A 115343-nucleotide genomic window follows, 5' to 3' on the forward strand; every position below is an offset into this window, starting at 1 on the left:
GGGGAACTGAAAACTCTTGTTCCTCTTATCGGCAAAACTGCGCCAGACTATAGCCCGTTAAGGCGAAAAGCCAGTTCGGCCCGCTCCGGGTGTGTTGACCGCAAGTGATGATCGCGCCCCAATCATGGCTAATGAAACGACAGTCCCAACTGCTAAACCTACCTCTCTCGCCGCTTGGATCAAGCGCCTGGACGATGTGCTGCTGCCTGTTCCACAGGCCAGCCACGACCGTGTGTGCAAGGGCATCCGCGACAGCCGCAGTTCATTGCGGGATATTGCCGAGCTGATGCAAGACAGCCCGGCGCTGGTGCTCAGCGTGATGCGCGAGGCCAACAGCCACACCCACGGCAGCCTGGCTGAGCCGGCAGAAAATCTCGAAGTGGCGCTTAACCGCCTGGGCCTCAAGCGCGCCGAAGAACTGCTGGCGCGCTTGCCCGCAGTGCCCGAAAACGAGATTCCCGTGGCACTGCGCCAATTGTTGCTGGTGAGCCAGCACGCTTCGCAGCAAGCCAACGGTTTGTTCGGCAGCCGCCTGGCGCGCCTGTGGCAAGACATTCATTGGGGTAGCCTGCTGTTTCTGTCGCCGCTGTGGCCGATGGCAGTCGCGTACCCCAAACTCCTGGAAGAATGGGAACTGCGGGTGATCCATAAAGGCCAATCGGCCCGCGAGGTGGAACAGGCCTTATTCGGCGTGCGCCTGCTGGACCTGTGCGTCGGCCTGACCGAAGCCTGGCACCTGCCGATCTGGGTATCCCAGGGCTACAAGCTGCTGTTGACCGAACAGCGTTTGCTGGTCAAGGCGCTGCATATCGCCCGCGAAGAAGACCCCCTGCGCCATCAACAATTGCTCGACGCCGAACCCAACCTGCGCCGCTGGCTCAACCAGCCGGCCAATACGGTGTTGCTGGCCAACGGCCTGGCGATGTCGGCCCAGGAGTCTTGGACCTGCCCGCATACCGAGCGCTGGCAGCGCCTCACGGCGCTGTACCTGCAACAGCCGTTGGGCGAGGTGCAACAACAGGTTCACCAGCAAGCCGTCGCCAGCGCCCGCAACACGTTGATGCCTGACCTCTGGCACCCGGCGCTGTCGCTGATCTGGCCCTGGCATGTGCAGAAAATTCATCGCGGCCTGCTACCCGCGCCACCGCCCACCGCCGAGGCCCTGGCCGTGTGGCGCAAGCGCTGCACCGAGCTGCTGGTAGAGCCCAGCCGCTTTGCCAACGCCATGCACCTGACCACGTGCGCCAAGGAGGCCTTGGTGGCCAGCGGCATGCAGCGGGTCATGTTGCTGATGACCGATCGCGCGCAGAGCATGTTGCGCGTGCATCAGGTCGACGGCCTGCCGAAAGACGCAGCCAACCTGAGCCTGGACGTGGTCAACAGCACGCTGCTGCAGCGCCTGCTGGAAAAGTCCGCCCAGGTGCGCCTCACGCCGGACAACCACGCGCAGTTCTCGGCACTGCTACCGCCGATCCTGCGCCGCCTGTTTACTGGCGAACACCTGTTGCTACGCTCCCTGAGCTGCAATGGCAAGGTGGTGATGCTGATGGTGGCCGACCAGGGTGGCGGGCCGTTCTCGGAAACCACCGTGCAAGCCTTCGGCAAAACCGCCCAATGCATCGAGAAAGCCCTGCACTGCTTTACCAACCGCAGCGCCTGATGCTTGCGCTACAATCGCGGTCCTTTAATGCCAACATTTGTGCCCAGGAGACCTCACATGCCTGACTTCTCTGGCTTGCCGCTGGTGATCGAAGCCGGCGACCTGCTCGGCCGCCTGGAGGCCGAACACCTGATTCTGGTGGACCTCACCAGTGCCGCCCGCTACGCCGAAGGGCATATCCCCGGCGCGCATTTCGTTGACCCCAAGCGCACCCAGTTGGGCCAGGCGCCGGCGCCCGGTTTGCTGCCCAACAAAGCTGACCTGGAAGCACTGTTCGGCGAATTGGGCCATACCCCCGACGCCACCTACGTGGTCTATGACGACGAAGGCGGCGGCTGGGCCGGGCGTTTTATCTGGATGCTCGATGTGATCGGCCACCAGAAATACCACTACCTTGACGGCGGCCTGCTGGCGTGGCTGGACGAAAAACACCCGGTCTCCACCGACGTGCCCGCCCCAGTCGGCGGCCCGGTCAGCCTGACGCTGCACGACGGCCCCACCGCCACCCGTGAATACCTGCAAAGCCGCCTGGGCGCGGCCGACCTGGGCATCTGGGACGCACGCGGCCCGCTGGAGTATTCCGGCGAGAAGGTGCTGGCGGCCAAAGGCGGGCACATCCCCGGCGCGGTGAACTTCGAATGGACGGCCGGCATGGACAAGGCACGCAACCTGCGTATCCGCCGCGACATGCCGCAGATCCTCGAAGACCTCGGGCTGACCAAAGACAAAGAAATCATCACCCACTGCCAGACTCACCACCGCTCTGGCTTCACCTACCTGGTGGCCAAGGCACTCGGTTATCCGCGAGTCAAAGGTTATGCCGGTTCCTGGGGCGAATGGGGCAACCACCCCGACACCCCCGTCGAGATTTAAGGTTTAAGGACAGTAAATGAAAAAGCAGTTGTTTATCCTCAGCCAGTACTTGCTGCCGCACCACCTGCTGTCGCGCCTGGCAGGCTGCATTGCCGAGTGCCGCGTGCGCTGGTTCAAGAATACCTTCACCGCCTGGTTCGCCAAGCGCTATCAAGTGGACATGTCCCAGGCCTTGGTTGAGGACCTGACCGCTTATGAGCACTTCAACGCCTTCTTCACTCGCGCATTGAAAGACGGCGCACGCCCACTGGATCAAACCCCTGGTGCGGTGTTGAGCCCCGCCGATGGCGCAGTCAGCCAGCTTGGCCCGATCGAGCATGGTCGTGTGTTCCAGGCCAAAGGCCACAGCTTCAGCGTGCTGGAACTGCTGGGTGGCGATGCGGCCTTGTCGGCGCCGTTCATGGGCGGCGATTTCGCCACCGTTTACCTGTCGCCGAAAGACTACCACCGCGTGCACATGCCACTCGCCGGCACTCTGCGCGAGATGGTCTACATCCCTGGACGTATCTTCTCGGTGAACCAGACCACCGCGGAAAACGTACCCGAGCTGTTCGCACGTAACGAGCGCGTTGCGTGCATCTTCGACACCGAACGTGGCCCGATGGCCGTGGTATTGGTGGGCGCGATGATTGTGGCGTCGATTGAAACCGTGTGGGCCGGGCTGGTGACGCCGCCGAAGCGCGAGCTGAAAACCTTCCGCTATGACGAAGCGGCACGTGCGCCGATTCACCTGGAGAAAGGTGCGGAGCTGGGTCGCTTCAAACTGGGTTCGACCGCAATCGTGCTGTTCGGGCCGGATCAGGTGAAGTGGGCGGAAGAATTGGTGGCGGGCAGCCCAGTGCAAATGGGCCAAGGCATCGCACTGCCAAACGCCTGATTCGAACGCTATGAGGTCTAATGTGGGAGGGGGCTTGCTCCCGATGGCGGTGTGTCAGCCAACTTATCTGCTGACTGATACACCGCTATCGGGGGCAAGCCCCCTCCCACATTTTGAACTGCGTTTATTCAGTTAAAGCTGACCATCGCGGTCGCGGAAGCCCAACAGATACAACACCCCGTCCAGCCCCAACGTCGAAATCGCCTGCTTGGCCGACTGTTTCACCAGCGGCTTGGCACGGAACGCCACGCCCAATCCGGCAATCGCCAGCATTGGCAAGTCATTGGCCCCATCGCCGACCGCAATGGTCTGCTCCAGGCGCAGACCTTCCTTGTTGGCCAATTCCTTCAGCAAGTCCGCTTTGCGCTGGGCGTCGACAATCGGCTCCACCGCCACGCCGGTCACCTTGCCATCCACCACTTCCAGCTCGTTGGCGAACACATAGTCGATGCCCAGCTTGGCCTGCAATTGCTTGGCGAAGTAGGTGAAGCCGCCCGACAGAATGGCGGTCTTGTAACCCAGGCGCTTGAGTTCGGCGAACAGGGTTTCGGCGCCTTCGGTCAGGCGCAGGGAGGCGCCGATGGCGTCCAGCACGCTCACGTCCAGGCCCTTGAGCAGCGCGAGGCGCTCTTTGAAGCTGGCGCGAAAATCGAGTTCACCGGCCATGGCGCGCTCGGTGATTGCGGAAACCTGCTCGCCCACGCCGGCTGCCTTGGCCAGTTCGTCGATGACTTCAGCTTCGATCAGCGTCGAGTCCATGTCGAACACCGCCAGGCGACGGTTGCGACGGAACAGCGAATCCTCCTGAAAGGCGATATCGACGTTCAGTTCCTGGGCCACGCTGAGAAATTCGGCGCGCAGGGCTTGCGGGTCGGCCGGTTCACCGCGCACGGAGAACTCGATGCAGCCCTTGCCCTTGTCGGCCGGGGTGTCCAGCGGCATGCGACCCGACAGACGGTCGATATGGTCGATATTCAGGCCATAGTGCGCGGTGATGGAGCTGACGCGCTGCAGTTGCTCGGCGGTGACCTTGCGGGTCAGCAGCGTCACGATATGGCGTTTCTTGCCCTGGCCGGCGACCCACTGCTGGTAGTCCTCTTCGGACACCGGCGTGAAACGCACCTGCTGGTCCAGCTTGTAAGCCGTAAACAGGATGTCCTTGAGTACTGAAGACGCCTGTTCCGTGCTCGGGATCTCGACCAGGATCCCGAACGACAGGGTGTCGTGGATCACCGCCTGGCCGATGTCGAGAATGTTCACACCACCCTGGGCCAGCACTCCCGTAATAGCCGCAGTAAGACCCGGGCGGTCTTCACCAGTGATGTTAATCAGGACAATTTCGCGCAAGGCGCACCCCCAGGCTGGAAAAAAACCGCATTCTACCCACTTTCAGTGACCATCGGGCACAGCCAGCGCTTTGCCGGTCCTAGGGCTGTCGCTATACTGCGCGTCAACTTCACGGACCAAGAGCCGAGCGCAAGTGAACCGGCCCACGCCAGTAAAAACCGATAATTTCTTCCTGCTGATCTTCCGGGCACTGCGCCACCGCCGTGTACCGATCGCATTACGCATCGCCAGCCATAACGTGATCCTGGTCGCCCTGGCCCTGGTGATCTACGCCTGCGTGATGGGTTTGCAGTTCAAGCAGGCCATGCACGAGCAAGCCGATGCCCTGGGCGAGAGCTTGACCACCCAGACCGCCACCTCGGCGACTGAGCTGCTGGTGTCCAACGACATCCTCAGCCTCAACGTGCTGCTCAACAACCTGACCAAGAACCCGCTGGTGGCCCACGCCGCCATCTACAGCGTGGACAATCGGATCATGGCCGAGGCCGGGCAACGTCCGAAAAACGGCTTGCTGGGTGAAGCCGAAGGCCTCTACCAGAGCAACATTACCTTTCAGGATGTGAAGGCCGGCCAACTGCGCATCAGCCTGGACATGCAGCAATTCCAGCAGCCGATGACCATCAGCCTGCAGAGCATGGGGATCCTCAGCGCGATCCTGCTGGCATTGGCCCTGGCCTTGAGCTTACGCCTGGGTCGGCATATTTCCACGCCGTTGATGCAACTGCGTATCTGGCTGCGGGACATTGATGAGCACACCCCGGCCACCGACCGCCAGGATGAAATCGGCGACCTCGCCCGCCAGTTACACGCCAGCTTTGCCCCGGAACCCGTGGTGCCTGAAGTTGAGCCGGAGCCGGAGTTCGACGACACCGACTACGAGCAAGAGCCGGAGTTTGAAGTACGCAACCTGCGTGATCCGGGTTTCGACGAGCGCCCTCCGGTGGCGGGCCTCAAGCCTGCGCCGCGCCATGCATTCAAGGCCGAAGAAGACGAGCTGGACGAAGACGATCCCTTTGCCGACCTGCGTGATACGTCCGCCGACAGCAGCGCCATTGCGCCCAAGCCGGCCCCGGTACGCAGCACCGAGCCGCAATACAGTGCAGTGCTCGCCGTACAACTGGGCGCCCAGGACCAACTGCGCCGCCTGCCCCGCGCCCGCCTGACCGAATTGCTGGAGCGCTACCGTGACTGCCTCGACCAGGCTGCTTCGCTGTACCAGAGCGAACTGCACACCCTGAACGATGGCAGCACGTTGATGCTGTTCCACAGCGAAGACAGCGGCGAAGACTACCTGACCAACGCGATTTGCTGCGGCGAGCTGCTGCGCGCCCTGGGCCATGAATTGCAGATCGAAGTGGCCGACAGCGGCATCACCCTGCAATTGCAGCTCGGCCTGACGGTAGGCGACGACCTGTTCGGCATGAGCCAGATCGACCTGTTGCTGACCGAAATGGCCCAGGATGCATTGGCCCTCTCACAACACAGCCGCAACCTGCTGCTGGTGGAGCGCAAGATCAGCGAAGACACGCTGATCCGCCAACGCGCGCGTATCCGCCCGATTGCCAGCCCTGAAGGTGCCAGTTGCGTGGAGCGGTTGATGGAGCCGTACCCGTCGATGCTGGAACGGCAGTTGGCGCGGATGCATGAGACCCGCACCAAATAAAACGGTCGGACACAAGGGGGCTTGCTCCCGATAGCCGAGTATCAGTTAACACATCATTAACTGAACCACCGCTATCGGGGGCAAGCCCCCTCCCACATTGGGTCCGCGGCGTGGCTCAAACCGCGCACAAATAAAAAGGCCCGCTGAGTCAGCGGGCCTTTTTTATGCGCGATTCAGATCAGAACCTGAACACTTCCATGTCCGTACGGATCGGCGTAGCCATCGGCATCTTCGGCTTCTGCGGCTCTGCCGGCTTGGCCTGTACCGGGGCGCTCTGCTTGCGGGGCGCCTCGGCAATCGGCGGTTGGTTGGCCAATGGCTTGAGGGCCACCGACAACTGCTGCGCCAAATGCTGCAACAACACGCCCTGTGCCTGGACCTGAGACGCGGTGCTACCGGTGTGCTCTTCCTGCAGGTGCACGATGCGGTTATCGCGTACCTGGCCACGACGGTCGATCAAGCGCCATTGCGCATCGAGGATCGCCGGTTGCGACGTACCGGAGTCGAGCCGGGTAATAGTCAGCAAGACCTGTACATCCGGCGAAAAACCGGCTGGCGCCGGCGCCAGGACCACACGCTGACTGTCCAACTGACCCGCCACCTGGCGCAACATCAGTTGGTTGATGTCGGACGATAAACTGCCCGCCCAACGACCATCGGTGGAACCTTGCAGGCTGCCGTCGTTCTGACGTTGCAGAAGGGTTTCACGTTGCAGGTAGTCGGCGACGACCACCGGGCCCAGCAACACCGCCATGCCGGCAGTCTGCGCAGGTTGAGCTGGACTTCCGCTGTCCAACTGGTACAGCGACACCGGCTGGTGTGTGCTGCAACCCGCCAGCCCCAAAAGGCCAGCGAGCATGAAAATAAAAGGAAGGCGTGGAGCAGTCATCATCCCATCCAGGTGGCTGCCACAAGGCGAACCACAATGTAATACTAAAAATAACCTAAACACGCTCGGCCACGCCGGCGCTGGAAAGGCCATATCATCCGTGAATATGCGCCATGACTCCAGCGCCAAAGCGTCGATCTACGCGTTAAATCGTAGATCGAGGGCTCTAAAACGCGTTAAACCGGCGTTTCCACCAGCAACGCATCCACTCGCTGGAAGCCCCGAGGCAGTTTGTTACCACGCCGACCACGCTCGCCCTTGTAGTGCTCAAGGTCATCGGGACGCAGTGACAACGTGCGTTTCCCGGCCTGAAGCACCAAGGTCGAACCTTCCGGGATCACTGCGATGTCGGTCACGTACTCTTCGCGACTGGCCACCCGCTCGCCGGGAATACCAATGATCTTGTTACCCTTGCCTTTGCCCAACTGCGGCAAGTCGCTGATTTTGAACACCAACAAACGCCCTTCGGTGGTCACCGACGCCAGCCAGTTGCTCTCTCGGTCGTCCACTGGCCGCGGCAGGATCACCTTGGCGTTGTTCGGCAAGCTCAGCAAGGCCTTGCCCGCTTTGTTCTTGGCCTGCAGGTCTTCACCCTTGACCACAAAACCGTAACCCGCGTCGGAGGCGATCACGTAAAGCGCGTCGTCGTCCGGCAGCAGCACACATTCAAAATTCGCCCCCGGCGGCGGCGTAAGCCGCCCCGTCAACGGCTCGCCCTGGCCCCGTGCCGATGGCAAGGTGTGGGCCGGCACCGAATAACTGCGTCCGGTGGAGTCGATAAACACCGCAAACTGGTTGGAACGCCCGGCGGCAGCGGTCTTGAACCCGTCACCCGCCTTGTACGACAAACCAGTGGCGTCAATATCATGCCCCTTGGCGGAACGAACCCAACCCTTTTCCGACAGAACGACGGTAATTTTCTCGTTCGGCAGCAGCTCGGTTTCGGTCAGCGCTTTTGCCTCTGCACGCTGCACGATCGGCGAACGGCGGTCATCGCCATAGGTTTCGGCGTCTTTGATCAGCTCGCTGCGCACCAGCTTCTTGAGCTTGGCTTCGCTGCCCAACAGCGCTTGCAGCTTGGCTTGTTCCTTGAGCAACGCGTCCTGTTCGTCACGCAGCTTCATTTCTTCCAGTCGCGCCAATTGGCGCAAGCGGGTGTCGAGGATGTAGTCAGCCTGGATTTCGCTCAGCTCGAAACGCGCGATCAGCTCGGCTTTCGGGTGCTCGGCGGTACGAATGATGTGGATCACTTCGTCCAGGTTGAGGTAGGCGATCAGCAAGCCGTCCAACAGGTGCAAGCGGCGCTCAACCTTATCCAGACGGAATTGCAGGCGGCGGCGCACGGTATTGATCCGGAACTCCAGCCACTCCACCAGCAGGTTGCGCAGGTTTTTCAGCTGCGGCTTACCGTCCAGGCCGATGATATTGACGTTGACCCGGTAGCTGGACTCCAACTCAGTGCTGGCGAACAGATGTTGCATCAGCACTTCGTGGTCGACCCGGCTGTTGGTCGGGATGATCACGATGCGGCATGGGTTTTCGTGGTCCGACTCGTCACGCAGGTCGGCGACCTGCGGCAGTTTCGACGGTTTGGCCTGCATCAACGCGGCGATCTGCTCCAGCACCTTGGCGCCCGACACCTGGTGCGGCAGCGCGGTGACGATAATGTCGCCATCCTCGATGTGGTACACGGCACGCATGCGCACCGAGCCCTTGCCGGTTTCGTACATCTTCAGCAGGTCGGCGCGCGGCGTGATGATTTCCGCTTCGGTCGGGTAGTCCGGGCCCTGGATGTGCTCGCAGAGTTGCTCCACCGTGGCCTTTGGTTCATCAAGCAAACGCACGCAGGCCGTGGCGACTTCTCGCAGGTTGTGCGGTGGTACATCTGTGGCCATACCGACGGCGATACCGGTGGTGCCATTGAGCAGGATATTCGGCAAACGTGCCGGCAACACCAGCGGTTCGTCGAGAGTGCCGTCAAAGTTCGGCCCCCAGTCCGCAGTGCCCTGCCCCAGCTCGCTCAGCAGTACTTCCGAGTAACGCGACAGACGCGCTTCGGTGTAACGCATCGCGGCGAAGGACTTTGGATCATCCGGCGCACCCCAGTTGCCCTGGCCGTCCACCAGCGTGTAGCGGTAGCTGAACGGCTGGGCCATCAGCACCATGGCTTCGTAGCACGCCGAGTCGCCGTGGGGGTGGAACTTACCGAGCACGTCACCGACGGTACGCGCCGATTTCTTGTGCTTGGAATCGGCGTCCAGGCCCAACTCACTCATGGCGTAGATAATGCGCCGCTGTACAGGCTTCAGGCCGTCGCCGATATGCGGCAGGGCACGGTCCATGATCACGTACATGGAGTAGTTGAGGTAGGCATTTTCGGTGAAGTCAGCCAGCGACCGGCGTTCTACGCCGTCTAAGCTGTCTGCGAGGATGTCACTCATGCGGGCCTCATCATTGTTTGGTAAGGCGCAGCGGAACTGCCGCTGCACCGGGTCAATTCAAAAAAAGCGGGGCTCATGGCTGGGCGCTCCAGCCGCCGGCAGGGGCGGCGAAACGATAGACCACGGGGCGTTTTTCACCATCGGCGCGCGCGCCGAAATTATTGTCGATACCCAGCCAGGCACCCTCGGCATCCACCACCAGGGCTTCGGCCAGGCCATAGGCTTGGGGGTAACGCCGTTCGGGCGTCAACGTCTCATCGGCAAACGACCAGCACAGTTCGACCTTGGCCGTGACCGCATCGCGCCGGCAAATCTGGAACGCATTGCGCTCAAGGGTGAACAGCTTGCCGTTGAACAGCGCCAGGTCGGCGAAGTCCTTGGACACCGCCTTGGCATTGAGGAACTTGGCCGGCTGCACTTCCTGGCCGGCCTCGCTCAACAACACACACGGACCGTCACAGTCCCACAGGCTTTGCGGACGCTTGATCGAAATCAGCCCGCGTCGCTCACGTTCGGCCGCCAACCACATCTGATTGCCTTCGGGGTTGATCGCCAGGCCTTCAAACAACGCGTTGAAGTGCAGCAACATGCCGCTCGCCCGGGCCTCCCTGACCATGCTCGGGGCAATCTTCAACCACTGCGGCGCACCGGTCACCGGCACTTGCAGCACCGCCGCATGGGCTTCGCTGACGATGTAGCGGTTGCCGGCGGCGTCGCAGGTGATGCCTTCGAAATCCAGGTCGCCACCGCGAATCAACGAGGCGGCTTTGGTGCGCGAACGCAAGCCCCAAGGCAGCCCGGACTCCGGCACCGGCGGCACGTCGATCTTGACCGTTTCGGCTCGCCAGGTCGGCGCGCTGATATCCAGGCGGTAGATCTGGTCGTCATCACGGTCGGAGACTGTCCACAATGCCTGGCCACACATCGCCAGGCCCGACAGGTTTCCGCCGCGCATGCCGTCCACCGGGTGTTCGGACACCAGCTTGAGCTCAGCCACGGGCGCGGCAACCACGTGGGTGGTCACCAGCCCGCTCACTATCAGGATCGCCAGGGCGAAACCTGTGCGCATCAGCCCAGAACCTCAGCCAGGTTGCCTTTGGATTCCAGCCAGGACTTGCGGTCCGGCGCGCGTTTCTTCGCCAGCAGCATGTCCATCATTTCCGAGGTAGCGGCGAAGTCATCCAGGGTCAACTGCACCAGGCGCCGGGTGTTCGGGTCCATGGTGGTTTCGCGCAGTTGCGGCGGGTTCATTTCACCCAGGCCTTTGAATCGCGTGACCTGTGGCTTGCCGCGTTTTTTCTCGGCCACCAGGCGGTCGAGAATGCCGTCACGCTCGGCCTCGTCCAGGGCGTAGAAAATCTCTTTGCCCAGGTCGATGCGGTAAAGCGGCGGCATGGCGACGTAGACGTGACCGGCATCCACCAACGGGCGGAAATGCTGGACGAACAGCGCGCACAGCAAGGTGGCGATGTGCAGGCCGTCGGAGTCGGCGTCGGCGAGGATGCAGATTTTGCCGTAACGCAGCTGACTCATGTCCGCCGCGCCTGGATCAACGCCAATGGCCACGGCGATGTTGTGCACTTCCTGGCTGGCCAGGACTTCGCTGCCGTCGACTTCCCAGGTATTGAGGATCTTGCCGCGCAACGGCAGGATCGCCTGGAATTCTTTGTCCCGCGCTTGTTTGGCGGAACCGCCGGCGGAATCACCTTCCACCAGGAACAGCTCGGAGCGCATCGGATCCTGCCCGGCGCAATCAGCCAGCTTGCCGGGCAGCGCCGGGCCCTGGGTGATGCGCTTGCGCTCGACCTTCTTGCTGGCTTTCAAACGACGGCCGGCGTTGTTGATCGCCAGCTCGGCCAGGGCCAGGCCCAATTCCGGGTGCTCGTTGAGCCACAGGCTGAAGGCATCCTTGACCACACCGGAAACAAACGCCGCCGCCTCACGGGACGACAGGCGCTCTTTGGTCTGGCCAGAGAACTGCGGCTCCTGCATTTTCATCGACAGCACGAACGCAATGCGCTCCCACACGTCTTCCGGCGCCAGCTTCACGCCACGCGGCAACAGGCTGCGGTATTCGCAGAATTCGCGCATGGCATCCAGCAAACCTTGGCGCAAACCGTTGACGTGGGTGCCGCCCTGGGCGGTAGGGATCAGGTTAACGTAGCTTTCCTGCACGCTGTCGCCACCTTCCGGCAACCACAGCAGCGCCCAGTCGACCGCTTCTTTATTACCGGCCAGGCTGCCGCAGAACGGCTCGTTGGGCAGGCGTTCAAAATCGCTGACGGAGTCTTCCAGGTAGGAGCGCAGGCCGTCTTCGTAGTGCCACTCGACCTTCTCGTTAGTGCCTTTGTCTTCAAAAGTCACCAGCAGGCCCGGGCACAGCACCGCCTTGGCCTTGAGCACGTGCTTGAGGCGGCTGATGGAGAATTTCGGTGAATCGAAGTATTTCGGATCCGGGGCAAAGTACACGCTGGTGCCGGTATTGCGCTTGCCAACGGTGCCGATCACCTGCAGGTCGGTGGCTTTATAGCCATCGGCAAAGGTCATCTCGTACTCGTTGCCGTCGCGCTTGACCTTGACCCGCACGTGGTTGGACAGGGCGTTGACCACGGAAATACCCACACCGTGCAAGCCACCGGAGAACTGGTAGTTCTTATTGGAGAACTTGCCACCGGCGTGCAGCTTGGTGAGGATCAGCTCAACGCCCGACACCCCCTCTTCCGGGTGAATGTCCACCGGCATGCCGCGACCATCGTCGGACACTTCCAGGGAGTGGTCAGCGTGAAGGATGACATGCACCGATTTGGCGTGCCCGGCCAAAGCTTCGTCGACGCTGTTGTCGATGACTTCCTGGGCAAGGTGGTTCGGCCGACTGGTGTCGGTGTACATGCCGGGGCGTTTGCGCACCGGGTCGAGGCCCGAGAGGACTTCGATGGCGTCGGCGTTATAAGAGCTAGCGCTGGGAGTGGCCATGGGGTCTCGTCGTGAGTCGTTCGATTAAATAATGACCTGCGATTCTTACAATGAAGAAAAATCGAAGGATTGATACTGATCTGCGCCAATGCCGGCAAAGCTCAACATGGCCGGTAATTGCTGGGCGAACCCCTGGTACCCATGGTCGCCGCCGGCCTGGATGCGCAAGGCACAGGCCCGGTAATACTGCTGGGCGAGGCGATAATCCAGTGTTTCATCGCCGGTCTGCAACCACACCTGATAACGCGCGGCGTCCTGGGGAGCCGGTACTTCCAACTCAGCCAGCGCCGTGACGTGGTCGTGGGTCAGTTCCCAGGTTTCATCGGTGTAGAGGTTCTTCTGGGTGCCCAGGTAACCGTCGAACATCCGATGAGGGCTGACCGCCGGGTTCACCAGCAACGCCTTGAGGCCATGGCGTTCGGCAAGATGGGTTGCATAGTAGCCGCCGAGTGAGCTGCCGACTAGCAGTGGCCGCCCCAGTTCGGCGATAGCCGCTTCCAACTGAGGAATCGCCTGACGGGGATGGTGATGCAGGGCCGGTACGCGCAGTTGCTCGGCCAGGCCAAGGTTGTCCATCACGGTGATCAGCTGGCTGGCCTTGTTGGACGCCGGCGCGCTGTTGAAACCGTGGATATACAGGATCGAAGCGGACATGCCGGGCTCTCCATGACTCAGCCAAAGAGGCGCAGTTTACAGGGATCCAAGCCTTGTGTGATGACCTCAGCCTTCAATACACCGAAGATCCAATGTAGGAGGGGGCTTGCTCCCGATAGCGGTGGGTCAGCCAGCCTATGTATTGCCTGACACCCCGCTATCGGGAGCAAGCCCCCTCCCACATTTTTGATCGGTGTTTACAGCTTTTAGTAGCCGTTGCTGCCGTAGTCGACGGTAAATTCGAAGTCTTGGACGCGCTCCACCCCCGTCTCCAACCGTCCGTCGGCATGCAGGCGCAGCCAGCGATACCCCGGCGCTTGCTCACTGACCTTGAAATCCTCGCTGCCCGGCGCGAACTGGATGCAGGTGGACGGCGACGCCAGCAGGCGCACGCCGTCACGCTCGCGATCGATCTCCTGATGCACGTGACCCCAAAGTACCGCGCGCACGTGGGGGAAACGATCGAGCACGGCAAACAGGGCTTCAGGGTTGCGCAGGCCAATCGGTTCCATCCAGGCGCAACCGATGGACACCGGATGATGGTGGAAGCACACAAGGTGGTGAAGGTTCGGCGCTTCGCTCAGGGCCTGGGCGAGCAGTTGCAGTTGGCTGTCCTGAAGGTAACCGGGCACCGAACCGGGTACAGCGGAGTCCAGCAGGGTGATGCGCCAATGACCGATATCAACTACCGGCTCCAGAAAATCGCTGTGCACGGCAGCACGGGCCATGATCTGCGGCTCATCGTGGTTACCCGGAATCCAGCGCGTTGGGGCGCCGATGGGGGCAGTCATATCGCGAAACTGCTGATACGACTCCAGCGTGCCGTCCTGGGAAAGATCCCCCGTGGCCAGCACCAGGTCGATCCTCGGCTGCTGCGCGCGCGCCAGCTCGATCACCCTTTGCAGGCTGTCACGGGTGTTCATGCCCAGCAACGTGCCGTCGCCCTCGGCAAACAGATGGCTGTCGGACAGTTGTACCAGCAACGCTGAACCGTCGGGGTTCACAGTGGATACGCTCGGCAAGGCGTTCTCCCAAGGCAATCACAGTAAAGGGTCGTTTGGCGTGATTATGCTGGGGCAGGACACAAAGGGGAAACCCAGGAAGCGGACGCAGTTCACATCTACCGCACAGCTTCGAACTCATGGCCCAGGGCCAGGCAGTGGCTCAACCATTCACCGAGGAACACATTGAGCTGTGCTTTCTCATCGGGTTGGTGCATGAACACGTTAGGGTAAGGATAGATGCTGCGAAAGCGTCGCGCATGTTCGGCGCTGATCACTTCGGCCATCCGCGCATCGTGGTACACCTGTACTTCCAGCTGCGGTACCGGCAGCCACGGCAGGCTGTGTTCCTGGCGCACGCGCAGGGTGGTGGTGTAGGGGCAATTGACGATGACTTCCAGGGCCAGCACGCCGAGCATCTGGTCGCCATGGGTGACGCCGATGCGCCGCGCCTCGGGGGCGTGGCGCATGTCGGGGAGCAGGCGCATCAGCCGCGCATAGTTGGCCTCGCACGCCGCTTGCAGCCCGATCAGGTCGACTCGATAACGTTCCCGTGCCTTTACTGCCATAACCCCCTCACTTCCGCGCGATTAAGAGCAAGCCATTGCAGGGCGATAATGCTGGCTGCGTTGGAAATTTTGCCGTCACGCACCGCTTGCAGGGCGTCTTCGAAGGCCCATGCGGTGACGCGGATATCTTCAGCTTCTTCTTCCAATCCATGGACGCCACCCGCGCCCGAGCTGTCGCAACGGCCCAGGTACAAATGCACGAATTCAGTACTGCCACCGGGCGATGGAAAATATTTAGTGATCGGCCACAGCGCGGAGAATGTAAGCCCAGCTTCCTCCTCGGCTTCGCGGTGTGCAACCTCCTCGGGCTCTTCGTCCTTGTCGATCAGGCCAGCGACCATTTCCACCAGCCACGGGTTGTCGGTGCGGCCCATGGCGCCGACGCGAAACTGCTCGATCAACACCACTTCATCGCGCTGCGGGTCGTAGGGCAGCACGCACACAGCGTCGTGACGAACGAAGACTTCCCGATTGATCACCCGGCTCATGTCGCCATCGAATTTCTCGTGGCGCAGCTGCACACGGTCAAGCTTATAGAAGCCCTTGTAGGCATTTTCGCGCTGAACAATCTCGATCTTGCTCGGCGTCGATTTTGCAAAGTCCGTCATGTCCCATCCTCGTTTAGCCTGCGCAATGGGCGCCATCCTAACGCGCTCCTGCACCTTGGCGCAGCCCCTTTCCGGTTGCCGGGATAGACGGCGGGCGTCAAACACACTCTAATCAGCTTAGTGGCGAACTGACTGCCGTGCTGGCAGTCGAAGCTGCACAAATTTCGCTCTTATCGATAGACGAAGGACTTACATGTCGCTTTTAAAAATCGCCTCCGTGGCCTGCATCGCATTGACCCTCGGCGCTTGCCAGAGCCTGTTCCAACCGAGCTTCAAGACCCCGCTGGAAGCCACTCGCGACGCCACCGAGCAAAGCAAGCCAGGCTGCGCCAGCGCCGACTGCCCGCTGGTGAATATCGACACGGTGCACTTTGCCAAGGAGCCCAAGCTCGACGCGCTGATCGAACAGCGCCTGCTGGAAATGACCAGCACCAGCCCGAACGACCCGCTGCCGACCAGCCTTGACACCTACCGAGAGCAATTCCTGCGTACCGCCGCCCCGCGTAACAGCATGTACTTGCAGGCCAAGGTACGTGAGCAGCATGACGGCTTGGTGATCATCGAGCTGTCCAGTTACCTGGACCAGGGCGCCACCCACGGCGAGCCTGGCCGTGCCTTCATCAACTATTCGCGCCAGCAACAAAAAGCCCTGACCCTGACCGACATGCTGTTACCCGGCAAGGAAGACGCGTTCTGGAAAGCCGCCCAAGTGGCACACAACAGCTGGCTGATCAGCACCCGCCTGAGCCTGGAGCCGGAGTATGTGAAGACCTACCCCTTCCAGAAAACCCCAAACGTGGCGCTGACCTATGGTGGCGTGATCCTCAAGTACCCCACCAGCACCATCGCGCCGTATGCCCTGGGCCATGTCGAGTTGCAGATCCCCTACTCGCGCCTCGATGGCATCCTCAGGCCTGAGCTGGTGCCGGCGCGCCGCTGAAGGCCCGCCCCAGGATGAACTGCAACAGCCCTGCCAGCACCAGCGCCGGCAGGGTCGCGCCGATGTCCGGATACAGATTGGCCAGCAGGTGGTAAGTCGCGATGCCACCCAGCCAGGCCAATAACGCCGGCCAACGCAGAGCGGCGATCGCCCCTCGGCCACGGCGACGCAAGATGAAGTGATCCACCAACACCACGCTAAACAGCGGCGCAAACACCGAACCGATCAGCAGCAGGAAGTTCTGGTACTGGGCCAACGGCGCAAAACAGGCGATCAGGGTGCAGATCACACCGATAGCCAGCGCCAGGTGCTCAACCTTCAAGCGCAACAAAATCCCGCTGGACACCGCCGCCGAGTGGATATCGGCAAAGGCGTTTTCCGACTCGTCCAACAGGATCAGCAACAGCGGAATGCCCAGGCCCGCACCGGCCAAGGCGAGCAATAGCGCATTCACCTCACCGCTCGGCGCAAACGCCAGGGTATAGGCCACGCCCAGGCTCATCAGCCAGAAGTTACCGATAAAGAAGCCCAACGCCGTCCCTCCAAACACGCTTTTTGCGCGCTTGCCGAAGCGTGAGTAATCGGCAATCAGCGGCAGCCATGAGAGCGGCATGGCGATGGCGATATCAAAGCCCACCGCGAACGGCATCGAACCGTCACCGGCCTGGGCCCAGAGAGCGGCGAGGTCGGCCTTGGCGAACAGGTTCCAGGTCAGCCACAGGCAGGCGGCGAGCAGCAGCCAGATACCCCATTTGCGCAGGATCTGGCGCACGAAGGTCAGTGGACCGCTGACCGCCAACAGGGTCGCCAGGCCGCCAAAAAACAGGGTCCACAGCAATGGGCTGGCCAGCAGGCTACCGTCGCTGAACGCCCGCGCGCCCAACAGACTGGCCGCGTCGCGCATCACGATGATTTCGAAAGAGCCCCAGCCGATCAGCTGCAGCAGGTTGAGCAGTGCCGGCAGGCTCGCCCCCTTGGCGCCCAGGCTGAGCTTGAGCGCGGCCATGGCGGACAGGCCGGTATCACTGCCGATCACGCCGACGGCGGCCAGCAGCAGCACTCCAACCAGGGTGCCAAGCAAAATCGCCAGCAACGAACCGGACAGCCCCAGGCCCGGCGCGAGTAACGCGCCGGTCTGCAGGACCATCAGGCCGATGCCGAGGGAGAACCATAGGGAGAACAGGTCGCGGGCGCCGAAGACGCGTTTGTCAGCGGGAACCGCGATGTCCGGGGAATAGGTGCTGGGTTGAATGCTCAAGGGGGTTATCTCTGAGGAATATTGTTGTAAGCCCTTTTGGCGAGGGAGCTTGCTCCCGCTGAGTGGCGAAGCCGCCCCACAACCGGCAACCGAAGCGTGTCAGTAAAAACACCCTTGCAGGTAGGGGGAGTGCTGTGCACTCCAACGGGAGCAAGCTCCCTCGCCACAGGTCTAGGGTCAGACCTTTTTGTACAGCTGACTGCCTTCCTGCTTGAACCGCTCCGCCTGTGCGGCCAAGCCCTTGGCCACCTCCACGTCCACCGCTTCAATCCGTTGGTTGGCCGCGTATTCACGCACTTCCTGGGTGATTTTCATCGAGCAGAACTTCGGCCCGCACATCGAGCAGAAATGCGCGACCTTGGCCGAGTCCTTCGGCAGGGTTTCATCGTGATACGAACGCGCAGTGTCCGGGTCCAGGCCGAGGTTGAACTGGTCTTCCCAGCGGAACTCGAAGCGCGCCTTGCTCAAGGCGTTATCGCGGATCTGCGCGCCCGGATGGCCTTTCGCGAGGTCAGCCGCGTGGGCAGCGATCTTGTAGGTGATGATCCCGGTCTTCACGTCATCCTTGTTCGGCAGGCCCAAGTGTTCCTTGGGCGTGACGTAGCAAAGCATGGCGCAACCGAACCAGCCGATCATTGCCGCACCGATGCCGGAGGTGATGTGGTCGTAGCCCGGCGCGATGTCGGTGGTCAGCGGGCCGAGGGTGTAGAACGGCGCTTCGTCACAGCACTCGAGCTGCTTGTCCATGTTCTCCTTGATCAACTGCATCGGCACGTGGCCAGGGCCTTCGATCATGGTTTGCACGTCGTGCTTCCACGCGATCTTGGTCAGTTCGCCCAAGGTTTCCAGCTCGCCGAATTGCGCGGCGTCGTTGGCGTCGGCAATCGAGCCCGGGCGCAGGCCGTCACCGAGGGAGAAGCTGACGTCGTAAGCCTTCATGATTTCGCAGATTTCGTCGAAATGCGTGTAGGTGAAGTTCTCTTTGTGGTGCGCCAGGCACCACTTGGCCATGATCGAACCGCCACGGGACACGATGCCGGTGACGCGCTTGGCGGTCAGCGGCACGTAGCGCAACAGCACGCCGGCATGGATGGTGAAGTAGTCGACGCCCTGCTCGGCCTGCTCGATCAGGGTGTCGCGGAACAGCTCCCAGGTCAGGTCCTCGGCGGCGCCGCCGACTTTTTCCAGGGCCTGGTAGATCGGCACGGTGCCGATTGGCACGGGCGAGTTACGGATGATCCACTCGCGGGTTTCATGGATGTGCTTGCCGGTAGACAGGTCCATCACCGTGTCCGAGCCCCAGCGAATGCCCCAGGTGAGTTTCGCCACTTCTTCTTCGATGGACGAACCCAGGGCGCTGTTGCCGATGTTGCCGTTGATCTTCACCAGGAAGTTACGGCCGATGATCATCGGTTCCAGTTCGGTGTGGTTGATGTTGGCCGGGATGATCGCTCGGCCACGGGCGATTTCTTCGCGCACAAATTCAGGGGTGATGATTTTCGGCACGCTGGCGCCGAAGCTATGGCCGGCGTGTTGCTGGTCGAGCAGGCCGCTGGCGCGGGCTTCTTCCAGCTTCATGTTTTCGCGGATGGCGACGTATTCCATCTCGGCGGTGATGATGCCTTTGCGTGCGTAGTGCATCTGCGTGACGTTGGCACCGGCCTTGGCGCGGCGCGGGTTTTTCACGTGGGCGAAGCGCAGGGCGGTCAGTTCGGCGTCGCTGAGGCGCTGTTGGCCAAAATGCGAGCTGAGGCCGGACAGGCGCTCGGTGTCACCACGCACTTCGATCCACGGCGAGCGCACATCGCCCAGGCCTTTGCGCACATCGATGATCACATTCGGGTCGGTGTACGGGCCGGAGGTGTCATAGACCACCACGGGGGCGTTGATTTCACCGCCGAAGTCGGTGGGAGTGACGTCCAGGCTGATTTCGCGCATCGGCACGCGGATGTCCGGGCGAGTGCCCTGCACGTAGATTTTTTGCGAGCGGGTAAACGGCTGCACGGAGCCGGAGTCGACCTTGGCCGATTCACTCAAGTGCACGGTGTTTTTCAGTTTTGTACTTTTTATTTCTGTGCTCATCACGGGCTCTCCAACTATCCAGGCGGTGGATTTTTGTCGGAGCGAACCTGTGACGGATGGACGCACTGAAACCAGTGCTGTGCTAGGCACGAGGGCTGTTCGATGGTCGAACAGCCTCCCGGACGAAGCACAAGAGGACTCGCCGGGTGACGAGAAATCTTGTTCCCTACGCAGGCGCTAACCTGATCAGGTTCAACGGGATCCGGTATTTACCGATCTCAGCCTTCCAACAAGGCACCCCGACAAGAACGCGGCCAGTCTAGACCATGCCATGGGGAAATTGCCAATGGCGGTGCATTCAGCGTGATGAATGGCTCTTTTGCAGGATTGTTGTGTGGTGATCGCGCCACTACACTCGGTGACTGCTCAAGCCCTTGACGCTAGGCGTTCGCCGCCTTAGCCTTGAGCGCCAAATTACAATCGTAATATTCAAACTAGGGATCGCCTCATGCTGCGCAAACTTTCACTGGCTCTCGCCGTGTCTTGTGCGACCAACGGAATGGTCTGGGCAGCTGAAGCGCCCTTGTCCGCCAAAACTGACTTGGTCAGCGTCTACCAGGAAGCGGTGGACAACAACGCCGACCTGGCCGCTGCCCGCGCCCAGTACGGCGCGCAAAAAGAAGTGGTGCCCCAGGCCCGTGCCGGGCTGCTGCCCAACCTGTCGGGCGGTGCCGATATCAACAACGTGCGCACCCAGATCGACACCCCGGCCGCCACCGCCAACCGCGATGCGCATTCCTGGCGCGCGACCTTGAGCCAGCCGCTGTTCCGCGCCGACCGCTGGTTCCAGTTGCAGGCTGCCGAGGCCACCAACGAACAGGCCGCGCTGCAATTGTCGGCCACGGAACAAAACCTGATCCTGCAAAGCGCCGAAAGCTACTTTGCCGTGCTGCGCGCCCAAGACAACCTGGCCTCGACCAAGGCCGAAGAAAACGCCTTCAAGCGCCAGCTGGACCAGTCCAACGAGCGATTTGACGTGGGCCTGTCGGACAAGACCGACGTGCTGCAATCCCAAGCCAGCTACGACACTGCCCGTGCCAATCGGATCCTGGCCCAGCGCCAAGTGGAAGACGCCTTTGAAGCACTGATCACCCTGACCAACCGCCAGTACAACTCGATCCAGGGCATCGTCCACACGCTGCCGGTGCTGCCACCGCTGCCGAACGACGCCAAGGCCTGGGTTGAAACCGCCGGCCGCCAGAACCTTAACCTGCTCGCCAGCAACTACGCCGTTACCGCCGCCGAAGAAACCCTCAAGCAGCGCAAGGCCGGGCATGCCCCGACGCTCGACGCAGTGGCGCAATATGAAAAAGGCGATAACGACGCCCTTGGTTTCAGCAACCCGAATGCCTTCGGCACCCCCTATCGCGGCGATGTGGAACAACGCACCATCGGCCTGCGCCTGAACATCCCGCTCTACAGCGGTGGGCTGACCAGTTCACAAGTGCGTGAATCCTACTCGCGCCTGGGCCAGACCGAGCAACAGCGCGAAGGCCTGCGCCGCCAGGTGGTGGAAAACACCCGCAACCTGCACCGTGCGGTGAACACCGATGTGGAACAGGTGCAGGCACGCCGCCAGTCGATCATCTCCAACCAGAGCGCGGTGGAAGCCACGGAAATCGGTTACCAGGTGGGGACGCGCAACATCGTCGACGTCTTGGATTCCCAACGCCAGCTCTACGCATCGGTGCGCAACTACAACAACAGCCGCTATGACTACATCCTCGACAACCTGCGCTTGAAGCAGGCGGCGGGCACCTTGAACCCAGGTGACCTGCAGGACTTGGCGCGCTACCTCAAGGCTGACTACAACCCCGACCGCGACTTCCTGCCGCCGGACCTGGCCAAAGCGGCGGCCGAACAACTCAAGGCCCGCCCCGCCAACTGAATCCACTGCAAACCCATGTGGGAGGGGGCTTGCCCCCGATAGCAGAGTGTCAGGCACTGTATAGGTGACTGATCTACCGCCATCGGGGGCAAGCCCCCTCCCACATTTGGTTAGGTGGTGATTCAGTTAGCTAGCAGTCGACCTAAACCATCCAGTAAACGCCTCAACGCGCCCTGGTTGGCCTGCATCACCTTGAGCCCCGCCTGCGCCATCTTGCGGGCATCCTGCGGCAGTTCGAACAACTGCCGTACGGCCTCAGCCAATCCTTCAGCGTCCTCCACTTCTCGCAACGCACCCGCTTCACGCATCATCGCGGTGATTTCGAGGAAGTTGAACACGTGGGGGCCCATCATCACAGGCTTGGCCAGCGCGGCCGGCTCCAGCGGGTTATGCCCACCGGTCGCCACCAGGCTGCCGCCGACAAAGGCGCTGTCGGCCAAGGCATAGAGAAACAGCAGCTCGCCCATGGTGTCACCGAGCAACACCGAAGTGCCCGCCGTGACCGGCTCGTCGCTGGAACGAAGCACCGTGGTAAAACCTTGCTGTTCACACAGTTCGAACATCGCGCCGAAGCGTTCCTGGTGACGCGGCACCAGAATCAGCAGCGCGTTGGGATAGCTTTCGAGCAGTTGACGATGGGCGGCCAGCACCACCTCATCTTCACCTTCATGGGTGCTGGCGGCGATCCACACCGGACGCTCGCTGGCGCCCCATTGCTCGCGCAACGCAGCCGCACGCACCGGTAATTGGGGGTCGATGGTCAGGTCGAACTTGATCGAGCCAGTGACTTCAACGGTTTCCGGTCGGGCGCCGAGGCTCAGGAAGCGCTGGGCTTCGGTCTGCGTCTGCACGGCGAACACGCTCATCTCAGACAGCATCGGCGCCGTCAGCTTGGCAAAGCGCGCGTAGCCCTTGGCCGAGCGCGCCGACAACCGCGCATTCGCCAATGCCACCGGAATGCCGCGCTGGGCGCAGGCGTGGATATGGTTGGGCCACAGCTCGGTTTCCATGATCACCGCCAGTTTCGGCTGCACACGATCAAGGAAACGCTTGGCGGCGCACGGCAAGTCATAGGGCAAGTAGCAGTGCTGGATTCGAGGTTCATTGGCAAACAGTGCCTGGATGCGCTCGGAACCGGTCGGCGTCATGCAGGTGACGGTGATCGGCAACGTCGGATAGCGTTCCAGCAACCCGCGCACCATCGGCGCGGCAGCGATGCTTTCGCCCACCGATACCGCATGTACCCAGATCCCGCCCGGCCGCATCACCGGCAAGCCATAGGAGAAGCGCTCGCCAACGCGCTTGGCGTAGGCCGGCGCCTTGCGCGCGCGCAGCCACAGACGTAAAGCCACCAAGGGCAGCGCCAGGTAAAACAGACAGCTGTAGAGAGTTCTATTCATGGCGGCGGAGTTTATCGGCTTTTTCAGTCGATCGCCTGCAAGCACTCGGCAAATCGTTTGGCCAGGAAGCGCGCGGCGGGCCCCAGATGCTCGTCGCGCCGCCACACCAGCTCCACCACCAGGGCCGGTGGCGTCCATTCGCTGTCCAGTTCTACCATCTGTTGCTGATAGGTCGGGTACTGCACGATATGCCGGGGCAGCCAGGCCCAGCCCAGGCCACTCATCAACCATTCGGCCAGCACGTAGAAACTGTCGGCACGCCACACCAGCGGACTGGCCGCTTCGCTGCCGGGGTAGACACTGGTCTGGGTCGACATCAGCAACTGCCGGAACTGCGCCAGGCGCTGGCAGGTCACGTACGTTTCCTTGGCCAGCGGGTGATTCACGCCGCACACGGTGACCATCTCCACGCTGCCGACCACCCGCCGCTCGAGGGCTTCGGGGATCTGGTCGTGGTAGAACAGCAAGCCTAAATCAGCCTGGCGCTCCACCAGTTTGCGCGCCACATCGCCCTGGGCCGCGCTGGACAGTTGCACCTCCAGCAACGGGTATTGCACGGCCAGTGCCTCAAGGCTATCGAGCACCGGCTGGAACAACATCGCTTCATCCTGGGCCAGGCGCAGGCAAGCCTCCTCGCCGCGTGTCAATGACAGCGCCCGGCCATTGAGCCGCTCGCACTGGCGCAGCACTTCGCGCGCCTCCTCCAGCAACACGCTGCCGGCTTCGGTCAGCCGCGGCTGGCGGCCGCTGCTACGCTCGAACAGGCTCACGCCCAGGTCCGTCTCCAGCATCGCAATCGCGTTGCTGACCGCCGATTGGGCCTTACGCTGCTGGCGCGCTACCGCCGAAAACGAACGCTGCTCGGCGACGCTGACAAACAGGCGCATCTGCTCCAGATCCCATTGCACGCTCATGGCTCAACCCATCTCTAATTCGGATAGGTAATGACTTTACCCCATCTGATTGAAGGCTAGAATGCCAGCCTTATCTGATTGCATTACCCCGAGGATTGACCCATGAACGCCGCTTACTGCTACCTGGCCATTGCCATCTGCTCGGAAGTGATCGCCACCGTTTCCATGAAAGCCATCAAGGGCTGGAGCACGCCGATCCCACTGCTGCTGGTGATCGTAGGCTACGGCGTGGCGTTCTGGATGCTGACGCTGGTCGTGCGCACGGTGCCGGTGGGCGTGGCCTACGCGGTGTGGGCCGGGATGGGCATTGTGATGGTGAGCATCGCGGCGCTGTTTATCTACGGGCAGAAGCTGGATATTCCGGCGATGCTGGGGATGGGCCTGATTGTGCTGGGCGTGGTAGTGATTCAGCTGTTCTCGAAAACCGCCGGGCACTGACCACCTCTCAACAGCCTGTATACTGCGCCTCTTGTCTTGAACACTGAGGTCGCCCATGCCATCCGTTATTTCCACCGACGTTCTGATTGTCGGCGCCGGGGTTGCCGGCCTCTGGCTGAATGCGCGCCTGCGCCGCCAGGGGTTTTCCACGGTGGTGGTGGAAAGCGCCACCTTGGGGGGTGGGCAAAGCGTGAAGTCCCAGGGGATTATTCACGGCGGTGCCAAATACGCCCTGCACGGCGCGCTCACCGGCGCTTCCGAAGCCATTGCCGATATGCCGCGCCGCTGGCGTGAAGCGTTGGCGGGCAGTGGCGAGCTGGACCTGTCCGGCGTGCGCTTGTTGTCCGAAGCGCATTACCTGTGGTCCCCCGGCACCCTCGCCGGCAACCTCACCAGTTTTTTCGCCAGCAAGGCCGTGCGCGGCCGTGTCGACCAGGTCAAGGGCGACGACCTGCCCCCGGCCCTGCAAGACCGTCGCTTCAAGGGCAAGGTCTATCGCCTGGCGGAGCTGGTCATCGATGTGCCGAGCCTGATTGATCGCCTGGCGCAACTGGCCGGCGATGGTTTGCTTGCTGGGCAACACATCGAACCGTTGCGCGAAGGCGACGCACTGGTGGGCCTGAAGGTCGACGGTCGCGAGATCCGCGCCCAGCGCATCGTGCTGAGTGCCGGCGCCGGCACGGCTGGTCTGCTGTCCGCGCTGGGCCTGAGCCAGCCGGCCATGCAGACGCGCCCCTTGCACATGATCATCGCCAAAGGCCCCGGCCTGAAACCGCTGTACGCGCACTGCCTGGGCGGCGGCACCAAGCCGCGCATCACCGTCACCACGCACCCGGCGGCGGATGGCAACTGGGTCTGGTACATGGGCGGCGACATCGCCGAGGCCGATGGCGTGGCCCGCACACCGCAGGAGCAGATCGCCACGGCCCAGAAAGAGCTGGCGCAATTGCTGCCGTGGATCGACATGAGCCAGACCCAATGGGCCACGCTGCGCGTCGACCGTGCCGAGCCGCTGCAATCAGGCCTGAGCCGCCCCGACAACGCCTTCCTCGCCGAGCAAGACCGCCTGCTCGTGGGCTGGCCGACCAAACTGGCGTTGGCACCGGACTTCGCTGATCGCGTCATCGGCAGCCTCGAACGTGACGGCATCCGCCCAAGCGCCAGCGAGCCGTTGCCCGACCTGCCAAAACCCGCCATCGGCGTACCTGCCTGGGAGCAATTGTTGCCATGAGCCTACCCACCCTGCACGACCTGCATCGCTCCCTGGGCAGCACCGGCCTGTTGGTCTCGCCGCTGGGCCTGGGCACCGTGAAGCTGGGGCGCGACCAAGGGGTCAAATACCCCAGTGGCTTCCAGATTCCCGGTGACGACGAAGCCCGCATGCTGTTGCGCCAGGCTCGCGAACTGGGGATCAACCTGATCGATACCGCGCCGGCCTATGGCATGAGCGAGGAACGTCTGGGACCGCTGCTGCGTGACCAGCGCAAGGACTGGGTGATTGTCAGCAAGGTCGGTGAAGAGTTCGAGAATGGCGCGTCCAGCCACGACTTCAGCGCCGCTCACACGCGGATGTCCATCGAGCGCAGCTTGAAACGACTTGAAACTGATTTTATCGACCTGGTGCTGGTGCACTCCGACGGCAACGACCTGCACATCCTCAACGACTGCGAGGTGTACGACACGCTGGCGGCGCTGAAGCAGGAAGGCAAGATCCGTGGTTTCGGCTTCTCCGGGAAAACCGTCGAGGGCGGCGTGAAGGCTCTGGAACAGGGCGATTGCGCCATGGTCACCTACAATCTGAACGAACAGGCCGAGAAAGCCGTCATTGAGTATGCAGCGGCACACGGCAAGGGCATCCTGGTGAAAAAAGCCCTGGCAAGCGGCCACGTGTGCCTGGAGCCGGGAATGGATCCAATTCGTGCCAGTTTCATGTTGTTGTTTGCGCAAACGGGCGTCGCCAGTGCTATTGTCGGGACCATTAATCCGCTGCACCTGGCCCATAACGTGGCGACCGCTGCCCAAGTCATTCGTCAACTCTGATGCCGCCGACGCGGCCGACCCCGTCGCAAGAAGGAGCCGACATGCCGCGAACGCTCATAAGAAAAAACCCCAGCAACTTTAAAACACTGCCGCTGCACGTCGAAGCCACCCCCGAAGGCCTGAGCTACCAGAGCGTCGGCATGCCGCTCAACTTTGCCCAGACCCTGCAACGGCGCAAGCCGGTGGAGGTGGCCGACCCCGAGCGTTTCGCCCTGGAACTGGCCAACCTTGGCGTGTCGGTGCGCCTCACCCTGCATTGGCAAAACAAGGACTATTGGGTGCTGGTGCGCCAGCGCCGCCAGGACCGTGGCGACGTGGTGCTCAAGCTGATCTCCGGCTACGTGCCCGCCCATGAACTGAACCTGCCGCTGCACACCGCCATCCAGGAAATCGCCGAAGAGTGCCTGCTGGAGACCCCGGAAGGCTGGCTCAGCGGGCGCTTCAACGACACGTGGTTGCCGGCGCCCTACTCGGCCGCGCTGCATTACCGCGAAGCCCTGCCCTTTCGCCTCAGCCCGCTGTCCGGCGCAGCCCGCCCGGTTCGATGCGCCACCACGCAGTTGATCGAACGCCCGCGCGCCTATGTGCACCTGCCCACCGCATCGCTGCAATTGATTTACGACCTGCGTCTTGAAGTCCCCAAGGAAGCCAAATCCCTGAGCCTGTTCCATGTGGACGAGCGCCTGGAAGGCGACCAACTGGTTGCCCGCCTCGACCGTCAGCGCCCGGACCTGTACCTGATGCCGCTGAAAGACGGCCAACCCCAGGCTGAGCTCTACACGGTCAAGAAAGACCAGCTGTACCCAGCGAGCACGCGGGGTTTGTACCTGGCGGAAAGCTTCGCCCAGCAGGAAGGTTGGCTGGTGCGTGAGGAGCGGATTCGCTGGAAGGATTGGCTGCGCCAGCAAGGCCTGGCAGCGCCTGAGAAAGAATCGAAACTAAAGCGCCTGGCCCAGCGGGTACTGCGCAAGATCGTGCCGAAGAAAAAAGCCAAGGGCTGAATCAGACTGTAGTGAGCGGGCTCGCCCCACGCTGGGTGGCGAAGCCGCCCCAACAGGGCCGCCTCATTGTGTCAGGCACACTGCGTTGTCGGGTTTGGGGTGGCTTCGCCACCCAGCGCGAGGCAAGCTCGCTCACTACACATTGCGTCAGCCGTTGAGCAAGTGCTGGTTATTCGCCCGCGAGGGGATTGGCTACGCAAACCAAGGGCTAAGGACTGTAGTGAGCGGGCTTGCCCCGCGCCGGGTGGCGAAGCCGCCCCAACAGGGCCGCCTCATTGTGTCAGGTACACCGCGTTAAGCGCTGGTTATTCGCCCGCGAGAGGATTGGGGCTACGCAAACCAAGGGCCAAGGACTGTAGTGAGCGGGCTCGCCCCGCGCTGGGTGGCGCAGCCGCCCCAACAGGGCCGCCTCATTGTGTCAAGCACACCGCGTTGTCGGGTTTGGGGTGGCTTCGCCACCCAGCGCGGGGCAAGCCCGCTCACTACACATTGCGTCAGCCGTTGAGCAAGCGTTCCAGTCCGACCTTCAACGGGGTGGGCTCGGGCAGCGTGAAGCTCGCCAGCAAGCGCCGGTTATTCGCCCGCGAGTGGCGGATATCACCAGAGCGCGCCGGCCCGTAAGTGATAGCCGGCAACGTACCCACCACTTCTTCCAGGGCCTGCAACACTTGCTTGAGCGTAGTGGTGCGGTTCCAACCCACATTGATTGCGCCCAGCGGCGCGGCTGGCGCTTCGATGGCCTGCACCAGCACATCCACCAGGTCTTCCACGTACATGAAGTCACGGGTTTGCTCGCCATCGCCAAACACGGCAATCGGCACGCCCTGCTGCACGCGCTCGCTGAAGATACTGATCACGCCGGAGTACGGCGATGAAGGATCCTGGCGTGGCCCGAAGATATTAAAGAAGCGGAAGATCACCGGCTCCAGACCGTGCTGGCGGCGGTAGAAGTCGAAGTAGTGCTCGCTGGCCAACTTGTCGGACGCATAGGGCGTCAACGGCGCCTTGGTGGTCTCTTCGTCAATCGAAGCACCCTCGCCATTGTTGCCATACACCGCAGCGCTGGAGGCATACACCACGCGTTTGACGCCTGCTTTGCGCATGGCTTCGCAGACATTCAAGGTGCCGACGAAATTGCTCTGGTGCGTGCTGACCGGGTCATCCACCGACGCCTGCACCGAGGCCACGGCCGCCAGGTGCACCACCGCCGTTGCGCCGACGGCAGCACGGGCTACCAAATCGGCATCGGCCACATCACCTTCCAGCAGTTCGACGCGCGGATCGTGCAACGGCAAGTTACTGCGCTTGCCGGTGGACAGGTTGTCCAGCACCCGCACGCCGTAACCCTTGGCAAGCAGCGCATCGACCAGGTGCGAGCCAATAAAACCGGCGCCGCCGGTGATAAGAACCTGCTTACTCATTGTTACGGATCTTCTCGACAATGGCGGTGGTCGAGCTGTTCTCGACCAAGCCCAGTACTTTGACCTTGCCACCGTAGGCACTGACGATATCTGCCCCCACGACCTGGTCGACGGAATAATCGCCGCCTTTGACCAGCACATCCGGCTTGACCTGGGCCAGCAGGTTTTCCGGGGTCGCTTCCGGGAAGCTGATCACCCAGTCCACCGCGCCCAGGCCAGCCAGCACGGCCATGCGCCGGTCGACACTGTTGATCGGGCGGCCAGGGCCTTTCAGGCGGCTCACCGAAGCGTCGTCGTTGACCGCAACGATCAGGCGATCGCCTTGGGCACGCGCTTGTTCAAGGTAAGTCACGTGACCGGCGTGCAGGATGTCGAAGCAGCCGTTGGTGAACACAATGCTTTCGTTGTGGGCACGCGCATCGTCAATCGCCAGCAGCAGCTGCTCGATGGTCAGCACTCCACGTTCCGAACCTTCGGAACGCTGGATCGCACGGCGCAATTCAGGCGCGCTGATCGCGGCGGTACCCAACTTGCCCACCACGATACCCGCCGCCAGGTTGGCCAGGGCCACGGCGTGGGGCAGTTCTTCACCCGCCGCAATCGAGGCGGCCAGGGTGGAAATCACGGTGTCGCCAGCGCCGGTGACGTCGAACACTTCACGGGCCCGTGCTGGCAAGTGCATGGCCGGGTGGCCGGGGCGCAGCAAAGTCATGCCGTGCTCGCCACGGGTCACCAGCAAGGCGCCCAGATCGAGGTCGGCCATCAGCGCCGCGCCCTTGGTCACCAGGTCGTGCTCATCGGCGCAACCGCCGACGATGGCTTCGAACTCGCTGAGATTAGGCGTGATCAGGCTGGCTCCCCGATAAATCGAGAAGTCCTTGCCCTTGGGATCGGCCAATACCGGGATGCCCTTGGCCTTGGCGGCCTGGATCAGTTCCTGGTGGTTCTTCAAGGCGCCTTTGCCGTAGTCCGACAACACCAGCACCTTGACGCCTTCGAGCAACTCGTCGACCTGACCGTTCAGGGCCAGGGCGTCGGTGGCGAAAGGTTCTTCAAAATCGATACGCAGCAATTGCTGGTGACGGCTCATGACCCGCAGCTTGACGATGGTCGGCTGGTGGGCAATGCGCTGGAACAGTGCGCGCACGCCAGCACCGCGCAAGCTGTTGGCCAGGCTTTCGGCGGCTTCGTCGTCGCCGGTCACACCGACCAGGGAGGCCGGGGCGCCGAGGGCGGCAATATTAAGGGCAACGTTGGCAGCGCCACCTGGACGGTCTTCGATTTGCTCGACCTTGACTACCGGTACCGGCGCCTCAGGGGAAATCCGTGAGGTACCGCCATGCCAGTAACGGTCGAGCATGACATCGCCGACCACCAAGACAGGGGCTTGATCGAATCGCGGCATGGACAACTTCATGGAGCAACCCACATACAAAATGAACAGGGGCGCGATATTAGCACAGGGTTACAGGAGGCTTGTGGAGCAGTGAATCCACTGAGGGTCAAATGGGGGAGCGGGCTTGCTGTGGTGAGGGGCGGGGCAAGGATTCGACGTGCCGCTCCCGGCGGGTACATTGAAGATCCAATAGGGCTGCTTCGCAGCCCAGCGCGGGGCAAGCCCGCTCACCACAGGAAGCCCGCACACATGAGGCTTGTGCAGCCATTGGATCAGGTGATGTCAGCCGACACCGGCGCATCCAGGCCCATGGCGTGCAGGCGGGCGTAGTAGCCGTTCTGCGCCAGCAGCTCGCTGTGGGTGCCACGCTCGACGATCCGGCCGTCGTCCATCACCAGAATCAGGTCGGCCTTCTCGATGGTGGACAAACGGTGCGCGATCACCAGGGTGGTGCGGCCTTGCATGACCTTGTCCAGCGCCGCCTGAATGTGCCGCTCGGACTCAGTGTCGAGGGCCGAGGTGGCCTCGTCGAGAATCAGCAACGGCGCGTTCTTCAGCAAGGCACGGGCAATCGCCAGGCGCTGGCGTTGGCCACCGGACAGCAATACGCCGTTTTCGCCAACCTGGGTGTCAAAGCCCTTGGGCAGTTGGTCGATGAAGTCCTTGGCATTGGCATCCGCCGCTGCCGCTTCAACGTCCGCCCGTGGCGCGCCGGCCAGGTCGCCGTAGGCGATGTTGTTGGTCACCGTGTCGCTGAACAGCGTCACGTGCTGGGTCACCTGGGCGATGTGCTTGCGCAGGTTGAGCAGCTTGTAGTCTTCGATCTCGACGCCGTCCAGCAGGATTTCACCGCTGGCATGGTGGTAGAAACGCGGGATCAGGCTGGCCAGGGTCGACTTACCGCTGCCCGAGCGCCCGACCAGCGCGATCATCTGCCCAGGCTCGGCGGTAAAGCTGATGTCCTTGAGCACATGGCGTTCGGTGCCGGGGTAGGTGAAGTTAAGGTTGCGCACATCGAGACGACCGCTGACCTTGTCACGCTCGAGGGTGCCGTTGTCGATTTCGACGTCTTCGTCCAGCTGTTCGAAGATGCTTTCAGCACCCGCCACACCCTTTTGGATGGTCGAGCTGACTTCCGAGAGCTGGCGAATCGGCTTGGGCAGCAGGCCGGCCAGGGTGATGTAGGCCACCATGTCACCGGCCGAAGCATCGCCGCGCAGATAAAGGACCAGGAACATCAGCACCGCCATGGCGGTGTAGATCACCAGTTGCAGCGCCGGCGTGTAGATCGCCCCGGTGCGGGTCATGCGCAGTTGCTTGTCGGTGTTGCTCTGGCTGGCCTTGAGGAAGCGTTTTTCCTCGTAGACCTCACCCCCGAAGCTACGCACCACGCGGTAGCCCTGGATGGTTTCCGAGGCGACGTGCGTGACGTCGCCCATGGCCACCTGGATCTTCTTGCTCTGCTTGCGGAATTTCTTGCTGGCCGTGCTCACCATCACCGCGATCAACGGCAGGATGGCGATCATCACCAGCGTCAGGCGCCAGTTCATGTACAGCAGCGAGGCAAACAGGAAGATCACCGTCATGCCTTCACGGATCACCACCTTGATCGCATCGGTCGCCGCCCCCGTGACCATGGTCACGTTGAAGGTGATGCGTGAAATCAGGTGCCCGGAGTTGTGATTGTCAAAGTAGCGGTTGGGCAGCGTCAGCAAGTTGTTGAACAACTGCACGCGCAGGTCATGGACCAGGCCCAGGGAAACCTTGGCCAACAGGTAGTTGCCCAGGAACGAACCGAGGCCTTGCCAGGCGGCAATCAGGATGATCAGCAGCGGCACGGCTTGCAGCAATTGCAGGTCACGCAGGAATGGCACGCTGGGGAACAGCACGGCTTCAGGGTTGGAAAGGCCGTCGACGAAGTACTTGAGGATGTACCCCAGCATTGGCTGGGTCGACGCGAAAATCAGAAATCCGACGATACTCAACGCGAACAAGCCGGCATAAGGCTTAACGTAACTGAGCAGGCGGAAGTATATTTTCAAGCTCGAAGGGCTTGCGCTCGGACTGGAGTCGGTCATATCACGCGGCGTTTTGAAAAAGGAGGCTGACTTTAGCACAGCTTCTCTGTTGTACTTGCACCCTGCATGACCCGTAGCCCGGTTGGATCCAACCGGCGACATTATTTAGCCACTACTTTAAGATGGTCGGCTTTCTCAATCTGGAATGGCTTTTACTGTATGCACTCCAAGCGCCTGATCTATGGCTCAAATCGCGTTTTCGACTTCCTGGTCCTGTGGATTTTGCCCATTGGCTTGTTGTTGCTGCTGAGCTCGCTGTTCTTCGTTACCAATCGCAATGTGCTGCACAAGTTCTACTACGGCCTGTTCAGTGCTCCCACCCTGTTGCTGCTGTGCCTGCGCCCCAGGGAACTCAAGGAATTGCTGCGCGAGCCTCTGGCGATCGCGTTCCTGGTGTTTTCCGCCTGGGCGCTGACCAGCCTGCTGTGGAGCCCGGAGCATCACGCCGACACCGACCTGTTCAAGCGCCCACTGCACACCTTCATGCTGTTTGCCGGCTGCGGGCTATTGCTGCATTACCGCAATGAGCTGTTCAAGCCGGTCTTCTTCAGCGCCGCCGTGATTGCGCTGGTGGTGTGCGTGTGCAACCTCGTGGCGTTCTCCAAGGGTTTTGAACCCGGCACGGGCATGCGCATGATCGGTGGCCGTGGCGCCCTCGACAACCCGCTGCTGAGCTCCCACGTTTTCGGCTTTTTCTGCGTCTACTGGCTGTACATCTGCATGACCACCCAGCGCCTGCAGGTGCTGTGGTTCAGCATTCCAGCCCTGGCAATCATGACCTTGACGGTGCTGGCCACCGGTTCGCGCACGCCACTGGTCGCGCTGACCCTGACCATTCTCTGGATGACCTTCGTCAGCCGCAACCGCCGCTCGGCCCTGCTGATCGCCGGCATGGTCCTGGGTGCCGCGGGGCTCCTGCTGTTCTACCCGGAGCTGATCACCAACCGCGGCAGCTCGTTCCGCTTCGAACTCTGGGGCATGTCGCTGCAACGCATCGCCGAACACCCATGGATCGGCCACAGCTACGATTCCGAGCTGTACCTGACCCTGGCCGACGGCTACGAACTGCGCGAACCGCACAGCTTTGCCCTGGGCGTGCTGTATTACGTCGGCATCATCGGCTTTATCCCATGGATCTTCATGATCGGCTGGGGACTCTACAAAGGCCTGAAAGAACGCGCCCAACCACTGTTCATCCTGGCGTCCTCCCTGCTCACCTACGGTATCGGCGCCGGGCTGACCGAGGGCGGTGGCATCCTGTCGCGGCCCAAGGAGCATTGGTTCCTGCTGTGGATCCCGCTGGCCATCATCGCCGGCCTGAGCATCGCCCAGCGCCGCCGCAGCGTGCTGCGTATGCCGGTGCAAACGCTCAAGCCCGAGGCTTTCGACCGGCTGTGCAGCGATGCCCAGGTAATTGAAGCCGACGGCCTGGGGCCCAAGGTGCTGCGTCTGGCCGACGGCCGCTTCCTGAAGATCTTCCGTCCGCGCCGCTGGTACACCTCGGGCAGTTTCAACCCCTACTCGGAACGGTTTGCCAGCAACGCCGAGCAATTGCGCACCCTGGGCATCCCCACACCGCAGATCCTGGGCCTCTATGGTCTGCGTGATGCCAGCAGCGCCGTCAGCTACACGCCACTGCCCGGACTGACCCTGCGCCAGGCCCTGCAAAGCCTGGACAGCAGCCTGCGCGAGTCGCTGATCGAACGCTTCGGCCAGTTCATGGCCCAGCTGCATGAGCGCGGCGTGTACTTCCGCTCACTGCACTTGGGTAATGTGCTGCTGATGGATGACGGTGAGTTCGGCCTGATCGATATCGCCGACCTGCGCATCTTCCCGTCGCCGCTGCGCAATGCTTTGCGCCAGCGCAACCTGCGCCATATGCAACGCTACCCGCAGGACCGCGCCTGGTTGTTCGAGACACACTTCGAACAGCTCGCCAAAGGTTATGCGTCCGTTGCCAGCCAAGGCGCCACCGCCAAGATCCGCGAGCAAGTGCTGGCATTGGCCAGTCCCGCCGCCTGATAAAAAAGGCGACTATCACTGCTGATAGTCGCCTTTTTCATTCCCCTCGCCGCCTCACTTCCTGAGGGGCGCCAGATATAACCGCACCAACCCACGCAAGGTCTTGCGCCCCCAGAACTTCAGCGGGATCTGCTTGAGGATCTCCCGCGCGAGTGGCCGGTCACGATCGGCCGTCTTGAGGAACATCGAGTTCAGGAAGTTGTAGCGCACCGCGTCATAGGCCGGGTGGTCGCTGAACTTGGCGTAGGTCTTGAGAATGTTCTGGATCATGTAGCGGTGGTTCTTGTAGGTGTTGGCCGCGTGCTGCCGATAGCGCGCCATCACCACGCCGAGGGCGTCGATGGTGTAGCCCGCGGCGGTGATTTTCAATTGGATCAGCAGGTCTTCAAGGGGAATCTGCGGATCGAACCCACCGACTTCCTCCAGCACTTCCCGGCGAATCAACATGGTCGGCGCCGGCGGAAAAGGCTTGCGGTCCATGAACATGTCGTCGAAATCCAGGCTGCGGAACGGCACGTCGCGGCGCTGTTTTTTCTCCGGGTGCAGGTTGCCGTCGCCATCGATCAGCTCGATGTTACCCGCACACATCCCCACCGTTGGCTTGCCTTCCATGTAGGCCACCTGGGTGGCGATGCGGTCCGGCAACATGATGTCATCCGACCCGAACGGGGCGATCAGGCTGCCCTTGGCGCGGGCGATGGCACCATTGAGCGTGGCGGTGAGGCCCTGGTTCTGTTGCACCTGGAAATCAAAACCGTGCTCGGCCTGCAGCCGCTGGATGCGCTCGACGCTGTCATCCTTGGAGCCGTCGTCCACCACCAGCAGCTCGATATTCGGGTACGTCTGGCCAAGCACACTGAGGATGCTCTCTTCGATATACCGGCCGTGGTTGTAGGACGCGATAATCACCGAGACCAGGGGTTGCTGCGCTGTCATGCTCTACCTACTTCTTTCAAACCGGTTTCGATGAGGTTCAGGTACTTCTGCTGGAATTCGGCCAGGGCGTGGTTTTCTTCCAGGTAACGGAACACCTGTTCACCCTTGGCGCGCAATTGTTCGTCACTCATGGCCAGGTAAGTGTCCAGGGCCACTGTCAGTTGCTCGACATTGCCGGGCTCGTGGGACAAACCGCCCGCCCCTTCCACCAGCGGCAGCATGGCCGGCCCGTTGGAAGCAATCACCGGCAAGCGCCCGCTCATGCCTTCCAGCAGCGCCAGGCCCAGGCCTTCAAGCAAGGAAGGCATGGTCCAGATATCGAAGGCGCGCACATACTTGAGACCGTCTTCGCGAAAGCCCAGCAGGTGCGCGCGGCCGGTGAGGCCCAGGCGCTCGATGTCCGCACGCAAGTCTGCTTCGGCACGGCCGGAACCGATGATGCCGACCTGGGCATTAGGGTATTTGTCCTTGAGACGGGCAAACGCCTGCAGCAGGTGCGTATGGCCCTTGATCGGCACCAGGCGCCCCAGCGCGCCGATGATCCGTGCGTCGAGCGGCAGCCCGAGTGCCTGGCGCGCTTGCTCACGCGGCAGCTGCAAGGCTTCGGCCTGGGGAATATCGATGGCGTTGGTGACGAAGGTGGTGTTCTCGCGGGTGAAGCCGCAGTTGAGGCCGATCAGGTAATCCCTGACCGCCGCCGACACCCCGACAAAACGCCAGGCCGGGCTGACCAACCGGCGGGTCTGACGCCGGCGATAGGCGCGCTCGTACTCGCCAAAACCATGGGAGATCCCGATGCACAATGGGATCTTCAACCAGCGGTTGAGGGACAGCATCATGTTCACCGATTTGAAGCGGTTGCAGATGACCACGTCAAACTTCTGCTCGCGGCAATACTTGTAGATCTCCCACATGGCGCCCAGGCGAATGCCCTTGAGCGCCTTCTCGGGAAATTCGAAGTACTTGGAGTGGTCCGCCACGCTCAACGGCTGGCCCGGCTGCGGTCGCCCGCTGAGAAAGGCCGACGTCACCTCAAAGCGCTCCGTCGGCAGCGCCTTGACGATCTGCTCGCCGAGGTCGGCGAAATCATTGAGCTTGACGTTGTAGTCCGGCTGCAACTGCAAAACCTTGAAACGAGGCTTCATATCACTCCATGAGGCAATCGGGCTGCTACACGCGGGCAGCCCGACGAAAAAATTCAATTTCAGTCCTGCTTCAGCACCCAAAGCAGCTCGTGACGGCGCACGGCCTTGCGGAAAAATTCGTTCTCGCCGTAAGGCGATGGACCACGCCCCGCCAGTAATTGCTGCAACAGGCGACGTACCCGACGCTTGAACGGCGCACGGGGCTGCAGGTCATGCATCATGCCCAACGCCATGGCCTTGTCTTGCTGCTGGCTCAGGCTCAGCACCCGGCAATAAGGCTCCAGCACCTGGGCGGCATCGAACTGCGGCGGCAAAGCGATGCCGGCGCCTGAATCACCCATGGGCCAGCGGTCGTTATCATGCAGATGGTTGGCATAGCCGAGCAAGGTGCCCGGTTGCCACTCAAGCCCCTGCAACGCTTGCACCACCGCAGTGTGCGCACAAATATGGTCCGGGTGAGGGTCGAGCACCGGCGTCGGCAACACAATCACCTCGGGGCGCGCCTTGAGCAGCAGCGCGCGCAGGTCGGCAATCAGGTTGTCCCAGGTCGGCGCGCCGTCCACATCGCCCGGCAACGCCAAGGCATTGAACTGGCGGAACAGCCGCGTATCGTCCAGCTGCGCTTCGCGCGAGACCTGGGGCTGATCGGGGGCGTCGCGCATAGCCGGCAGCTGCAGGCAAAAGTACCCCAACTGCACGCAGTGCGCCTCGGGCACGCCGGCCCAACGCGGCACGGCAATGCTGTCCCAGGCACGCAGGCGCCCTTTGATTCGCGCCGCTTCAGCCGGGGGCATGCCCATCTGCTGATAGTGTTCGGCCTCGATTTCACCGGCGGTCAGGGTCACGATCCAGCTTTCATCGGCCTGGCCATACAGGCCGAAAGCGGCCAGTTCGGCATCGTCGGCATGGGGCGCGATCACCATCACCCGCTGGCGGGCAGCGTCCGGCTGACGAAAGACCCACAAGACAGGCTGGCCGATCACGCGGCAAAAACGACCGCGCAGGCGCAGTTCACCGCCGGCCAATGCCGCCGCCGAACCGGTGAGGTTGAGGTAACGCTTGCCGGCCACGCCGCGCTCGAACGCCTGGCGATCGTCCGGAAACTCAACCGCAGGATCAAAGAAACGGCCCCATAGGTTGCTTTTGAGCTGTACTTCGACGATCAGCGTTTCATCGCCAGCCAGCTCGAGCGGCGTATCGGCGAGCAACTTGCCGCCTTCCAGACGCAAGCCGACCTGCTGGCCACTCGACGCAAAACGGTAGTGGTAGTCATCCTTGGGCGAATAAAACAGATGGTCGGCAAACCAGGCTTCATGGGCCACCCACAGCACAATCGCGAGGATCAACGGCAGCCACCAGGCCACCAGCACGCCGGCCGCAATCAACACGAGCAGGCCGATCAGCAGCGCAATGCGTTTATTGCGGCGGTGGCGCTTGAGCAGTTGCTGTTTACGGCTCATACGCTGAACACCGGCACTGGGTTGCACCAGCGCTCCTTGTACTCGCGGTCGGCACGCCCGAAGGAAAAGCGCAGCGGTTTCTCCACCGCCCGCGCCTGTTCCCAGGCGCTTTGCGTATTGAGAAAACTCAGTACGCTGCCGGGGCTGAATGCTCGGGTTTCAGGGTCGACACCGCCGTTGACGTATTCAATGCTGACCCACTCAGGCGACTCGACGCGATACACCAGCTGCACGGCAATCGGCGCATCGTTGAGAAACAGCACCGAGCCCATCAGGAAATCCTTGAGCAACGCCAGCACCTCAGCCAGGCGCTCGGCGCCGGTGGCGGGGAAACCCCAGCGGCGCTGGAACAGATCGCAGTAGATGGCCGCCAGTTCCGTACTGGAGAACTCATTCACCGCCCGCACCACGCCACCCGCCTCTTCCAGCAGACGCAATTCGCGGCGCTGGTTGTAGCGAAATTTCTTCGACAGGTCTTCGGGAGTGCGCGCCATGGCCAACTGCTCGGCCTGCGGCTTGAGGGTGCTGATGCGGCCCTCGTTCAGCGCTGACAAGTAGCGCCCACGATGGCGCACCGGCAACTGCGCATCGGCGGCGATCGGCAGGATGATCTCGGCATTGCCGAGGTCAAACAGGCCTTTCTTGCCACTGCGCTTGAGCACGTCCTTGGACAGGGCCAGGTCGCGTCCCCAGGTGGCAATTGCCCCCTTGAGTTCGCCGTCCTGCTCCCAGCCCAGGTAACGCACCGGAATCTGCGCCAGGTTCGCCAACCGCTCGACAACCTGCGGATGGGTCGCCACGCTGCCGCCAAACCGCTGCCAGGCCTGGGCGTAAACCTCGGCCTCGACAGGCGCCCAGCCACGCTCACGCCAAGCCTGGAAGCGGTTCAGCATTTAGACCACAGCGTCATAAGGGTCCACGCCGTCCTTGACGACCAGGATGTCTTCCATGATCAGGTACTGCAGGTCAGAGCCGAAGAACATGTTCAGCGCGTCAGTCGGCGAGCAGATCATCGCTTCGCCACGACGGTTGAGCGAGGTGTTCAGCGACACGCCGTTACCGGTCAGTACTTCCAGCTCTTTCATCATGTCGTAGTAGCGCGGGTTGTACTCGCGCTTGAGCACCTGGGCGCGGGAGGTGCCATCTTCGTGGACCACTTCCGGCACGCGGGTTTTCCACTCTTCCGACACTTCAAAGGTGAAGGTCATGAACGGCGCCGGGTGATCGACCTTGATCATCTGCGGGGCCACGGTGTCGAGCATCGACGGGCAGAAAGGCCTCCAGCGCTCGCGGAACTTGATCTGGTGGTTGATGCGGTCAGCCACGCCGGTAGCGCTAGGGCAACCGATGATCGAACGACCGCCCAAGGCACGCGGGCCAAACTCCATGCGCCCCTGGAACCAGGCCACCGGGTTGCCGTCGACCATGATCTTGGCGATGCGCTTAGGCATGTTTTCGATCTTGCGCCAGTTCGGCTTGCTCTCGTGCTTGGCGCACGCGGCAATCACGTCTTCGTTGCTGTAGGACGGGCCGAGGTAGACGTGTTCCATCTTCTCGACCGGCACACCACGGGCGTGGGACACATAGGCCGCCGCACCTACCGCGGTGCCGGCATCGCCGGACGCCGGCTGCACGAACAGCTCTTTCACGTCGTCACGGGCGATGATCTTCTGGTTCAGCTTGACGTTCAGTGCACAACCGCCGGCGAAGGCCAGCTTGCCGGTGTCCTTGAGGATGTCGCCCAGGTAGTGGTCGATCATCTGCAGGGCCAGCTTCTCGAACAGCGCCTGCATGCTGGCCGCGTAGTGGATGTACGGCTCGTCGGCGATATCGCCTTCGCGCTTCGGACCCAGCCACTCGATCAGCTTGGGCGAGAAGTAGAAACCCTTGCCCTTCTCTTTATAACGGCGCAGGCCGATGACATTGGCGTAGTCGGTGTTGATCACCAGTTCGCCGTTTTCAAAGGAGGCCAGGCGCGAGAAGTCGTATTTGCTGGCGTCGCCGTACGGCGCCATGCCCATGACCTTGAACTCACCGTCGAGCATCTCGAAACCGAGGAACTCGGTGATCGCGCCGTACAGGCCGCCGAGGGAGTCCGGATCGTAGAATTCCTTGATCTTGTGGATCTTGCCGTTTTCGCCGTAGCCGAAGAACGTGGTGGCGTACTCACCTTTACCGTCGATACCGAGGATCGCGGTTTTTTCCTGGAAGCCGGAACAGTGGTAGGCGCTGGAAGCGTGGGCCAGGTGGTGTTCAACCGGCTCGATCTTGATTTTCTTCGGATCGAAGCCCAGTTGCTCCAGGCACCAGACGATCTTGTTGCGATAGCGCTTGTAGCGACGGTTGCCCATCAGGATCGCGTCGAGGGCGCGGTCCGGGGCGTACCAGTAACGTTTGGCGTAGTGCCAGCGCGCCTCGCCGAACAGGCTGATCGGGGCGAACGGGATCGCCACCACGTCAACGTCGGAAGGCTTGATGCCGGCCTGCTCCAGGCAGAACTTCGCCGACTCGTAGGGCATGCGGTTCTTTGCATGTTTGTCGCGCACAAAGCGCTCTTCTTCGGCGGCCGCGATCAGCTTGCCGTCGATATACAAGGCTGCGGAAGGATCATGGCTAAGGGCGCCGGACAGGCCAAGAATCGTCAATGCCACAGGGGTCTAGCCTCTTTTAGTCTGCATGCAGGCGGGTTGCGCCTGAAAAAAGTGTGCTTCCCGCCTGGGCAGGAAACAGCTAAAGGGCGGGATTATAGCGTAAAAGAGGTGGGAAACTGTTAGCGGCAAGCGTCAAGAGGGACTAGCGGAAGATCTCGATGCTGCCGTCCTTGTTTTGACGGTAGATCGTGTAGGGCAGCACCCGCGTGTCCAGCACGCCGGAGGCCACGAATTCGATGGCGATGATAGGGACGGCACCGGCACCGGCACCGAGGTCTATCAGGCTTACATCGTTGGTGTAAAAGCACCGATTCGCACCGTAGGCTGATTCCTAAATGATAAAAATCGCCTGACTCACTAAACTCGCGACCTTTTGCGCGTTTACACACTAAGCGCCACGGATTCCGGCTGACTCATGAACAACCTCACCCGTCTTACCCTGTTGCTGCCCAGCCTGCTCGCCTTGTGCGACACCGCCCAGGCAGACGACACAGCCCTGATCCTCGACCCCAGCGTCGTCACCGGCTCGCGCAGCGCCAGCCCGACCTTCGATCTGCCCTACTCGGTGGACGGCATCAGCCACGAGCAGATCAGCGACGGCCAATTGGGCATCAACGCCTCCGAAGCCCTATCCCGCGTGCCCGGACTGGTGGTGCAGAACCGTCAGAACTATGCCCAGGACCTGCAGATTTCTTCCCGTGGTTTCGGCGCCCGCTCGGCCTTCGGCGTGCGCGGACTCAAGCTGATCGCCGACGGTATTCCCGCCAGCACCCCGGATGGCCAGGGCCAGGCAGCCACGTTCAACCTCGACACCGCCGAACGTATCGAAGTGCTGCGCGGCCCGGCAGCCACCTTGTATGGCAGCAATGCCGGCGGCGTGATCCAGATGTTCTCCCGCGACGGCGAAGGCTCGCCCCGTATCGGCGCCGAGACCCTGGTGGGCAGCGACGGCCTGAACAAAAACCACCTGACCGCCGAAGGCGCCGCCAACGGCGCAGGTTTCGTGCTGGACGCCTCGCGGATGGACACCAACGGCTATCGCGACCACAGCAGCGCGCGGCGAGACCAGACCTTTGCCAAGCTCAACTTCCGCCCGGATGACGACAGCAAGCTGGCGCTGATCTACAGCAGCCTGGAGCAGAACGGCACGCAGGACCCGCTGGGGCAGACGTGGGCGGCGTACAAGGCTGATCCGCGCTCGGTGAGTGCCAACGCGCTGACGTACAACACGCGTAAAAGCATCGATCACCAGCAATTGGGCATGAATTACGCGCGCTATTTCGGGGATGCGACGCTGCAGGTGAATGGGTATACGGGGCGGCGGAGTGTGATTCAGTATTTGTCGATTCCCGACAGGTTTCCCAGCAGTGGCGCGATCAACCCTGCGAACGCCCGTGGCGGCGTGGTGGCTTTTGACCGTAAGTTCTACGGCGGCTCCATACACTGGCTTCAACCCATCACCAGCGCTCCTGGCGATCTGACGCTGATTGCTGGCCTCGATTACGACCGCAGCGTGGATGATCGCCAAGGCTACTCCAACACCGTCAACGGTGTGCAGGGTGTCAAAGGTGCCCTGGGCCGTGACGAAATCGACACCGCCACCAGCCTCGACCCGTTCGTTCAAGCCAACTGGCTGCTGGGTGACTGGACCCTGCAAGCAGGGCTGCGCCACAGCACCATGGAAATGGAGGTGGACGACCACTTTCTCAGCGACGGTAACGACAGCGGCAGCAAGACGTACCAAAAGAACACTCCGTCGGTCAGCGTTATGTACGCCTTCACCGAGGATTTGCACGGTTACGTCAGCGCAGGCAAGGGTTTCGAAACCCCAACCCAGGCCGAATCGGCGTATTCCAGCACCGTCAACGGTTTCAACTTCGCGCTCAAGCCATCGGTCAGCAAACAATATGAAATCGGCGTGAAGGCGCGGGTCGGACAGGACACCCGCGTCAACGCCGCCATCTTCCAAATCACCACCGAAGACGAGTTGGTGGTACAGCAATCCAGCGGCGGCCGTACCACTTACCAAAACGCCGGCCGCACCCTGCGTCGCGGCTTCGAACTGGGCGTCGAAAGCCAACTCAGCGAACAGTGGACCGCCAACCTCGCCTACACCCGCTTGCAAGCCACCTACGACAGTGACTTCGTCAGCGGCGGCAGCACCGCTGTGGACAAAGGCAACTACCTGCCCGGCGTGCCGCAAACCACGCTGTTCGCCGAGCTGAACTGGAAACCCCGCGACTGGGTCAGCACTGCCATCGAAGGCCTGTACCGCAGCAAGGTCTACGTCGAGGACACCAATAGCCAGCACGCCGCACCGGCCTACAGCGTATTCAACTGGCGCGCCCGTTTCGAACAGAAGGTCGAACACTGGACCTTCCACCAGACCCTGCGCCTGGATAACCTGCTCGACCGCCAGTACGTCGGCTCAGTGATCGTCGGCGACGGCAACAACCGCTACTACGAAGCGGCGCCAGGGCGCTCTTGGTATGCAGGCGCCGGTGCGGAATACCAATTCTGATCAGTGCGCCCGCACAAAAAACCCTGCGGGCGGTCGAAAGTCCCTGATCACCTGTCTTCTCTGCAAGGAACGCTCATGAAACACATCGCGGTTATCGTCGCCCTGGGTCTGCTCAGTGGTTGTGGCGTGCAGGGCATGAAGCACGGCGGCACGGCCGAGGCCCCGTATAAAGACATGCTCAAGAAGCCGCTGCTGGCCGACTCGGTCATGCGTGACGGCGACGACCTCAGTTACCAGGTTCACGTCACACTGACCGACAATGTCGCCGTGCCGGATATCGCACAGCTTCAGGCGTCCTGTGCCATCCCGAGCGGGAGCCTGTTGTATATGGAGGCCCCCGGCACCCCAGGTGCCGATGGCCAGCCCACGCGCATCACCGTCATGCGCAACCTGGCGCCGGAAGTGATCGGCGAACTGCAACAGAACGCCAGTTTTACCGACGCGTGCGCCCGCACGCCGCGCCCGGACTGGCGCCTCGTCAGCACGACAGACACCCAACGCCAATTGTTGATCGACCGTGCCAGCCTCAAGACCGTGGGCGAGAAAATCGAGTTCTGGGGCGCCTACGATGAGCCGCTCATCCTGATCAATACACTCAAAAAAATGCCCTATGCCCAGACCCGCCTGCACTGGGAGGTCAGTTGCAGCCGCCAGACCTATCGGACCCTGGCCGCCTTCAGCCTCACGCCGAAAAACACCGTGACCTTCGGCAACGTGGTAGCCGTTCCCATCGACCAGCCCTTCAGCACCGCCGAGGCGGACACCCGGACCCTGCTCAAGGCCGCGTGCTCGCCAACAGCAGCGCAGCTGCCGGTAGCCGTTACGCGCACCAAGCTCATGCAAACCCTGACACCCGCGCCTGTCCCGGCAACGGTGACGGAGGCGATCTCCGCACTGGGCATGCCCGCCCCAGCCAAGCCTCTGCACCACCTTGTGGAGAAGCGCGAATTGGGTTCCTCCAGCTTGCGCACTGAGGTGTTCATTGAGCCCGGGGCGGGGAACAACCTGCTTAAACTCCGCCGTGCCACTCAATTCTCAAGTGCCAACATCACGACATTCCGAGGTTTGTTCAGCCTGACCTTCCAAAGCGAATTTGAACTGCGCGGGATGAACGTCTCGGCCGCCAGCACGGTTGAGCAACTCAGTTTCAGCGGCGACTGGAAGCGCATGCCGATCGGGACAACGCTGGGGTTCAAGCTCAAAGAGCTCAATCGCAACACGGCTGAAGAGGACCGCGTGCTGTCCCGCGACGCGACGTGTGTGGTAGCACGCGAAGTGCCGGCCAGCGACATCAACTCGACGCTGAGTGGCACTGCCAAGGCGCTCAATTGCACCACGACGGGTGATAACTACCAGGCGACCAGCACCGTCATGTACCTGCAGGACTACGGGTATTTCTTCACCCAGCAGGACGTCGTCAAGGGCAAATACACAACCCGCACGACGCTGGTCAACGCACAATAGCGCCGATCAATAGCGCTCAAGCAGGCGCCGACTGGCAAAGCTGAAGGTCAACACCCCGAAAATCAGCACACCGGTTGCCACCTGCTGCCAGTAGAAATTCCAGCCAATCAGCAGCAGGCCGTTGGCGATTACATTGATGAACAGCACGCCCAGCAGGGTCCCTGGAATATTCGCCCGACCCTGTCGGCTCAGGGTTGTGCCGATGAACACCGCGCCAATCGCGTTGAGCAAAAATGCGTTGCCGGACAGCGGCACATAGGCGCTGACCGTTGAGCTGAGCAGCACCCCGCCCACCCCACACGCCAACGCAGTGGCCAAGGCCACGACGGTGACGATACGCCGCACCGACAACCCTGAGTAATACGCCAGCAGCGGCTGCGTACCTTGTGCGAGCAGCTCCCGTCCCAGGCGTCCGCGCGCCAGTGCCACACCGTAGTACAGCGCCAGCCCCAACACGATCGACAACGGCGCCAGCCCTGTCAGTTCAGGTTTCAAACCTTGGACGATATAGATGGGCTGGCCCCCGTCCGAGAGCAATTGCTGGGCGCTGGTGCCGATGAACAACGTGCCCAGGGTGGCAAGGAACGGGCTGATCCGCAGCCCGGCGATCAGCCCCGCGTTCACCAGGCCGACCAGCAGCGCGGCAAGCAACGCACCGGTCGCGGCAAACGCCCAGCCATGCCCGCCATTGAGCAGCACCACAAAGCTGAAACTGGCGAAGTCCAACGCCGTGCCCACCGACAGATCAATGCCGCCGGCCGCCACGGCGTAGGTCATGCCGATGGCCACAATCGCCAGCAACACGAAATTGTTCAATAACAGGCTTTGCAGGTTGCCGGCGCTGAGGAAGCCCGGCGCCTGCAACGCAAACACGCCGACGATCAGCGTGAACACCAGGGGTAATGTCAGCGGTAACCAGGCGCGCAGGTTCATACCGTCGCTCCCCGGTTAAGCGCGCTGGACGCCGCGACCACCGACAAGATCAACACGCCCTGCACACCATTGACCCAGAAGTTCGACAGGTTAAGCAGTTGAAAGCCATTGATCAGAAACCCGATCAACAGCGCCGCCAGCAACGTACCTGGAATGCTTGCCACCAGCCGGCGGGAAAACACCACGCCAAGAAACGCAATCGCCACCACCGACAACAGCATGTCGCCCGACCCAGTGGTACTGCCGCTGAAAAACGCCGCCGAGCACAACGCCGCCACGGCGGCAGACAGTCCCGACAACAGGTAACTCGACAGCACATAGCCAGGCACACGAATGCCCGCCGCTTCGGCCGCCTGGGGGTATTCGCCGACGGCGTGCAGGCGCAGCCCGTAGGGCGAATGCTGGATCAACAAGGTCAGCAGCGCCGCCGTTACCAACAGCACCCATGCCAAGGCAGGCACACCTAACCCAGTGCCGCCACTGAGCACATCCAGCAGCGGCGAGTCAGTGGACACCACGGTGTTTTCGGTCAACACCAGTTCCAGCCCGGCCAGCACGTTCATGCTCGCCAGCGTCGCCAACAGCGGCGGCAAACGCAGCACTACCACGGCCAGTCCATTGAGCAGGCCGACCGCCAGGCCGCAGCCCAGGGTCAGCAGCACGGTCAGCCAGAGCTCCAGGCCGGCATTGTTGAGACGGCTGAATACCGCCGCGCACAACCCCAGGTTGGCCGCCAGCGACAGGTCGAGCCCACCGGAGACCACATTCGAACCTCCGCCGATGATCACGCAGGTCAACCCGAAGGCCAGCACACCAAGAATCGCCGACTGGCTGAACACATTCGCCAGGTTGCCCACCGACAAGAAATTCGGCGCCGCCACGGCAAACCCCACGAGAATCGCCAGAAACACCCCCACCGAACCCCGTCGCAGTATGGCTTCAAGCATGCTCGACCTCCCGCACCGGCGCAGCGGCGGCCGGTACAGCGCCGGTGGCACACGCCAGCAACTGGTCGCTGTCGGCTTCTCCCGCACGAAACTCACCGGCCATCTCACCGCGATGCAGCACCAGGATGCGATCGCTGATCCCGAGCAATTCGGGCAAGTCCGACGACAACACCAACACCGCCGCCCCCTCCTCCACCAGACGCCCGATCAAACGATAGATCTCGACTTTGGCGCCGACATCCACGCCCACACACGGCTCATCAAGCAGGTACACGGCCGAGCGACGGCTCAGCCATTTCCCCAGGGCAACCTTCTGCTGGTTGCCGCCACTGAGCTGGCTGACCGCCGCGTGCGGACCCGGCGCCTTGATCGCCAATTCCTCCATCAGCCGCAAGCTTTCCGCCTGCTCTTTGGCGCGACTCAACAAGCCCCAGCGGCTGAACCGGCACAGCCCCGCCAGCGTGAGGTTTTCCAACACCGACAGAACCGGCGCAATCCCCTGGCTACGACGCTCCTCGGGCACCAAGGCAATGCCCTCGGCAATCGCCTGGCCTGGCGAGCGCAGGCGCAGCAACCGCCCGTGCAGATGAACGCTGCCACTGTCAGCCTGCTCGACGCCAAACAGGGTCTTGAACAACGCCTTGGCGCCCGACCCCACCAGCCCCGTCAGGCCGACGATTTCACCGCGGCGCACTTCCAGGTCAATCTGCCGGTAGCGCCGCGCCAGGCTCAGCCCGCGCACTTGCAACAACGGCTCGCCCAGCTCGACCTTCACCTTGGGGTACATCTCCTGCACCTCGCGGTTGACCATCAGCCGCGCAATCTCGGCGCTGGACGTATGCCGAGGCTGCACCACCGCTACATCGCGGCCATTGCGCAGCACCGTGACCTCATCGCACAGGCTGTCGATTTCCTGCAGGTAATGGGAGATGTACAGAATCGACAAGCCTTGGTCGCGCAGGCGCTTGACGATGCGCAGCAACTGGTCGACCTCGCGCTTGACCAGCGCGACGCTGGGTTCATCGAACACCAGGATCTTGGGCTGGCGAATCAACGCCCGGGTGATTTGCAGCACCTGGCGCTCGGCGCTGTTCAGCTCGCCCACCAGCGCGCCGGCAGGCAGCTGCACATCAAAATATTCGGCCAGCAAACGATCGGCTTCACGCTGCTGTCGACGCCGATCCACAAACGGCCCACGGCGCAGTTCATGGCCGAAAAACAACGCCTCGCCCACGGTAAAACTCGCTGGCAATAGGCGCTCCTGATGGATGAACTGCACACCCAATGCGTCGACCTGACGCGGTGACAGTGCGGCGTACGACTGACCGTCGATACTCACCTGCCCGGCATCGGCCTTGTGGATGCCGGCCAGCACCTTGATCAACGTCGACTTGCCTGCGCCGTTCTCGCCGACCAGGCCATGGATGGTGCCGCGCTCGACCTTGAGGCTCGCATCGTCCAGCGCCAGCGTGGCGCCAAAGCGTTTGTGCAGATTCTGCAGGTGCAACGCTGCCATCAGTCACCCCGAAGTGCTTGGACCTGCGCCAGGTTGCCGGCGGTGGTCAGCAACGTGGCCACATGGGTCTCCTTGGGCAAGTCACGTTGCCCGGCCAGGTAACGCGCCACGTTCTGCACGGCGGTCTTGCCGATCAGCGCCGGTTGTTGCGCCACCACTGCACCGACCGGCGAGTTCGCCTGGCCGAGCAGCGCGAGCACTTCGGGGGTACCGTCGACGCCATAGGTCTTGATCTCGGTACGCTTGGCATCGATCAACGCCTTGCTCGCGCCCAACTGCGGGATGTCCCACGCCGACCAGATTGCCGAAACACTGCCCGCCGGGTACTTGTTGAGCAGTGCCGACACCTGGGAATAGGCATCCTGCACGGTATTGGGGATCACATCGCGCAACTCGGGCTGGATGATCTCCAACTGCGGGTGGTCCTTGAGTGCCAGCTTCAACTGGTCATAACGGATCGCACACACCGGCACGCCGTAGAAGCCGTTGAACACCAGGATCTTGCCCTTGCCGCCGGCGTCCTTGATCAGCTGATCGGCCAGCGCCTTGCCGGTGGCGACGTTATCGGAGGTGGTGTTGTTGAGGCTGTATTGCGACGGCGCGTCGATGGTGAACAGCGGAATGCCGGCCTTGCTGATGCGCTTGAGCCAGGGGTCGATCACGCTGAGGGTGCCGAGGGTCTGGATCACCGCGTCGGGCTTCTGGGTGACCACGGTTTGCAGCTGCGTCACCAGGTTCTTGTCGTTGCGCCCGGCATCAAGGGTGATCGGCGTGCCGCCCAGGCGCTTGATCTCATCGACCTGCGCCTGGAATGCCTTGATATCGAAGTAGTGACTGGTGCCGGTCATGCTCACAGCGATGCGCTTGCCGGCCAGGGACGGCACGGCGTCGTCACCGTCCGCGGCATAGGCCGCGCCGCTCAACAACAGCGCGGCGCCGAGGCAGATCAAACGGGAAAACGAGGAAAGGCTGGAAGGCATACAGGGCTCCTGAGCCACCGGTGAAAGGGTTCACCCAGTGACATTGCAGAGCCCGTGCCAGGATTTTTATCCTGCAAAATCAAATGGATAGAAACACGCGATAAAAAAAGCTGTCGCTATTGACCATCAACTGCCCGATTGCTGTTGCTCAGGCAACAGCTGGATACATGCAGATCAAACGGTGGGAGGGGGCTTGCTCCCGATAGCGGTGGATCAGCCACAGATGTATCAGCTGACACTCCCTCATCGGGAGCAAGCCCCCTCCCACATTTGGACTGTTTTACACCAGATGAGCCCGGAGCCTACCCGACTGCGATCGCTGGCAAGCCACAGGGAGGATCAGCTCACCTGCTTAGGCAAGCGCTGATCAATCAGTTGATACAACGCACTGCTCTCAGGCCAATTACGCATGAACCGCGCACGGTCCTTGGCATACGCCGGGGCGAAGCTGGCGGCGGAGGTGTGTTGGCACATCGCATCAAGGTCGATCAGCGACCAGCGGTCCTGGTCCCAGAACAGGTTGTGGCCCTTGAAGTCACCATGGCTGATGCGCTCGCGGATCAGTTCGGCGAACAGGTGATCCAGCGCCTGCAGTTCGTTTTCCGGCGCTTCACCGCTTTCAACATACGGCGCGAAGCGTTCGATGATGTCCGGGCCCGGCAGGTATTCGGTGATCAGGTACGCGCGGCTGCGCAGCCAGAAAAAGCGCTTCTCCAGCACGGCCAGCGGCTTTGGCGTGGCAATACCGAGGAACGCCAGGCGGTTGCCTTCGCGCCAGGAATGCCAGGCTCGACTCGGGCGCCAGAAACGTTTGAGCCAATGGGCAAAACCCTTGATGTTGTAGCGCTTGATCACCAGCGGCCGGCCAGCGACCTCGACTTTGGCGACGCTGGCGGCGCCGCCGGTTTTATACAAATGGCCTTGGTCCAGCAGCGCATCGGCCTGCTCAAGCACCGGCAACATCGCCGGCGCTTCTTCACGACGAATCGCGCGCAAGGCAAAGGCGCCACGCACCACGCTGAACAGCGTGCATTCGCGGCCGATCTTGTTCAAAAAGTCCTTGAGGCGCCAGGCGCTGACTTTGCGCACCTGTTTCTCCAGGGCTTCCAGCGGCAGGGCGTGCTCGCCGTTGCTCAGCAGGTAGTACACCAGCAGTTCTTCGGTAAACGGCTCGAGGTTTTTTGGCAACTGAGCGAAAAACACCCCGAGGTTTTCCAGCACGCGGTTGCGCGACAGCGGCTTGCCGGCCTCTTCGACGCGAATCCCGGCACCGTCGATCAAATACAGCTTGCCGTTCTGACGCAGCAGGTTGTCCAGGTGCAGGTCTTCCTGCCACAGCCCTTTGGTGTGCATCTGCGCTATCGCACCCAACGCTTCAGCCAGCACGGCGGTTTGTTCGTCAGCCAACGGCGGCAACGCTTCGACGGCCTGCCAGGCATTAGCCAAGCTCTCGGCGCCCTCGATGAATTCGAACAGCAGCCAGCCGCCCTCGCCTTCCTGCAAGCCATCGGCCAACAACAATGGCGTGGTCAGGCCTTGCTCGGCCAGCAAACGCACGCCGCTGAGTTCACGCTGGAAGTGCCGCGCGGCCTTGCTGCCCACCAATAACTTGGCCAGTACCGGACGCCCGCGCCATACCGCTGCGCCGACATACCGCTCGCCCGGCAACACGCGCAGCAGGCTGAGCAGTTGCAGTTGGCCAGGGCCTGCGGCATCCGCCAGGTCCAGGGTGAGGGGCAGGCTCGGGGTGCGGCCGGCGCTTTTCAGCTCGGACAGGCGCATCAACGGTTCTCCTTGTGGCTACGTCGGGCCGTCAGGCGCTGCAGCCAACTGCCGACCAGTGCACTGTCCTCAGGCTGATCGAGGTAAGCGGCCAACAGCTGACGCACCTGCGCGTCCGACCACTGCGGCGCCCGGCGCAACAGCGGCTCGAGGTCCTTGACACGGTCACGCCAGCCAAACAACAACGGGCGGGTTTTCTCCAGGTCGATCAATTGCGCGGCATAACCGTCACCGGTCGCCTGCAGGAAAATATGCTTGGGGTAAAAACAGCCGTGCACCTGGCCGACGCTGTGCAGCCGGCGTGCCAGTTGGCCGCAGGCCAGCAGGATTGCACGGTGCTGGGCGTCGCTCAGTTGCGACCACTGCTCCAGCAAGGAATCCAGGTCATTCCAACCGTCCAGCGCGCGGGTCAGCAGCATCGCGCGGTGCTCGCCAGCGACCTTGCGCTCCCCGTAGAACGCCGCCTGCAACGCTGGAATGCCAAGGGTGCGGTAACGGCTGATATTGCGAAATTCGCGGGAAAAACTCGGCTCGCCAAACGGACGGTGCAGGCTGCGCGTCAGGTAGTTGCTCTGGCGCTTGAGGTAGTAGCCGTGGCCGTCGAGCTCCAGGCGAAACACACTGCTCCAGCCGCCACGGCTGGTATTGGGCTCGTCCACCGCCTCCAGCTGCTTGGCCCACAAGGCGTCGAACGTCGCCAGGCCGTTGCGCTCCAGCAGCGCACGGTCTTCAGCCGCCAGGAAATCACTCATTCGCGTCCCTCGAAAAACTTCACCACGTGGCGAATACGCCGTTTGTCCGACGCACTCAGGTGCCGGCTCTGACGGTACTGCAGGTAGAAGCGCAGGCGCTGGGTGGCGGACAGGTGATACTTGGCCACCTTATCCAGGCAGGCCAGGTCTTTAGTGATACGGTACTTGAGCCAGAACCCGCGCCAGAAATCGCCGTTGGGGCAATCGATCAGGTACAGCGTGGACTGGTCGTCGATCAGCAGGTTGCGCCACTTCAAGTCGTTATGGGTAAAGCGGTGATCGTGCATGGTGCGCGTGTATTCGGCGAGCTGGCGGCTCACCGCGTCGACCCACTTGGGGTCGCGCAAGCGTGCATCGTTACGCTCGGCCAATACCGAAAGGTCTTCGGTTTTCGGCAACTCGCGCGTGATCATCGCGCCGCGTTCGTAGGCCAGGCCCTTACGCTCCAGCCCCCAGGCCACGACGTCAGCGGTGGGAATGCCCCACTTGGCGAAACGCTTGAGGTTCTGCCATTCGGACTTGACCCGCGGCTTGCCCAGGTAACGCCGCAGGCCCTTGCCGGCGCCGGTGTAGCGCTTGACGTAGTAATTGATCCCGCCGCGCTCCACGCGGATCACTTCCGACAACGGGTCGCGGGTCAGCCGCTCGCCTTGCAGGGCGAATACCGCTTCGAGGCTTCCAAAATCATCCGCCAGGGTGGCGTAAGCAGGTTCCAGGTTCCAACCCGCCATCAGATCGCGTCCCCGTAACGTTGCTTGCGCGCATACAGCTTGTCGGCCTTGCGCTGCATCAGGCTCAACGATGCCGACTGCTCGGCCAGGATCTGGCGCAATGGCTGGCGGAAGTAACCCTTGAGGAAGCGCAGTTTGTCGCGACGGGTCAGGCCGATCTCCAGCGCCGAGTAGTACAGCGCGGACAGGTCCTTGTCGCGCCAGCGCAACGGCAGATGGGCACGCAGTTGGGCGCGGTGCAGGTCGATCACCGACAGCTTGATGTTGTTCGCGTCGATGGGGCTGGAGGTGTCCAGCAAGAAGTGGCACAGGTAGCAATCGCGGTGATTGACGCCACCCCGGTGCATGTCGCCGACCATGCGCGCCAACTCGGCCGTGAGGGCGTGGCGCAACGCAGGTGTTGGCGGTTCGGCGACCCAGTTAAGGGTCACGTCTTCGAGGCTGACGGTCGGCGCCAGCTCTTCGGTGATGATGAACGAGTGCTGGTCTGCCGGGTTGCTGCCTTTTTCGCCGAAGGCCACACCGGTCATGGTCGGTACGCCAAGCGCCTGCAAGCGGTGGATGGCGTCCCACTCCAGGCCGGCACCCAGTACCGGCAACTTGGCGGTGATCAGGTTCTTGAAGATTTCCGCCCAACCAATGCCACGGTGGATTTTCACAAAATACGGGCGGCCAGCGACCTCGGTGCGTAACGTGCGACGCGCCGCCAACTCACGGAAGACCTGGCCTTGCAGTTTCTCGACTTCGGCAAAGGCATCAAGCCCGGCCCACAACGTCTTGAACGGTTCGGCAAGCATCAATTTCATCGTTTTGGCTCCGCCAGAATCACATCCGCAGCGTGCTGCGGCATGCTGTAGAGGTCGGCCGTCTCGGCAAAGGCCAACCCATTGCGGCTCCAGGCCGCGCGCTGTGCAGTGTCGGTGAGCATGTGCGTCAGGTACTGGTTGAGCTGGCTCTGCTCGAACGGCTCATCCAGCACCAGGCCGCTGTCGGCTTCGGCAATGTAATGGGCATACCCACACACGGCCGAGACCAGCACCGGCAACCCGGCCACCAGGGCTTCGAGCAATACGGTACCGGTGTTTTCGTTGTACGCCGGGTGGATCAACAGGTCGGCGCCCAGCAGGAAACGCGGGATATCGCTGCGGCCCTTGAGGAACTGCACGTTGTCCCCCAACCCCAGCGTCGCGCTTTGCAGTTGGAATACTTTGGGGTCGTCCTGGCCGATTACAAACAGGCGCGTGCGTTTTTTCAGCTCAGACGGCAGCGCAGCCACGGCCTTGAGGCTGCGGTCGACGCCTTTGGTCTTGAAGCCCGAGCCGATTTGCACCAGCAGCAGGTCGTCGTCGCCGAGGTTGAATTCCTGACGAAAACCCTCGCGAATCTCGGCGGCATTCGGCGGCGCACGGCGGTCCTGGGCAATGCCCGGCGGCAGCAGGTGGAAGCGTTCCAGCGGCGTGTCGTAATGCTTGATGAACAGCGGCTGCTGCACTTCGGAAATCATCAAGACCTCCGTCTTGGCGTCCTTGGCGAACACCGCACGCTCGTACTCGGCGAAGTGCTTGTAGCGACCAAAATAGCGGTAGAGCGAGTGACGCAGGTTTTGCGCCTTGTCTTCAAAGCAGCCGTCGGCGGCGTAGTACACATCTAGGCCGGGCATTTTGTTGAAGCCAATCAAACGATCAACCGGGCGCTTGGCCAGGTCGGCTTCCATCCAGGCGCTGAGTTTTTCATTGCGCCGATGGTTGAAGAACGCCTTGACCGGCGCCACCAGCACTTCGAAGCCAGGCGGGATGTCGCCTTCCCAGATCAACGTGTACACACGAATCTGATGGCCGCGCTGCTGGCACTCCAGGGCGATGCGCATGAAGTCACGCTGCAGGCCACCGAAGGGGAAGTATTTGTACAGAACAAAAGCCAGTTGCATCAGTGCAGCTCCTCAGCCAATAACAACGTGCTCAGTCGGCTGGCCACACGCTCAGGGTTCAGGCGCGTGAAGCACAGGGGCGACTCGCGCTTGAGGTCGAACCGACGCAGGTCGTCGGCCGTCGGTTGGTAGGTACAGTGTTTTTGCAGGCACGGTGCGCAGGGGAAGTCACTCGCCAGATGAATCTGGCCCTTGCCGTAGGCGCCAGTGAGCCCGGGGTTGGTCGGGCCGAACAGGGAAATGGTCGGCACATCCAGCGCGGCAGCGAGGTGACCGAGACCGGTGTCCACCGCCACACAAGCACGAGCGCCGGCCAATACACGGGCGACACCGGCCAGGTTTAATTTGGGCAGTACTTCAGCGTTTTGCAGGCCCTGGGCCAGGCGCTCGGCGCGGGCCTTTTCATCAGCGTTGCCCCACGGCAACTTCACGTCCACGCCCAGTCGCCCCATGCGTTCGGCCAGCTCACGCCAATAGGCTTCGGGCCAATGCTTGGTGTCCCAGGTGGTGCCGTGCAGCAGCAGCACGAACGGTTTTTTCGGCGGCAGGCCGAGCAGTTTGTCGACGCTCAGGCCATAGTCGCCCAGGCCTTTGGGCAAGTCGTAGCCGAGGGCGACGGCAAACAACTGGCGCAGGCGCTCCACCGCGTGTTGCCCACGGGCCACGGCCAGGCGCCGGGAATAGAAGCGCGCGGCGATGGGCTCGCGGGCCGAGTGCTTGTCGAAACCCGCCACCGGTGCCCGCACATAGCGGGTCAGCCAGGCGCTTTTGAGCAGGCCCTGGGCGTCGATCACCAAGTCGTATTTGGTCGACTGGATGCGTTGCTTGAAACGCCGCCATTCGCCACTTTTAAGGGTCTGCCAGAGGTTTTTGCGCCAGCGGCGGATCGCCACCGGAATCACCTTGTCGACCGCCGGATGCCAGGTGGGAATCTCGGCGAAGCCTTCTTCCACCACCCAGTCGAATTGAATGCCGGGGATCGCCCGCGCGGCATCGGTCAGTGCCGGCAAGGCATGGATCACGTCGCCCAGGGATGAGGTCTTGATTACCAGTACGCGCAAACTATCGGACCTCGACCGCAGAGCCCTGCAACCGCTGCAAGGCCTCGTTCACCGGCTGCGGCAGCAACTGGCGCATGCAGTTGTAGTGGCCGAAACGGCAGGTGCGATCAAAACACGGGCTGCAATCCAGGCCCAGGCGTACCACTTCGACCTGGTCGGCCAATGGCGGGGTGAACCCCGGCGAGGTGGAACCGTATACCGCCACCAGCGGGCGGTTCAGCGCGGCAGCCACGTGCATCAGCCCGGAGTCGTTGGACACCACCGAATCGGCGCAGGACAACAAGTCGATGGCCTCGGCCAGGGACGTGTCGCCGCTGAGGTTCACCGCTTCTTCGCGCAGACCGGGGATCAGGCGCTGGCGAATGTCTTCACCCACCGGGTGGTCCTTCTTCGAACCAAACAGCCACACCTGCCAGCCTTCGCGGATCTTGGCCTCGGCGACCTTGGCGTAGTGCTCCGACGGCCAGCGCTTGGACTCGCCAAACTCGGCGCCGGGGCACAGCGCCAGGACCGGACGATCAAGTGCCAGGCCGAACTTGGCCAGGGCCGCGTCGCGGCTCACCGGGTCAATTTGAAGGCTGGGGCGCGGGTACGACTTGGGCAACTCGGCACCCGGCTCGTACGCCAGGGCCATGAAGCGTTCGATCATCAGCGGGTAGCGGGCTTTGTCCAGCGTGCGCACATCATTGAGCAGCACGTAGCGAAATTCGCCACGCCAGCCGGTGCGTTTGGGGATGCCGGCGAAATACGGCACCAGCGCCGATTTGAGCGAGTTGGGCAGCAGGATTGCCTGGTCGTATTGCCCCGCCAGGGATTTACCGATGCGACGGCGGGTCGCCAGTTCCAGGGCACCGTGGCCGAGCGGAAAGCTCAAGGCCTTGCGCACCTCGGGCATGCGCTCGAGGATCGGCCGGCTCCACTCGGGGGCGAGCACGTCGATCTGGCAGTCCGGGTAGCGCATACGCAAACACTGGAACAGTGTCTGCGCCATCACCATGTCACCGACCCAACTGGGCCCAACGATCAGAATATTCATGTAGTTTCCACAAACGATGCGGGGAGGCTTATGCCTCCCCGCCCTAATAGTGTTTCAGCTCAACCCCAGCGCCTGCCAGATTCGCATCACCTGGCGCCGTTCGTCGGCGAACTGATCCCCGGCCACCGTACCGGCCTCGTTCTGCAAGGCCTGGCGGTGTGCAGCGGAACGGTAGGCCTTATACACCTCACGCAGCAAATGGGCATCGGCGGCGGGCATCAAACCCACCTGCTCCAAGCCTTCCAGAATGCGGATATTGTCGGTGTAGCGCAGCAACGATGGATGTTGCGCAGACCACGCCAAAGCCGCGTATTGCACCATAAATTCAATATCGACGATACCTCCGGCGTCCTGCTTGAGGTCGAACGCCGCCGTGGCTTCAAAGGCGTTGGCGCCGGTGCCGGCCGTCGTGGCCTTGGTGCCCAGGTTGTCACGCATTTTCGCGCGCATCTCGCTGACCTCCTGGCGCAGCTTCGCCAAGTCCCTTTCGCGCCCCAATACTTTAGCCCGCACCTGCTCGAACGCCTGGCCCACGTCCTGGCTGCCGACCAGCACCCGCGCGCGGATCAGGGCCTGATGTTCCCAGGTCCAGGCTTCATTTTTTTGATAACGATCAAATGCGCCCAATGAACTGACCAACAGCCCGGACGCGCCGGAAGGTCGCAGGCGCATGTCCACTTCATACAGCTGGCCCGAGTTGGTCTGGGTGGTCAGCAGGTGAATGATGCGCTGGCCCAGGCGCGTGAAAAACTGCGCACCGTCGATCGGCTTGGCGCCATCGGTTTCAGCCTGCGGGTCGCCGTCATGGATAAACACCAGGTCCAGGTCCGAACCATGCCCCAGTTCGATCCCGCCGACTTTCCCATAACCGACAATGATGAACCCAGGATCGCACAGGGTGCCGTCCAACCGCTGCGGCGAGCCGTGGCGCGCAACGGTCTGGCGCCAGGCCAGGGCCAGCACTTGCTCGAGGATGGCCTCGGCGAGCCAGGTGAGATAGTCGCTGACTTTCATCAGTGGCAGGCTGCCGGCGATTTCCGACGCGGCCACGCGCAGGCGGTGGGCCAACTTGAAGTGACGCAGGGCTTCCATCTGTTGCTCAAGGTCATCTTCGGGAATACGCGTGAGGCGCTCGCGCAGCTCGGCGGCCAACTCCGGCGCCAACGGTGGCTTGAACAGGCGACCTTCGTTGAGCAATTCGTCGAGCAGCAACGGGAAGCGCGTGATCTGCTCGGCGATCCACGGGCTGGCGGCGCACAAGGTCAACAGGCGACGCAGGGCGTCGGGGTTTTCCGTGAGCAGTACCAGATAAGCGGAGCGCCGGGCGACAGCTTCCACCAGCGGCAACACGCGCTCCAACACCAGGTCCGGGTTGGCATGTTCGACGGCCTGGGCGAGCAGGCGCGGGATAAATGCATCCAGGCGTTCGCGGCCCAGGCGCTGCATGGCACGCAATTGCGGGCTATTGCGCAGGCCAGTCAGCGCTTTGAGGGCCTTGGTCGCATCGCTGAAACCGCCTTCGGCCAATTGGCGGCAGGCCGCTTCGTCGTCTTGGGATTCTTCCCACAGCGGCAACCACTCACCGCCCACGACCAGTTCGCTCTCTTCACCCTCTTCTTCGTCTGGATCGGCAATGACTTGGCGGAAGTGCCAGTCCACCCGCCCGCGCCAGTACATCAGGCGCTCATGGAACGCGGCCCAGTCGGCGAACCCCAGCATAAAGGCAATGCGCGCCTGATCTTTCGGGTCGTCCGGGAGCATTTGCGTCTGGCGGTCGGCGATCGCCTGGATGGCATGTTCGGTGTAACGCAGGAATTCATAGCCATTGCGCAACTCGGCAATCACCGCCGGTGGCAAGTAACCCTGGCCCTCCAGCGTGCCGAGCACCTTGAGCAGCGGCCGCTGTTGCAGGCTGAGGTCGCGGCCACCATGGATCAGTTGGAATGCCTGGGCGATAAATTCCACTTCGCGGATGCCGCCCGAGCCCAGCTTGATATTGTCGGCCATGCCTTTGCGCCGCACTTCCTGCTGGATCAACTGCTTCATGGTGCGCAGCGCTTCGATGGCGGAAAAGTCCAGGTAACGGCGGTAAACGAAGGGCCGCAGCATGTCGAGCAGTTGCGCACCGGCCACCTGGTCGCCGGCAACCACGCGCGCCTTGATCATGGCGTAGCGCTCCCAGTCACGCCCCTGGTCCTGGTAATACTGTTCCAGCGCGTTGAAGCTGAGCACCAGCGCGCCCGCCGAACCATAAGGACGCAGGCGCATATCGACGCGGAATACGAAGCCGTCGACGGTCATCGGGTCAAGTGCCTTGATCAATTTTTGACCAAGGCGGATAAAAAACTCCTGGTTGTCCAGGGCGCGTTTGACGCCGACGGTTTCGCCGCCCTCAGGGTAGGCGAAGATCAGGTCGATATCCGACGAGAGGTTCAGCTCCACCGCACCGAGCTTGCCCATGCCGAGGATCACCATGTGCTGCGGCTCGCCGCTGCGGCGCCCGGTGGGCGTGCCGAACTGTACGCAATGGCGCAGGTACAGCCACTGGTAAGCCTGGTCGATGCTTGCATCGGCCATGTCGGAGAGGTCACGGCAGGTTTGCACCAGGTCGGCCTGGCGGGTCAGGTCGCGCCAGATGATGCGCACCTGCTGGCGCGTGCGCTGGCGACGCAGGACACGGCCCAGTTGGTCTTCTGTTTCTGCTTGTTGCACGGCGCCAGCAATCTGCCCACACAGCTCGCCGGGCGCGAAACCACGGTCCAACTCGCCCCAGGCCACCAGCTCGAGCAACATCAAAGGGTCACGAACACTCTGTTCAATCACGAAATCACTGGCGGCGCACACGCGGGTGAAGTCGGCCCACCGTTGCGGCGTCCACGCAGAAAGTCCATGATCGTCGTCCAGCGCGGCCACGGCGTCACGAAATGACTGCTCGGCCCGCTGGGCTTTTGGCAAGAGAATGGCCGGCAGTTCGGCCAGTATTGGCAGGCTCATGGTCTATCCTTGATCGGCGCGTAAATGGCTTGTTGCTGTGGACGTGATACCGGCGCTACATGAAGGACTGTCGAACAAAGGTTATAAATAGCTGAAAATTCATAGTTGTTGGCAGGGAACATTAAACTTCTACCTTTTCTTGTTCGCAAAAGATCAACAATAACGATTATGCTCACCAGCCAGACCGAGCCATACGCTCAGTCTTGTGTAGTTTTACTACTCGTATATACATTCGAAAGGCTGAAATGGCCGACGATTTGTAGTAAAACTACAGGACGCCGAAGCAACCTTCGGCCATCCAAGAATTTATGTCGTCTGCCCACAAGGCCAGTCGCAAACTTCAGGCAACCGATTCTGGTAGCCTTTCCGCCCTGGAGCAAGCCATGCAAGACCTCGATCCCGTCGAAACCCAGGAATGGCTGGACGCCCTGGAATCGGTTCTCGACAAAGAAGGCGAAGACCGTGCTCACTACCTGATGACCCGTATGGGCGAACTCGCGACCCGCAGCGGCTCGCAACTGCCTTACGCCATCACTACGCCATACCGCAACACCATCCCCGTTACCCACGAAGCACGCATGCCTGGCGACCTGTTCATGGAACGCCGCATTCGCTCGCTGGTACGTTGGAACGCCATGGCGATGGTAATGCGCACGAACTTGAAAGATTCGGACCTGGGCGGTCACATCTCCAGCTTCGCTTCCAGCGCAACCCTGTATGACATCGGCTTCAACTACTTCTTCCAGGCCCCGACCGACGAACACGGCGGCGACCTGATCTACTTCCAGGGCCACACCTCCCCAGGCGTCTACGCCCGTGCGTTCATGGAAGGCCGCATCACCGAAGAACACATGAACAACTTCCGCCAGGAAGTGGACGGTAACGGCCTGTCGTCGTACCCGCACCCTTGGCTGATGCCTGATTTCTGGCAGTTCCCGACCGTTTCCATGGGTCTGGGTCCAATTCAAGCGATCTACCAGGCACGTTTCATGAAGTACCTGGAAGCCCGTGGCTTCATCCCTGAAGGCAAGCAGAAAGTCTGGTGCTTCCTGGGCGACGGTGAGTGCGACGAGCCGGAATCCCTGGGCGCTATCTCCCTGGCCGGCCGCGAGAAGCTCGACAACCTGATCTTCGTCATCAACTGCAACCTGCAGCGCCTCGACGGCCCGGTTCGCGGCAACGGCAAGATCATCCAGGAACTCGAAGGCGTGTTCCGCGGTGCTCAGTGGAACGTGACCAAAGTCATCTGGGGCCGTTTCTGGGACCCACTGCTGGCCAAGGACGTCGACGGTATCCTGCAACGTCGCATGGACGAAGTCATCGACGGCGAGTACCAGAACTACAAGGCCAAAGACGGCGCGTTCGTGCGTGAACACTTCTTCAACACGCCTGAACTCAAGGCGATGGTTGCCGACCTGTCCGACGACGAGATCTGGAAGCTCAACCGTGGCGGCCACGACCCGTACAAGGTCTACGCGGCGTACCACGAAGCGGTCAACCACAAAGAACAACCCACCGTCATCCTGGCCAAGACCATCAAGGGTTATGGCACCGGTGCCGGCGAAGCGAAGAACACTGCGCACAACACCAAGAAAGTCGACGTCGACAGCCTGAAGTTGTTCCGCGACCGCTTCGACATCCCGGTCAAGGACGAAGAGCTGGAAAACCTGCCGTTCTTCAAGCCGGAGCCGAACAGCGCCGAAGCCCGCTACCTGAGCGAGCGTCGCACCGCACTGGGCGGTTTCGTGCCACAGCGCCGCGCCAAGAGCTTCAACATCCCGACACCTCCGCTGGATACCCTCAAGGCTATCCTGGACGGCTCGGGCGATCGTGAAATCTCCACCACCATGGCCTTCGTGCGGATCCTCGCGCAGCTGGTCAAGGACAAGGAAATCGGTCCGCGCATCGTGCCGATCATCCCGGACGAAGCCCGTACCTTCGGTATGGAAGGCATGTTCCGTCAGTTGGGCATCTACTCCTCCGTCGGCCAGCTCTACGAGCCAGTCGATAAAGACCAAGTGATGTTCTACAAGGAAGACAAGAAGGGCCAGATCCTCGAAGAAGGCATCAACGAAGCGGGCGCCATGAGCTCCTTCATCGCTGCCGGTACTTCGTACTCCAGCCACAACCAACCGATGCTGCCGTTCTACATCTTCTACTCGATGTTCGGCTTCCAGCGTATCGGCGACCTGGCGTGGGCAGCAGGCGACAGCCGCACCCGTGGTTTCCTGATCGGCGGCACAGCCGGCCGTACCACGCTGAACGGCGAAGGCCTGCAACACGAAGACGGTCACAGCCACATCCTGGCTGCCACCATCCCGAACTGCCGCACCTTTGATCCAACCTACGGCTACGAGCTGGCGGTGATCATCCAGGACGGCATGAAGAAGATGACCGAAGAGCAGCAGGACGTTTTCTACTACATCACCGTGATGAACGAGTCCTACCAACAGCCAGCCATGCCGGCCGGTGTCGAGGAAGGCATCATCAAGGGCATGTACCTGCTCGAAGAAGACACCAAGGAAGCGGCGCACCACGTACAGCTGATGGGCTCCGGCACCATCCTGCGTGAAGTGCGTGAAGCGGCGAAGATCCTGCGTGACGAGTTCAACGTCGGCGCTGACGTGTGGAGCGTTACCAGCTTCAACGAACTGCGTCGCGACGGCCTGGCCGTAGAGCGCAACAACCGCCTGCACCCAGGCCAGAAGCCACAACTGAGCTATGTCGAAGAATGCCTGAACGGCCGTAAAGGTCCGGTCATCGCGTCCACCGACTACATGAAGCTGTTTGCTGAACAAATTCGCCAGTGGGTCCCGTCCAAGGAATTCAAAGTCCTGGGCACCGACGGTTTCGGCCGCAGTGACAGCCGCAAGAAGCTGCGTCACTTCTTCGAAGTTGACCGTCACTTCGTGGTGTTGGCAGCCCTGGAAGCCTTGGCTGACCGTGGTGAGATCGAACCTAAGGTGGTGGCTGACGCTATCGTCAAGTTCGGGATCAACCCGGAAAAACGCAACCCACTGGACTGCTGAGGAGACTTTTTGTGAGCGAACTCATTCGCGTACCTGACATCGGCAGCGGTGAAGGTGAAGTAATCGAGCTGTTTGTGAAGGTCGGCGACACCGTCGAAGCCGACCAGAGCATCCTGACCCTGGAGTCGGACAAGGCGAGCATGGAAATCCCTGCTCCCAAAGCCGGCGTGGTCAAGAGCCTGAAAGTGAAGCTGGGCGACCGCCTGAAAGAAGGCGACGAACTGCTGGAACTGGAAATCGAAGGGGCTGCTGATGCGGCGCCTGCTGCCGCTGCCGCACCCGCGCCGGCTGCTGAAAAACCTGCGGCTGCCGAGGCCCCTGCTGCCCCTGCGGCTGCAGAACCTGCCGCCGCCAGCGTTCAGGACATCCACGTCCCGGACATCGGCTCGTCGGGCAAGGCCAAGATCATCGAGCTGCTGGTCAAGGTCGGCGACACCGTCGAAGCCGACCAGTCGCTGATCACCCTGGAGTCCGACAAGGCCTCCATGGAAATCCCTTCGCCGGCCGCCGGCGTGGTGGAAAGCATTGCGGTCAAGCTGGAAGACGAAGTCGGCACCGGTGACTTCATCCTCAAGCTGAAAGTACAAGGCGCTGCGCCTGCAGCCGCTCCAGCACCGGCCGCCGCTCCGGCTGCCAAGGCTGAAGCTGCTCCGGCTGCTGCCGCCCCTGCGCCTGCTGCAAAAGCTGAGGCCGCTCCGGCCCCTGCTGCTGCCGCGCCTGCGCCAAGTGGTGCCAAGGTTCACGCCGGTCCTGCCGTGCGTCAATTGGCCCGTGAATTCGGCGTTGAGCTGAATGCTGTGTCGGCAACCGGCCCTCACGGCCGCGTGCTGAAGGAAGACGTGCAGGTCTACGTCAAATCCATGATGCAAAAAGCCAAGGAAGCGCCGGCTGCCGGTGGCGCTACCGGTGGTTCGGGCATTCCGCCAATCCGCACCGTGGACTTCAGCCGCTTCGGCGAAACCGAAGAAGTGCCGATGACCCGCCTGATGCAAATCGGCGCGTCGAGCCTGCACGCGAGCTGGCTGAACATCCCGCACGTGACTCAGTTCGACCAGGCCGACATCACCGACCTGGAAGCTTTCCGCGTTGCGCAGAAAGCCGTGGCCGAGAAGGCCGGCGTGAAACTGACCGTGCTGCCACTGCTGCTCAAGGCGTGTGCGCACCTGCTCAAGGAACTGCCGGACTTCAACAGTTCGCTGGCGCCAAGCGGCAAGGCGATCATTCGCAAGAAATACGTACACATCGGCTTTGCGGTCGATACCCCAGAAGGCCTGCTGGTACCGGTCATCAAGAACGTCGACCAGAAGAGCCTGCTGCAGCTTGCCGCTGAGGCTGCTGCGCTGGCTGCCAAGGCCCGCGACAAGAAGCTCACCGCAGACGACATGCAAGGCGCATGCTTCACCATCTCCAGCCTCGGTCACATTGGCGGCACTGGCTTCACGCCAATCGTCAACGCGCCGGAAGTGGCGATCCTGGGTGTGTCCAAGGCCACTATCCAGCCAGTGTGGGACGGTAAAGCGTTCCAACCGAAGCTGATGCTGCCACTGTCGTTGTCCTACGATCACCGCGTGATCAACGGCGCCGCAGCTGCACGCTTCACGCAGCGCCTGAGCCAACTGCTGAACGACATCCGCACTATCCTGCTGTAAGCCGCAGCGGCCTCCTCTGCACCGAGGAGGCCTGGCGACAACGATTTTCGAGCGCCACGCTCGTACCTCAACCCCGCCACTTGGCGGGGCTTTTTTTGCCTGCGTTCCGCGCCTGAATTTGGACAATACAAACAGGTTTGTACACCTTCCATCGCTCCGATTGAAGAAACCCCTCACGCGGCCGATAACCCCCTTATAGCACTTAGCCTTCATCCTCTCTTGTCAGCCCGCGCCGCATGATGCAACCTTGCCGCAGGCAACCGAAAAGAGGGCGTGAGCCCGGCGCCAAGTGCGTTATTTCAAGTGAGTCTCCCCCATGAAAAGCCAGCCCGATGTCGCCCGAATGGCGGCCGAGGTAGTGACGCAGTTACCGGTGCCTTCGCGCCTCGGTATGCTGCGTTTCGAGCGGCTTAATGAGGCAAGCTGGGCCCTTCTTTACCTCGACCCCAATTGCGAACGCCAATTCGGCCTGTCGGCCGTCGAGCTTTGCGCCCTGATCGGTACGCCATATGCCAGCCTGATGGAGCCCCAGGCGCGCTACGAATTGCACGACACCATCCAGCAGCAACTGGCCCTGAGCCCTCACTATCTGGTGCGCTACACCCTGCACACCAGCGACGGCCCCCTGAGCCTGCTGGAAATGGGCGAAGCCTACAAACAACACAATCGCCACCTGCTGCGCGGCTACCTGATGGTGGTCGATGGCCTGTTCAGTGAGATCCCCACCGCCGTTCCCACGGCAGACCTGGAAAACCAGAACAGTCGCCTGCAGATCGCCCTGGAGCTCAACCAGCGCGCCCAACAGGAACAGTTGCAGCATCTCGAGCGAGTGCGCGCCCAACAGGCGTTGATCCTGCTGCTGGCCCGACAGCGCTACACCACCCATAACTCGTTGCAAGAAGCGGCGGAGCTGATCACCCGCAGCGCCTGTGACATCTACCGGATCGACTGCGCCAGCATCTGGAACCTCGAAGGCCAACGCCTGGTACCCATCTCGGCCTACCACCGCGACGATCAGCAGCACCACCTGCCCGAATCCATTGACGCAAGCTGCTTCCCGGATTACCTCGAAGCCCTGCACACCAGTCGCGCCATTGACGCCACCAACGCCTTACGCGATCCGCGTACCCGGGAAATGGCCGAGAAGAAAGACATTCACGCCATGCTCGACGCGAGCATCCGCGTCGATGGCCAGGTAGTCGGCGTGCTGTGCCTGGAACAAAGCGGCTGCACGCGCGCCTGGCAGGCCGATGAAATTGCCTTTGCCGGCGAACTGGCAGACCAGTTCGCGCAAGTCATCAACAACCACAACCGCCGCACCGCCACCAGCGCCCTGCACCTGTTCCAGCGCGCCGTGGAGCAAAGTGCCAACGCCTTTCTGCTGGTCAACTGCGACGGCGTGGTGGAGTACGTCAACCCGAGCTTCACCGCGATCACCCAGTACAGCGCCGAAGAGGTCCACGGCCACCGCCTGGCCCAGTTGCCGGCACTGGAGAACCTCAGCGAATTGCTTTTCGACGCACCGTCGAGCCTCGCCAAGAGCAACAGCTGGCAGGGTGAATTCAAGAGCCGGCGCAAGAACCTCGAACCCTACTGGGGCCAGTTGTCGATTTCCAAGGTGTATGGTGACAACCGAGAGCTGACGCATTACATCGGCATCTACGAAGACATCACCCAAACCAAGCTGGCCCAGCAGCGCATCGAGCGCCTGGCCTACACCGACAACCTGACCAACCTGGGCAACCGCCCGGCGTTCATTCGCAACCTCGATGAACGCTTTGCACGTGACAGCGACAGCCCGATCAGCCTGTTGCTGGTGGACATCGACAACTTCAAGCGCATCAACGACAGCCTCGGCCACCAGACCGGCGATAAACTGTTGATCAGCCTCGCCCGCCGTTTGCGCAACAGCCTGAGTACCGGCGGCAGCCTGGCGCGCTTTGCCAGTAACGAGTTTGCGGTGTTGCTCGACGATACCGACTTGGAGACCGGCCAACTGGTGGCCAGCCAGCTGCTGGCGACCCTCGACAAACCGATGTTCGTCGACAACCAATTGATCAGCGTCACCGGCTCCGTGGGCCTGGCCTGTGCGCCGCTGCATGGCCGCGACCCGCAGACCCTGATGCGCAACGCCGGCCTGGCCCTGCACAAGGCCAAGGCCAACGGCAAACACCAGGTACAGGTGTTTACCGAAGCGCTGAACGCCGAGGCCAGCTACAAGCTGTTCGTCGAGAACAACCTGCGCCGCGCCCTCACCCAGAACGAATTGGACGTGTTCTACCAGCCCAAGCTGTGCCTGCGCAGCGGCCGCCTGTTGGGCATGGAAGCACTGTTGCGCTGGAACCATCCGGAAAAGGGCATGATCCGCCCCGACCAATTCATCAGCGTGGCGGAAGAGACTGGGCTGATCATCCCCATCGGCAAATGGATTGCGCGCCAGGCTTGCCGCATGAGCCGGCAGTTGACCGCCGCAGGCATGGGCAACCTGCAGGTGGCGATCAACCTGTCACCCAAGCAGTTCTCCGACCCGGACCTGGTGGCCTCGATTGCCACGATCCTCAAGGAAGAACGGCTGCCGGCCAACCTGCTGGAGCTGGAACTGACCGAAGGCTTGCTGCTGGAGGCCACAGAAGACACGCGCCTGCAACTCGACCAGCTGAAAAGCTTCGGTCTGACCCTGGCCATGGACGACTTCGGCACCGGTTACTCGTCGCTGAGCTACTTGAAAAAATTCCCCATCGATATCATCAAGATCGATCGCAGCTTCATCCACGAAATCCCGGATAACCAGGACGACATGGAAATCACCTCCGCCGTGATCGCCATGGCCCACAACCTCAAGCTCAAGGTCGTGGCCGAAGGCATCGAGACCGCCGAGCAGCTGGCGTTCCTGCGCCGGCATCGTTGCGACGTGGGCCAGGGTTACCTGTTCGACCGACCAATCCCCGGCGCAGAGCTGCTGGCGATGCTCAAACGTTACCCGCGCGGGCCAATCGCCTGACAGCGTCGTAACACTCGGGCACACTGGCGGTCTGAATCTTTACTGCTAACTCAACCTGACGAGAGGACTGATCATGGTCTTGCGCTCGGAAATTCTGGTGAACAAAAACGTGCTGCCTACTCAAGAACAAGCTCTGCCTGGTCGTGAAACCCCAATGGCGCTGCCAGAGACGCACTTCGTCAACGGCAACCCGCTGCTGGGTCCGTTCCTTGATGACGTCGGCTTTGCAATCTTCGGCCTAGGTTGTTTCTGGGGCGCCGAGCGCAAGTTCTGGCAACGCGACGGCGTGGTCAGCACCGTGGTCGGTTACGCCGGCGGCTATACGCCGAACCCGACCTATGAAGAAGTCTGCTCGGGCCTGACCGGCCACAGCGAAGTGGTGCTGGTGGTGTATGACCAGGCCAAGGTGACATACGAAGACCTGCTGAAAATGTTCTGGGAACTGCACAACCCGACCCAGGGCATGCGCCAGGGCAACGACATCGGCAGCCAGTACCGTTCGGTGATCTATGCGACCACCCCGGAGCAACTGGCGGCGGCAAAGGCCAGTGCCGAGGCTTATCAAGGTGAATTGACCAAGGCCGGCCTGGGTGTGATTACCACAGAGATCGAAGAGGCGCCGACGGTGTACTTCGCCGAGACCTATCACCAGCAGTACCTGGCGAAGAATCCGCAGGGCTATTGCGGGATCGGCGGCACGGGCGTGACCTGCCCAATCTGACGCTATACCCAGACGAACAGGGTTATGTAGTGAGCGGGCTTGCCCCGCGCTGGGTTGCGAAGCAGCCCCAACACCTCACACTGCGGTTTACCTGAAGGGCTGCTACGCAGCCCAGCGCGGGGCAAGCCCGCTCACTACAGTTATTCAGCGATCAGCCAATCCATTTGCCACCCACCCTGGGTCTGGCCAAGCTTCTTGGACAACCACGGCAGCAGCTCACGCAGTTCCTCTTCCAGACCCCACGGCGGGTTGGCGATCGCCAGGCCCGAGCCGGTCAGGGTGTTGGGGGTGTCCAGCGGGTGCACCAGCAATTCCACACGCAACAACTTTGGTGCACCGGTGCCGGCCAGGTCCTGGTAGAAACGGCGCAGCATGCGCTGGTCCTTGACCGGGTACCAGATGGCCGCGACGGTCTGGCGCATGCGGCCCACGGCTTCCTTGAGGGATGCGGCGCAGCGTTGCATTTCGTCGAGCTTCTCGAACGGCGGATCGATCAGCATCAACGCGCGCTTTTCCGGCACCGGCAGCAAGGCACGCGGCACATGCCAGCCTTCGCCCAGGTGCACTTTGACGCGGCGATCACCCTTCATGTTGTCCTTGAGCAGCACGCCGTCTTCCGGGTGCTTTTCATTGAGCAGCACTCGGTCCTGGGGCCGCGTCAGGCGTCGCGCCAGCTCCGGCGAACCGGGGTAGTAGCGCAACTCGCCATCCGGGTTCATCTCATGCAGCACGCGCATGTAGTCGGCGGTCAGCGGCGGCAGGTCGCTTTCGCCCCACAGGCGGGCGATGCCTTCCAGGTACTCACCGGTGCGGTTGGCCTGGTCGCCCTGCAGGTCGTACAGGCCAATGCCGGCGTGGGTGTCGAGGTAGGCGAACGGCTGCTCCTTGCGCGACATCAGGGCGATGAGACGGGTCAAGGTCAGGTGTTTGAAGACATCGGCATGGTTGCCGGCGTGAAAGGCGTGACGATAATTCATGGTTGCTCCTGCGCAGGGGGCGAAGTTTACCTTTTACGCAGGCTCAAGTGCAGGGCGGCGTGCCGGGCGGTGCTTATGTCGAAAAGGCAGGCTTACGACTGAAAAAAATCTAAATGCCGGCGCCGAGGCGGATTTATTGTGGCGATCCACCATCCAGGGAGGTCAGTAACCCCATGAAAGACGCCACCATCGCGCTGCACCACGGCTTCAAGTCGGACCCGACCACCAAGGCCGTCGCCGTGCCGATCTACCAGAACGTCGCGTTCGAATTCGACAACGCCCAGCACGGCGCCGACCTGTTCAACCTGGACGTGCCTGGCAACATCTACACGCGGATCATGAACCCCACCAATGACGTGCTGGAGCAGCGCATCGCCGCGCTCGAGGGCGGTATCGCAGGCCTGGCGGTATCGGCGGGCAGCGCGGCCATCCACTACGCGATCCAGACCCTCACCCGGGCGGGCGACAATATCGTCACCACCCCGCAGCTCTACGGCGGCACCTACACCTTGTTCGCGCACTTGCTGCCGAGCTTCGGCGTCGATGTGCGTTTCGCCCGTGATGACTCTGCCGCCGCCATCGCGGAACTGATCGACGACAATACCAAGTTGGTGTATTGCGAAAGCATCGGCAACCCCGCGGGCAATATCATCGACATCGAAGCCCTGGCCAACGTCGCCCACGCCCGCGGCGTACCGCTGGTGGTGGATAACACCGTGGCCACGCCAATCCTGTGCAAGCCAATCCAGTTCGGTGCCGATATCGTGGTGCACTCGGTCACCAAATACATCGGCGGCCATGGCAACTCCCTGGGCGGCGTGATCGTCGACAGCGGCACCTTCCCCTGGACCGATTACCCGGACAAATTCCCCGGCCTCAACAACCCAGAGCCCGCTTACCACGGCGTGGTCTACACCGAAAAATTCGGCCCTGCCGCTTTCATCGCCCGCGCTCGCACCGTGCCGCTGCGCAATACCGGCGCGGCGCTGGCACCGATGAATGCCTTCCTGCTGTTGCAAGGTCTGGAAACCCTGGCCCTGCGCATGGAGCGCCATACCGAAAACGCCTTGAAAGTCGCGCAGTTCCTGCAAGGGCATGCCGATGTGGCGTGGGTCAGCTACGCCGGCCTGCCGGATCATCCGCACCACGCACTGGCGCAGAAATACCTGCAGGGCAAACCGTCAGCGATCCTGTCCTTTGGTCTGAAGGGTGGCTACGACGCCGGTGTACGCTTCTATGACGCACTGCAAATCTTCAAGCGTCTGGTGAACATCGGCGATGCCAAATCCCTGGCCTGCCACCCCGCCTCCACCACCCACCGGCAGATGAACGAGCAGGAACAAGCCAAGGCCGGCGTAAAGCCGGAGATGATTCGCCTGTCGGTCGGCATTGAGGCGATTGAAGACCTGCTCGAAGACCTGCAGCAGGCGCTGGGTTCAACTCAGCTCTGAGGCCAGGTAGTCGGCCAGCGCCTGATAGCGGGTATCCGCACTGCGCGCGAAGTAGGCGACCTTGTGCTGCAAGGTCGTCGGCGCAAAGGCCGTGTAGAGGTCGGGTCGTTGCTCTTCGAGCCATTGCAACAGGTTGTGGATAAGGGTGTGTGGCGATTGCTCGGCCAGGTGCTCCAATAACGCTGATGGCACTCGCCACCATGGGCTGTCCTTGGCCGCAGTGAGCGGGCCCGTCGCGCCCGCCAGCGACTGGCCATTGATCAGGTAGCGCTGGAAAACCGGCAATATCTCATCTCCTCGCTGCTGAATGATCGGCAGAAACTGCGCCCCATCCCAAAAGCGCAAAAACACCTCCTGGCCATCCGGCAGGAACACCTTGGTCAGGCTTTGCAGGTGTGCAATCACGCTTTCCAGCGGGCTGGACGATACGGCCAGCCAGCCCCAATCCGTAGCATCAGTGGAAGCGGCCCACTCAAGGAATGGGCTGTCCGGTTCGACGACAGCCACATAGGGCATGACCTCCGCCCACGTCGCATAGGCCGTGCCGGCCCACACGGATTGTGGCGAGGTTCCGGCGGCCAGCGCTCGCCAAGCCTCCAGGGGCTTGGCGTCACTGGCAGCGCCCATGACCGCGAAGATCTGTTCACCCGCACGCAAGGGTTTAAGCATCGGCATACAGTCCTTTTAAGGTTGGGGTGCATTGCTGTGTCGGGGGAGATCGCACTGGCCGTTCTTGCAGCGCTCACACTCTTCGCAAAACGGTGCGCTGCGCTTGAAACTGGCCACTTGCACACGGCTCAGCGGCGCCGGAATCACGGCCAGTAACGTCTCTTTCACGCCAGGCATCAACGGTGCGGCCGCCGGAGCGGGCGAGCTGCCAAGCTGGATCGGCACACTGCTGAAAATCCCACCGGCCGACAGCGTGATCGACTGCCCACCCGCCTGGATCGTGACAGTCGCGCCCGCATCAATGACGACGCTTTGCCCTGCCCCTATCTGAATAGTCCGCTCGGCGCGCACCTGCTGCGAACCGGCGACCACCACGTGATCATCCTGCTTGAGCTGCGTCAGGCGATTGCCGTGGGTAATGCGCTGCTCTTCACCGCGCAACTCATGGTGCGACTCGCCACCCACGGTGATACGACGCCCGTTATCGACCTGCACCTGTTGATCATGCAGTACATGCTGTGTCCAATCCCGCTGGGCGCGCAGGTAGATTTCCTCGGCGCCCTTGCGGTCCTCGATACGTAGCTCGTTGTAGCCACCGCCGCCCGGGCTGCTCTGGCTGCGCAAGATACTGCGGGTCTTGTCCGCCGGCAGGTCGAGGGGCACCTGGGTCGCCGCGTTGGGCAAACAGCCCATCACCAACGGCATGTCCATGTCGCCATTGACGAAACCCACCAGCACTTCCATGCCGACGCGCGGGATCAGCACCGAACCATAGCGATCATGCGCCCACCCACTGGCAACCCTCAGCCAGCAACTGGAATGGTCGTTATGTTCACCGGCACGGTCCCAGGCCAGTTGCACCTTGACCCGGCCGTACTCATCGCAATGGATTTCACTGTCGGCGGGGCCGGTCACCACGGCATGTTGATAACCCGAGATCACTGGGCGCGCATGCTCGTCCAGAGACGGGCGGAAAATCACGTCCCACGGCGCGGCGACAAAATGGTTGCGATAACCCTGGCGAAAGTCCCCACCGGCGACCTCGGTTACAGCCTCTTCCAGGACTTGCGGTTGTTTACCCTCGTGGGTCACGTGTGTCGCCAACCACAGGCCATTCCACTCTCCCCGTGGGTGGGCCGCCAGCCTGAGGAACCTGCCGCCGGCCAATGCCGGTTCATCACCGTTGCCATGGGCGATGCGGTAATCACTGCGATGACGCTCCAGGCTTCGCTGCGCAAGGTATTTGCCATGGGCGCGGTCGCTGAAATGACCGGGGTAATCCTGCGTTTCAAGCGTCGGAAGCTGCTCGCCAGAGACCGCGCTTTCCAGGCCCAGGTTCGGCTTGCGAAAGTCGTAATCGCGCAGGTTCACGGCCGTGGTGCGGGTCTGCACCTGCACCGCAAACCGCTTGATTGCCGGGGTATCCGCCACCATCCCGGAACCGGGGGTGTAAGGCGTGGGCTGTTCGGGCTGGGCAAAGACCGTCTGGTCATCCCCAAACACCAGCAAATGCCCCTCGGCCGAATGCTGGAAGTGATAGTGAATGCCCAACTCCGCGCACAGCCGCTGAATGAACGCCAGGTCAGTCTCGCCAAACTGCACACAATACTCGCGCTCGGGGTAGGCACCGCTGAGCCGGAATTCGAAGCGGTCACTCTGGATGCCCTGCCCCTCCAGTACCTGCGCAACAATCTGCGGCACCGTCTTGTGCTGGAAAATGCGCTGGTGGCTGCTGTGCGCCAGATAGGCCAGCTGCGGCACAAGCGTCAGCTGATAACGCGTCAGGCGCCGTCCGGAATCGCCCTGCGCCACCCGGTAGACCAGCCCATGAACACCATGGCCCTGATCATCGAACCCGAGATACACCTGGCGATGCAGCAAGCCTTCCAGGTCGAGATCGGGCTGTTCGCTGACCAACTCGAGATCAAAATGGTAAGGCTGGCTGATGGATTCACGGCCCGTAAACTCCAACACCTTGAGTTCACTGGGCTCACCGTCGAGGGACAGGGTAAAGGCACTTTGATTGGCAGGAGCGAACATCCGGTGTTTCTCTGCGAGGGGTGGGGGGCTGATTTTGCATCAGCGCTCTACCGAACTGATCACGCTGCAACAAAATCAGTAAATCCTTACGTCAGGGCTTTGCTTTTCCTCGCTTCACTTTCACCTGGATTTTCAGCATAAAACACAGGCGTCTGACGGAAGCCTGTCGCTACTGCGTAGCTCTTTTCCCAAAGTCGAAAAACCACCTGAATTTCACTCGTCACACTCACGACGCGCTCCCGGCAACTCACTAAATTGCGCAGCCATGTTCATTCAAAAAGGAATGTTTTCATGGCAGCCAAACGCTACGCCGGATCGCTGAGGAGCGTGTGATGCCTCAGCCTTATGCCTTCATCAACGACCGACTACAAACATCAGTGGAACTCAAGGCAAGTGTGCACTTGGGCTCATACGCCGAAGCCAAGTTTGACGCGCTGAATACGCATATCCGCAATGTTGTCGTGCTGCCAGGGCAACTGGTGATCATCGGTGATGGCAGCACCCCAGCCTGCACCGTGGAGGAGTCACGCCTGATGCGCGCCGCTTGGGCTATCCGCCACAGTGTGATGGCGGAAGGTGGGGACGCCTTTGCGCTGCAAAACTATGATTTGCTGCAAAAGTTGCTGGGGTACGCTTCGCTGGGGATTGGCACCGCGGGAGATGCCTGGGGCAGACACTTACAGGACATAGTGAAAACGCTCGGTGAAATTGACGCACTGCACAAACAGTCACTGCGTCGTGGAGGAGGTGTTTCACGAGATGATTTCCTCGCTCGGCGCCAGGTTTTATTTGCCAAGCTGGAAGCGCAGATGCGTAGCTTTGCGCGCCATGGAACGGGGCTGAGGAATCAAGGCTCGATCAAGAAAATGCTGGGGATATCGACCAGGAGCTATTTGCATACTGGGGAGATAAGTCGGTACAGCGAAACCATCTCGCGAGTCTCCAAGACAGCGAAGCTACTTAAAAATGGTACACCGCTGGGAATAGCATTGAGCACGACAGCGACGGCGCTGGAGATCAAGGAGGCGTGCTCTACTGGTAGAGAGCAGCAATGCAGAAAAGCGAAGTATGTCGAGGCAGGTAAATTAACCTTCGGGGCGGCAGGGGGAATCATCGGAGGCCAAATGGGAATGGGTTTGTGTATAGCTGTAATGGCCCCGACTACCGGGCCGTTTGCCTTGAGTTGTCTTTTGATAGCTGGCGGAGCAATGGGCTTTGCTTTAGGTAGCCTGGGAAGCGAGGCCGGCGCAGCGGCTGGAGAGGTCCTGTATGAGTTTTGAGTCCTTCCTCAGCCTCCCTGCAAAGAATCAAATAGCATTTTTTTCGGCGGGATCGATGCTTATAGCGGTAATTCTCAACATTTTCCTGGCCTATAGAAAATTGGAAAGAATGGAAGATTTTTTGGACCTATGCAGCCTGATAAACAGCTACAAGCGTATTTTTGGTGACAACCTACGAGGAAGATTAGGCAGACTCTGTGCAGTCTACATAGCAATCGCGCTGCCGAGGTGGAACACAAAACGTGGTGTTATTAACGCAAAACAGGTCGAGGAATTTCCCCGCAATCTGAAACTCGCTCTTCACGCAACAGCCCTCACAGGTCTGGCCGGAGCCATAGGCGCGACGATTTTTCATTTCGCCGATCAACTGAGCCTATGATCAGTGCCCTTTGGCCGCCAAACCTTTCAAAAAAACGGCCCCCATCCAAAGGACGCGGGCCGCTCTTTTCATCTCAACAGGCGCTCAACGCCCGACGAATCATTTGTTGAGGTTGTAGTCCTTCTCCGCCGCATCAAAACGCTCGACCATACCTGCGGTCGGTACGCCCATCTTGCTCACGAAGTAGATCGCCAGGCTGGCGAAAATAAAGCCTGGAATGATCTCGTACAGCCCCAGCAGTTCGAAGTGTTTCCACACGATCACGGTGATCGCGCCGACCAGGATACCGGCCAGTGCGCCGTTACGGGTCATGTGTTTCCAGATCACCGAGATCAGCACCACAGGGCCAAACGCGGCGCCGAAACCGGCCCAGGCGTAGCTGACCAGGCCGAGTACGCGGTTGTTGGGGTTGGCGGCCATGGCGATGGCGATCAGCGCAACCAGCAGCACCATCAAGCGACCGACCCACACCAGCTCAACCTGGGAGGCGTTTTTGCGCAGGAAGGTTTTGTAGAAGTCTTCGGTCAGGGCGCTGGAGCACACCAGCAATTGGCAGCTCAGGGTGCTCATCACGGCAGCCAGAATGGCCGACAGCAGTACACCGGCGATCCACGGGTTGAACAGCAGCTTGGCCAGTTCAATAAACACACGTTCGTGGTTTTCGGTCACAGGACCGGCCACTTCCGGGTGCGCCGAGAAGTAGGCGATACCGAAGAAGCCCACGGCCACGGTGCCACCCAGGCACAGGATCATCCAGGTCATGGAGATGCGACGTGCCTTGGCAATCGACTTGACCGAATCCGCCGCCATAAAACGCGCGAGGATGTGCGGCTGGCCGAAGTAACCCAGGCCCCAGCCCATCAGCGAGATGATGCCGATGAAGGTGGTGTTTTTCAGCATATTGAAGTTGTCAGGGTTCTTGGCTTCGATCGCCAGGAAGGTGGTATCGACACCACCGGTAGCCAGCAGCACGATGATCGGCGTAAGGATCAGCGCGAAGATCATCAGCGTGGCTTGTACGGTGTCGGTCCAGCTCACGGCCAGGAAACCACCGACGAAGGTGTAGGCAATCGTTGCAGCAGCACCGGCCCACAGCGCAGTCTCGTAAGACATGCCGAAGGTGCTTTCGAACAGGCGGGCACCGGCGACGATGCCGGACGCGCAATAGATGGTGAAGAACACCAGGATCACCACGGCGGAGATGATCCGCAGCAGGCCGCTTTTATCTTCGAAACGGCTGGAGAAGTAATCCGGCAGGGTCAGTGCGTCGCCGTTGTGCTCGGTCTGTACCCGCAGACGACCGGCGACGAACAGCCAGTTGAGGTAGGCACCGACGATCAGGCCAATGGCAATCCAGCTTTCCGACAAACCAGACATGTAGATCGCGCCCGGCAGGCCCATCAACAACCAGCCACTCATGTCGGAAGCGCCGGCCGACAAGGCAGTCACCACGCTACCGAGGCTGCGACCGCCCAGGATGTAATCGGAAAGGTTGTTGGTGGAGCGATAGGCCATGAAGCCGATCAACACCATTGCTGCAATGTAGATCACGAACGTGATCAGGGTTGGATTACTAACGCTCATAAGAGTGACGCCCTGGCTTTGTTTTTATGTAGCGACGGTCTGTCAGACGGCCACCCATTGGAAGTAGGTAGACGTAGCTGCGTGCCGCGCATTTATGACTGACGTTTCCCCAGGAAAGCCGTCAGCCGATGAACCGACCCGTGGAGGTGGTTGCACCTTGGCCGCGAATGCTATTCAACAAAGCAAATAAGGTGCAACCAGTTTCGCGAGAATAAGTTGCACCCAGGTGTGAAAAGTGCAAAACACCCCGTTTTTGCTCCTTTTCGGAGCAAGAACAGCCGATCTCAGAAGCAAACGCACCAGGGCGAAGCGGATTCTGTCGAAGGCCAAATTATTTCCGATCAAGCGTTAGAAATTTCATGAACAAAATGGGTTGCACCCGGTTGCACCTATTCATGCGCAAAGCTAATCTGGCGGCCAGCTGATGCCACTCGGTAGTGGCACCCATGAGGATAACAAAATGGCTACGACCACCCTTGGGGTCAAACTAGACGACCCGACCCGCGAGCGCCTCAAGGCGGCCGCGACCTCCATTGATCGCACGCCGCACTGGCTGATCAAGCAGGCGATTTTCAATTACCTGGAGAAACTGGAGGGTGGTGCAACCCTGACTGAACTCAATGGTTTGAGCAGCAACGGCGCTGACGACGCAGGCGACGTCCAGACGGATCACGCCCACCAGTGCTTCCTTGAGTTCGCTGAAAGCATCCTGCCGCAATCCGTGCTGCGCGCCTCGATCACCGCCGCTTACCGCCGCCCAGAGCCGGAAGTCGTGCCGATGCTGATCGAGCAGGCCCGCCTGCCGGCGCCAATGGCCGAAGCCACCAACAAGCTTGCTGCGTCGATTGCCGAGAAACTGCGTAATCAGAAAAGCGCCGGCGGCCGTGCCGGGATTGTTCAGGGCCTGCTGCAGGAATTTTCCCTGTCATCCCAGGAAGGCGTGGCCTTGATGTGCCTGGCCGAAGCGCTGTTGCGCATCCCGGACAAAGGCACTCGCGACGCGCTGATCCGCGACAAGATCAGCACCGGTAACTGGCAGCCGCACTTGGGCAACAGCCCGTCGCTGTTCGTCAACGCGGCGACCTGGGGCCTGCTGTTGACCGGCAAACTGGTCGCCACCCATAACGAAGCAGGGTTGACCTCGTCCCTGAGCCGCATCATCGGCAAGAGCGGCGAACCGATGATCCGCAAGGGCGTCGACATGGCCATGCGCCTGATGGGCGAGCAGTTCGTCACCGGCGAAACCATCGCTGAAGCCTTGGCCAATGCGAGCAAGTTCGAAGCCAAGGGCTTCCGCTACTCCTACGACATGCTCGGTGAAGCCGCGCTCACTGAACGTGATGCGCAGAAGTACCTGGCCTCGTACGAACAAGCCATTCACTCCATCGGCAAAGCCTCCCACGGCCGTGGGATTTATGAAGGCCCCGGTATTTCCATCAAGCTGTCAGCGCTGCACCCGCGCTACAGCCGTGCGCAGTACGAGCGCGTGATGGACGAGCTGTACCCGCGCCTGCTGTCGCTGACGCTGCTGGCCAAGCAATACGACATCGGGCTGAACATCGACGCCGAAGAAGCCGACCGACTGGAGCTGTCCCTCGATCTGCTCGAGCGCCTGTGCTTCGAACCGCAACTGACCGGCTGGAACGGCATCGGCTTCGTGATCCAGGCCTACCAGAAACGTTGCCCTTACGTGATCGACTACGTCATCGACCTGGCGCGCCGCAGCCGCCATCGCCTGATGATCCGCCTGGTGAAAGGCGCGTACTGGGACAGCGAAATCAAACGCGCCCAGGTCGAAGGCCTGGAAGGCTACCCGGTGTACACCCGCAAGGTGTACACCGACGTTTCCTACATTGCCTGCGCACGCAAACTGCTGTCGGTGCCGGAAGTCATCTACCCGCAATTCGCCACGCATAACGCCCACACCTTGTCGGCCATCTACCATATCGCCGGTCAGAACTATTACCCGGGCCAGTACGAGTTCCAATGCCTGCACGGCATGGGTGAACCGTTGTACGAGCAGGTGGTCGGCAAGGTTTCCGACGGCAAGCTGAACCGTCCGTGCCGCGTGTACGCACCGGTCGGCACCCACGAAACGCTGCTGGCTTACCTGGTACGTCGCCTGCTGGAAAACGGCGCGAACACCTCGTTCGTCAACCGCATTGCCGACCAATCTATTTCGATCCAGGAGCTGGTGGCCGATCCAGTGGCCAGCATCGAGCAGATGGCCACGCTGGAAGGCGGCTTCGGCCTGCCGCACCCGCGTATTCCACTGCCGCGCGACCTGTACGGCAGAGACCGCGCCAACTCGGCCGGCATTGACCTGGCTAACGAACACCGTCTGGCATCGCTGTCCTGCGCCCTGCTGGCGACCGCGCACAACAACTGGAAAGCCGCACCGATGCTCGGTTGCGCTGCCAGCGAGCAAGCGGCGGCGCCGGTGCTGAACCCATCCGACCTGCGTGATGTGGTCGGCCATGTGCAGGAAGCCACCGTCGAAGACGTCGACAACGCCATCCAGTGCGCCATCAGCGCCGGTCCGATCTGGCAGGCCACCCCGCCCGCCGAGCGTGCCGCGATCCTGGAGCGTGCCGCCGACCTGATGGAAGGTGAGATCCAGCCATTGATGGGCCTGCTGGCCCGCGAAGCCGGCAAGACCTTCGCCAACGCCATCGCCGAAGTGCGTGAAGCCGTAGACTTCCTGCGCTACTACGCGGTGCAGGCGCGCAACGATTTCACCAATGACGCCCACCGCCCCCTGGGCCCCGTGGTGTGCATCAGCCCGTGGAACTTCCCGTTGGCGATCTTCAGCGGTCAAGTGGCTGCCGCACTGGCCGCCGGCAACCCGGTATTGGCCAAGCCGGCCGAACAAACCCCGCTGGTCGCCGCACAAGCCGTGCGCATCCTGCTGGAAGCCGGCATTCCGGAAGGCGTGCTGCAACTGCTGCCGGGCCAGGGCGAAACCGTCGGTGCCCGCTTGGTAGGTGATGATCGCGTCAAAGGCGTGATGTTCACCGGCTCCACCGAAGTGGCGCGCCTGCTGCAACGCAATGTCGCCGGTCGCCTGGATGCCCAGGGCCGTCCGATTCCGCTGATCGCCGAAACCGGTGGCCAGAACGCGATGATCGTCGATTCCTCGGCGCTGACCGAACAAGTGGTCATCGACGTGGTGTCCTCGGCCTTCGACAGCGCCGGCCAGCGTTGCTCGGCCCTGCGCGTACTGTGCCTGCAGGAAGATTCGGCAGACCGCGTCATAGAAATGCTCAAGGGCGCCATGGCGGAATGCCGCCTGGGCAACCCGGAGCGCTTGTCCGTCGATATCGGCCCGGTGATCGATGCCGACGCCAAGGCCGGCATCGAGAAACACATCCAGGCCATGCGCGACAAAGGCCGCAACGTGTACCAGGTGGCGATTGCCGACGGCGAAGAGATCAAGCGCGGCACCTTCGTGACACCTACCCTGATCGAGCTGGAAAGCTTCGATGAACTGCAACGTGAAATCTTCGGCCCGGTGCTGCACGTGGTGCGCTACAAGCGCAAAGAGATCGACCAGCTCATCGGCCAGATCAACGCTTCCGGCTACGGCCTGACCCTCGGCGTGCATACGCGCATCGACGAGACCATCGCCAAGGTGATCGACAACGTCAATGCCGGCAACGTCTATGTGAACCGCAACATCGTCGGTGCCGTAGTGGGCGTACAACCGTTCGGCGGCGAAGGCCTGTCGGGCACTGGCCCGAAAGCCGGTGGCCCGCTGTACCTGTATCGCCTGCTGTCGACTCGTCCTACGGATGCCATCGAGCAATCCTTCGTACGCGGCGACGCATTGGCCGCACCGGACGTGCGCCTGCGCGACGCCATGAGCCAACCGCTGACCGCCCTGAACACCTGGGCCGACAGCAATAAGCTCAGCGAACTGAGCGCCTTGTGCAGCCAGTTCGCCGCGCAATCGCAAAGCGGCATCACCCGCCAACTGGCCGGCCCGACCGGCGAGCGCAACAGCTACGCCATCCTGCCCCGCGAGCACGTGCTGTGCCTGGCGGACGTGGAAGGCGACCTGCTGACTCAACTGGCGGCGGTGCTGGCCGTCGGCGGCTCGGCGGTATGGCCGGAAACCGACCTGACCAAGGCCTTGTTCCCACGCCTGCCGAAGGAGATTCAGGCGAAGATCAAGCGCGTGGCCGACTGGACCAAGGACGAGGTGGTGTTCGACGCAGTTCTGCACCACGGCGATTCCGACCAGCTGCGTGCGGTGTGCCAGCAAGTGGCCCAGCGTGGTGGCGCGATTGTTGGGGTGCATGGTTTGTCGCAAGGCGAAACGGCGATTGCGCTGGAGCGTCTGGTGATCGAGCGGGCGTTGAGCGTTAACACGGCGGCAGCTGGCGGTAACGCCAGCCTCATGACTATCGGTTAACTGCCTGAAGGAATGCAGTAAGGCATGTGGGAGGGGGCAAGCCCCCTCCCACATTTGCCTGTGCATCACCCAAATCAATCTTGCTATCCAGCTTCTATTCGCGCACTTAGACTCAGGCCAATTCCTCCAAAGGTAAGCCGCCATGTCCGAGACGCTGCTCAGTTCCCGCAATCTGGCTTTCGAGCTGTACGAAGTCCTCGATGCCGAGGGCCTGACCCAGCGCGAGCGGTTTGCCGAGCACACCCGCGAAACCTTCGACGCGGCCATCAGCACCGCCCGCACGATCGCCGAGAAGTATTTCGCCCCCCACAACCGCAAGAACGACGAAAACGAACCCCGTTACGAAGACGGCCAGGCGATCCTGATTCCGGAGGTGAAACCGGCGGTGGATGCGTTCCTCGAAGCCGGCTTTCTCAACGCGGCGCGTAGTTTCGAAGCGGGCGGCATGCAACTGCCCACGCTGCTGTCTCAAGCCTGTTTCGCGCATTTCCAGTCGGCCAACGCCGCCTCGACGTCCTACCCGTTCCTGACCATGGGGGCCGCCAACCTGATCGAAAGCTTCGGCACCGATGATCAGAAACAGCGCTTTCTGCAACCGATGATCGACGGCCGTTTCTTCGGCACCATGGCCCTCACCGAACCCCACGCCGGTTCATCGCTGTCGGATATTCGTACCCGCGCAGAGCCTGCGGCCGACGGCACGTATCGACTCAAGGGCAACAAGATCTTCATCTCCGGCGGCGATCACCCGCTGTCGGAAAACATCGTGCACATGGTGCTGGCCAAGCTGCCGGACGCACCGGCTGGGGTGAAGGGCATTTCGCTGTTTATCGTGCCCAAGTTCCTGGTCAACGACGACGGCAGCCTGGGCGAGCGCAACGACGTGCTGCTGGCGGGGCTTTTCCACAAGATGGGCTGGCGCGGCACCACGTCCACGGCGCTGAATTTCGGCGATAACGGCCACTGTGTCGGCTATCTGGTGGGCAAGCCGCACCAAGGTTTGAGCTGCATGTTCCAGATGATGAACGAAGCACGCATCGGCGTGGGCATGGGCGCGGTGATGCTCGGTTACGCCGGCTACCTCTACTCCCTGGAGTACGCCCGCGAACGCCCGCAAGGGCGTCTGCCCGACAGTAAAGACCCTACGACCGCGCCGGTCTCGATCATCCAGCATGCCGACATCAAACGTATGCTGTTGACGCAAAAAGCCTACGTGGAAGGCGCCTTCGACCTGGGCCTCTACGCCGCACGCCTGTTCGACGACACCACCACCCTGGAAACCGACGCCGAGCGCAAGCACGCCCACGAACTGCTGGACCTGCTGACGCCCATCGTCAAATCCTGGCCCTCGGAGTTCTGCCTCAAGGCCAACGAACTGGCGATCCAGATCCTCGGTGGCCACGGTTACACCCGTGAATACCCGGTGGAACAGTACTACCGCGATAACCGCCTGAACCCGATCCATGAAGGCACCCATGGCATCCAGTCCCTGGATTTGCTTGGGCGCAAGCTGGCGCAGAACGGTGGCGCGGGCTTGAAGCAACTCATCAGGCTGATGGCCGAAACCGGTGCCCGCGCGCAGGAATACCCAAGCCTCAGCCTGCTCAAGGAACCGCTGGAACAGTTGGTCAACCGCCTGCAAAGCGTGACGATCGGCCTGCTGACGGATCTCGCCCACGGCAAGGTCAACAGCAGCCTGGCGAACTCGGCGCTGTACTTGAAGGTGTTCGGGCATACGGTGATTGGCTGGCGCTGGCTGGAACAGGCGATTCGCGCCGAAGAAGGACTGGCCAAGGGCGAGGCGGCCGATGTGGCCTTCTATAAAGGCAAGCTCCAGGCGGCCCGATACTTCCTGACCTGGGAAGTACCGAGCTGCCATCATGAGCTGGCAATTCTGGAGGCCCGCGATGATACGTGCCTCAGTATGCAAGATGAGTGGTTCTAAGGCGTTCCGATCGCCTTGGAAATCACATCGACCGTGGCGCTGACTTGCTCTTGGTAACGGTCGAGTTCCTGCTGGTGCGCCTGCTGCATTTCGATCTGCTCGGCGCACAGGTTCAGCGCCGCCAGCACCAGTAACTTGTCACCGATCAGGGTCGGGTACTTTTTCTTGGTGTTGGCCAGGGAGGCCTTGAGCAGGGTCACGGCATGCATCAGGGTTTTATCTTCGCCGGCCGGTGCCTTGATCGAGTAATCCTCTCCGAGAATCGAAACGACCTTTATCCCTTCACTCATGCGCTGACAGGCCCTGCGCTCACACGCTCAACCAACGCCTGGATACGCGCGGCGGTCGCGCCGTGTTTTTCTTCCTGCTCCATGAGGTTCAGTTGCAGGCTGTCGTTCTCATCCTTGGCACGCGCCAGTTCGGCCTTGAGGGATTCGTTGCTGCCCAACAGGTCCTGATTCTGCTGTACGAGGTCGCTGACCAGTTGTTCCAATTGGCTGAGGGATGCTTCTAACATTTTGATTTCTCGGGCTTTTTCAAAGGGCGGTGACGATAAAGAAAATTCACCTCGGATGCCAGGGTTATCCCCGGCGCGCAGCCCGTTTTTTAAGGGCCGGGCCGCACTTTCGAGCCTTAGTGACTGCATTTACCCGATCTGGTTCCTGAATCGGCCAAACCCCTCGTCAGATGCGACAAAACCGCACAGGCTCCTTTAGACTTTAGTCGTACGACCGATAGAGAGGCACAGACCGTCTCATGGCCGCACGGATCGCGCTCTCCCCCAGGATTCCCGCATGTCGCTTCGTAATATGAATATCGCCCCGAGGGCCTTCCTCGGCTTCGCGTTTATTGGCGCATTGATGCTGCTTCTCGGTATTTTCGCGCTGAATCAGATGAGCAAGATCCGTGGCGCCACCCAAGACATCACCCTGTCCAGCGTCCCGAGCATCCGCGCCCTCGATGACTTCACCCAACTCACCTTGCGCCTGCGGGTGTTGTCCTATCGCTTGCTGACCAACCGCGAGCCGGACGTTCAGCAAAAGACCCTGGAAGCCTTCGAACTGCGCAACCAGCAGATCCGCGTCGCTCAGGGCATTTACGAAAAGCTGATCGACAGCGGTGAGGAGCGCTCGATCTACGACGAATACACCCGCCTGCTTGCCCAGTACCAACAGATTGAAGCGCGCATGAAGAGCCTGTCGCGCGCTAACCAGGTCGAAGAGCTGCGCACCCTGCTCAACACTGAGCTGTTGAGCAACTCCGAGCAGGTCAACACCGTGCTCAACCGCCTGCTGGACTACAACAACAAGGCCGCCCTCGCTACCAACCAACAGGCTGAAGACCAGTACAACATGGCCTTCGACTGGGTGATTGGCCTGCTGATTATCGCCACGGCACTGACGATGCTGTTCGCCTGGCTGCTGACCCGCAGCATCACCCTGCCTATTTCCCTGGCATTGGAAGCGGCGGAAGAAGTGGCCGAAGGCAACCTGACCCGCCCGATCAAGGTCGACGGCAACGACGAAGCCGGACGCCTGCTGGCGGCCATGGCCAAGATGCAGGACAAACTGCGCGACACCCTGCAACGCATCGCGGGTTCCGCCAGCCAGTTGGCGTCGGCCGCCGAAGAACTGAACGCGGTCACCGACGAAAGCGCCCGTGGCCTGACCCGGCAAAACAACGAAATCGAACAAGCCGCCACGGCGGTGAACGAGATGACCAGTGCCGTCGAAGAAGTCGCACGCAATGCGGTCAGCACGTCCGAAGCTTCGCGCAACGCCACCACCTCCGCCGGGGATGGCCGTGATTTGGTGCAAGAAACCGTCAGCGCCATCGAACGCATGAGCGGCGACGTACAAGCGACCGCAACACTGATTGGCGACTTGGCCAATGAGTCGCGCGATATCGGCAAGGTGCTGGACGTGATTCGCGGCCTGGCTGACCAGACCAACCTGCTGGCCCTGAACGCCGCCATCGAAGCGGCCCGTGCGGGTGAAGCCGGCCGTGGCTTTGCGGTGGTCGCCGATGAAGTGCGGGCCCTGGCCCATCGCACCCAGCAGTCGACCAGCGAAATCGAACGGATGATCGGCAGCATCCAGGCCGGCACCGAGCACGCGGTGGACTCGATGCGCAACAGCACCGAACGCGCCGAATCGACACTGAACATCGCCAAAGGCGCCGGGATGTCACTGGACACCATCAACACCGCGATTGTGGAGATCAACGAACGCAACCTGGTCATCGCCAGCGCGGCGGAAGAGCAGGCGCAGGTGGCGCGGGAAGTGGACCGTAACCTGGTGAACATCCGTGATTTGTCGGTACAGTCGGCCACCGGCGCCAGCCAGACCAGTGCGGCGAGCAGCGAGTTGTCGCGCCTGGCGGTGGATCTGAACGGGATGGTAGGACGCTTCCAGCTCTAACTGACACCCCACCAGAAAAGTTTGTAGTGAGCAGGCTTGCCCNTGCGCTGGGCTGCGAAGCAGCCCCAACCGTCACACCTCATTTTTACAGATAGACCGCGGTGAATGGTTTTGGGGCTGCTTCGCAGCCCAGCGCAGGGCAAGCCTGCTCACCACAACAAGCCCTGCTCATCACAACAGGCCTGCCCAACACAACAAGCGCCCTGCCACATTCGGTTCCCTGTGAATCAGAAAAAGCTTTTTGACAGCGCAGCAATTCAACAGGTNTAGAATCGCTGGCACGCAGACTGCATGGTCAGTTTGCGCCCTGTCTTGTTTGCTCATGGAGTACTGCCTTTGAATGCGACGACCATCAACAGCCTGTTCTTGATCGGCGCGTTGCTGGTGAGTGCGAGCATTCTGGTAAGTTCTCTGTCGTCCCGCCTGGGCATCCCGATCCTGGTGATCATCCTGGCCGTGGGCATGGTCGCCGGCGTCGATGGCGGCGGCATCATCTTCGATAACTACCCGACCGCCTATCTGGTGGGCAACCTTGCGCTGGCAGTGATCCTGCTTGACGGCGGCCTGCGCACGCGAGTGGCGAGTTTCCGCGTGGCACTCTGGCCGGCGTTGTCGCTGGCCACGGTGGGGGTGTTGATTACCACCGGCCTCACCGGCATGGCGGCAGCCTGGCTGTTTGACCTCAATATCATCCAGGGGCTGTTGATCGGCGCGATTGTCGGTTCCACGGACGCCGCGGCGGTGTTCTCGTTGCTCGGCGGCAAGGGCCTGAACGAACGGGTCACCGCCAGCCTGGAAATCGAATCCGGCAGCAACGACCCGATGGCGGTGTTCCTCACCGTCACCTTGATCGACATGCTCGCCAGCGGCCAGACCGGCCTGCACTGGAGCCTGCTGACGCACCTGGTGCGCGAGTTCGGCATCGGCGGCGTGGTCGGCCTGGGTGGCGGCTGGCTGATGCTGCAGATGGTCAACCGCATCAACCTGGCCACCGGCCTGTACCCGATCCTGGTGATCGCCGGTGGCCTGTTCGTATTTGCCGTGACCAACGCCCTGCACGGCAGCGGCTTCCTCGCCGTGTACCTGTGCGGCCTAGTGATCGGCAACCGCCCGGTGCGCAGCCGTCATGGCATTTTGCATATGCTTGACGGCATGGCCTGGCTGGCGCAGATCGGCATGTTCCTGGTGCTGGGCCTGCTGGTTACACCCCACGACTTGCTGCCTATCGCACTGCCGGCCCTGGGCCTGGCGCTGTGGATGATCCTGTTTGCGCGGCCGCTGTCGGTGATGGTCGGCCTGCTGCCGTTCAAGGCGTTCCACGGCCGCGAAAAAGCCTTTATCGCCTGGGTCGGCCTGCGCGGCGCGGTACCGATCATTCTGGCGGTGTTCCCGCTGATGGCCGGGCTGCCGCATGCGCAGCTGTACTTCAACCTGGCGTTCTTTATCGTGCTGGTCTCGCTGCTGGTGCAGGGCACCAGCCTGCCGTGGGTGGCCAAGCTGCTCAAGGTCACCGTACCGCCGGACCCGGCGCCGATTTCCCGCGCAGCCCTGGAAGTGCATGTCACCAGCGAGTGGGAGCTGTTCGTCTACCGCCTCGGTGCGGAAAAATGGTGCATCGGCGCAGCCCTGCGCGAACTGAAAATGCCTGAAGGCACGCGGATCGCCGCGCTGTTCCGTGGCCAGCAACTGCTCCATCCGTCGGGTAGTACCGTGCTGGAAGTCGGCGATTTGCTCTGTGTGATCGGCCACGAACACAACCTGCCGGCCCTCGGCAAACTGTTCAGCCAGGCACCGCAACGCGGTTTGGATTTACGCTTCTTCGGCGACTTCGTGCTCGAAGGCGACGCCCAGCTGGGCGCTGTTTCCGCCCTGTACGGGCTGAAGCTGGAAGGCATCGACCCGGACATGCCGCTGAGCCGCTTCATCACCCAGAAAGTGGGGGGAGCGCCAGTCGTCGGCGACCAGGTGGAGTGGAACAACACCATCTGGACCGTCGCGGTCATGGACGGGAACAAGATTGGCAAAGTCGGCGTCAGATTCCCCGAAGGAAGTCGCCCGGGCCCCGGACTCTTCCTCTAAACTGCGGGGCGACGACGCCCCCGATTCTTCACCTTGCTCGACCGGTCTCTATGCCAACCCTGCGCACTTTTCTCGCCACTGCCCTGCTGGGCTTGACTCTTTGTATCGGCACCGTTCACGCGGCCGACCCACCCAGCGCCGACGCCATCCAGCAAACCCTGGACAAGCTGCCTGACCGCAAGCTGCCCGATGCCGACATGAAGGCGCTGCAGACCATTCTGCAACAGACCCTGACCTACCTCGGCAACAAGCAGGATTACGAGCAGCGGCTGGTCGATCTCAAGCGCCAATTGGAAGATGCGCCGCGCCAGACCGTCGAGAACCAGCGCGAGCTGACCCGGCTCAAGGCCACCAAAATCATCCCGGTCGCCCAGCGCTACGCCAGCCTGCCGGTGCCCCAGCTTGAGCAATTACTGGTGCAGCGCAGCACCCAGCAAGGCGACCTGCAGAAAGAACTGGCCGACGCCAACAGCCTGTCCATCGCTGCCCAGACTCGCCCGGAGCGTGCCCAGACCGAGATCAGCAGCAGCCAGACGCGTATCCAGCAGATCAATTCGATCCTCAAGGCCGGCAAAGACAACGGTAAATCCCTCAGCGGCGACCAGCGCAACCAGCTCAACGCCGAACTCGCGGCCCTCAATGCGCTGATCCCGCTGCGCCGCCAGGAACTGGCCGGCAACAGCCAACTGCAAGACCTGGGCAACAGCCAGCACGACCTGGTGATGGAAAAGACCGCGCGCCTGGAACAAGAGATCCAGGACCTGCAGACCCTGATCAACCAGAAGCGCCTGGCCCAGTCCCAGCAGACCGTGACCCAACAGTCCATCGAAGCGCAAAAGGCCGGCGGCAGCAGCCTGCTGGCCACGGAGAGCGCGGCCAACCTGAAGCTGTCCGACTACCTGCTCAAAAGCACCGACCGCCTCAACGACCTGACCCAGAAAAACCTGCAGACCAAACAGCAGCTCGACACCGTGACCCAGAGCGATTCGGCCCTCGACGAGCAGATCAACGTGCTCAAAGGCAGCCTGCTGCTGTCGAAGATCCTCTACAAACAAAAGCAGGCCTTGCCGCGCCTGACGGTCGACCGCGACCTGGCGGACGATATCGCCAACATTCGCCTGTACCAGTTCGAGGTCAACCAGCAGCGCGAGCTGATCAGCTCGCCCAGTGCCTATGTGGATAACTTGCTGGCGAACCAATCGCCGGAAGACGTCACCCCGCAACTGCGCCGTACTTTGCTGGAACTGGCGATCACCCGCAGCGACCTGCTGGAGCGCCTGAGCCGCGAGCTGAGCGCGCTGCTCAACGAGTCCATCACCCTGCAACTGAACCAGAAACAACTGCTCAGCACCGCCACGACATTGCGGGCGACGCTGGATGAGCAGATGTTCTGGATTCCCAGCAACAAGCCGTTGGATACCGAGTGGCTGGAAACCGTCCCGGCGCACCTGAGCAAGCAAGTCACCACCCTGCCCTGGGCGTCCAGCGTCAGCGAACTGTACGACGGCCTGACCCAACGCCCGCTGCTGTTCCTGCCGCTGCTGCTGCTGATCGGCGCGCTGCTGTGGCGACGCAAAGCCCTGTACCAGCGCCTGAACAAGGTCCACCTGGACATCGGTCACTTCAAGCGCGACAGCCAATGGCACACGCCGCAGGCCATCCTGATCAATATCCTGCTGGCGATGCCGGTGTCCCTGGGCTTGGCGCTGTGCGGTTACGCGCTGCAGATCGACGCCCGGGGGCAGAACGCCAACTTGGGCGCGGCCTTGCTGCAGATCGCCCAGGCGTGGCTGGTGTTCTACACCGCCTACCGCATCCTGGCGCCAGGCGGCGTGGCCGAACTGCACTTCCGCTGGGAAAAACCCCAGGTCGAATTCCTGCAAGGTTGGGTGCGCAAGCTCGGGCTGGTGGTGCTCGCGCTGGTGGCCGTGGTGGCAATTGCCGAGCACCAACCGGCGGCGCTCGCCGACGACGTGCTGGGCATCGGCGTGGTACTGACCTGTTATGCGCTGATGGCCTGGCTGCTGGGTCGCTTGCTGCTGCATAGCCCGACCCATGAAAAAGCCTCGCTGTTTCGCAAGGCCGTGGGCCTGTTATTCACCGCACTGCCCGTCGCGTTGTTTATCGCCGTGTGCTTCGGCTATTACTACACCGCGCTCAAGCTCAGCGACCGGCTGATCAACACCCTGTACCTGCTGATGTTCTGGCTGGTGATCGAAGCCACCTTCGTGCGCGGCCTGGGCGTTGCCGCCCGGCGCCTGGCTTATGCGCGCGCCCTGGCCAAACGCCAGGCCGCCAAGGAAGCCGGCGACGGTGAAGCGGTGATCGAAGAGCCGACCCTGGACATCGAGCAGGTCAACGAACAGTCCATGCGCCTGATCCGCCTGGCCCTGCTCGGCGGATTTATCGCAGCGCTGTACTGGGTGTGGTCGGACTTGATCTCGGTGTTTTCCTACCTCGACAACGTCACCCTCTACGAATACACCAGCGGCACCGGCGCGAATATCAGCATGGTGCCCATCAGCATCGGCGACTTGCTCGGTGCGCTGATCATCATCGGTATTACCTTCGCGCTGGCGCGCAACCTGCCCGGCCTGCTGGAGGTGCTGGTGCTGTCCAAGCTGGAGTTGGCCCAGGGCAGCGCCTACGCGACCACCACCTTGCTGTCGTACGTGATTGCCGGCGTCGGTTTTGTCTCCACCTTGTCGACCCTCGGCGTCAGCTGGGACAAGTTGCAATGGCTGGTGGCGGCACTGTCGGTGGGCTTGGGCTTCGGCATGCAGGAGATCTTCGCCAACTTTATCTCCGGCATCATGATCCTGTTCGAACGCCCGGTACGCATCGGCGACACCATCACCATCGGCAACCTGTCGGGCACGGTGAGCAAGATCCGCATCCGCGCCACCACGATCACCGACTTTGATCGCAAGGACATCATTGTCCCGAACAAGACCTTCATCACCGGGCAACTGATCAACTGGTCGCTGACCGACACCATCACGCGGGTCACCCTGAAACTCGGCGTGGACTACGGCTCCGACCTGGACCTGGTGAAGGAGCTGCTGCTCAAGGCCGCCAGGGAAAACCCTCGGGTACTGAAAGAACCCGAACCGCACGTGTACTTCCTCAACTTCGGCGAAAGTACCCTCGACCACGAACTGCGCATGCACGTGCGTGACCTGGGTGACCGCAACCCGGTGCTGGACGAGGTCAACCGCTACATCAACCGTGAATTTAAGAAACAGCACATCAACATCTCGTTCCGGCAGATGGAGGTGTACCTCAAGAACATGCACGGTCAGGAGTACAAGCTGGTGCCGGTCGAGGATGATCGCAAGACCATCGCTGCGCCGGCCCCGGAGCAGGACGCCCCCGAGCCGCCAGCCAGCAAAGTTGATGACGCGCCGGAACCGCCGCCGAGCAAACTCGACTAACCGCGCTATCCCCAGCAGAATGCTCGGACATTCTGCTGGAGATGGCCGGTGAAAGCCCTCGACGAACTGACCTTCGACAACCGCTTCGCACGCCTGGGCGACGCGTTCTCAACCCACGTACTGCCCGAGCCCCTCGACGCGCCGCGCCTGGTCGTGGCAAGCCCGGCCGCCATGGCCCTGCTCGACCTTGACCCCGCCGTGGCCGAAACGCCGGTATTTGCCGAATTGTTTGGCGGCCACAAATTGTGGGCCGAGGCGGAACCGCGGGCGATGGTCTATTCCGGGCATCAGTTCGGTGGCTACACCCCGCAACTGGGCGATGGCCGTGGGTTGTTGCTGGGCGAGGTGTACAACGAGGCCGGCGAACACTGGGACCTGCACCTCAAGGGCGCCGGGATGACGCCTTACTCACGCATGGGCGATGGACGCGCCGTGTTGCGCTCGTCGATCCGCGAGTTCCTGGCGTCCGAAGCGCTGCACGCGCTGGGTATCCCCAGCAGCCGCGCATTGTGCGTGATCGGTTCCGACACGCCCGTGTGGCGCGAGAAGCAGGAACGCGGCGCCATGGTGTTGCGCATGGCTCACAGCCATATCCGCTTCGGCCATTTCGAATACTTCTACTACACCAAGAAACCCGAGCAGCAGGCCGAGTTGGCCGAACACGTGCTGAACCTGCACTACCCCGAATGCCGCGAACAGCCTGAACCCTACCTGGCCATGTTCCGCGAAATCGTCGAGCGCAATGCCGAACTGATCGCCAAATGGCAGGCCTATGGCTTTTGCCACGGGGTGATGAACACCGACAACATGTCGATCCTCGGTATCACCTTCGACTTCGGGCCGTTTGCGTTCCTGGACGACTTCGACGCGCACTTCATCTGCAACCACTCCGACCACGAGGGGCGTTACTCCTTCAGCAACCAGGTGCCGATCGGCCAGTGGAACCTCAGCGCCCTGGCGCAGGCGCTGACGCCGTTCATCAGCGTTGATGCCTTGAAGGAAGCGCTCGGCCTGTACCTGCCGCTGTACCAGGCCAATTACCTGGACCTGATGCGCCGCCGCCTGGGACTGACCACCGCCGAAGACGATGACCAGAAGCTGGTCGAGCGGTTATTGAAACTGATGCAGAACAGCGGCGTGGATTACACGCTGTTCTTCCGGCGCCTGGGGGATGAGCCCGCGGCGCTGGCGGTGACGCGGCTGCGCGATGACTTTGTCGACCTGGCCGGGTTTGATGCCTGGGCCGAGCAGTACAAGGCCCGCGTTGAACGGGATGGCGACCACAGCGAAGAACAACGCCGTGCGCGGATGCATGCGGTGAACCCACTTTACATCCTGCGCAACTACCTGGCGCAGAACGCTATCGCTGCCGCCGAGTCAGGGGATTACAGCGAAGTGCGGCGGTTGCATGAGGTGCTGTCCAAGCCGTTCGAGGAACAAGCGGGGATGGAGCAATACGCGCAGCGGCCACCGGATTGGGGCAAGCATTTGGAGATTAGTTGTTCGTCGTAAACCTTTAAATGAAGGTTTCTACTGATACGCCGAAGCGCTCAGCCAGCCAACGAATTTGCCGTATGTTGAGTTGGCGTTTTCCACTCAATACCTCAGAGACCACCGACTGGGTACCAACCCCCGGCAGGTCGCTCTGAGTGAGGTTGTGTTCGCGCATCATGTAGCGCAATACATCAGCACCACTGGCGACGGGCAGTGGGCGGTGCTTATGATCGTAGGCTTCGATCCAGTCACTGAGGATATCCACCAGGCTCATCAGCGGACTGTCTTCATTTTCACCGATCAGGCTCAGCAACTCGTCCAAACCACATACCAGCGCGTCGTAGTCTGCCTCGTTTTCTGGTTTGCGCATCACGGGTGAAACAAATTGCCAGTGTTCGGCGGCTACTCGCATAAGCGCGCTCATCTGATGTTTTCCTTCCATTTATCTTTCTCATAATCGCGGTGATCAAGCAGATGCTTGATGTAGACGCGCTGCGCCTGATACTCCACGCCAGCAATCAACCTCAGCTTATTGCCTCAAATATCGAAAACGTGAAACTCCCCGACCTTATCCGTGGCGGGGAACATGGCTTTCATCGCCGCGAAATCTTTGGGGTCATTTCGCTTCATTACTCGATACCACTGATCCAACGCGGTTGCTGACCGAGGCCACTTTTCCTTCGCTTCCCAGATCCTTTTCTCGCTGATCACTCGCATGCAACATCCTTATCGCATCTTGCTATGAAGGTTAAACTCGAATTCCGAATATCGCAATTTGCGATATTCGCAAACAGACCGATGGTTCAAAACAGAACAGGCTCTGACAGCCTAGATAGGCGGCCCCACATCAGCACGGGCAAAACTGTCAGTGGATAAGTCACCCTCTCCCCGCCTTGATAAACACCTCGCCCGACTCCAGATACAGTCCATTGGCAACACCCAAGGAGCCCATCATGTCCGAACCGCTTGTAATCCCCTGCCCTCATTGCAACGGCCTCAACCGCATCCCCGGTGAACGCCTGGGCGATGCGCCCAAATGCGGGCGCTGCAAGCAGCCGGTGTTGTTGAGCAAGCCTTTTGAGTTAAAACAGGGCGACTACGCCAGCCAGATCAAGGGCGACCTGCCCTTGCTGGTGGATGTGTGGGCCGACTGGTGCGGGCCGTGCAAGTCGTTCGCGCCGGTGTTTGAGCAGGCGGCTGGGCAGTTGGAGGGCAAGTGCCGGCTGGCCAAGCTCGATAGCGAGGCCAATCAACAGCTGTCGGCGCAGTTTGGGATTCGCTCGATTCCCAGTTTGATCCTGTTCAAGAATGGCCGTGAGGTGGCGCGTCAGAGCGGAGCGTTCCCATTGCCGCAGTTGATGAGCTGGTTGCGTAGCCAGGGCGTGTAACTCGGCCTTGAAAACCGACCAGACCCCATGTGGGAGGGGGCTTGCTCCCGATGGCAGTGTGTCAGTCAGTACATAAGCCGGCTGATCCACCGCTATCGGGAGCAAGCCCCCTCCCACATTGTGACCGCGCTTTACCTTGAGGCCACCGGGGCTTCGCGGTCCATTATTTGGCCGACGAGCATTACGCCGAGTTCGCTCAATTGGTGGATGGCCAAGGCAACGTCGCGGTGTTCGCCGCTGAGGTCGTTGGACAGGTTGAGCAACAGGGTTCGGACGGAGGAGAAGGTTTCGTAGCTGTTGAGGATGAGGGTTTCGGTGGGGAGGTTGGGTGCAACGGTATAAAGGTTAACCATGGATCGTCTCCGAGCAGGAGCCGCAGCCAACCGCTACTAAACGGAGGGTGGCAGCTGTACGCAGGTTAGTAGACCGGGGAGACGCAACCGGCGCGCCCGAAAGCGCCCTCCGTACAGCCACCGTCAAGTTCAGGAAGGTCCTGATTGACGAATTACTGCACGTCTCACCACGGGCTACTAAACCCGATCACTGAACATTCAGCGACCCAGGAACCTTAGAGACGCCCATCCAGACGCACAAGCCAGCGGATTCTGGCTTAACTGTAGGCAACGTTACAAGACACAACCCCCATCGCCAGACCCGTCCTACAGACTGTGTGGGACACATCCATTTCCATCTGCCGAAACGCGATAAAAATGTGGGAGGGGGCTTGCTCCCGATAGCCGTGTGTCAGTCAGTACATCTGTTACTGAAGCACCGCAATCGGCAGCAAGCCCCCTCCCACAGGGTTTTGTGTTGTCGTTTAGATCACGCGTTTTCCAGCAGGTTATGCAGCTCCACAAACTGCTGCGTCAGCTTATGCCGTGGGTCCAGGTGGATCAGGGGTTTGTTCTCCTGGTGCGACTCACGCATGCGCACGGAACTGGCCAGGTACACCGGCAGCACCGGCAAGCCTTCGGCAATCAATTCATCCAGCATCTGCTGCGGCAGGCTCGCCCGGGCCTGGAACTGGTTGACCACGATACCTTCCACTTCCAGGCCTTCGTTGTGGTCTTCCTTCAGTTCTTCGATTTCAGCCAGCAGGCCATACAACGCCTGGCGCGAGAAGCTGTCGCAATCGAAGGGAATCAGCACACGATCAGCGGCGATCAACGCCGAAACCGCATAGAAATTCAGCGCCGGTGGCGTATCCAGGTAAATCCGGTCGTAATCCTCGCTCAGCTCATCCAGCAGCTTTCGCAGCTTGTTAATTTTATGCTTGGCCTCAAGCTTGGGCTGCAGGTCCGCCAATTCGGCGGTCGCGGTGATGACGTGCAGGTTGTCGAAGGGGGTTTCGTAGATATCCACCCGGTTTTTCTTCGAAAACGGCCCGGAAGACAGGGTCTGCTTGAAGAATTCGGCAATGCCCATCGGTATATCGTCGCCGGTCAGCCCGGTGAGGTACTGGGTTGAATTGGCTTGTGCATCGAGGTCCACCAACAGGGTTCGATAGCCTTCGCTGGCGCTCACCGCCGCCAGGTTGCAGGCGATGCTGGACTTGCCCACGCCGCCTTTCTGATTGAACACCACACGCCGCATGGAAAAACCTCCGTGTATCAATGAATGTCCGAGTGTAGAGGGCAAAAGCGCCTGTTAGCTACCTCGTTCATCCATGCACTGCTGCATCACGAACCATTGGCGATCTGGCTGTCATACACAGCTCACCGGTTAAAAAGAACCGTCCCACACACCATCCCAGCCCCAGGTGAAGGAAAATCTGTAAATCTTTTTCACCGATTTGTAATTCCCTATGCACAATTCTTTACCAAAGTTTGCTAGAACCCCACGGCACCGGGATAATGCGCGCCATTCGGCTATTGCTCCCTGTCCCGGTATTCGGGGCCAACTGCCGCACATGGAAGCCCGCAGGGGCGGGATAACGTCTCAGTGATCACTTTCAACATCGCCCAATGGCGCGCCTGGGCCCCTGGCCTGGAGAGTGCGGACGACTGGCACGCCTGGTGCCAGGCCCCGGTGTTGCTGCCTGCAAGCGAAGCCTCCCCCGACGTCTCGTTCCTACCCGCCATGCACCGTCGCCGCCTCAGCCGCCTGGCGCGCATGGCATTTTGTGTGGGCTGGCCGCTGGCTGAGGGCTTGGAAGACTTGCCGCTGGTGTTTATCTCCCGGCATGGCGAAACCCCGCGCACCCTCGACATCCTCAGCGACCTGGCCAACGACCAGCCACTGTCGCCGACCCAGTTCAGCCTGTCGGTGCACAACGCGGTAATTGGCCTGTGGTCGATCCTGCGCAATGAAACCAGCGAAATGACCGCCCTCGCCGCCGCAGGCGACGGCCTGGAACACGGCATGCTCGAAGCCGCCGCACTGCTCAACGAAGGCGCGCCGGCCGTTTTGCTTGTGATTACCGAAGAGCAGCCGCCTGCCGCCTACGCCAGCTGGATCGTTGACGTGCCCTTCCCCTACGCCGTCGGCCTGCTGCTGACACCGGGCGACGAGTGGCAACTGGAACTAAACAGCGGCGCTGTCCAACTCACTCAAGCCCAGTGGCCCCACGCCCTGAACCTGCTGCGCACCCTGCTCACTGATCAGGGTGCCTGCCAACATGCCTGGAAGAACCGAGTATGGAACTGGCAACGCAAGCCGTGAACGACAAGCCACGGGACGCCTACTACTGGCGCCTGTTCGCCACCGCCGCCAGCTTCGCGCTGTTCGGCTTCGGTGGGCTGTGCCTGCGTTTGCTGGTGTTCCCGTTGCTCAGTTGCCTGCCAGGGGACGCTGCAAAACACCGCAGCCGCGCCCGCCACACGATCAGTTGGCTGTTCTGGTTCTTTATTCGCCTGATGCAGCGCGCCGGCGTGCTCACCTACAGCGTCGAAGGCGCGGAAAACCTCGGCCGCCCAGGCCAAATGATCATCGCCAACCACCCGTCGTTGATCGACGTGGTGTTCCTGATCGGCCTGGTGCGCCAGGCCAACTGCGTGGTCAAGCAGAGCCTGTGGCAGAACCCCTTCACCCGTGGGCCGGTGCGTGACGCGGGCTATATCAGCAATGACGGCAGTGCCGAGATGCTCGATGCGGCGGCGGATGCCCTGCGCAGCGGCCAGACACTGATCATCTTTCCCGAAGGTACCCGCACCACACCTGGCGCGGCGCCTGCCTTTCATCGCGGCGGTGCCGCCATTGCGCTGCGCGGTGCGACAATCATTACCCCCGTGGTGATCAAGGTCAGCCCCACCACGCTGACCAAGGCCGAACCCTGGTATCGCATCCCAAAATGCCGCGTGCACTTCAGTTTGCGGGTGGGTGCCGATATAGAACCACAGGCGTTCGCATCAATGGGGCCCGCGCCCCAGGCCTCACGCAAGCTCAACGATTACCTGCATCACTATTTTATTAAGGAGCTCGCCGAAGATGAGCGACCAACACCGCCTTGAGCACGACATAAAGATACTGATCATCGAGGCCCTGGGCCTGGAAGACATCGGCGTCGACGACATCGGCAGCGAGCAAACCCTGTTCGGCGAAGGCCTCGGCCTGGATTCGGTAGACGCCCTGGAATTGGGCCTGGCGATCCAGAAAAAGTACGGCATCAAGATCGATGCCGACGCCAAGGACACCCGCAATCACTTCACCAACGTGGCCAGCCTTGCGGCGTTCGTCACGGCCAGACAGGCAGCTTGAGACCGGACCATGCAAACTCGTGACGATATTTTCAACACCTTGCGCGACGCCTTGGTGGAACTGTTTGAACTGCCGCCGGAACGCGTCACCCTTGACGCCAACCTGTACCAGGACCTGGAAATCGACAGCATCGATGCCGTCGACTTGATCGACCATATCAAGCGCCAGACCGGCAAGAAGATCGCCGCCGAGGAATTCAAGGCGGTGCGTACGGTGAACGACGTGGTTGAGGCGGTGTACCGTCTGGTCCAGCCTGCCGCATGAGCCGGCTGATCGGCCTTGGCCTGCTGCTGGCAGGGCTGCTGTACCCTTTTGCGGTGTATTACGGCACCGAACACTTTGCGCCGTGGCAATTCGGCCTGCTGCTGGGCGGCCTATGGCTGCTGCGTGCGCTGACCGGTGCCCGACGCCCCGGCAGCCGCTGGATGGCACTGGCGGTGATCGCGTTCTGCCTGCTGCTGGCCTGGTTCGACAACCCCCGCCTGCTGCGGTGGTACCCGAGCCTGGTCAGTGCGTTCATGCTGGCGCTGTTCGGCTTGAGCCTCAAGTACGGCCCGCCGATGGTCGAGCGCCTGGCGCGCATGACCGATCCTGTGTTGCCGCCCCATGCCATCGTGTATACCCGCCGGGTGACCGTGGTGTGGAGCGTGTTTTTTCTGTGTAATGGCCTGCTCGCCGCCGCCCTCACCCTGTGGGCGCCGCTGAGCTGGTGGACGTTGTACAACGGCCTGATCGCCTACGGGTTGATGGGACTGTTGTTTGCCGTGGAATGGCTGGTACGACAAAGGGTTCGAGGCCGCGTATGAATGGGTTGAAACTTGAGCACTTGCTGCTTGAGCCGCTGGAACAGCGTTCGGTCACCACCGAACCTGCAATGAGTCACGCCCAGCTGTGGGAGCAATCCCTGAGCCTGGCGGCGGGCCTGCAAGCGCGGGGTATCCGGCGCCTGGCCGTGTACCTGGAAGATGCAGGCCTGCTGGCGGTGGCCCTGCTGGGCGCGTGGCGGGCCGGGGTCAGCGTGCTGCTGCCCGCCGACTTGCAACCTCAGACCCGCCAACGCTGGGATGAAGCCGTCGACGCCTGGCTGACCGAAGCCGAGGACCTGGATGCGCTGTACCAGGCACCACTGAGCGCTGCCGCCCTCGACCTGGACGCGTGCCAACTGAGCCTGTGCACCTCCGGTTCCAGCGGCGAACCCAAGCGCATCGACAAGACCCTGCGCCAACTGGCCAACGAGGTCGAGGCCTTGGAAACCTTGTGGGGCCCGGACCTCAAAGACGCCTGCATCATCGGCAGCGTCGCCACCCAACACATCTACGGCTTGCTGTTCCGCGTGCTGTGGCCGCTGTGCGCCGGCCGCACTTTTGTGCGCAAACAGCTGGCCTTCCCCGAAGACTTGCAGCGCGCCAGCCGCGAGCACACGCAATTTGCCTGGGTTGCCAGCCCGGCGCTGCTCAAGCGCATGGGTGACAACCTTGACTGGCCCGCGCTGAGCCAGGTGTCGCGGGTGTTTTCGTCCGGCGGCGCGCTGCCGGTGGAAGCCGCCGGCAGCCTGTACGACCGCTTGCAACAATGGCCGACAGAGATCCTCGGCAGCTCGGAAACCGGTGGTATCGCCTGGCGCCAGGGTGCGCAGCCGTGGCAGCCGTTTGCCGACGTGCACCTGAGCCAGGATGCCGACGGCGCCCTGCGCATCGCCTCGCCGTATCTGCCTGAGGGGCATGTCGAACAAACCGCCGACGCGGCACGCATTCATGCCGATGGCCGTTTCGAACTGCTGGGCCGCCTGGATCGCATCGTCAAGCTGGAAGAAAAACGCATCTCACTGCCCATGCTGGAAAACGCGCTGATGGCCCACCCGTGGGTCGCGGAAACCCGGCTGGGCGTGGTGCAGGAAAACCGCGCCTCTCTTGGCGCGCTGGTGGTGTTGAGCGCCGAGGGCCTGCATGCCCTGCGCAATCAGGGCCGACGCACGCTCACCCAGACCCTGCGCCAGCATTTGAGCCAACATTGCGAAGCCCTGGCGCTGCCACGGCGCTGGCGACTGCTGAGACAGTTGCCCCTGAACAGCCAGGGCAAGCTGCCACAGGCCGATGTCGAGGCGCTGCTGTTGGCGCCACGGCCGAAGGCGCCGGAAGTGCTGGAGCACGTCGAAGCCGACGGCGAATGGACCGTGCAACTGAGCGTGCCGCCGGACCTGGCCTATTTCAGCGGGCACTTCCCGGTCACGCCGGTGCTGCCGGGGGTGGTGCAGGTGGAATGGGCCTTCAACCTGGGCCAGCAACTGCTCGAGGTGCCGCCGACCTTTGCCGGTATGGAAGTGCTCAAGTTCCAGCAACTGGTGCGGCCGGGCGATGCGATCGAACTGCACCTGCGCTTCGACCCCGAGCGCAGCAAGCTTTACTTTGCGTATCGCAATGGCGTCGCCGCCTGCTCCAGCGGCCGAATAGTGCTGGAGATGCCAAGTGAGTAGGCTTCTGTGGCGAGGGAGCTTGCTCCCGCTGGAGTGCGAAGCGCTCCCAACCCAGGCACCGCACTGTGCCAGGATGATTTCGGTCGCCTGTGTTGGGGCTGCTGCGCAGCCCAGCAGGAGCAAGCTCCCTCGCCACAGGGGGCCATTTCATGCATAACCCCTGCGCCCTGATCCCGGTCTACAACCACGAAGCCGCCGTACCCGCCGTGGTCCATAGCCTGTTGAGCAGCGGCCTGCCCTGCCTGCTGGTCGACGACGGCAGCAGCCCGGCCTGCGCCGCCGTGCTGGCGCAATTGGCGACCCTGGATAACGTCACCCTGCTGACCCTGCCAAGCAACCAGGGCAAGGGCGGCGCCGTCATGGCCGGTTTCCGCGAAGCCGCACGCCTGGGCTTCAGCCATACCTTGCAAGTCGACGCCGACGGCCAGCACGACCTGCGCGAAGTCGAGACCTTTATCGACACCTCGCGCCGGCACCCCGACGCGATCATCTGCGGCTACCCGGAATACGACGACAGCGTGCCCAAAGGCCGCCTGTACGCGCGTTACTTGACCCACGTGTGGGTGTGGATCAACACCCTGTCGTTGCAGATCCGCGACTCGATGTGCGGCTTTCGCGTCTACCCGCTGGCGCCGGTGCTGGCGCTGATGGACTCGGCCTACATCGGCACGCGCATGGATTTCGACTCGGACATCTTGGTGCGCCTGGCCTGGCGCAACCAGCCGATGCGCTGGCTGCCGACCCAGGTGCACTACCCCGCCGATGGCCTGTCGCACTTCCGCCTGTTCCGTGACAACGTGCGCATCTCGGCGATGCACACCCGGTTGTTCTTCGGCATGCTGGTGCGCGCGCCGATGATCCTGTGGCGACGGTGGCAGGCATGAGCGACAGCACCAAGCACTGGGCCGACCGCGAAGAGCGCGGCAGCTACCGGCTGATGAAGCTCACCGCCTTTGCCGCCAAGATCCTTGGCCGCCGCGTGTTGAGCCCGCTGTTGTACGGCATCGTGTTGTATTTTTTCCTGTTCGGCCGCACCGCACGCCGGAGCGCCTGGCAATACCAGCAGCGCCTGGCCGAGTGGAGCGGGCGCGAGGAACTGCGGCCCACCCACTGGAAAGTCTTCGGCCAATTCATGGCGTTTGCCGATTCACTGCTCGACAAACTCGACGTGTGGAACGGCAAGCTGCGCCTGGAACAGATCGAGATCAACGACCCGGCGCAATTGCGCGGGAAGCTACGCGGCGGGCGCGGGCAGATGCTGGTGGGGGCACACCTGGGCAACCTCGAAGTGTGTCGCGCGCTCGCCGAGATCGGTGAACAAGTCACCATGAACGTGCTGGTGCACACCAAGCACGCCGAACAATTCAACCGCCTGCTGGGCGAAGCCGGCGCCACCCACTTGCGCCTGATCCAGGTCAGCGAGCTGGACCCGGCCACCATGCTGCTGCTCAGCCAGCGCCTGGACGACGGCGAATGGCTGGCCATCGCCGGCGACCGCGTGCCACTGCATGGCGGGCGCACGGTGCGCGTGGACTTCCTCGGCCATGACGCCGCCTTCCCTCAAGGCCCGTGGCTGCTGGCCGGTTTGCTCAAATGCCCGGTGAACCTGCTGATGTGCCTCAAGCACAAAAGCCGCTATCGCCTGAGCATTGAGCCTTTCGCCGAATCGATCGAATGGAAACGCAACACCCGCGAGCAGGTCATCGCCCTGTGGACCGCGCACTACGCCGCACGCCTGGGCCAGTTCTGCCTGGAAGCCCCCCAACAATGGTTCAACTTTTACCCTTTCTGGAAGACCGATGACGAAGCATCTTGAGCCGGTAACCTTTGGCGAACGCGCCTTGCGCATCGAAGACGTACTGGCCCTGGCCAACCGTCAGGCGCCGACCCAATTGCAGGGCGACGCCGCGTATCGCCAGCGCATTGCCAAAGGCGCGCAGTTCCTCGACTCGCTGCTGGACAAGGAAGGCGTGATCTACGGCGTCACCACCGGCTACGGCGACTCCTGCGTGGTGGCGGTGCCGTTGCAGCACGTCGAGGCCCTGCCCCGTCATTTGTACACCTTCCACGGTTGCGGCCTGGGCAAGTTGCTCGATGCCCAAGCCACCCGCGCGGTGCTGGCCGCACGGTTGCAGTCGCTGTGCCACGGCGTTTCCGGTGTGCGCGTGGAGTTGCTGGAGCGCCTGCATGCGTTTCTTGAGCACGACGTACTGCCGCTGATCCCGGAGGAAGGCTCGGTGGGCGCCAGCGGCGACCTGACGCCGCTGTCCTATGTGGCTGCGACCCTGTCCGGCGAACGCGAAGTGATGTTCCGTGGCGAACGTCGCCAGGCGGCCGACGTGCACCGTGAGCTGGGTTGGGAGCCGCTGGTCCTGCGCCCCAAGGAAGCCCTGGCGCTGATGAACGGCACCGCCGTGATGACCGGCCTGGCGTGCCTGGCCTTCGCCCGCGCCGACTACCTGCTGCAACTGGCCACGCGCATTACCGCGTTGAACGTGGTGGCGCTGCAAGGCAACCCGGAGCACTTCGACGAGCGCTTGTTCGCCGCCAAGCCGCACCCAGGGCAGATGCAGGTCGCCGCCTGGCTGCGCAAGGACCTGGCGATCGATGCGCCGACCGCGCCGCTGCATCGCCTGCAGGACCGCTACTCACTGCGTTGCGCGCCCCACGTGCTCGGCGTATTGGCGGACAGCCTGAACTGGCTGCGCTCGTTTATCGAAATCGAGCTGAACAGCGCCAACGACAACCCCATCATCGACGCCGAAGAAGAACGCGTGCTGCACGGTGGGCACTTCTACGGCGGGCATATCGCTTTTGCGATGGACAGCCTCAAGACCCTGGTCGCCAACGTCGCCGACCTGCTGGACCGCCAACTCGCGCTGCTGGTGGACGTGCGTTACAACCATGGCCTGCCGAGCAACCTGTCCGGCGCCCCGGCGGACCGCGCCATGATCAACCACGGCTTCAAGGCGGTGCAGATCGGCACCAGCGCCTGGACCGCCGAAGCCTTGAAAAACACCATGCCGGCCAGCGTGTTCTCGCGCTCCACCGAGTGCCACAACCAGGACAAGGTGAGCATGGGCACCATCGCCGCCCGCGATGCGATCCGCGTACTGGAACTGACCGAACAGGTCGCCGCCGCAACCCTGCTCGCCGCCAACCAAGGCGTGTGGCTGCGGGCCCAGGCCGAGGAGGCGCGCCCGCTGCCGCCAGCCCTGGCCGCCATGCATGACGAACTGGCCAAGGACTTCCCGCCGGTCATCGAAGACCGCGCGCTGGAAGGCGAACTGCGCCTGTGCCTGCAACGCATCGCCGAGCAACACTGGAGGCTGCATGCGTAGCCAGGGCGTGTTGCACAGCGACACCGAAATCCTCGTGCCGTTTTTTGACGTCGACACCATGAACGTCGTGTGGCACGGGCACTACGTGAAGTACCTGGAAGTGGCGCGCTGCGCGCTGCTGGACAAGATCGGCCACAACTACACGGCGATGCTCGAATCGGGCTACGCCTGGCCGGTGATCGACATGCAACTGCGCTACGTGCGCGGCGCCGTGTTCGGCCAGACGATCAACGTGCGCGCCAGCCTGGTGGAGTGGGAGAACCGCTTGAAGGTCAATTACCTGATCACCGACCTCGCCAGTGGCGAGCGCTTGACCCGTGCCAGCACCGTGCAAGTCGCCGTTGAAATCGCCACGCGCGAGATGCAACTGGCTTCCCCCAAAGTCTTCACCAACGCCGTCGAAAGGGCCCTGAAATGAAATCACATGTGGGAGGGGCGGTGCGACGACTCGACTTGCCCCCGATGGACTTCAACGATAACGCGATCCGCCGGACACTACGCAGCGCCCTCAGGCTCATCGCGGGCAAGCCCGCTCCCACATTTTTGATCGGTTTTTTCCTGAGCTTTAGTGCACATGCTTTTGACTTGCAACAACTCAGCGACCAACTTGCAAAACCCTCAGTGATCCACGGCAGCTTCACCCAGGAAAAACACCTGCGTGCCCTGCCCCAGCCGCTGGTCAGCAAAGGCACCTTCGTGCTCGCCAAGGACCACGGCCTGCTGTGGCTGCTGAAGACCCCGCTGCAACAGGACTACCGCATCAGCGCCCAAGGCATTGCCCGCCGCGACGCCAACGGCTGGCAACTGCTGCCGAACAAGAGCGCCGGCGCCGAACAGAACCGCCTGTTCCTTGCGGTGCTGCAGGGTGACAGCAGCGGCTTGCAGCGTGACTTCGAATTGCACCTGCAAGGCGAGGCCAAGCAATGGACATTGACGCTGGTCCCGCGCTCGCTGCTGCTCAAGCAGGTGTTCACCCAGATCAATATCGACGGTGGCGACCTGGTGCAGAACATCGAATTGCTGGAAACCCAGGGCGACAGCACCGTGCTGCGCATGCAGGACAGCCACGCCGACCTGCCGTTGAGCGAAGCGGAGCAACACGATTTTGCCCAGTGAACGCCTGCTACCCCGCCTGTTCCTGATCCTGCTGGTGGCCGTGCTGGCCCTGGCCGGCTGGCAGTGGCGCCACGGTGCGCCCTTGTCGGCCAACCTGATGGAACTGGTGCCGGGCAATACGCCGGACGCCTTGGAACAGCAAGCCGAACAGCGCATGCAAGAGCCGCTGAACCGCGAGATGTTGGTGTTGGTGGGGCATGCCGACCGTCAGCAAGCCGTCGCCGTGGCGCAACAGTTAGGCGAGCGCTGGCAGGCCAGCGGGCTGTTTGAAAAGGTGCAGTGGAACCTGCAAGCCGACTTGCCGGCGCTGCGCGAGCAATTGCTGCGCGGCCGCCTGGCGATGCTCTCGGCCAAGGACCGTGAGCAACTGGTTAAACAGCCCGACGCGTTTATCCAGCAGCGCGTGCAAGCGCTGTTCGACCCCTTCACCGGGTTTAGCCTGGTGCCGAGCCAGGACGACTGGCTGGGCTTGACCGGGCGTATCCAGAACAGCCAGCCGCAACACGGCTCGGTGCAACTGGATATCGGCAGCGGCGCGTTGATCGCCGATGCCGACGGCAAAAGCTGGGTGCTACTGCGTGCACGCACCACCGGCAATGCCTTCGACATGACACTGCCGCTGCACGTGGCAGACCTGCTCCAGGTCAGCCGCGAACAGGCCAGCGGGCAAGGCGCGCAGTTGCTCGCCGCCAGCGGCTTGCTCTACGCCGCCAATGGCCAGCAGCAGGCCACGCGGGAAATCACCTGGGTGGGCGGCGGCGCTACCGTCGGCATCCTGTTGTTGCTGTTGCTGGCGTTCCGGCGCTGGCGCGTGCTGCTGGCCTTTGTGCCGGTGCTGGTGGGCATGCTGTTTGGCGCGGTGGCCTGTGTGGCACTGTTCGGCCATATGCACGTGATGACCTTGGTATTGGGTTCCAGCCTGATCGGCGTGGCGGTGGATTACCCGCTGCACTATCTGTCGAAAAGCTGGAGCCTGCAGCCGTGGCGCAGTTGGCCGGCGTTGCGTTTGACGCTGCCGGGGCTGAGCCTGAGCCTGGCGACCAGTTGCATCGGTTACCTGGCGCTGGCCTGGACGCCGTTCCCGGCACTGACCCAGATTGCGGTGTTCTCCGCTGCCGGCCTGGTCGGTGCGTACCTGTCTGCCGTGTGCCTGTTGCCGGCGCTGCTCAAGGGTGTCGAACTGCGCCCGGCGCAATGGCCGCTGCGCATCGCTGAATGCCTGTGGCTGGTACGCGCCTCGTTACTCAAGCGCGTGCCGAGCCCTGTCCTGCTGGCGTTGCTGCTGCTGTTTTGCGCGGGCGGCCTGTGGCACCTGAACAGCAAAAACGACATTCGCCAATGGATCGGTGCACCGCCGCAATTGCTGCAAGAAGCGCAGGCCGTGGCACGCATTACCGGGTTCCAGCCCACCAGCCAGTTCTTCCTGGTTCGCGCGGACAATCAGCAGCAGTTGCTGGAGCGCCAGGCAGCCTTGGGCCAGCGCCTGGATCAGTTGGTGAACATGGACAAACTCCAGGGCTACTTGGCGCTCAACCAACTGGTCAGCCTGCCCGCCGAGCAACAACAGCTGCGTGATGCGCTGAATAAACTCCCGGAACATTGGCAGCCGCTGCTGGACCTCGGCGTACCCGCCAGCGCCCTGCACGCCGAAGTGGCGCAACTGCAAGCGCTGCCCACCGAAGACATCGACAGCGCACTGGTGGGCCCGTTGGCCGAACCTTGGCGCACCCTGTGGCTTGGTCCGGTCGACGGCGGCGTCGCCGCGATGGTCAGCCTGCAAGGCTTGAACAACCCGGCGCTGCTGCGGGTGCAAGCGCTGGATTTGCCGGGCGTGCAATTGGTCGACCGTCTGGGCGACTTGAACCGGGTATTCGCCGACACGCAGATCAGCGCCGCCGAATTGAAGTTGATGTCGTGCGTGCTGATCGTGCTGCTGTTGATCCTGCCATTCGGCTTCGGCGGCGCCCTGCGCATTGTCGCCCTGCCGCTGCTGGCAGCCCTGTGCAGCCTGGCCAGCCTCGGCTGGCTGGGCCAGCCGCTGACGCTGTTCAGCCTGTTCGGCCTGCTGTTGGTCACGGCCATCAGCGTCGACTACGCGATCCTGATGCGCGAGCAGATCGGCGGCCCTGCGGTCAGCCTGTTGGGCACATTGCTGGCGGCGCTGACGACCTGGTTGTCGTTTGGCCTGCTGGCGGTGTCCAGCACGCCGGCAGTGAGTAATTTCGGCTTATCGGTCAGCCTCGGCCTGGCATTCAGCTTTATGCTGGCGCCTTGGGCCGGGCAACAGAAGCACGCCTTATGAATGTGATTATCGCCAATGTGGCAAGGAGCCCTCGTGCCCATAGTTGAAATGGAACGTCGCCAGGTGGTGGTGATCGGTGCAGGTCCATCCGGGGCCATCGCCGCCGCGCTGCTCAAGCGCAAAGGGCATGATGTATTGATCATCGAGCGCCAGCATTTCCCGCGGTTCTCGATTGGCGAAAGCCTGCTGTCCCACTGCATCGACTTTATCGAAGAAGCCGGCATGCTGGAGGCCGTGCAGGCCGCGGGTTTCCAGGTGAAAACCGGGGCTGCGTTCGCCTGGGGCGAGCGCTACAGCGCGTTTGATTTCGGCGATACGTTCAGCAACGGCAAGCCCACCACCTTCCAGGTGCAGCGCGGCGAGTTCGACAAGCTGCTGGCCGATCAGGCGGCCTTGCAAGGCGTGGACATCCGTTACGGCGAAACCATCGTCGGCGTGGATTTCAAAGGCGAATCCCGCTACCTGCACGTGCGCCGCGAAAACGGCAGCGAGTATCACCTCAAGGCTAAGTTCGTGCTGGATGCCAGCGGTTACGGCCGCGTGCTGCCGCGCCTGCTGGAGCTGGACGTGCCGTCGGACTTTCCGGTGCGCCAGGCGGTGTTCACCCACGTCGAGGACCGTATCGAACACCCAGGCTTTGACCGCACCAAGATTCTGGTCACCACCCATCCGACTCAGCGCGATATCTGGTTCTGGACCATCCCGTTCAGCAACGGTCGCTGCTCGGTGGGTGTGGTCGCGGCCAAACAGCACTTCGACGGCCGCGACAGTGACCTCGACGCCTGCCTGCGTGGTTTTATCGACGAAACCCCAAGCCTGTCCGGCGTGCTGAAAAACGCCGTATGGGATACACCGGCGCGGACCATCGGCGGCTACGCGGCCAATGTCAAAAGCCTGCACGGGCCGGGCTTTGCACTGCTGGGCAACGCAGCGGAGTTCCTCGACCCGGTGTTCTCTTCCGGGGTGACCATCGCCATGCGTTCGGCGAGCATGGCGGCCGGTGTGCTGCACCGTCAGCTCAACGGCGAGACCGTGGACTGGCAAACCGAGTTTGCCGAGCCATTGAAGCGTGGCGTCGACACCTTCCGCTGCTACGTTGAAGGCTGGTACGCCGGGACCTTCCAGGATGTGATTTTCCATCCGAGCAGCTCGCCGGAGATTCGTCGGATGATCAGTGCGATCCTCGCCGGCTACGCGTGGGATGAGCGCAACCCGTTTGTGAGTGAGCCCAAGCGACGGTTGCGGATGTTGTCGGAGATTTGTGCGAGTGAGCCGGTATGAGCAGTCCTTCTCTTGATAAAACCTATTTAAGTAAGCACTACGTCGAAGAAACCAAATTCGGCCTCTGGTTCCTGCGCAGTCACACCTGGCAGCATCGCGTGTTGCGCGTGGCGATCAACGACTTGCGCAGCCTGTTCACGGAGCCATTGCCTGAGGCGCCGGTATTGCTGGATGCCGGTTGCGGACAAGGCAAATCCTTCACGCTGTTGCAGCAGGTATTTGCGCCTTCACGGTTGATCGGCCTGGACGCCGACCCCCACAGCCTGGCGTTGAGCCAGGTTGAGGCCACGCGCCAAGGCTTGAGCGTAGAACTGATCGGCAGCGACTGCGCCACCCTCGACGTGCCGGACGCCAGCGTCGACATCCTGTTCTGCCACCAGACCTTCCACCATCTGGTTGAACAGCACCGCGCCCTCAAAGAGTTCTACCGCGTGCTCAAGCCCGGCGGCTATCTGTTGTTTGCCGAATCCACCGAAGCCTATATCGACACCTGGGTAATCCGCTGGCTGTTCCGCCACCCGATGCATGTGCAAAAAAGCGCCGAAGAATACCTGGAGATGCTCCGCGAGCAGGGTTTTGAATTCGGCCCACAGAACGTCTCGTACCCGTACTTGTGGTGGAGCCGCTCCAGCGACTTCGGCCTGCTGGAACGCTGGGGCCTGCGCAAGGCGCCGCCGGTGGGCCAGCGCGAAGAAACCCTGGTCAACTGCGTGGCACGCAAACCTTTGGCGAGTGCCGCACCATGATGCGCTGGCTCTTGATCGGTTGCCTGTTGCTGCTGAGCGCCTGCGCCAGCCAGCCGCCGCTGCCCGAGAAACCCCCAACCCTGGCCTTGCCGCTGCAACTGCATGTGCAACGCCTGGCCGACGGCCAGAGCCAGGACTGGCTGCTGGTGATCCAGCGCGAAGGCGCGGGCATTCGTTGGTCGATGATGGACCCGCTGGGCATCCCCCAGGCCCGTCAGAAGCTGATCAATGGCGAATGGCAGGCCGATGGCTTGCTGCCGCCCAATCCCCAGGCCCGTGAGTTGTTTGCCGCGTTGCTGTTCGCGCTGACCTCGCCGGATGACCTGCGCGCGCTGTACCCCAGCGCGCAGGCGATGGACTTGACGCGCACTCTGCCGGGCCATTGGCAGATCGTGTATCAATCGTCTGAGGTCTTTCGCGTGAACATCAGCGGGCAGCCGTTGAGCTATCGCATCACGCCACTTGGAGCGGCCCGATGAGCGCCTACCTCAACGCCCTCGGCGTGATCTGCGCCCTCGGTCGTGGCCAGGACGAGGTCAGCCGCAGCCTGTTTGCCGGCGACTGCTCCGGCATGCGCCCCGAAAGCGGCTGGGTGCCGGAGCGCGTGTTGCCGGTGGGCGCCGTGAAAGGCGACTTGGCAACCATCCCGCCCGAGTTGGGCCAGCAAAGCAGTCGCAATAACCAGTTGCTGCTGGAAGCCGCGTTGCAGATCGAGGGCGAGATCCGCCTGGCGATCAAGCGCCACGGCGCGGCGCGGGTCGGCATTGTGCTGGGCACCAGCACCTCGGGAATCGATGAGGCCAGTCGCGGCATCGCCCATTACCTGCGCGACCATCAGTTCCCCAACGACTACGACTACCAACAACAGGAGCTCAGCGCTCCGGCGAACTTCCTTGCCGACTGGTTGCAATTGAGCGGCCCAGCCTATGTGATCTCCACCGCCTGCACGTCCAGCGCCCGCGCGTTGATGAGTGCCCAGCGCCTGCTGGACTTGGGCGTGTGCGATGCGGTGATCTGCGGCGGCGTCGACAGCCTGTGCAAGCTGACGCTTAACGGTTTCAGCTCACTGGAAGCGGTGTCGAACGAGCGCTGCAAGCCGTTTTCGGTGAACCGCGACGGCATCAACATCGGCGAAGCGGCGGTGCTGTTTCTGATGAGCAAAGAGCCTGCGCCCATCGCCCTGCTGGGCAGCGGCGCCAGTTGCGATGCGCACCATATCTCCGCCCCCGAGCCTACCGGCAAAGGCGCATTGCAATCCATGCGCAAGGCCCTGGCCAGCTCCAAATTGCAGCCTGGGCAGATCGGTTACCTGAACCTGCACGGCACCGCCACCCAGCACAACGACGCCATGGAAAGCCTGGCCGTCGCCCGCCTGTTCCCGGAAGGGGTGGCTTGCTCGTCGACCAAACCCATGAGCGGCCACACCCTGGGTGCAGCCGGCGCGCTGGAAGCGGCGTTCTGCTGGTTGAGCCTGGTTCACAATCGGCTGCCGCCGCATGTGTGGGACGGCCAGCCCGACCCCGCGCTGCCCGCCTTGCACTGGGCTACCGCCGGCGCCACCCTGGAAAAACGCTGCCTGATGAGCAACTCGTTTGCCTTCGGCGGCAACAATGTCAGCCTGATTATCGGAGAGGCCCCATGATCGATTGGCCACTCGCCGAACTGCTGCCCCACGCGGGCGACATGATCCTGATCGACCAGGTGCTGTCGTTCGATGAAGAGCAGATCCGCACCCGCACCCTCGTCAAGCCCGGCGGCCTGTTCAACCGCCCGGACGGCAGCCTGCCGGCCTGGGTCGGCATCGAGTTGATGGCGCAAAGCGTCGCCGCCTACGCCGGTTGCCGCGCACGCCAGAAAGGTCAAGCCGTGGAGTTGGGCTTCCTGCTCGGCACACGTAAGTTCGAATGCAACGTGGCGTCTTTCCCGGCAGGCACCGAGCTGAGCATCCACGGCCTGCGATCCCTGGAAGACGACAACGGCATGGGTGTGTTCGAATGTCACCTGACCGGTGACGGTATCCAGGCCAGCGCCCGCTTGAATGTATTTCGACCGCCCCAGGCGGCCAATTATTTAGAAGAATCGAAGGACGTAACGCCATGACTGAATCCGTACTGGTCACCGGCTCCAGCCGTGGCATCGGCCGCGCCATCGCGCTGCGCCTGGCCCAGGCCGGGCATGACATCGTGCTGCACTGCCGCAGCGGCCGTAGCGATGCCGATGCGGTGCAGGCTGAGGTTGAAGCCCTGGGCCGCCAGGCGCGGGTGTTGCAATTCGATGTGGCGGATCGCGCGCTGTGCAAGGAAATCCTCGAGGCGGATGTGGAGCAACATGGCGCCTATTACGGCGTGGTGCTCAACGCCGGCCTGACCCGTGACGGTGCGTTTCCGGCCCTGTCGGAAGACGATTGGGACGTGGTGATGCGCACCAACCTCGACGGTTTCTATAACGTGCTGCACCCGGTGATGATGCCGATGATTCGTCGTCGCGCGGCCGGGCGTATCGTCTGCATCACCTCGGTTTCCGGTTTGATCGGCAACCGCGGCCAGGTCAATTACAGCGCCTCGAAAGCCGGCCTGATTGGCGCAGCCAAGGCCCTGGCCATTGAGCTGGGCAAACGCAAGATCACCGTCAATTGCGTGGCTCCCGGCTTGATCGACACGGCGATGCTGGATGAAAACGTGCCCGTGGAAGAGCTGATGAAGATGATCCCCGCGCAGCGCATGGGCACCCCGGAAGAGGTGGCCGGCGCGGTGAATTTCCTGATGTCGGCCGAGGCGGGCTATATCACGCGCCAGGTGTTGGCCGTGAATGGAGGCCTGTGCTGATGAAACGCGTCGTCGTCACCGGCATGGCCGGCATGACCTCCCTGGGCGGCGATTGGGAGACCATCTCGGCCAACTTTCGCGCCAACCGCAGCGGCATCCGCCGCATGGATGAGTGGGACCGCTTTACCGAATTGAACACGCGCCTGGCCGGGCCGATCGACGATTTCGTCGTGCCCGCCCATTGGACGCGCAAGCAACTGCGCAGCATGGGCCGCGTCTCGCGCCTGGCGGTGTGGGCGGCGGAGCAGGCGTTGCGGGACGCCGGCTTGCTCGGCGACGAGTCGATCAAGGACGGACGCATGGGCGTGGCCTGTGGCTCGTCCACCGGCAGCACCGACGAGATCAAGGCGTTCGGCAATATGCTGCTGAACTCAGTGGCCGAGGGGCTGAACGCCAACTCCTACGTGCGCATGATGCCGCACACCACGGCGGCAAATATCAGCATCTTCTTTGGCCTCACCGGGCGATTGATCCCTACCTCCAGCGCCTGCACCAGCGGCAGCCAGGGCATCGGCTATGCCTATGAGGCGATCAAGTTCGGCCGCCTGCCGTTGATGCTCGCCGGCGGTGCCGAAGAGCTGTGCCCCACCGAAGCCATGGTGTTCGACGCACTCTACGCCACCAGCCTGAAAAACGACGCGCCGCAAACCAGCCCACGCCCGTACGACAGCGGCCGCGATGGCCTGGTGATCGGTGAAGGCGGCGGCATGCTGGTGCTCGAAGAACTGGAACATGCGTTGGCGCGGGGTGCGCATATCCACGCCGAGATCGTCGGTTTTGGCAGCAACGCCGACGGCCAGCACACCACCCGCCCGGAACAGAAAACCATGCGCCGCGCGATGGAGCTGGCCCTGGAAGATGCCGGGCTTGAGCCTTCCGCGATCGGCTACGTGAACGGTCATGGTACCGCCACCGACCAAGGCGACATCGCCGAAACGCTGGCGACCAGTAGCCTATTCGGCAGCCGGATGCCCATCAGTTCGCAGAAAAGCTTCCTCGGCCACACCCTGGGCGCCTGCGGTGCGCTGGAGTCCTGGTTCAGCATCGAGATGATGAACCGCGACCAGTACGTGCACACCTTCAACCTGGATTCGGTAGACCCGCACTGCGGCGAGCTGGATTACCTGCAAGGTGAATTCCGCGAGATGCACCACGATTACGTAATGAACAACAACTTTGCCTTTGGCGGCGTCAACACGTCGCTGATCTTCCGCCGCTGGTCCTGACTTTTTAATCGATTGGAGAATACGGAATGTCTTCCTTGCTACGCGTCACCCTGATCACCCTGGCCCTGATGGTCACCGCCGGCTGCACCAGCAAGCCGATCCTCAACACCCAGCACGACCTGCCGGCCAACGCCCAGGTCAGCGAAGAAAAAATGAAAACGGTGATCGTCAACGCCCTGCAAAAGCGCGAGTGGACGGTTCAACGCCTGAGCCCGCAACTGGTGCAGGCCGAGATCAACGTGCGTAACCAGTACTACGCGGCCATCGACATCCGCTACACCCGCAACAGCTACGCGATCACCTACCGCGACAGCCGCGAACTGGGCTACAAGGACGGCAAGATCCATCGCAACTACAACCGCTGGGTGAACAATCTGGACAGCGACATCATGGCGGGGTTGCGCAGTAATGGCGTGAATGAGGCGGGGACGGCGTCGCAGTTGTTTGAGCAGACCGGTACTTCGAAATAAAACTTAAGTTCGCTGCGCTCCAGAAACGACAAAAGGCGCCTTTCGGCGCCCTCTTCACAAACAGGTTGGCTTGTCATCGCCGCTTCCTGCCCGGCTCTGCGATGGCTGGTTGCCCAGGATCCTCAGAGTCTCACAAGCCCCTTTCGGGAACTTGTGCAGTATGCCTGAAAACAGTTTCCCAGCAACCCGTGGCAAAGTGCCGTTCATCCCTCAGCGCAACCCCAGCGCACTGCGCACCGCCGCTTTTATCGCTAGAAACTGATCAGAGGTGAGTTCAGCGATTTTGTAAGTTCGTTTGCCATGACGGTCTTTGCTTTTGATTCGGTCGAGTCTGCTCAGGCTGACGGTCGCCACAATGTCACATTTTGCCCAGCAGATAGGGCTCGCTCCTTGAAGATGACTATCGAGTTGCAAATGGTGATCCAGAATCGTCTGCGGGGCAGTGGTACTCAAGGGTACAACCGTCACCAGCAACTTATTGGTTCGGTGCTTGCGTATCACAATGACCGGGCGGATCTTGATGATTTCCGGTACTTCGTAACCTCGGAAATCACAAATCAACACGCTGCCCTCCTTAGGCTGATAGAAAAGTGCCATCCATATCACTCGCTTGAGAAAAAGCAATTCTGCGTAACTTTCCGGCGAATAACTAAGCCGGTTGCGTTACCTGATATGTGACGGTGCCTACACCACCGCCTTGCGCGTCAACAACTCCACAAACGCCGCAGCCATCGGTGTCTGCGCGCCTTTTCGCTGCACCAGCCACACCGCCGTCACCGCCTCCTGATCCAGCAGCGTGCGATACACCACCCCGTCGATCCGTATGCGCTGGTAAGACGCGGGCAACACCGACACGCCCAACCCCGCCGCCACCAGACCGATGATGGTCATCGCCTCCCCCGCTTCCTGGGCAAAATGCGGGCTGAACCCGGCGTCACGGCACAGGCTTAGCAACTGCGCGTAGAGACCACTGCCGTAGCTGCGCGGGAAAAAAACGAACGGTTCTTCCGCCAGCTGCGCCAGGTGCAGGCCACGCTCACTGCCTGCTACCAACGGGTGGCCAGCGTTCATTACGGCCACCAGCGGCTCACGCATCAGTTCGACTACACTCAGCGAATCCGGCAACGGCAGGGGGCGCATCAGCCCAACCTGGATCGACTCATCCACCAGCGAATCAGCCACTTCGGTGCTGCTCATCTCTTGCAGATTGAGATGCACTGCCGGGAACGCCTGGCGAAACGCAAAGATCGCTTGGGGAATGCTGGAGTTAAACGGTGCCGATGACGTGAAGCCGATCTTCAATTCACCCAGCTCACCCAACTGCGCCCGGCGCGCCACATCCGCTGCCTTGTCGACCTGCGCCAGCACCAACCGCGCCTCATGCAGGAACAACCGCCCTGCCTCGCTTAGCTCAACCCGACGATTGGTACGCTCAAACAAGCGTGCGCCCACCTCCTGCTCCAGCGCCTGTATCTGCTGGCTCAGAGGCGGCTGCGAGATGCCCAGCACCTGGGCAGCCCGGCCAAAGTGCAGTTCTTCGGCGACGGCAATGAAGTACCGCAAGTGACGCAATTCCATGCAAGCCTCATTAGGTCGTAAAAGCTATCAAACAGGTCGAACAATATATTGGAAAGAATCATTAGCCAGCTATATTCTTTTTTGCATGGCCGGTCCTGGCACGCCCTTCCTCCCCGAGGTCCCCGTGAATTCTGCTGTCGCTCCACTCGCTCAAGAAGTCCCGCCCACTGCCCTCGATGAGGTGGTGGCCCAGCTCAATGACGCGTACATCGAAAAAGGCACACCGATGTTCATGCGCACGGTGCTGGCGCTGTTCTCCGGTGGTTTCGCCACCTTTGCCCTGCTGTATTGCGTGCAGCCGATGATGCCGGCGCTGTCCCACGAGTTTTCCATCAATGCAGCGCAAAGCAGCCTGATCCTGTCCGTGTCCACCGCCATGCTCGCACTGGGCCTGCTGATTACCGGGCCGATTTCCGACACCCTTGGACGTAAACCGGTGATGGTCGCCGCGTTGTTCTGCGCAGCGCTCGCGACGATTGCCAGTGGCTTGATGCCGTCCTGGGAAGGGATTTTATTCATGCGCGCGCTGGTGGGTTTGTCATTGAGCGGCCTGGCCGCCGTGGCCATGACCTACCTGAGCGAAGAGATCCACCCGCAGCACATCGGCCTGGCGATGGGTTTGTACATCGGCGGCAATGCGATTGGCGGGATGAGCGGGCGCCTGATCATCGGCGTGTTGATCGACTTCGTCAGTTGGCACACGGCAATGTTGATCATCGGCGCCCTGGCGTTGATCGCCGCGACGGTGTTCTGGAAAATCCTCCCGGAATCGCGCAACTTCCGCGCCAGCAGCCTCAAGCCGCGCAACCTGGTGAACGGCTTTGTCATGCACTTCAAAGACGCAGGCTTGCCTTGGTTGTTCCTCGAAGCCTTCCTGCTGATGGGCGCGTTCGTGACGATGTTCAACTACATCGGCTATCGCCTGCTGGCCGATCCCTACGACCTGAGCCAGGCCGTGGTGGGCCTGCTGTCGCTGGTGTACCTCTCGGGTATCTACAGCTCGGCGAAAATCGGCTCCCTGGCCGACCGCCTCGGTCGCCGCCGTGTGCTGTGGGCCACCATCGTG

At 61.9% G+C, this 115343-nt stretch carries 91 protein-coding genes, 4 pseudogenes and 1 riboswitch (1 of these 96 cut by a window edge); of the genes and pseudogenes, 49 read left to right on the forward strand and 46 right to left on the reverse strand.

Annotated elements, in window-relative coordinates; all coding sequences use genetic code 11:
* Positions 1–124: 124 nt before the first annotated feature.
* The 3 genes from AO064_RS16335 to asd are packed head-to-tail and all read left to right on the forward strand — an operon-like array spanning position 125 to position 3410.
* Complete coding sequence (locus AO064_RS16335; RefSeq protein ID WP_064053988.1) at positions 125–1660, forward strand: HDOD domain-containing protein; 1536 nt, start codon at positions 125–127, stop codon at positions 1658–1660.
* Between the two features lie 57 nt (positions 1661–1717).
* Positions 1718–2533 (forward strand): rhodanese-like domain-containing protein, encoded by an 816-nt coding sequence (locus AO064_RS16340; protein ID WP_064053989.1) that lies wholly within the window; start codon positions 1718–1720, stop codon positions 2531–2533.
* 16 nt (positions 2534–2549) lie between these two features.
* Positions 2550–3410 carry an archaetidylserine decarboxylase gene (gene asd, locus AO064_RS16345; RefSeq protein WP_064053990.1) on the forward strand — a complete coding sequence of 287 codons (861 nt, stop codon included), beginning with the start codon at positions 2550–2552 and terminating at the stop codon, positions 3408–3410.
* 132 nt (positions 3411–3542) lie between these two features.
* Here asd and serB read toward each other — a convergent pair whose 3' ends face one another.
* A complete protein-coding gene (gene serB / locus AO064_RS16350) occupies positions 3543–4757 on the reverse strand; it encodes a phosphoserine phosphatase SerB (RefSeq protein ID WP_064053991.1) in 1215 nt (404 codons plus the stop codon).
* Between the two features lie 133 nt (positions 4758–4890).
* Here serB and AO064_RS16355 point away from each other — a divergent pair, with 133 nt between their 5' ends.
* Positions 4891–6420, forward strand: coding sequence for an AhpA/YtjB family protein (locus AO064_RS16355; protein ID WP_046033921.1), 1530 nt, complete (start codon positions 4891–4893; stop codon positions 6418–6420).
* A 178-nt stretch (positions 6421–6598) separates the two neighbouring features.
* On the opposite strand, the gene AO064_RS16360 is transcribed toward AO064_RS16355, so the two are convergent.
* The 8 genes from AO064_RS16360 to AO064_RS16395 form a co-directional block, all read right to left on the reverse strand.
* Positions 6599–7309, reverse strand: coding sequence for a PqiC family protein (locus tag AO064_RS16360; protein ID WP_043204688.1), 711 nt, complete (start codon positions 7307–7309; stop codon positions 6599–6601).
* Between the two features lie 176 nt (positions 7310–7485).
* A complete protein-coding gene (gene parC / locus AO064_RS16365; RefSeq protein ID WP_012721898.1) occupies positions 7486–9750 on the reverse strand; it encodes a DNA topoisomerase IV subunit A in 2265 nt (754 codons plus the stop codon).
* 73 nt (positions 9751–9823) lie between these two features.
* Positions 9824–10819, reverse strand: a complete 996-nt coding sequence (locus tag AO064_RS16370; RefSeq protein ID WP_064053992.1) for an esterase-like activity of phytase family protein — start codon at positions 10817–10819, stop codon at positions 9824–9826.
* Complete coding sequence (gene parE, locus AO064_RS16375) at positions 10819–12723, reverse strand: DNA topoisomerase IV subunit B (protein WP_046033920.1); 1905 nt, start codon at positions 12721–12723, stop codon at positions 10819–10821. Before parE ends, AO064_RS16370 begins: the two co-directional genes overlap by 1 nt.
* A gap of 45 nt (positions 12724–12768) precedes the next feature.
* Entirely contained in the window at positions 12769–13377 is a 609-nt protein-coding gene (locus tag AO064_RS16380; protein ID WP_064053993.1) for a YqiA/YcfP family alpha/beta fold hydrolase, read from the reverse strand.
* A gap of 206 nt (positions 13378–13583) precedes the next feature.
* On the reverse strand, positions 13584–14399 hold the full coding sequence (gene cpdA, locus AO064_RS16385; protein ID WP_064053994.1) for a 3',5'-cyclic-AMP phosphodiesterase: 816 nt from the start codon (positions 14397–14399) through the stop codon (positions 13584–13586).
* 98 nt (positions 14400–14497) lie between these two features.
* Positions 14498–14947, reverse strand: a complete 450-nt coding sequence (locus tag AO064_RS16390; protein ID WP_012721893.1) for a DUF1249 domain-containing protein — start codon at positions 14945–14947, stop codon at positions 14498–14500.
* Positions 14938–15555 (reverse strand): NUDIX domain-containing protein, encoded by a 618-nt coding sequence (locus AO064_RS16395; RefSeq protein ID WP_012721892.1) that lies wholly within the window; start codon positions 15553–15555, stop codon positions 14938–14940. Before AO064_RS16395 ends, AO064_RS16390 begins: the two co-directional genes overlap by 10 nt.
* A gap of 193 nt (positions 15556–15748) precedes the next feature.
* Here AO064_RS16395 and AO064_RS16400 point away from each other — a divergent pair, with 193 nt between their 5' ends.
* Positions 15749–16495 carry an RsiV family protein gene (locus AO064_RS16400; RefSeq protein WP_064053995.1) on the forward strand — a complete coding sequence of 249 codons (747 nt, stop codon included), beginning with the start codon at positions 15749–15751 and terminating at the stop codon, positions 16493–16495.
* Here the strand turns inward: AO064_RS16400 and cytX are convergent.
* Both cytX and thiC read right to left on the reverse strand, forming a co-directional pair.
* Complete coding sequence (gene cytX, locus AO064_RS16405) at positions 16464–17753, reverse strand: putative hydroxymethylpyrimidine transporter CytX (RefSeq protein ID WP_064053996.1); 1290 nt, start codon at positions 17751–17753, stop codon at positions 16464–16466. The genes AO064_RS16400 and cytX overlap by 32 nt on opposite strands.
* A gap of 177 nt (positions 17754–17930) precedes the next feature.
* Positions 17931–19835: a phosphomethylpyrimidine synthase ThiC gene (gene thiC, locus AO064_RS16410; protein ID WP_064053997.1), complete on the reverse strand. Its 1905-nt coding sequence runs from the start codon at positions 19833–19835 to the stop codon at positions 17931–17933.
* Between the two features lie 146 nt (positions 19836–19981).
* Positions 19982–20087, reverse strand: a riboswitch (TPP riboswitch).
* A 196-nt stretch (positions 20088–20283) separates the two neighbouring features.
* Here thiC and AO064_RS16415 point away from each other — a divergent pair.
* Positions 20284–21723, forward strand: coding sequence for a TolC family outer membrane protein (locus tag AO064_RS16415; RefSeq protein ID WP_012721888.1), 1440 nt, complete (start codon positions 20284–20286; stop codon positions 21721–21723).
* 122 nt (positions 21724–21845) lie between these two features.
* On the opposite strand, the gene waaA is transcribed toward AO064_RS16415, so the two are convergent.
* Entirely contained in the window at positions 21846–23123 is a 1278-nt protein-coding gene (gene waaA, locus AO064_RS16420) for a lipid IV(A) 3-deoxy-D-manno-octulosonic acid transferase (RefSeq protein ID WP_064053998.1), read from the reverse strand.
* Positions 23124–23146: 23 nt separating this feature from the next.
* Complete coding sequence (locus tag AO064_RS16425) at positions 23147–24037, reverse strand: LysR family transcriptional regulator (protein WP_012721886.1); 891 nt, start codon at positions 24035–24037, stop codon at positions 23147–23149.
* Between the two features lie 102 nt (positions 24038–24139).
* Here AO064_RS16425 and AO064_RS16430 point away from each other — a divergent pair, with 102 nt between their 5' ends.
* From AO064_RS16430 to AO064_RS16445, 4 genes are read left to right on the forward strand one after another with little or no spacing between them, the layout of a single operon-like run.
* Positions 24140–24475 carry a DMT family transporter gene (locus tag AO064_RS16430; protein ID WP_012721885.1) on the forward strand — a complete coding sequence of 112 codons (336 nt, stop codon included), beginning with the start codon at positions 24140–24142 and terminating at the stop codon, positions 24473–24475.
* A gap of 55 nt (positions 24476–24530) precedes the next feature.
* Positions 24531–25706, forward strand: coding sequence for an NAD(P)/FAD-dependent oxidoreductase (locus AO064_RS16435; protein ID WP_064053999.1), 1176 nt, complete (start codon positions 24531–24533; stop codon positions 25704–25706).
* The gene (locus AO064_RS16440) at positions 25703–26515 is read left to right on the forward strand and encodes an aldo/keto reductase (RefSeq protein ID WP_064054000.1); all 813 of its coding nucleotides are present in this window, start codon (positions 25703–25705) and stop codon (positions 26513–26515) included. The genes AO064_RS16435 and AO064_RS16440 overlap by 4 nt, the downstream gene beginning before the upstream one ends.
* A 41-nt stretch (positions 26516–26556) precedes the next feature.
* Entirely contained in the window at positions 26557–27516 is a 960-nt protein-coding gene (locus AO064_RS16445) for a hypothetical protein (RefSeq protein ID WP_012721882.1), read from the forward strand.
* Positions 27517–28010: 494 nt separating this feature from the next.
* On the opposite strand, the gene AO064_RS16450 is transcribed toward AO064_RS16445, so the two are convergent.
* The 3 genes from AO064_RS16450 to msbA form a co-directional block, all read right to left on the reverse strand.
* Positions 28011–28937, reverse strand: a complete 927-nt coding sequence (locus AO064_RS16450; RefSeq protein ID WP_064054001.1) for an NAD-dependent epimerase/dehydratase family protein — start codon at positions 28935–28937, stop codon at positions 28011–28013.
* Positions 28930–30354, reverse strand: a complete 1425-nt coding sequence (gene hldE, locus AO064_RS16455) for a bifunctional D-glycero-beta-D-manno-heptose-7-phosphate kinase/D-glycero-beta-D-manno-heptose 1-phosphate adenylyltransferase HldE (protein ID WP_012721880.1) — start codon at positions 30352–30354, stop codon at positions 28930–28932. Before hldE ends, AO064_RS16450 begins: the two co-directional genes overlap by 8 nt.
* A 251-nt stretch (positions 30355–30605) precedes the next feature.
* Positions 30606–32411 (reverse strand): lipid A export permease/ATP-binding protein MsbA, encoded by a 1806-nt coding sequence (gene msbA / locus AO064_RS16460; protein ID WP_064054002.1) that lies wholly within the window; start codon positions 32409–32411, stop codon positions 30606–30608.
* 159 nt (positions 32412–32570) lie between these two features.
* Here msbA and AO064_RS16465 point away from each other — a divergent pair, with 159 nt between their 5' ends.
* Positions 32571–34433, forward strand: a complete 1863-nt coding sequence (locus tag AO064_RS16465; RefSeq protein ID WP_064054003.1) for a bifunctional O-antigen ligase/aminoglycoside phosphotransferase family protein — start codon at positions 32571–32573, stop codon at positions 34431–34433.
* Between the two features lie 54 nt (positions 34434–34487).
* On the opposite strand, the gene AO064_RS16470 is transcribed toward AO064_RS16465, so the two are convergent.
* From AO064_RS16470 to AO064_RS31295, 6 genes and pseudogenes are all read right to left on the reverse strand, one after another.
* A complete protein-coding gene (locus AO064_RS16470; RefSeq protein ID WP_064054004.1) occupies positions 34488–35369 on the reverse strand; it encodes a glycosyltransferase in 882 nt (293 codons plus the stop codon).
* The gene (locus AO064_RS16475; protein WP_012721876.1) at positions 35366–36514 is read right to left on the reverse strand and encodes a glycosyltransferase; all 1149 of its coding nucleotides are present in this window, start codon (positions 36512–36514) and stop codon (positions 35366–35368) included. Before AO064_RS16475 ends, AO064_RS16470 begins: the two co-directional genes overlap by 4 nt.
* 59 nt (positions 36515–36573) lie before the next feature.
* Positions 36574–37974, reverse strand: a complete 1401-nt coding sequence (locus AO064_RS16480) for a PIG-L deacetylase family protein (protein WP_064054005.1) — start codon at positions 37972–37974, stop codon at positions 36574–36576.
* A complete protein-coding gene (locus AO064_RS16485; protein ID WP_046033908.1) occupies positions 37971–38867 on the reverse strand; it encodes an antimicrobial resistance protein Mig-14 in 897 nt (298 codons plus the stop codon). Before AO064_RS16485 ends, AO064_RS16480 begins: the two co-directional genes overlap by 4 nt.
* The gene (locus tag AO064_RS16490; RefSeq protein ID WP_003187998.1) at positions 38868–40625 is read right to left on the reverse strand and encodes a carbamoyltransferase family protein; all 1758 of its coding nucleotides are present in this window, start codon (positions 40623–40625) and stop codon (positions 38868–38870) included.
* Positions 40626–40767: 142 nt separating this feature from the next.
* A pseudogene (locus AO064_RS31295) lies at positions 40768–40881 on the reverse strand (YceK/YidQ family lipoprotein); the annotation flags it as partial.
* Positions 40882–41040: 159 nt separating this feature from the next.
* Here AO064_RS31295 and AO064_RS16495 point away from each other — a divergent pair.
* Together AO064_RS16495 and AO064_RS16500 are read left to right on the forward strand one after the other, a co-directional pair.
* Positions 41041–43146 (forward strand): TonB-dependent receptor family protein, encoded by a 2106-nt coding sequence (locus AO064_RS16495; protein ID WP_064054006.1) that lies wholly within the window; start codon positions 41041–41043, stop codon positions 43144–43146.
* Between the two features lie 75 nt (positions 43147–43221).
* A complete protein-coding gene (locus tag AO064_RS16500; protein ID WP_064054007.1) occupies positions 43222–44610 on the forward strand; it encodes a hypothetical protein in 1389 nt (462 codons plus the stop codon).
* Between the two features lie 6 nt (positions 44611–44616).
* On the opposite strand, the gene AO064_RS16505 is transcribed toward AO064_RS16500, so the two are convergent.
* From AO064_RS16505 to glnE, 12 genes are all read right to left on the reverse strand, one after another.
* Complete coding sequence (locus AO064_RS16505) at positions 44617–45543, reverse strand: ABC transporter permease (protein WP_064054008.1); 927 nt, start codon at positions 45541–45543, stop codon at positions 44617–44619.
* On the reverse strand, positions 45540–46490 hold the full coding sequence (locus AO064_RS16510) for an ABC transporter permease (RefSeq protein ID WP_064054009.1): 951 nt from the start codon (positions 46488–46490) through the stop codon (positions 45540–45542). The genes AO064_RS16505 and AO064_RS16510 overlap by 4 nt, the downstream gene beginning before the upstream one ends.
* Positions 46483–48006 carry a sugar ABC transporter ATP-binding protein gene (locus tag AO064_RS16515; RefSeq protein ID WP_064054010.1) on the reverse strand — a complete coding sequence of 508 codons (1524 nt, stop codon included), beginning with the start codon at positions 48004–48006 and terminating at the stop codon, positions 46483–46485. The genes AO064_RS16510 and AO064_RS16515 overlap by 8 nt, the downstream gene beginning before the upstream one ends.
* On the reverse strand, positions 48006–48986 hold the full coding sequence (locus tag AO064_RS16520; protein ID WP_046033901.1) for a sugar ABC transporter substrate-binding protein: 981 nt from the start codon (positions 48984–48986) through the stop codon (positions 48006–48008). Before AO064_RS16520 ends, AO064_RS16515 begins: the two co-directional genes overlap by 1 nt.
* Before the next feature lie 339 nt (positions 48987–49325).
* Positions 49326–50768, reverse strand: a complete 1443-nt coding sequence (locus tag AO064_RS16525; RefSeq protein WP_064054011.1) for a lipopolysaccharide kinase InaA family protein — start codon at positions 50766–50768, stop codon at positions 49326–49328.
* Positions 50768–51520, reverse strand: a complete 753-nt coding sequence (locus AO064_RS16530) for a lipopolysaccharide kinase InaA family protein (protein WP_046033897.1) — start codon at positions 51518–51520, stop codon at positions 50768–50770. The genes AO064_RS16525 and AO064_RS16530 overlap by 1 nt, the downstream gene beginning before the upstream one ends.
* Positions 51517–52251, reverse strand: a complete 735-nt coding sequence (locus tag AO064_RS16535; RefSeq protein WP_012721866.1) for a lipopolysaccharide kinase InaA family protein — start codon at positions 52249–52251, stop codon at positions 51517–51519. The genes AO064_RS16530 and AO064_RS16535 overlap by 4 nt, the downstream gene beginning before the upstream one ends.
* A complete protein-coding gene (gene rfaP / locus AO064_RS16540; protein WP_064054012.1) occupies positions 52251–53057 on the reverse strand; it encodes a lipopolysaccharide core heptose(I) kinase RfaP in 807 nt (268 codons plus the stop codon). Before rfaP ends, AO064_RS16535 begins: the two co-directional genes overlap by 1 nt.
* Complete coding sequence (locus AO064_RS16545) at positions 53054–54178, reverse strand: glycosyltransferase family 4 protein (RefSeq protein WP_012721864.1); 1125 nt, start codon at positions 54176–54178, stop codon at positions 53054–53056. Before AO064_RS16545 ends, rfaP begins: the two co-directional genes overlap by 4 nt.
* Positions 54178–55239: a lipopolysaccharide heptosyltransferase I gene (gene waaC, locus AO064_RS16550; protein WP_046033896.1), complete on the reverse strand. Its 1062-nt coding sequence runs from the start codon at positions 55237–55239 to the stop codon at positions 54178–54180. Before waaC ends, AO064_RS16545 begins: the two co-directional genes overlap by 1 nt.
* A 1-nt stretch (position 55240) precedes the next feature.
* Positions 55241–56275 carry a lipopolysaccharide heptosyltransferase II gene (gene waaF, locus AO064_RS16555; RefSeq protein WP_064054013.1) on the reverse strand — a complete coding sequence of 345 codons (1035 nt, stop codon included), beginning with the start codon at positions 56273–56275 and terminating at the stop codon, positions 55241–55243.
* Between the two features lie 54 nt (positions 56276–56329).
* Positions 56330–59269: a bifunctional [glutamate--ammonia ligase]-adenylyl-L-tyrosine phosphorylase/[glutamate--ammonia-ligase] adenylyltransferase gene (gene glnE, locus AO064_RS16560; protein ID WP_064054014.1), complete on the reverse strand. Its 2940-nt coding sequence runs from the start codon at positions 59267–59269 to the stop codon at positions 56330–56332.
* A 383-nt stretch (positions 59270–59652) separates the two neighbouring features.
* Between glnE and aceE the strand changes: the two genes are divergently transcribed.
* The 4 genes from aceE to msrA all read left to right on the forward strand — a co-directional run bounded on the left by aceE (position 59653) and on the right by msrA (position 67669).
* The gene (gene aceE / locus AO064_RS16565) at positions 59653–62298 is read left to right on the forward strand and encodes a pyruvate dehydrogenase (acetyl-transferring), homodimeric type (RefSeq protein ID WP_064054015.1); all 2646 of its coding nucleotides are present in this window, start codon (positions 59653–59655) and stop codon (positions 62296–62298) included.
* An 11-nt stretch (positions 62299–62309) separates the two neighbouring features.
* Positions 62310–63947: a dihydrolipoyllysine-residue acetyltransferase gene (gene aceF / locus AO064_RS16570; RefSeq protein WP_064054016.1), complete on the forward strand. Its 1638-nt coding sequence runs from the start codon at positions 62310–62312 to the stop codon at positions 63945–63947.
* 316 nt (positions 63948–64263) lie between these two features.
* Positions 64264–66948 carry a putative bifunctional diguanylate cyclase/phosphodiesterase gene (locus tag AO064_RS16575; protein ID WP_064054017.1) on the forward strand — a complete coding sequence of 895 codons (2685 nt, stop codon included), beginning with the start codon at positions 64264–64266 and terminating at the stop codon, positions 66946–66948.
* 73 nt (positions 66949–67021) lie between these two features.
* The gene (msrA, locus tag AO064_RS16580; RefSeq protein WP_064054018.1) at positions 67022–67669 is read left to right on the forward strand and encodes a peptide-methionine (S)-S-oxide reductase MsrA; all 648 of its coding nucleotides are present in this window, start codon (positions 67022–67024) and stop codon (positions 67667–67669) included.
* A 140-nt stretch (positions 67670–67809) separates the two neighbouring features.
* Here msrA and AO064_RS16585 read toward each other — a convergent pair whose 3' ends face one another.
* Positions 67810–68646 carry a 23S rRNA (adenine(2030)-N(6))-methyltransferase RlmJ gene (locus AO064_RS16585; protein WP_010213693.1) on the reverse strand — a complete coding sequence of 279 codons (837 nt, stop codon included), beginning with the start codon at positions 68644–68646 and terminating at the stop codon, positions 67810–67812.
* A gap of 173 nt (positions 68647–68819) precedes the next feature.
* Here AO064_RS16585 and AO064_RS16590 point away from each other — a divergent pair, with 173 nt between their 5' ends.
* Positions 68820–70097 (forward strand): O-acetylhomoserine aminocarboxypropyltransferase/cysteine synthase family protein, encoded by a 1278-nt coding sequence (locus AO064_RS16590; RefSeq protein WP_064054019.1) that lies wholly within the window; start codon positions 68820–68822, stop codon positions 70095–70097.
* On the opposite strand, the gene AO064_RS16595 is transcribed toward AO064_RS16590, so the two are convergent.
* Together AO064_RS16595 and AO064_RS16600 are read right to left on the reverse strand one after the other, a co-directional pair.
* Entirely contained in the window at positions 70083–70772 is a 690-nt protein-coding gene (locus tag AO064_RS16595) for a DUF4123 domain-containing protein (RefSeq protein ID WP_082893947.1), read from the reverse strand. The two genes, AO064_RS16590 and AO064_RS16595, sit on opposite strands and share 15 nt — an antisense overlap.
* A 9-nt stretch (positions 70773–70781) precedes the next feature.
* Complete coding sequence (locus AO064_RS16600; RefSeq protein ID WP_064054021.1) at positions 70782–72806, reverse strand: type VI secretion system Vgr family protein; 2025 nt, start codon at positions 72804–72806, stop codon at positions 70782–70784.
* Between the two features lie 332 nt (positions 72807–73138).
* On the opposite strand from AO064_RS16600, the gene AO064_RS16605 reads away from it, so the two are divergent.
* Positions 73139–74086, forward strand: coding sequence for a hypothetical protein (locus AO064_RS16605; protein ID WP_064054022.1), 948 nt, complete (start codon positions 73139–73141; stop codon positions 74084–74086).
* Positions 74076–74465: a hypothetical protein gene (locus AO064_RS16610; protein ID WP_064054023.1), complete on the forward strand. Its 390-nt coding sequence runs from the start codon at positions 74076–74078 to the stop codon at positions 74463–74465. The genes AO064_RS16605 and AO064_RS16610 overlap by 11 nt, the downstream gene beginning before the upstream one ends.
* 99 nt (positions 74466–74564) lie before the next feature.
* Here AO064_RS16610 and putP read toward each other — a convergent pair whose 3' ends face one another.
* A complete protein-coding gene (gene putP / locus AO064_RS16615; protein WP_064054024.1) occupies positions 74565–76049 on the reverse strand; it encodes a sodium/proline symporter PutP in 1485 nt (494 codons plus the stop codon).
* Positions 76050–76509: 460 nt separating this feature from the next.
* On the opposite strand from putP, the gene putA reads away from it, so the two are divergent.
* Positions 76510–80463, forward strand: a complete 3954-nt coding sequence (gene putA, locus AO064_RS16620; protein ID WP_064054025.1) for a trifunctional transcriptional regulator/proline dehydrogenase/L-glutamate gamma-semialdehyde dehydrogenase — start codon at positions 76510–76512, stop codon at positions 80461–80463.
* 142 nt (positions 80464–80605) lie between these two features.
* On the forward strand, positions 80606–82408 hold the full coding sequence (locus AO064_RS16625) for an acyl-CoA dehydrogenase (protein WP_064054026.1): 1803 nt from the start codon (positions 80606–80608) through the stop codon (positions 82406–82408).
* Here AO064_RS16625 and AO064_RS16630 read toward each other — a convergent pair.
* On the reverse strand, positions 82405–82698 hold the full coding sequence (locus AO064_RS16630) for a cell division protein ZapA (RefSeq protein ID WP_012721850.1): 294 nt from the start codon (positions 82696–82698) through the stop codon (positions 82405–82407). The genes AO064_RS16625 and AO064_RS16630 overlap by 4 nt on opposite strands.
* Positions 82695–82925: a hypothetical protein gene (locus AO064_RS16635; RefSeq protein ID WP_012721849.1), complete on the reverse strand. Its 231-nt coding sequence runs from the start codon at positions 82923–82925 to the stop codon at positions 82695–82697. Before AO064_RS16635 ends, AO064_RS16630 begins: the two co-directional genes overlap by 4 nt.
* A gap of 343 nt (positions 82926–83268) precedes the next feature.
* Between AO064_RS16635 and AO064_RS31815 the strand changes: the two are divergent.
* From AO064_RS31815 to selO, 5 genes and pseudogenes are all read left to right on the forward strand, one after another.
* Positions 83269–83925, forward strand: a pseudogene (locus AO064_RS31815) (MCP four helix bundle domain-containing protein); the annotation flags it as partial.
* 303 nt (positions 83926–84228) lie between these two features.
* Positions 84229–84828: pseudogene (locus AO064_RS31820) on the forward strand (methyl-accepting chemotaxis protein); the annotation flags it as partial.
* Positions 84829–85164: 336 nt separating this feature from the next.
* On the forward strand, positions 85165–86907 hold the full coding sequence (locus tag AO064_RS16645; protein ID WP_012721847.1) for a potassium/proton antiporter: 1743 nt from the start codon (positions 85165–85167) through the stop codon (positions 86905–86907).
* Positions 86908–86957: 50 nt separating this feature from the next.
* Positions 86958–90341, forward strand: coding sequence for a mechanosensitive channel MscK (mscK, locus tag AO064_RS16650; RefSeq protein WP_064054028.1), 3384 nt, complete (start codon positions 86958–86960; stop codon positions 90339–90341).
* A 48-nt stretch (positions 90342–90389) separates the two neighbouring features.
* A complete protein-coding gene (selO, locus tag AO064_RS16655; protein WP_064054029.1) occupies positions 90390–91853 on the forward strand; it encodes a protein adenylyltransferase SelO in 1464 nt (487 codons plus the stop codon).
* 4 nt (positions 91854–91857) lie between these two features.
* Here selO and AO064_RS16660 read toward each other — a convergent pair whose 3' ends face one another.
* The gene (locus AO064_RS16660) at positions 91858–92259 is read right to left on the reverse strand and encodes a helix-turn-helix domain-containing protein (RefSeq protein ID WP_064054030.1); all 402 of its coding nucleotides are present in this window, start codon (positions 92257–92259) and stop codon (positions 91858–91860) included.
* Positions 92256–92552, reverse strand: a pseudogene (locus AO064_RS16665) (type II toxin-antitoxin system HigB family toxin). Before AO064_RS16665 ends, AO064_RS16660 begins: the two are co-directional and overlap by 4 nt.
* A 236-nt stretch (positions 92553–92788) precedes the next feature.
* Here AO064_RS16665 and trxC point away from each other — a divergent pair.
* The gene (gene trxC / locus AO064_RS16670; RefSeq protein WP_064054031.1) at positions 92789–93223 is read left to right on the forward strand and encodes a thioredoxin TrxC; all 435 of its coding nucleotides are present in this window, start codon (positions 92789–92791) and stop codon (positions 93221–93223) included.
* A 131-nt stretch (positions 93224–93354) separates the two neighbouring features.
* Here the strand turns inward: trxC and AO064_RS16675 are convergent, their stop codons facing one another.
* Entirely contained in the window at positions 93355–93576 is a 222-nt protein-coding gene (locus AO064_RS16675) for a DUF6124 family protein (protein WP_064054032.1), read from the reverse strand.
* 469 nt (positions 93577–94045) lie between these two features.
* Positions 94046–94816: a ParA family protein gene (locus AO064_RS16680; RefSeq protein ID WP_012721840.1), complete on the reverse strand. Its 771-nt coding sequence runs from the start codon at positions 94814–94816 to the stop codon at positions 94046–94048.
* Positions 94817–95164: 348 nt separating this feature from the next.
* Here AO064_RS16680 and AO064_RS16685 point away from each other — a divergent pair, with 348 nt between their 5' ends.
* From AO064_RS16685 to AO064_RS16780, 20 genes are all read left to right on the forward strand, one after another.
* Positions 95165–95884: a beta-ketoacyl synthase chain length factor gene (locus AO064_RS16685; RefSeq protein WP_064054033.1), complete on the forward strand. Its 720-nt coding sequence runs from the start codon at positions 95165–95167 to the stop codon at positions 95882–95884.
* Entirely contained in the window at positions 95860–96672 is an 813-nt protein-coding gene (locus AO064_RS16690; protein ID WP_064054034.1) for a lysophospholipid acyltransferase family protein, read from the forward strand. Before AO064_RS16685 ends, AO064_RS16690 begins: the two co-directional genes overlap by 25 nt.
* The gene (locus AO064_RS16695; RefSeq protein WP_064054035.1) at positions 96650–96919 is read left to right on the forward strand and encodes a phosphopantetheine-binding protein; all 270 of its coding nucleotides are present in this window, start codon (positions 96650–96652) and stop codon (positions 96917–96919) included. The genes AO064_RS16690 and AO064_RS16695 overlap by 23 nt, the downstream gene beginning before the upstream one ends.
* Positions 96920–96928: 9 nt before the next feature.
* The gene (locus tag AO064_RS16700) at positions 96929–97183 is read left to right on the forward strand and encodes an acyl carrier protein (RefSeq protein ID WP_003187949.1); all 255 of its coding nucleotides are present in this window, start codon (positions 96929–96931) and stop codon (positions 97181–97183) included.
* Complete coding sequence (locus AO064_RS16705; RefSeq protein ID WP_064054036.1) at positions 97180–97725, forward strand: COG4648 family protein; 546 nt, start codon at positions 97180–97182, stop codon at positions 97723–97725. Before AO064_RS16700 ends, AO064_RS16705 begins: the two co-directional genes overlap by 4 nt.
* Positions 97722–99392: an acyl-CoA synthetase family protein gene (locus tag AO064_RS16710; protein WP_064054037.1), complete on the forward strand. Its 1671-nt coding sequence runs from the start codon at positions 97722–97724 to the stop codon at positions 99390–99392. Before AO064_RS16705 ends, AO064_RS16710 begins: the two co-directional genes overlap by 4 nt.
* A 149-nt stretch (positions 99393–99541) precedes the next feature.
* Positions 99542–100276, forward strand: coding sequence for a glycosyltransferase family 2 protein (locus AO064_RS16715; RefSeq protein WP_064054038.1), 735 nt, complete (start codon positions 99542–99544; stop codon positions 100274–100276).
* Entirely contained in the window at positions 100273–101208 is a 936-nt protein-coding gene (locus AO064_RS16720) for an LpxL/LpxP family acyltransferase (protein ID WP_064054039.1), read from the forward strand. The genes AO064_RS16715 and AO064_RS16720 overlap by 4 nt, the downstream gene beginning before the upstream one ends.
* On the forward strand, positions 101192–102733 hold the full coding sequence (locus tag AO064_RS16725) for an HAL/PAL/TAL family ammonia-lyase (RefSeq protein WP_064054040.1): 1542 nt from the start codon (positions 101192–101194) through the stop codon (positions 102731–102733). The genes AO064_RS16720 and AO064_RS16725 overlap by 17 nt, the downstream gene beginning before the upstream one ends.
* A complete protein-coding gene (locus AO064_RS16730; RefSeq protein WP_064054041.1) occupies positions 102726–103151 on the forward strand; it encodes an acyl-CoA thioesterase in 426 nt (141 codons plus the stop codon). Before AO064_RS16725 ends, AO064_RS16730 begins: the two co-directional genes overlap by 8 nt.
* Positions 103152–103195: 44 nt before the next feature.
* Positions 103196–103849 carry an outer membrane lipoprotein carrier protein LolA gene (locus AO064_RS16735; RefSeq protein WP_064054042.1) on the forward strand — a complete coding sequence of 218 codons (654 nt, stop codon included), beginning with the start codon at positions 103196–103198 and terminating at the stop codon, positions 103847–103849.
* The gene (locus tag AO064_RS16740) at positions 103839–106151 is read left to right on the forward strand and encodes an MMPL family transporter (RefSeq protein WP_064054043.1); all 2313 of its coding nucleotides are present in this window, start codon (positions 103839–103841) and stop codon (positions 106149–106151) included. Before AO064_RS16735 ends, AO064_RS16740 begins: the two co-directional genes overlap by 11 nt.
* A gap of 33 nt (positions 106152–106184) precedes the next feature.
* Complete coding sequence (locus AO064_RS16745) at positions 106185–107432, forward strand: NAD(P)/FAD-dependent oxidoreductase (protein WP_064054044.1); 1248 nt, start codon at positions 106185–106187, stop codon at positions 107430–107432.
* The gene (locus tag AO064_RS16750; RefSeq protein ID WP_064054045.1) at positions 107429–108178 is read left to right on the forward strand and encodes a class I SAM-dependent methyltransferase; all 750 of its coding nucleotides are present in this window, start codon (positions 107429–107431) and stop codon (positions 108176–108178) included. Before AO064_RS16745 ends, AO064_RS16750 begins: the two co-directional genes overlap by 4 nt.
* Complete coding sequence (locus tag AO064_RS16755; protein WP_064054046.1) at positions 108175–108657, forward strand: hypothetical protein; 483 nt, start codon at positions 108175–108177, stop codon at positions 108655–108657. Before AO064_RS16750 ends, AO064_RS16755 begins: the two co-directional genes overlap by 4 nt.
* Complete coding sequence (locus AO064_RS16760) at positions 108654–109820, forward strand: beta-ketoacyl-[acyl-carrier-protein] synthase family protein (protein ID WP_064054047.1); 1167 nt, start codon at positions 108654–108656, stop codon at positions 109818–109820. Before AO064_RS16755 ends, AO064_RS16760 begins: the two co-directional genes overlap by 4 nt.
* On the forward strand, positions 109817–110278 hold the full coding sequence (locus tag AO064_RS16765; protein ID WP_064054048.1) for a hotdog family protein: 462 nt from the start codon (positions 109817–109819) through the stop codon (positions 110276–110278). Before AO064_RS16760 ends, AO064_RS16765 begins: the two co-directional genes overlap by 4 nt.
* Complete coding sequence (fabG, locus tag AO064_RS16770; protein WP_064054049.1) at positions 110275–111003, forward strand: 3-oxoacyl-ACP reductase FabG; 729 nt, start codon at positions 110275–110277, stop codon at positions 111001–111003. The genes AO064_RS16765 and fabG overlap by 4 nt, the downstream gene beginning before the upstream one ends.
* Positions 111003–112229: a beta-ketoacyl-ACP synthase gene (locus tag AO064_RS16775; protein WP_064054050.1), complete on the forward strand. Its 1227-nt coding sequence runs from the start codon at positions 111003–111005 to the stop codon at positions 112227–112229. The genes fabG and AO064_RS16775 overlap by 1 nt, the downstream gene beginning before the upstream one ends.
* A 26-nt stretch (positions 112230–112255) precedes the next feature.
* On the forward strand, positions 112256–112699 hold the full coding sequence (locus AO064_RS16780) for a hypothetical protein (RefSeq protein ID WP_064054051.1): 444 nt from the start codon (positions 112256–112258) through the stop codon (positions 112697–112699).
* A 210-nt stretch (positions 112700–112909) separates the two neighbouring features.
* Here the strand turns inward: AO064_RS16780 and AO064_RS16785 are convergent, their stop codons facing one another.
* A complete protein-coding gene (locus AO064_RS16785; protein ID WP_064054052.1) occupies positions 112910–113296 on the reverse strand; it encodes a type II toxin-antitoxin system PemK/MazF family toxin in 387 nt (128 codons plus the stop codon).
* Positions 113297–113383: 87 nt separating this feature from the next.
* Positions 113384–114277 (reverse strand): LysR family transcriptional regulator, encoded by an 894-nt coding sequence (locus tag AO064_RS16790; protein WP_064054053.1) that lies wholly within the window; start codon positions 114275–114277, stop codon positions 113384–113386.
* A gap of 124 nt (positions 114278–114401) precedes the next feature.
* On the opposite strand from AO064_RS16790, the gene AO064_RS16795 reads away from it, so the two are divergent.
* Positions 114402–115343 carry the 5' portion of an MFS transporter gene (locus AO064_RS16795; protein ID WP_064054089.1) on the forward strand. 333 nt of this gene lie beyond the right edge of the window, so the window shows 942 of its 1275 coding nt (coding positions 1–942); it begins with the start codon at positions 114402–114404; its stop codon lies beyond the right edge, outside the window.

Origin of the sequence: Pseudomonas marginalis (assembly GCF_001645105.1) — a bacterium.
In the GTDB taxonomy this organism is placed as follows: domain Bacteria; phylum Pseudomonadota; class Gammaproteobacteria; order Pseudomonadales; family Pseudomonadaceae; genus Aquipseudomonas; species Aquipseudomonas petroselini.

Bases quoted from the DNA above. Each gene is read 5' to 3' on its own strand.
- AO064_RS16335 (WP_064053988.1), top strand. From the start codon at position 125: ATGGCTAATGAAACGACAGTCCCAACTGCTAAACCTACCTCTCTCGCC.
- AO064_RS16340 (WP_064053989.1), top strand. From the start codon at position 1,718: ATGCCTGACTTCTCTGGCTTGCCGCTGGTGATCGAAGCCGGCGACCTG.
- asd (WP_064053990.1), top strand. From the start codon at position 2,550: ATGAAAAAGCAGTTGTTTATCCTCAGCCAGTACTTGCTGCCGCACCAC.
- AO064_RS16360 (WP_043204688.1), bottom strand. From the start codon at position 7,309: ATGACTGCTCCACGCCTTCCTTTTATTTTCATGCTCGCTGGCCTTTTG.
- parC (WP_012721898.1), bottom strand. From the start codon at position 9,750: ATGAGTGACATCCTCGCAGACAGCTTAGACGGCGTAGAACGCCGGTCG.
- AO064_RS16370 (WP_064053992.1), bottom strand. From the start codon at position 10,819: ATGCGCACAGGTTTCGCCCTGGCGATCCTGATAGTGAGCGGGCTGGTG.
- parE (WP_046033920.1), bottom strand. From the start codon at position 12,723: ATGGCCACTCCCAGCGCTAGCTCTTATAACGCCGACGCCATCGAAGTC.
- AO064_RS16380 (WP_064053993.1), bottom strand. From the start codon at position 13,377: ATGTCCGCTTCGATCCTGTATATCCACGGTTTCAACAGCGCGCCGGCG.
- AO064_RS16390 (WP_012721893.1), bottom strand. From the start codon at position 14,947: ATGGCAGTAAAGGCACGGGAACGTTATCGAGTCGACCTGATCGGGCTG.
- AO064_RS16395 (WP_012721892.1), bottom strand. From the start codon at position 15,555: ATGACGGACTTTGCAAAATCGACGCCGAGCAAGATCGAGATTGTTCAG.
- AO064_RS16400 (WP_064053995.1), top strand. From the start codon at position 15,749: ATGTCGCTTTTAAAAATCGCCTCCGTGGCCTGCATCGCATTGACCCTC.
- thiC (WP_064053997.1), bottom strand. From the start codon at position 19,835: ATGAGCACAGAAATAAAAAGTACAAAACTGAAAAACACCGTGCACTTG.
- AO064_RS16415 (WP_012721888.1), top strand. From the start codon at position 20,284: ATGCTGCGCAAACTTTCACTGGCTCTCGCCGTGTCTTGTGCGACCAAC.
- waaA (WP_064053998.1), bottom strand. From the start codon at position 23,123: ATGAATAGAACTCTCTACAGCTGTCTGTTTTACCTGGCGCTGCCCTTG.
- AO064_RS16425 (WP_012721886.1), bottom strand. From the start codon at position 24,037: ATGAGCGTGCAATGGGATCTGGAGCAGATGCGCCTGTTTGTCAGCGTC.
- AO064_RS16430 (WP_012721885.1), top strand. From the start codon at position 24,140: ATGAACGCCGCTTACTGCTACCTGGCCATTGCCATCTGCTCGGAAGTG.
- AO064_RS16435 (WP_064053999.1), top strand. From the start codon at position 24,531: ATGCCATCCGTTATTTCCACCGACGTTCTGATTGTCGGCGCCGGGGTT.
- AO064_RS16440 (WP_064054000.1), top strand. From the start codon at position 25,703: ATGAGCCTACCCACCCTGCACGACCTGCATCGCTCCCTGGGCAGCACC.
- AO064_RS16445 (WP_012721882.1), top strand. From the start codon at position 26,557: ATGCCGCGAACGCTCATAAGAAAAAACCCCAGCAACTTTAAAACACTG.
- AO064_RS16450 (WP_064054001.1), bottom strand. From the start codon at position 28,937: ATGAGTAAGCAGGTTCTTATCACCGGCGGCGCCGGTTTTATTGGCTCG.
- hldE (WP_012721880.1), bottom strand. From the start codon at position 30,354: ATGAAGTTGTCCATGCCGCGATTCGATCAAGCCCCTGTCTTGGTGGTC.
- msbA (WP_064054002.1), bottom strand. From the start codon at position 32,411: ATGACCGACTCCAGTCCGAGCGCAAGCCCTTCGAGCTTGAAAATATAC.
- AO064_RS16465 (WP_064054003.1), top strand. From the start codon at position 32,571: ATGCACTCCAAGCGCCTGATCTATGGCTCAAATCGCGTTTTCGACTTC.
- AO064_RS16470 (WP_064054004.1), bottom strand. From the start codon at position 35,369: ATGACAGCGCAGCAACCCCTGGTCTCGGTGATTATCGCGTCCTACAAC.
- AO064_RS16475 (WP_012721876.1), bottom strand. From the start codon at position 36,514: ATGAAGCCTCGTTTCAAGGTTTTGCAGTTGCAGCCGGACTACAACGTC.
- AO064_RS16480 (WP_064054005.1), bottom strand. From the start codon at position 37,974: ATGAGCCGTAAACAGCAACTGCTCAAGCGCCACCGCCGCAATAAACGC.
- AO064_RS16485 (WP_046033908.1), bottom strand. From the start codon at position 38,867: ATGCTGAACCGCTTCCAGGCTTGGCGTGAGCGTGGCTGGGCGCCTGTC.
- AO064_RS16495 (WP_064054006.1), top strand. From the start codon at position 41,041: ATGAACAACCTCACCCGTCTTACCCTGTTGCTGCCCAGCCTGCTCGCC.
- AO064_RS16500 (WP_064054007.1), top strand. From the start codon at position 43,222: ATGAAACACATCGCGGTTATCGTCGCCCTGGGTCTGCTCAGTGGTTGT.
- AO064_RS16505 (WP_064054008.1), bottom strand. From the start codon at position 45,543: ATGAACCTGCGCGCCTGGTTACCGCTGACATTACCCCTGGTGTTCACG.
- AO064_RS16510 (WP_064054009.1), bottom strand. From the start codon at position 46,490: ATGCTTGAAGCCATACTGCGACGGGGTTCGGTGGGGGTGTTTCTGGCG.
- AO064_RS16515 (WP_064054010.1), bottom strand. From the start codon at position 48,006: ATGGCAGCGTTGCACCTGCAGAATCTGCACAAACGCTTTGGCGCCACG.
- AO064_RS16520 (WP_046033901.1), bottom strand. From the start codon at position 48,986: ATGCCTTCCAGCCTTTCCTCGTTTTCCCGTTTGATCTGCCTCGGCGCC.
- AO064_RS16525 (WP_064054011.1), bottom strand. From the start codon at position 50,768: ATGCGCCTGTCCGAGCTGAAAAGCGCCGGCCGCACCCCGAGCCTGCCC.
- AO064_RS16530 (WP_046033897.1), bottom strand. From the start codon at position 51,520: ATGAGTGATTTCCTGGCGGCTGAAGACCGTGCGCTGCTGGAGCGCAAC.
- AO064_RS16535 (WP_012721866.1), bottom strand. From the start codon at position 52,251: ATGGCGGGTTGGAACCTGGAACCTGCTTACGCCACCCTGGCGGATGAT.
- rfaP (WP_064054012.1), bottom strand. From the start codon at position 53,057: ATGAAATTGATGCTTGCCGAACCGTTCAAGACGTTGTGGGCCGGGCTT.
- AO064_RS16545 (WP_012721864.1), bottom strand. From the start codon at position 54,178: ATGCAACTGGCTTTTGTTCTGTACAAATACTTCCCCTTCGGTGGCCTG.
- waaF (WP_064054013.1), bottom strand. From the start codon at position 56,275: ATGAATATTCTGATCGTTGGGCCCAGTTGGGTCGGTGACATGGTGATG.
- glnE (WP_064054014.1), bottom strand. From the start codon at position 59,269: ATGAGCCTGCCAATACTGGCCGAACTGCCGGCCATTCTCTTGCCAAAA.
- aceE (WP_064054015.1), top strand. From the start codon at position 59,653: ATGCAAGACCTCGATCCCGTCGAAACCCAGGAATGGCTGGACGCCCTG.
- AO064_RS16575 (WP_064054017.1), top strand. From the start codon at position 64,264: ATGAAAAGCCAGCCCGATGTCGCCCGAATGGCGGCCGAGGTAGTGACG.
- msrA (WP_064054018.1), top strand. From the start codon at position 67,022: ATGGTCTTGCGCTCGGAAATTCTGGTGAACAAAAACGTGCTGCCTACT.
- AO064_RS16585 (WP_010213693.1), bottom strand. From the start codon at position 68,646: ATGAATTATCGTCACGCCTTTCACGCCGGCAACCATGCCGATGTCTTC.
- AO064_RS16590 (WP_064054019.1), top strand. From the start codon at position 68,820: ATGAAAGACGCCACCATCGCGCTGCACCACGGCTTCAAGTCGGACCCG.
- AO064_RS16595 (WP_082893947.1), bottom strand. From the start codon at position 70,772: ATGCCGATGCTTAAACCCTTGCGTGCGGGTGAACAGATCTTCGCGGTC.
- AO064_RS16600 (WP_064054021.1), bottom strand. From the start codon at position 72,806: ATGTTCGCTCCTGCCAATCAAAGTGCCTTTACCCTGTCCCTCGACGGT.
- AO064_RS16605 (WP_064054022.1), top strand. From the start codon at position 73,139: ATGCCTCAGCCTTATGCCTTCATCAACGACCGACTACAAACATCAGTG.
- AO064_RS16610 (WP_064054023.1), top strand. From the start codon at position 74,076: ATGAGTTTTGAGTCCTTCCTCAGCCTCCCTGCAAAGAATCAAATAGCA.
- putP (WP_064054024.1), bottom strand. From the start codon at position 76,049: ATGAGCGTTAGTAATCCAACCCTGATCACGTTCGTGATCTACATTGCA.
- putA (WP_064054025.1), top strand. From the start codon at position 76,510: ATGGCTACGACCACCCTTGGGGTCAAACTAGACGACCCGACCCGCGAG.
- AO064_RS16625 (WP_064054026.1), top strand. From the start codon at position 80,606: ATGTCCGAGACGCTGCTCAGTTCCCGCAATCTGGCTTTCGAGCTGTAC.
- AO064_RS16630 (WP_012721850.1), bottom strand. From the start codon at position 82,698: ATGAGTGAAGGGATAAAGGTCGTTTCGATTCTCGGAGAGGATTACTCG.
- AO064_RS16635 (WP_012721849.1), bottom strand. From the start codon at position 82,925: ATGTTAGAAGCATCCCTCAGCCAATTGGAACAACTGGTCAGCGACCTC.
- mscK (WP_064054028.1), top strand. From the start codon at position 86,958: ATGCCAACCCTGCGCACTTTTCTCGCCACTGCCCTGCTGGGCTTGACT.
- AO064_RS16660 (WP_064054030.1), bottom strand. From the start codon at position 92,259: ATGAGCGCGCTTATGCGAGTAGCCGCCGAACACTGGCAATTTGTTTCA.
- trxC (WP_064054031.1), top strand. From the start codon at position 92,789: ATGTCCGAACCGCTTGTAATCCCCTGCCCTCATTGCAACGGCCTCAAC.
- AO064_RS16675 (WP_064054032.1), bottom strand. From the start codon at position 93,576: ATGGTTAACCTTTATACCGTTGCACCCAACCTCCCCACCGAAACCCTC.
- AO064_RS16680 (WP_012721840.1), bottom strand. From the start codon at position 94,816: ATGCGGCGTGTGGTGTTCAATCAGAAAGGCGGCGTGGGCAAGTCCAGC.
- AO064_RS16690 (WP_064054034.1), top strand. From the start codon at position 95,860: ATGGAACTGGCAACGCAAGCCGTGAACGACAAGCCACGGGACGCCTAC.
- AO064_RS16695 (WP_064054035.1), top strand. From the start codon at position 96,650: ATGAGCGACCAACACCGCCTTGAGCACGACATAAAGATACTGATCATC.
- AO064_RS16700 (WP_003187949.1), top strand. From the start codon at position 96,929: ATGCAAACTCGTGACGATATTTTCAACACCTTGCGCGACGCCTTGGTG.
- AO064_RS16705 (WP_064054036.1), top strand. From the start codon at position 97,180: ATGAGCCGGCTGATCGGCCTTGGCCTGCTGCTGGCAGGGCTGCTGTAC.
- AO064_RS16710 (WP_064054037.1), top strand. From the start codon at position 97,722: ATGAATGGGTTGAAACTTGAGCACTTGCTGCTTGAGCCGCTGGAACAG.
- AO064_RS16715 (WP_064054038.1), top strand. From the start codon at position 99,542: ATGCATAACCCCTGCGCCCTGATCCCGGTCTACAACCACGAAGCCGCC.
- AO064_RS16720 (WP_064054039.1), top strand. From the start codon at position 100,273: ATGAGCGACAGCACCAAGCACTGGGCCGACCGCGAAGAGCGCGGCAGC.
- AO064_RS16725 (WP_064054040.1), top strand. From the start codon at position 101,192: ATGACGAAGCATCTTGAGCCGGTAACCTTTGGCGAACGCGCCTTGCGC.
- AO064_RS16730 (WP_064054041.1), top strand. From the start codon at position 102,726: ATGCGTAGCCAGGGCGTGTTGCACAGCGACACCGAAATCCTCGTGCCG.
- AO064_RS16735 (WP_064054042.1), top strand. From the start codon at position 103,196: ATGGACTTCAACGATAACGCGATCCGCCGGACACTACGCAGCGCCCTC.
- AO064_RS16750 (WP_064054045.1), top strand. From the start codon at position 107,429: ATGAGCAGTCCTTCTCTTGATAAAACCTATTTAAGTAAGCACTACGTC.
- AO064_RS16755 (WP_064054046.1), top strand. From the start codon at position 108,175: ATGATGCGCTGGCTCTTGATCGGTTGCCTGTTGCTGCTGAGCGCCTGC.
- AO064_RS16760 (WP_064054047.1), top strand. From the start codon at position 108,654: ATGAGCGCCTACCTCAACGCCCTCGGCGTGATCTGCGCCCTCGGTCGT.
- AO064_RS16765 (WP_064054048.1), top strand. From the start codon at position 109,817: ATGATCGATTGGCCACTCGCCGAACTGCTGCCCCACGCGGGCGACATG.
- fabG (WP_064054049.1), top strand. From the start codon at position 110,275: ATGACTGAATCCGTACTGGTCACCGGCTCCAGCCGTGGCATCGGCCGC.
- AO064_RS16775 (WP_064054050.1), top strand. From the start codon at position 111,003: ATGAAACGCGTCGTCGTCACCGGCATGGCCGGCATGACCTCCCTGGGC.
- AO064_RS16780 (WP_064054051.1), top strand. From the start codon at position 112,256: ATGTCTTCCTTGCTACGCGTCACCCTGATCACCCTGGCCCTGATGGTC.
- AO064_RS16785 (WP_064054052.1), bottom strand. From the start codon at position 113,296: ATGGCACTTTTCTATCAGCCTAAGGAGGGCAGCGTGTTGATTTGTGAT.
- AO064_RS16790 (WP_064054053.1), bottom strand. From the start codon at position 114,277: ATGGAATTGCGTCACTTGCGGTACTTCATTGCCGTCGCCGAAGAACTG.